Source organism: Thalassospiraceae bacterium LMO-JJ14 (assembly GCA_021555105.2).
Lineage (GTDB): Bacteria > Pseudomonadota > Alphaproteobacteria > Rhodospirillales > Casp-alpha2 > UBA4479.
Map to the genome: position 1 here is coordinate 403,493 of CP134604.1, position 115,343 is coordinate 518,835.

Sequence of the window (115,343 nt, forward strand, 5' to 3'; positions counted from 1 at the left end):
TTGCGGCTGTCGATGCGACACTGGTGTTTCTGGAATCCCCGCAACGCCTGGCCGCATCGTTGTCGGACATGTCCGAGATTCTGGGCCCGCGCCCGGCGCGCGTACTCAGGGAAATGACCAAGATGTTCGAAGAAGTCCGGCCCGGCACCCTCGACGAACTGGCGCGCCACTATGCGGACGCCGGACCGCCGAAAGGCGAGGTCACGCTTGTCGTCGGCGGCCCCCTCGACACCGGTGCGCCCGATGCGGACGACATCGATGCCCGGTTGCGCGGTGCGCTGGAAACCGAAAGTGTGCGTGAGGCATCGGCGCGGATTGCCGCCGAAACCGGGCTGTCCAGACGCGATCTCTACAACCTCGCGCTCGCCATCAAGGCCGAAGACTAGCCGTGAGCAAGGGCCGACGCCAGCGGGCCAACCGGCGCGGCCACGGGGCGGAAACGCTGGCGGCGATACTGCTGCGCCTGAAAGGATATCGTATTCTGGCGCGCGGTTACCGCGTTGCCGCGGGGGAAATCGATATCGTCGCCGGACGTGGCAGTCTCATCGCCTTTGTCGAGGTCAAGGCGCGCGATACCCTTTTGGGCGCGCTGGAAGCGGTCGGACCGCAACAGCGCACACGCATTGCCCGCGCCGCCGAGCATTTCCTGGCCCAGCATGCGGACATGCAGGGACGCGATCTCAGATTCGATGTGGTGGCCGTGCTGCCGGGACGTTTACCGAAGCACATCACCGACGCCTGGCGGCCCTGAACACCTTGAAAATATTCGCCCGGAGGTCCGCTGATCTTTCCGCCGGCATTGTTAATGGTGTAGCATTCGATCCGTAGCCTTGATGAATCGGAAGACAGAAAGTTGGCATTGTTCATGTTTCAAAATCTCTATACCGCCGTCGGCAAGTGCCGTCCGGGCGTTCTCGTACCTGCCGTCGTCATTGTTGCCGCACTGCAGCTTTCAGGCTGTGTCGGCATGGTTGTCGGCGGTGCCGCAACAGCCGGTGTCGCCGCCTATCAGGAACGCGGCATCAAGGGCGTCGCCGCCGATACCGCGACGGCGACGCGCATCCGCGCCAAGCTGCTGGAAACCGACAACAACCTTTTCAGCGACATCGGGATCGAAGTTTACGAGGGCCGCGTGCTCCTGACCGGGCGCGTGCCGACGGAAGACATGCGGGCCACCGCCGTCCGGATCTCGTGGAGCATCGAAGACGTCAAGGATGTGATCAACGAAGTCGTAATCAGCGAAAATCCGCTCAGCGATATCGCCAACGACACCTGGATCACGACTCAGCTGAAGACCAAGATGACCCTCGATGAGAAAATTCTCGCCATCAACTATTCGATCGAGACGGTCGGCGCCGTGATCTACCTGATCGGAATCGCCCAGGACGATGCCGAACTGCAGCGAGTCATCAATCACGCGCGTAACATCAAATACGTCAAACGCGTCGTCACACATGTCCGGGTCAAGGAACCCAAGACGTCGTGAATACATCTACCGATATCATCGAGCAACTGATCCGCTTCGCAGGCGGAACCGAGCAGAATATGGACGTCGCCGACGCGGCGCTTTTGTTCGGCGCGCTGGACCGGCCGGGACTGCCCCTGGCGCGCTATCAGCGTCATCAGGCAAAGCTGTGCCAGAAAGTCGGCGACTATGCCCGTATCCATGACGGCCCGGTACCGGTTGCCGTGATGATCGATGCGCTGCGGCAGGTCCTGGCGCGGCATTACGGCTATGGCGGCGGTGAAACGAACGGCACCGACGAGGACTGCTTCGATCTGAGCCGGGTCATCGACAGCCGCATCGGCTCAAGCGACGTCCTGGCGATCCTGTATGCGACAACGGCAAGACGGCTCGGCTGGGAAGCGGAGATCATCTGCATCCCGGGGCGCATGCTGATCCGTCTGCAGGGGCTGGGCGAACGTCTGGTCGCCGACCCGCTGGGCGACGGGCGGACGCTGGAGCCTGCAGATATCCGTGCCATGCTCAAGGCTTTCGACGGCAATGAATCTGAACTAACGCCGAACGGTCTGAAAGTTCTCGACGACCGCGAAGCCCTGCTCAGGCTGCTGGCCGGGCGCAAATCGGTCCTGCTCCGCGCCAAGCGGCTGGAAGAGGCATCCGCCCTTCTTGAGCTGGCGCTGCATATCGCCCCGGAAGAGCCGACGCTGTGGCGCGAATGCGGTCTTTTGAATGCCCGTCTCGACCGCATCCAGGCCGCCGTCGATGCGCTCGAGGAATATCTGCGCCTCGGTGCCGGGGAACAGGCGCGCTACAATACAACCATCCTCTTGCAGGAACTGCGTACCCGCCTCACATAACCGGGACCCGAATTACTCTAGGAAAACACCATGACACTGAACGTCGCGATCCAGATGGATCATGTGAGCTCAATCGACATCAACGGCGACAGTACGTTCGTCATGGCCCTGGAGGCACAAAAGCGCGGCTATAACCTGCTGCATTACGTGCCGGGCAAGCTCGCGATGTCGAACGGGCGGATCCTTGCCGAAGCCGAACCGATGCAGGTGCGCCGCGAACACGGTAATCATTTCTCTCTCGGGGAGACCCGGACCATCGATCTGGCGGACGATGTCGACGTCGTGCTGATGCGCCAGGACCCGCCGTTCGACATGGCCTATATCACGGCGACGCATCTGCTTGAGCATGTGCACCCCGAGACTCTTGTCGTGAACGACCCGCGCGAAGTCCGCAATGCACCGGAAAAACTGTTCGTTACGCATTTTCCGGAATTCATGCCGCCGACCCTGATCGCTTCCGACCGCCAACGGATTCTAGCGTTCCGCGAAGAACACAAGGACATCATCATCAAACCGCTGTACGGCAACGGCGGCGCCGGGGTGTTTCACATCAAGCCCGGCGACGAGAATCTGAACTCGCTTCTGGAGATGTTCACGGTGCTGTACCGCGAGCCGATTATCGCGCAGGCGTATCTGAAAGACGTGCGCGCCGGCGACAAACGCATCATCCTGATCGACGGCGAGATCGCAGGCGCCACCAACAGGGTGCCGATGGAGGGCGAGGCGCGCTCCAACATGCACGTCGGCGGCAAGGCGGTGAAAACCGAGATCACGGATCGCGAGCGCGACATCTGCGCCGCCATCGGCCCGGAGCTGAAATCCCGCGGCATGATTTTCGTCGGCATCGACGTCATCGGCGGCTATATGACCGAGATCAACGTCACCTCTCCGACCGGGCTGCAGGAAATCAACCGCTTCGACGATGCCTGCCTGGAAGCAGATATCTGGGATGCGATCGAAGCTAAGCTCTGAGCGGCTTATCAATCGTCCCGCGTCACCCGTCCGCGTGCTTTCTTGATCGCGCCCTGATGCTTTTTGCTTTCCAGCCGCCTGCGCTTTTCCGCCTTCGGCGTTTTCGTCGGGCGGCGGCGTTTCGGCGGCGATGCGGTGTCGCGGATCAGGGCAATCAGGCGGTCCAGTGCATCCTTGCGGTTCAGTTCCTGGGTGCGGAACTGCCGGGCCGTGATCACCAGGATGCCGTCCACCGTCATGCGCCGCCCGGCCATGGTTTTCAGGCGCAGAAAATGCGCATTGCTCAGCGCCGGCGAGTGCCGGGCATCGAAACGCAGCTGCACCGCGCTTTCGGTTTTATTGACCTTCTGGCCACCGGGACCGGGCGAGCGGATAAAGCGCTCTTCGATCTCGGCGTCTTCAAGGACGATATCGGGCGTGACCTGAATCATGCATGTCAGTAACACACTTACGCATCCGCGCCATCACCGATATGTGTAAGCGCCCATGCGTCATCGGCGCGCACCCAGCCGCCTCCGCTCGACACGGCATTGCGTCCGGAAAACCGGCCCTGAAGCCCTCCACAACTTCGCGGGTCGTCCCGACATCGTTGGCGATTTCCTGCTGTGTCTTGTGGACCATGCCGACCGGTGCCGCGCGTAACAATAATAAACAACGCCTGCCGTGACGGCCGCAAGAACCGGAGTTTTAATGTACCATACATGTTACGTTTATTCGTGTTGATCAAGAGATACCGACGCCGTATCGAGCGCGCCCTTAGCAATATGTAACCTGAGCTACACTACGGGAATATTTCTTAGTGCCACGCGATCCGCGCAGGACTGCTGGTCGCTTCCCGACAAACGAAGCATTAGACACGGGCATCTATATAGGCTCAGACTGGTCCGTCCTTTTTCTCTGACATGGGGGCCCACATGCCTGACGCTCGTGAACATGACCGCTTCGGCAATCCGTTTGCAGACGGTCTCAGCTATGCCCGCGGCGATATCCTGCCCGGTACAGCCGACGATATCGAAAAACTAAAGACCGCCTGGGCACACATCCGCCGCCGCCGCGCCGATCTCGGCGAGAAAAGCGTTTATCTGCTGAGCGGGCTTGAGCGCAACTTGCAACTGGACGAGGTCGATCTTTCCGTCATGGATGACGAAATCGCCTCTGCACTGTTCACCGATGACGTGACGACGCTCGGCCTCAAGCACCTGGGCGGCGATCCGGCGCGTCACGATGTCTTCGTCTTCAACCGCCTGACCGCGGCTCTGCTGACGGCTGCCGATGTCATGATCAAGCCTGGCGATGCCGTCATCGGCGTGTCACCTCGCTATTCACACCCTGCAGTCAGGCGCGCCGTTGCGCACGGCGGCGGCAGTTTCACCGATACCGCCGGGATCGGCGCCTTCCGCGATACCATGGATGCGCACGAAAAGGTCGATGTTGTCTTTATCACACGGCTGTCGGTCAGTTATGAGATTCTCCCCGAAGCGGACCTGAAGGAAATCGTCCGCCTGGCCCAGGCCAAAGGGGCCAGGATCATTGTCGACGATGCCGGAGGCGCGCGAGTCGGCCCCGCTTGTTTCGGTCAGCCGAAACTGCTGGAGCTCGGCGTCGATGTCGGTGCGACCGGCATGGACAAGTACGGCACCACCGGCCCCCGGCTCGGCCTGCTGGGCGGCAGCCGGGAACTGGTCGCGAAAATCCGCGCGCGCGCCTACGAGATGGGCGTCGAGGCGAGGCAGATGCTGTACCCCGCCGTGGTCCAGAGCCTCCGCGACTACAGCCCCGACAAGGTCCGCGAGCGGGTTGCGCTGACCAAGGAGGTCGGCCGGCACCTAAAGCAACGGCTCGGCGGCAACCGCGTAATGGAAACCCCGGTCATTGTGCAACTGACCGCCGACGACATTCTGGAGATGGCCATGGAGCGGGGCGGAATTATAGCCGCGCCGTGCGTACCGTATGAAGCAACAGCGGGTCTTGCGATGATCATGTTGCGCGATTTCGGCATCGTCTCGGTACACTTTGCAGGTCTGCCGCCTGGCACGGCGGCGCTGATGATCAAGTTCTTGCCTCCCGAAACCGTCGCCGAATTCGGCGGGCCGCAAAAACTCTCGGATGCCATCGACGAAAGCCTGACCCGGCTCGCCGACGTCATGAAGACCGACGGCGGATTGCAGAAACTGATCCTCGGCTCTGCCTGATATACCCAGCGCCCTTCCGCTAATCTGCCAGCCGACTTAACAAATGTTCGATTTGTTTGGATTAGATCGTGCTAATGTTCTTTAGCTTTTTTAACACACCGTTAAATTGACGGGAATATGTAAGGACATGGATAACCAAGAAACACTGAAAAACGATCGCGATACGCTTAACCATATCGAGCACCCGATTTTTGTTCATGACGCGGATTACCGGTTGGTTCTGGCCAATGACGCCTATTGCCGCGCCGCCGGGGCCACGGAGAAAGCCGTTCTGGGGAAATACTATTGGGAGGTTTTTCCCCCCGGTTCGGGACCGCTCCCCGAATGCCAGGGCATCGCAGACGGGAAAAGTCACAAGCTCGGACGCGATGAGGTAGACATTGGTGATTTGCGGTATCTCTCCAACAGCTACCTGTTTCGCAAAGAAGGACCTCATGGACCGTGGTACCTGCATATCCTTGTCGACATCACCGGCTCGACAATCATTGATGACGAGCTCCACAATTCAAACATGCTCCTGCAAACCATCATCAACAATATCCCTGTCCGCGTCTTCTGGAAGGATCGGAATTTACGGTATCTGGGCGCCAATGCGTTGTTTGCCAGGGATGGCGGATTCACAAGCGGCGATGAGCTTATCGGCAGAAGCGATCTGGATATGGTCTGGGGGGAACAGGCGGAATCATATCGTGCCGACGATGCGGCCGTCATGAATTCCGGGGTCGCAAAGCTGGATTACGAAGAACAACAGACGACCCCGAAAGGGAACAAGATCTGGTTGCGCACATCCAAGGTACCGTTGCGAGACAGCAGCGGCGACGTCTTTGGCATGCTCGGTATCTATTATGACATTACCGATCGTAAAAAAGCCGAAGATGAAATGCTCCGCCTGGCAACGATCGATCAGCTGACCGGCCTGACAAACCGCCACCAATTTAACCTGCAGGCGCAGCAATATCTGAAACTGGCGAAACGTGAAAACAAGGTCCTGGCCCTGATGATGCTGGACCTGGATAAATTCAAGCCGGTCAATGACACGTATGGCCATCAGGCAGGCGATGCCTTGCTGAAGGTTGTTGCCGCGACTCTGAAAAACCACACGCGTGAAACCGACATCGTCGCCCGGCTTGGTGGTGATGAGTTCGCCATTCTGCTGGTCAATCCGCAGGACGGTGCAAATGCCGAGATCAGCGCCCAGAGCATCATTGACGAAATTAAGAAACCCATCACTGTTTTGGGCCACGAAGTGGAGATCGGGGTTAGCATCGGGATTGCCATTTATCCGGCCGACGCCAAGGACCTGAAGACGCTGCTCAAGCATGCGGACGAGGCTTTATATAGAACCAAAGAGACAGAGCGCGGCACTTTCACTTTTTACAGCCCCGAGATGAGTGACTGATAAAAACTGCCCGAACCATTATTTTTGGGTTCAATCAAAAAATCCGCCCAGTCCTTTCATAGCCCCTGAAAAGTCAATTATCCGGGGGCGAATATGGTCGCACGCGTTGGCACGGTGGCGTTTCTGGGGATCGATGTTCTCGATGTCGATGTGCAGGTCGAGATGGCGTCGGGCCTGCCCGCGTTTCACATTGTCGGCCTGCCCGACAAGGCGGTCGGCGAAAGCCGCGAGCGGGTCCGCGCCGCACTGAACGCCATGGGCCTTGCGCTGCCGCCGAAACGCATCACCGTCAATCTGGCGCCCGCCGACGTCGCCAAGGAAGGTAGTCATTTCGACCTGCCGATCGCCATCGGCCTGCTTGGCGCCATGGGCGTTCTGTCGGCCGACGAAACGGCCCGCATGACGGCCATGGGCGAACTTGGCCTGGACGGCACCATCGCACCGTCGCTGGGCGTACTGCCCGCCGCCATTCATGCCGCCCAGCATGCGCGCACTTTCGTCTGCGCCGCCGCGCAGGGCAGTGAAGCGGTCTGGGCCGGCGATCTTGACGTTATCGCCGCCGCCGATCTGTTGTCGCTGATCAATCATGTCAAAGGCACACATGTGCTGGCCGCGCCCGAAGCACGCCTCTACGACAATTTGCCGGACTACCCCGACCTGATCGACGTCAAAGGCCAGGAGACCGCCAAGCGTGCGCTCGAGATTGCCGCGGCGGGCGGACATAACCTGTTGATGATGGGGCCGCCGGGATCGGGCAAGTCGATGCTGGCGCACCGTCTGGGTGGACTTTTGCCGCCGTTGACGACGCGTGAAATCCTCGAGGTGTCGATGGTCCATTCACTGGCCGGCGAACTGCCCGACGGCGGCCTGACACACCGGCGTCCGTTTCGCGATCCGCATCATTCGGCAAGTGTTGCCGCCCTGGTCGGCGGCGGTCACCGGGTCAGGCCCGGCGAAATATCGCTGGCGCATCTGGGTGTACTGTTTCTCGACGAGTTGCCGGAATTCCACCGCCAGGCCCTGGAAGCGCTTCGCCAGCCGCTGGAAACCGGACGTGTCAGCATCGCGCGGGCCAACGCGCACGTCGTCTATCCTGCCCGCTTTCAGCTGCTCGCCGCCATGAACCCGTGCCGCTGCGGCTATTTAGCCGACCCCGGCGCGGCGTGTTCGCGCGCGCCGAAATGCGGCGATGACTATCAGGCGAAAATCTCCGGCCCGCTGATCGACCGCATGGATCTGGTGATCGAGGTGCCGGCCGTGAACCCCGCCGATCTCAGTCTGCCCGCGCCGGGCGAGGGCAGTGCCGATGTTGCCGTCCGCGTGGCTGCGGCGCGCTGCCGTCAAAGAATGCGCGCCGAAAAACTCGGCCCCGGCACGCCGCTCACCAACGCCGCCATCGACGGCCAGGCGCTGGAAAAAGTCGCCGCCCCCGACGATGCCGGCAGGCAGTTGATGCGCGATGCGGTGACCGCTTTCGGGTTATCGGCCCGGGGCTATCACCGGGTGCTGCGGGTCGCCCGAACCCTCGCCGATCTCGACGGCGCGGACGTCGTGACGCGTATCCACATCGCCGAGGCGCTTTCTTACCGGCGCATCCGGCCGGGCCACGAGATCAAGCCGCTCGGCAAGCCTGCCTGAAGAATTGCATGAAAACCCGGTCGATAGCGTGGCCCGTCTCTCAGCTTTTCAGATTGAAATCGCCGGCGTCGATCGTCGAGCGGTCGGCGCCGGTGACGTTGGCGATCTGATAGGAATTGCTGTCGGTCATGGCGGCGGCGTTGTCGGTGTACCACACCTCGGCGCCGTCCGCGCCGCTGGCCGAGCCGATGATGACAACGCCGGCGTTGGCGACACCGCCCGAGAGATTCTGCGCGATACTTGAAATGCTCGTCGTGTCGGCCTCGAAATAATTGACGTTATCCGTCAGCGTACCCGCATTACCGAGACTGAAATCGCCGTCCGACAGCATGAACAGATCGTTCTCGGATGCATTATAGTCACTGATGATATCGGTCCCGAGCGAGGCTGCCTTGGCCAGTGCGTCGGCACCCGTACCGCCCTCAAAGCGGAATTGGTCCGCGCCCGTACCGCCGCTCAGCCGGTCCACGCCCTCGCCGCCGATTAAAACGTCATCCCCGGCATAGCCGAAGATATTGTCGGCGCCGCCCAGGCCGCTCAACGTGTCCGCGCCACCGCCGCCACTAAGCGTATTATCCACCGCCGAGCCGCTGAGCGTGTCATCGAAGCCGGACCCGACCACGTTTTCGATACCGCTGAGGGTATCGTTGCCGGTGTTGGCACCCGCCGCCGTTCCTGCCGCCAGATCGACCGTCACCGCCGCGCCGGCGCCGGAATAATCGACGGTGTCGGTACCGGAATCGGCGCCGCTGTCACCGCCGCGCACGACATCATTGGCAGCATCGTCGTCACCCAGCATGAACGTATCGTCGCCGCCTTCGCCGTTCAGCGTATCGGCGCCGCCGTTACCGTAAATCGTATCGTTGCCGTCGCCGCCGTAGATATCATCGGCGCCGTTCCCGGCGCTGCCTAGCGAAATACCGAATGCCCCCGTATCGTCGGGCACGTCGCCGTAAATGGTATCCGCGCCGGCCCCACCCCACAGGCTGTCATCCCCGGCACCGCCGGATAACAGGTCATCGCCGCCCGAAGCATCGAACGTCGGATTGGTCAGGGTATTGGAAATATTGTGCGTCCCCGACAGCAGGTTGGTCGGCGTGTCGCCATAGACGAAATCCGCCCCCTCCTGCGCACCGATGGTCGAAGCCGTCGCGTTACCGACCAGAAAATCGGCGAGCGCCGTCCCTTGCAGAACGTTCTGCGCTGTCGTTGTCGCCGTCAGCACAACCGGATCGTCGCGCTCATCGTCATCGTCTTCGAGCATCGACGACAGATTGAGGACGATCGGCGTAAACCGGAAGCCGAACCCGAACAACCCGTCGATGCCGCCGTATCCGCCGCCGCCCGCAGCCCCCAGGGCATCCGCACCTGCACCCCCGATCAGCACATCCGTGCCGATGGCGCCGGTCGTGCCGGCATCGCCGACGAACCCGCCACCGCCGGCAATGACGATATCGCCGGTGTCTTCGCCGGGTTCGATCAGTCCGTCCGGTCCGGCGGCGATGACCTGATCCGCGCTCTTGGCGCCCCCATAGGCTTCGGCGGCAATGATCGCGCGCTCCAGGGCTTCCTCGATGCTTGAGCCTTCGCGAAGCGCCGCCCGGTATGCCTCGCGCGCCGCCGCCTCGCCTGCATCCATCGCCGCGCGCGCCACGTTCATCGATGCATTTGTCTGCGTGATCCAGTCGCCCCGGCTGCTCGACGGATCATCGGCGGCAGGCGGCTTCAGAAGATCCGGGTCTATGGCCGCAAGCTCGCGTTCGACGACCGTCTCGACAACCTCGGCGGCGGTGCTTGCTTCCTGAGCCACACGCTCAGCAGCCTCGGCATCTCGGGCTGCGGACTGGGCGGCGGCTTCGGCGGCCTTCAGCGCGGCAGCCGCGGCTTCCTCGGCGGCATCAGCTTCAGCAACGGCCAGCGCGCGCGCTTCTTCGGCTTCCTTGGCGGCGGCCGCGGCACGCTGTGCTTCGGCAAAAGCTGCTTCTTTCTGCTTTGCTTCTTCGAGAATCTGCAGCGCCTCGTTGCGGGCCTGCTCAGCCGCTTCAAGGGCACGGCGCACGGCCTCTTCGGCGGACGCCAGACGCTCCGCCGCCTGCGCTTCGGCGAGGTCGGTTTCGGCAACGGCGCGGGCCGCATTGTCCTCAGCCGCGCTCGCCGTATCCGCATCGCGGATCGCCTGTTCGAAGGCCTGATCGCGCCGTTCGGATTCAGCCAGAACATCGAGCGCCTGCTGACGCAGTTGTTCGGCTTCGCTGAGCTTCTCGTTCGCCTGCGTACTGGCCTCGGCGGCCTGGGTGCGGGCCGCCTTTTCGGCTTCGGAAGCATCGCTGAGAGCTTCGCTTGCTGCATCGCGGGCCGCCGCCGCAATGGCCGCCTTGCGCGCCGCGATTTCGAACGCCGTATCGCGGTCGACCTGTAAAGCGTCTTCAAGGCCGTTGGCGCTGCCGTCCGCTTCGTCAGCGGCGAAGTCGGCTTCCTCCGCTTCGCGCGCCACGGCCTGGCTGGCCGGGTCTGCGCCGCGTTTCACCGCCAGCAGCGTATCCGGCATGATGGCGTGCGCATCGGGCAAGGCGGTAATCGCATCGCCATAGTGTTCCGCCGTATCGCGGGGCCCGAGCCGAAGAACACCGCTCGGCCGGCTGAAGTAATCGTCGACGATCAGCCCTTCATAGGAATGATCCAGGACCTCCGCACCGCCCGGATTCTCGACGCGGATCGCCCCGGCACCGACATCGTCGGCGCGCAGATAGGTAACCATGGTGCCGCCGTCGGTCTCGACCCGGCCGGCACCGGAGGCGCCGTCGACGCTGATCGTCGCGGCCGGGGTCTTGATGACGAAGGCGCCGTCCTCCATCGCGATGCCGCCGCCGGAAAATGAAAACGTGCCCTGCTGCACGATGAATGTCGCATGTTGTGCGCCGCTGTCGGGATCGTAAATCAGATCGTCGAAGGTCGCCTTGGCATGGCTGCCGACGGAAAACGTGCTTTCGTCGGCAAACAACATCCCGGCGTTGGCGTCGGCACCCGTTTCAATCCGGTCGCCGCGCGCCAGAAGCGTACCTGCTTCGGCCTCCGTACGCGTGCCGTCGGCGTGCACGATTTCGGCATCGCCCGAAACCGTTTCGATGCGCCCGATCGGGGCGGCACCGGCGGTGACGGTCGGTGTCGCCGCGGCATCGACCCCGGCCAGTGCCGAAACCACGTCAGGCGCGATATGCGCCCCGGCGTCGCTGGCCAGCGGCGGCGGATGCGCGGTGGTAAAGTAATCACGGACGATCAGCCGCGCACCGTCGGAAAGCTCGATCAGCAGATCGCCGTCAACGCGGGCAAACACCGCGTCCGTCATCAACCCACCGCCCGGCACGATCACCGGGCCGCTTGCGGGCAGGCTCAGGACTTCAGGCTGTCCGGGGATCACCGACAGCTGGATACGTTCAATTTCGGGGCGTGTCGCCATCCGCGGATCTCATCGATGAACTCAAGATGCTGTATCTTAGACCATCAAAACCGCAACAGATAGGGGTAATTCCGGAAAAACCCGCCGCATTCCAATAATAAAGCCGCTCAGCCTTCGCTCTTCGGCCGGCCGATCATGCGGCCGAGATCGCGCTTGCCGACAACGTGGATATGCAGGTGCGGGACTTCCTGGTGCGCGTCTTCGCCATTGTTGGACAGGATCCGGTACCCGCTCTCGGGCAGGTCCATGAGCGCCGCCACCTTGCCCACCGTACGCATCAGCGCGGCGATTTCCGCATCCGATGCCTTAGCATGGAAATCGTCCATGTTCACGTACGATCCTTTGGGCACGACCAGCACGTGCACCGGCGCCTGCGGATTGATGTCGTTGAAGGCGAGGGTCATTTCGTCTTCATAGACCTTGTCGCAGGGAATTTCGCCGCGGATGATCTTGGCGAAAATATTCTCCGGATTATAAGTCATGTCGTAGGCCATCGCGTCCCCCTTAACGTCCCTTGAAGCTTACTTGGTGCGGCTGTTTTTTTCTTCAATGCCGGACGTGCCTTCGCGTTTTTGCAGTTCGGCGTAGACGTCTTCGGGCGTCAGGTCCATCGCCGCCCACATGACCAGCAGGTGATACAGCAGATCGGCGCTTTCGCGTGCCACCGCATCCTTGCCTTCGGACAGCGCGGCAATCGTCACTTCGGTCGCTTCCTCGCCCAACTTCTTGCCGATCTTCGGCGCGCCGCCGGCCAGCAGCTTGGCGGTGTACGAGCTGTCCGCATCGCCGCCCTTGCGGCTTTCGATGACGGCGAACAGACGCGCCAGGATTTCAGAAGAATTGTCGGACGTCATGATCGCACCCTCAGATTTCGCGGATCGCCACACCGGCGGCCTTCATATGCGCCTTGGCTTCGGCAATGGTATAGGTGCCGAAGTGAAAAATCGAGGCCGCGAGAACCGCCGAAGCATGTCCCTCGGTCACGCCTTCGACCAGATGATCGAGATTGCCGACACCGCCCGACGCGATCACCGGGATCGTCAGCGCATCGGAAACGGCACGGGTCAACGGCAGGTTAAAACCCTGCTTGGTGCCGTCGCGGTCCATCGAGGTCAGCAGGATTTCACCGGCTCCCAGTTCCTGCATCCGGACCGCCCATTCGACCGCATCGAGCCCTGTTTCCTTGCGCCCGCCGTGCGTGAAGATCTCGAACTTATCGGGACCGGTGGCCTTCGCATCGACGGCAACGACGATGCACTGGGTGCCGAATTTTTCCGCCGCTTCACGCACGAAGTCCGGGTTGTGCACGGCAGCCGTATTGATCGACACCTTGTCGGCCCCGGCCAGCAAAAGCTTGCGGATATCGTCCGTGGTACGGACCCCGCCGCCGACGGTCAGCGGCATGAAGCACTGTTCCGCCGTTCGCGCCACCACATCGAAAATCGTTTCGCGGTTTTCATGACTGGCGGTGATGTCGAGAAAACAAAGCTCGTCGGCGCCGGCGGCGTCATAGACTCGCGCCTGTTCCACCGGATCGCCGGCGTCGACCAGATCGACGAAGTTGACGCCCTTGACGACACGGCCCCGGTCGACATCGAGACACGGAATGATGCGGACCTTGAGCATCAGGCAGCCTCCGCCAGCAAGGCCACGGCGTCCGCCGGATCGATGCGGCCGTCATAAACGGCGCGGCCCGAAATCACCCCTTCGAGTTTGCCTTTATCCATCGCCATGACGGCGCGAAGATCGTCCATGCTGGAAACCCCGCCCGACAGGATCACCGGAATATCGACGGCATCGGCCAGCGACAGGGTCGCTTCCAGATTCGGCCCCTGCATGGCGCCGTCACGACCGATGTCGGTATAGATGAGCGCCGCCGCACCGGCGTCCTCGAAGCGTTTTGCCAGCTCTTCGGTTTTCAGTTCCGTCGCCTCGGCCCAGCCCTCGACCGCGACGAAACCGTCGCGCGCATCGATACCCAGTGCGACATGTCCCGGGAATGCCTTGCAGGCGCGGATCACCAGATCCGGATCGCGTACTGCAACGGTGCCGAGAATGACTCGCTCTAGCCCCCGCTCGAGCCAGCCTTCAATGGTCTGTATATCGCGGATGCCGCCGCCCAGCTGGACCTTGATATCGACCGCGCCCAGCACCGCCGTGACGGCGTCGGCGTTTTCCGGCTTGCCGGCAAAGGCGCCGTCAAGATCGACCATGTGCAGCCACGTGCAGCCGGCATCGGCGAAGGCGCGCGCCTGCGCCGCAGGGTTGTCGTTGAAGACGGTTGCCCGGTCCATGTCACCATGCACCAGGCGGACGCACTGCCCGGCCTTGAGGTCAATCGCGGGGAAAAAGATCATGGCGTCCACCTGAGGAAATTGGTGATGATGCGCAGCCCCGCGACCTGGCTTTTTTCCGGGTGGAACTGGGTGCCGACCATATTGTCGCGCCCGACCGCCGCCGTGATCGGCCCGCCGTAATCGACCGTCGCCAGAACCTGGTCCGGGTCGTCGGCCAACAGATGATACGAATGCACGAAGTAGACATGCATGCCGTCCTCGACCCCGGCGAACAACGGGTGCGATGATTCCGGCAGGATCAACTGGTTCCAGCCCATGTGCGGAATCTTCAGGGTGTCGTCGGCGGGCGCGATTTTATCGACAGTGCCCGCAATCCAGCCGAAGCCATCCGTCTCGCCGTGCTCAAGACCTTTGCTCGCCATCAACTGCATGCCGACGCAGATGCCGAAGAACGGATTGCCTTTTACCGTCACGTGCTCGCGGATCGCCTCGGCCATGCCGTCGATGGCCCAGAGGCCGCGCTTGCAGTCGGCGAACGCACCGACCCCCGGCAAAACGACCCGGTCGGCAAGCCGCACGGCATAGGGATCGCTGCTGACCATGACCTTGTCGGGCAGCCCGGCTTCGCTGACCGCGCGCTCGAACGCCTTGGCGGCGGAACGCAGGTTACCCGATCCGTAATCGACGATGACGACACTCATGAATAGACGCCCGGATAAATACCGCTGCGGTCGATCTCGGCGTTATCGAGAAAGCGGCGGGTTGCTTCCTCGGCATTCCTGCCGGAGACCACGGCCACTTCCTGATAGCCGACATAATCGAGCCACCAGCGCCGGAGGTCGTTGCCGACTAATCCTATCGCTAGCGCAATCAGCAAGCTCGCAAGACCCTCGACGTCCTCGCCCAAACCCAGATAACGGATGCCCCAGCCGGCCAGCACGATAACCGTGAACAGCACGATCGCCGGCCACCACATCCGGGTCCAGAACGCCCAGACGAAGGTGAAGACGAAGGCCGGCCACGAAAACCCTTCCTTGATCAGGACAAGGTCTTCGGCCGGCATCCGGCCATGATCGCGGAGGTATACCGAATAAAGCCGCATCGCGTGCCTGCTCCCGTGCTGTTACAGCACACCTTTGGTGGACGGCACTTCATCGGCCTTGCGGGGATCGATCTGGATGGCATCGCGAAGCGACCGCGCGAGGCCCTTGTAGCAGCTCTCGACGATATGGTGATTGTTCTCGCCGTACAGGTTTTCGACGTGCAGTGTGATGCCCGCCGCCTGCGCGAAAGCCTGAAACCATTCCTTGAAAAGTTCCGTATCCATGTCGCCGAGTTTCGGCTTGGTGAATTCGACCCGCCAGATCAGATACGGCCGGTTGGAAATATCCAGCGCGATGCGGCTCAGCGTTTCATCCATCGGGATCAGCGCACTGGCATAGCGCGTGATGCCCTTGCGCTCGCCGAGCGCTTCGGAAAACGCCTCGCCGATAGCGATGCCGGTATCTTCGGTGGTGTGGTGAAAGTCGATGTGCAGGTCGCCCTTCGCCTTGACGGTCAGGTCCATCAGACTGTGCCGGGACAGCTGTTCCAGCATGTGATCGAGAAAGCCGATCCCGGTCGAGATGTCATATGTCCCGCTGCCGTCGAGATCGAGGCTGACGGAAATCTCGGTTTCCTTGGTTTTGCGTTCGATGGTCGCTTTGCGCATCGCTCAAGTCTCCTGCAAAAGTCGAGGTTCTTCTAGCAGGTTGGTTCGCGCTCTGCCAGCCCTCACGCACATTCACCGTGATCGGCATCATCGCCCGAACGCCGTCGCCTATGACTTGACCGCCGGGCCCGTTAGGACCACATAGGGGGACACGCTGTCCCATCCCGGCCTCCCTTCATGAAGGAGCTCCCATGTCCACTGATGCGCCCACCTCGTCCTGGCACGCAACGACGATCCTGTCGGTACGCAAAAACGGCGCCGTCGTTATTGCCGGTGACGGCCAGGTCAGCCTTGGGGATACCATCGTCAAGGCCAATGCCCGCAAGGTGCGGAGGCTTTCCGGCGATCAGGTCATTGCCGGGTTTGCCGGGGCCACGGCGGATGCCTTTACCCTGTTCGAGCGGCTTGAAGGCAAGCTCGAGCAGTATCCGGGTCAGCTTTTGCGGGCCTCCGTCGAAATGGCCAAGGACTGGCGCACGGACAGATATCTGCGCCGGCTGGAAGCGATGATGGCTGTCGCCGACAAGGACGTGTCGCTGATCCTGACCGGCAACGGCGATGTGCTGGAGCCCGCCGACGGCCTGATCGGCATCGGATCGGGCGGCAACTACGCGCTGTCCGCGGCGCGCGCCCTGATCGATCATGAAGAGCTCAGCGCCGAGGACATCGCCCGTCGCGCCATGGCCGTCGCCGCAGACATCTGCGTTTACACCAACACCAACGTGGTCATCGAAAAACTATGAGCAGCTTTACCCCGCGCGAAATCGTTTCCGAACTGGATCGCTACATCATCGGCCAGAAGGACGCCAAGAAAGCCGTCGCGATTGCGCTGCGCAACCGTTGGCGCCGTCAGCAGCTGACCGACGACATGCGCGAAGAAGTACTGCCGAAAAACATCCTGATGATCGGCCCCACCGGCGTCGGCAAGACCGAGATCGCGCGCCGTCTGGCAAAACTGGCGCAGGCGCCGTTCATCAAGGTCGAGGCGACGAAATTTACCGAGGTCGGTTACGTCGGCCGCGATGTCGAGCAGATCGTCCGCGATCTTCTGGAAGCAGCTCTGCACATGAGCCGCGAGCAGATGCGCAAACGCGTCGAAGCCAAGGCCGAGCTGAACGCTGAAAACCGCGTCGTCGATGCGTTGGTCGGCGAGGGCGCATCGAAGGACACCCGGGAAAAATTCCGTGCCATGCTGCGGACCGGCGAGCTGGCGCAAAAAGAAATCGAGATCGAGGTTTCGGACAGTTCGGGCGGCGGCATGCCGACCCTTGATATCCCCGGCATGCCCGGCGCGCAGATGGGGATGATCAACCTCAACGACATTATGGGCAAGGCGTTCGGCCAGCAAACCAAGAAGAAGAAAATCACCATCGAGGATTCCTACGACATCCTGCTCCGCGAGGAAGCCGACAAGCTGCTCGACGAGGAAGAGGTGCTCGGCGATGCCGTAAGTAATGTCGAAAACAACGGCATCGTGTTTCTCGATGAAATCGACAAGATCACCGCGCGTTCCGACCACCAGGGCGCCGACGTCAGCCGCGAAGGGGTTCAGCGCGACTTGCTGCCGCTGATCGAAGGCACCACCGTCGCCACCAAGCACGGGCCGGTAAAGACCGATCATATCCTGTTCATTGCCTCCGGCGCGTTTCACATCGCCAAACCGTCCGACATGCTGCCGGAGCTGCAGGGCAGGCTGCCGATCCGCGTTAATCTGAACGCCCTGACCCGCGACGATTTCAAGCGCATCCTGACGGAACCGGAAGCAAGCCTCGTCAAACAATATACGGCGCTGATGGGCGTCGAGGACCTGAAGATTTCGTTCAGCGATGACGCCATCGAGGAGATCGCCGATCTGTCGGCGGAAATCAATCAGGGTGTCGAGAACATCGGTGCCAGGCGTCTGCATACGGTGATGGAAAAACTTCTCGAAGATATCAGCTTCAACGCCTCTGATAAAAGCGGCGAGGAAATTGTCATCGATGCGGATTATGTGAAGAAACAGGTCTCCGATCTGGCGCGCAACGCCGATGTATCTAAGTTTATTCTCTGACGTGGATTCAGTGTGTCGGTCCGCCGGGGCGGGCGCCCATGCGGAGTTTTACCTCGGCGATGACCCAGTCGAGGGTTTCGTCGTCCATTTCCTCAATATTTTCCGCCAGAAGATTGGCCAGTTCGGTCGCTTTCGGGCTGAGACCGGCAGTATTGACCGTGACTTTCGGGTGCGATAGCTCGGCCAGGCGCTTGATTTCCTCGGCCTCGTCCCACATCAGATCGAAATACCCGCAGATCTGCGCCACCAGCCCGGAACTGGGGCGGCCGCGATGACCGTGTTCGAGCGCAGAGAAATACGCCGCCGAGACGCCGAGATCCGCGGCCATCTGCTTCAGCGTTATTTTGCGCGCCATGCGGTGTTCGCGCACACGTTTACCAAACGGTGTCATAAACGCACTGTAAGCGGTTAAATCTTAATATTTTATCGCCAACAAGGATACGGCGTGGCGCGTTATTTCCGGCGTTTCAGCCGCACATACAAGGCGCCGTCACCGCCATCTTTCGGCGCGGCATAAGAAAACCCCGCAACCCATTGACGCATCGGCATTTCATTGAACCAGCGCGGGACCATTTCGCGCAGCACGCCCGGTCTGCCGCCGATCACATCGCCCTTGCCGGTAATCACCAGCGCCGTACGTACACCGGCCATGTAGCCGGTGTGCAGAAAATCCTCGAGCGCACGGTGCGCGGCTTTCTGCGTGTGTCCATGCAGATCAATTCTGGCCTCGACATCGAGCCGTCCGCGCTTCAGGCGCTGCGCCGTTCGGCGGTCCATGCCGGCGGGACTGCCGTGCGCCAGGGCTATCGGTGCGGGCGTGCTGGATTTCGGCGCTGTTGGCGGGGGCGCGACGGGGCGTTTCGCTTTTGCGGCCCGGCGCACAGGCCCGGCTGCTTTTCCCGTATCCGTATCCGCCCCGTCATCTTCCGCCAGCAATGATCCCAGCTTGTCGGTGTCGACACGGCGAACCGTTTGCGTGACATGATCCCAGAGCGCCTTGTCCTCGGCGCTGAGACGTCGGCGGCGCGGGCGCTTGGGGCCGCCCATGGCTCAGGACTCTGGGGTTACGGGCGGATCGATGATCAGGATATGCAAACGCTGCGGCCCGTGTGCGCCCAAAAGCAGCGTCTGTTCGATGTCGGCGGTACGCGACGGGCCGGTGATCCAGTTGACGGTGCGCGGCAGCTTGCCGGGACCGGCTTTTTCACGGATCCGCGCCCAGACGGCTTCGTAATTGCCGGCAATTTCGTCCGCCTGCAGCACGACGATATGATCGAGCGGCAGAAAATTCAGCGAGGTCGGCGTTTCGGGTCCGGACGACATAACCAGGGTGCCGGTTTCCGCGACGCCGCCGAACGCCATACTGACGGAGACCCCGTCATCGCCGACGCCCCGTCCCTCATCGACCATCAACGAGGTTTTCGCCTGCCATGCCAGCGACGTCAGCGCAGGATGCGGGGCAATTTTGATTTTCGCCGGGAGCTGGTGCTCACGCAGGTAGTCGCTGACGCCTGCGGGGACCTCATCCATGGAGGCGACACGCACCACGGTGGCATTGACCCGCGTTGCTTCCTGGCAAAAAAGATCAACGCGTTGCGCTTTATCAAGGTCGCCGCGTTTCGGTATAAGATTTAAATGATGCTCTTGAATGCGCTTTGCGGCGGCTGCATCCCCATCAGGCGCATCTGAATGCCCTAATTTGGACTTCAGCTTGCCCAGAATGTCTTCCCGGGCGCCCATCAATGCACCTTCTTGCGCATAAGAGCACCGCTTTGATCTCCGCGTGCGCCTTTATGATACTGGCTGATAAACGTATCCCCGCAAGGCGCCGCCAGATCGCGCTTCGATGTCCAGCCCGACACCAGCGGCAGGGACTTAAAGCGGCCGCGGCCGCCGAATTGTCCGAGCACGGCCACTCCGGCGCTCATTGTCCAGCGGTAAAGCCGCGGCCGTTTCGCCAGCCAGGCCCAGCTTTTCAGGGCCCAGCGCGCCGTCGATGAACCGATTTCCGCCTTGAACTGCCGTTCGCGCCATTTCCGCAACATTTTCGGCAGCGGAATGCGCATCGGGCAGACGCTCTCGCACTTGCCGCACAGCGTCGAGGCGTTCGGCAGGTGCTGGGCTTCTTCCATACCGATCAGGTTCGGGATCAAGACAGCGCCCATCGGCCCGGAATACACCCACCCATAGGCATGACCGCCGACGGATTTATAGATCGGACAGTGATTCAGGCACGCGCCGCAGCGGATACAACGCAGCATTTCGTGAAATTCCGAGCCGATCATGTCCGAACGGCCGTTATCCAGCAAAACGACGTGATATTCCTCGGGCCCGTCCAGGTCTTCGGGACGTTTCGGGCCGGTGCAGAATGTGGTGTAGACGGAAATATCCTGACCCGTCGCCGAGCGCGCCAGGACGCGCAGGATGGTCGAGGCGTCTTCCAGTGTCGGCACGATCTTTTCAATGCTGGCGATCACCACGTGCACGCGCGGCAGATTGTTGGTGAGATCCGCGTTGCCCTCGTTCGTGACGAGAACGTTGGTGCCGGTTTCGGCGATCAGCATGTTGGCCCCGGTCAGCCCGACATCGGCACCCAGGAACTTCTCGCGCAGCTTGGCGCGGGCTTCCTCGAGCAGCGCGCGCGGCTCGATCAAGGGGCGGTCGGCGGCGAGATCGAGGTGCGCATTGCGGAAAGTCTCCGCGACCTGCTCTTTCGACAGGTGGATGGCCGGCGCGATAATATGGCTCGGCGGTTCCTTGCGGAGCTGGATGATATATTCGCCGAGATCGGTTTCCACCGGCTCGATGCCGTTATCCTCGAGGAAGGCGTTGACCGCGATTTCCTCGCTGATCATCGACTTGCTCTTGGTGACGGTTTTCGCGTTCGCCTTGCGGCATATTTCGAGAATGGTGTTGCGGGCTTCCTCGGCGTCGCGGCACCAGTGCACATGACCGCCGCTTTCGGTCACTTTCTTCTCATACGCCTGCAGATAATAATCGAGGTTCTCCAGCACGTGCGTCTTGATATCGCGCGCCTGATCGCGGAGATCCTCGAATTCCGGCAGCCGCGCCGCCGCTTCCAGACGGCGCACGGGAAATCCGACGGCAAGCTTGGCCAGCGCCGCCTGCAACGGATCGTCGGCAAGCGCGTCCTTGGCATTTTCCTTGAAGTGGGGAGATGTGGATTGCATGAGCTGTACCTAGTCCCCGCCCGCTTCATTGTCTGCGGGCTCGCCGATCGCCGGCGCCGCCGTCATCCCGGCCAGCACTTCGGCGGCATGCCGCGCCTTGACCGGAAGTCCGCGGCGCTGCAACCGTCCGGCGATGTTCATCAGACACCCGAGATCGCCCGCAAGCACCGTATCCGCGCCCGTGGCGACTATGTCGTTGACCTTGGCGTCGACCATCTTTTCGGAAATGTCCGGATACTTGATACAGAACAAACCGCCGAACCCGCAGCAGGTTTCCGTCTCGTTGCCTTCGGCAATGCTGAGGCCGTCGACGGCGCCAAGCAGTCGGCGCGGCTGTTCCTTGATGCCGAGCTCGCGCAGCCCGGAACAGGAATCGTGATAGGTGACCGTGCCGTCGAACGCGGCACCCGTGCTTTTGACATCCATGACGTCCGTCAGGAACGATATCAGCTCGAACGTTTTTGCCGCTAGCGCATCGGCGCGGGCTTGCCAGGCGGGCTCACTGGCCAGGGCTTGCGGGTAATGATCCTTGATCATGCCGGCGCACGAGCCCGACGGGGCAACGACATAATCGAAGCCCTCGAATGTTTCGATGACCGCTTTTGCGATATCCGCCGCGTCGGCCGTATCGCCGGAGTTATACGCGGGCTGGCCGCAGCAGGTCTGGCTCTGCGGCACATCGACCGTGCACCCGGCGTCCTGAAGGAGCTTCACCGCGGCAAAGCCGACCACCGGCCGCATCAGATCGACGAGACAGGTGGCAAAAAGACCGACGCGGGGTTTGGATGCTTCTGACATAAGCAAAGAATGTTCCGTCAATCGTCGGAACGCAAGAACGGAGACGGAGCAGGCGATTTATGTGCTTACGATGGCGGCGGGGTTTCCGCCGCAGACTTCGGCAACAGGATATAATAACGGCCGTCTTGCTTCATCAGCCCGGCGCGGCGCGCGGCCTCCTCGCCGAAGCCCCAGAAAACATCGCCCCGGACCGCACCCTTGATGGCGCTGCCGGTATCCTGGGCAACAAGCAGCCGGTTCAACGGCTCGCCCTTGGTCAGAGGATCGGTGGTTTCCAGCCACAACGGCACACCATACGGGATAAAGGCACGGTCAACCGCCAGGCTGCGGCCCGGCGTCAACGGCACGCCCTGCGCGCCGATCGGGCCTTCGCCTTCGATCACGCGGAAGAAAACGTATGACTCGTTCCGGTTCATCAGCTCGGTCCCGGCAGCCGGATGTGCGCGAAGCCAATCGCGGATTGCCGGGGCCGTAACGTCGGCGAGCGGCATCGCCCCCATGGCAACGAGCTCGCGGCCGATCGACGTATAGCGCCGCCCGTTACGCCCGGCGTAGCCGATGCGGACGTGCGAACCGTCCGGCAGCAAAACCCGGCCCGAACCTTGAATATGCATGAAGAAGGCATCGACGGGATCGGCCAGCCACAGTACCTCGAGGCCCAGGCCACGAAGCGCGCCGTTATTGATTTCGGCGCGGGAATAATACGGAACAAGTTTATTGTCGATAAGGCGTCCGGCAAGCTGGGTGCCGGCAAGCTCTGTGCGGTGCTCGCCCAGATTGATCGAAACCAGGTCCGTCGGTCGGGAATAAACGGGAATCTGGAATTCCGCTTCCGGCGCCCATCGGCCGAGAAGTTGCGGCTCATAATACCCGGTAAACAGTCCCTTGTGGTTAAGGTTGTTACCGGCCTTATAGGCAACGAAGCGGGATTCGAAAAAATACTTGGCCTCAGTCCGATTCCCGGGGCGGATGATGCGTGCATCCTTGCAGATGGCCTGCCAGTCGGAAATCTTGCCCATACGCTCATCGGAACCCATCGGCGCATCCGGGTCTTTTTTATCGAGAGCATCGCACGAACGGATCAATGGCGGCAGAACTTCGGAGAATTTTTCAGCGTTCCAGCCGTCCAAATCTTCGAACTCAATCTTCAAAAGCGACAACGCCTGCGTATCTGGGGCAGGGCGCGCCGGCTCGAGCTTGGGCAATTTGAGATCGGCACATCCGCCGAGAAGGAGCAAGCCGACAAGCGAAACCGCTTTCAGAAAAGCAGCATCGCGCATCGGGCTCATACGCACGTCAGTTATTGCTTTCAGTGCCGATCAGCGTCCAGTTCGGATCCGAAGACCGGGTATCGCGGGAAAACGTCCAGAAGTCGGTCACATCGATGACCTCGTTCGGATTGCCGTCGATGATATTTCCCTCGGCATCGCGAAGCGCGCTGATCTGTTCTGAGAAAAATTTAACCGTCACCACGCTATGGTGGCCGTCCATGACCGCCTCGACGATTTTCGCCGAACGAATGCCGACAAGCGTGTCTTCCAGAACTTCAGCCGCGCGCTCCCGCTCGGTGATCGCTTCGTCGAAGTTCTTGTAGACATCCGGGCTCAACAGGCCCTTCAGGGCCTTGCGGTCGCCCGACGAAAAGGCATTGAGAATCATCTCGAAGGCCATTTTCGCACCTTCGGTAAATCCGTCTGGGCTGAAGCCCGGATCGGCGACCTTGATCTGAGTCAGACCGGCAGCCGTCGGATCGCTTGCATCGATGTCCAGCGCCGGTGCATCGGCCGTCGTTTCGCTGCGATCGGGAAGCTGCACGATATTGTCGTCCTGCGGAGTATCGGATTCAGGATGAGCCGCATCGCGGAAGCGGTCTTCATAACCGCCCTCGTGACCGTCGCGGCGGCCCAGGACGCGGCGTAACCGCAAAATCAGAAACCCTGCGATCATCGCGAGGATGATGATATCGAAAAACTGAAATTCGCCGCTCATGATATCCTTGACCCTGCAGGTCTTGCCTGTTGTCGTATGCGAGACGTGTAAACGATTTACCGCCTCTTGGTTTCGCGGTCCCGAACAAGGTATCGGCTCAAAGCCGCCGCGTCCAGAACGACAGAAAGCTTCCGCTTAACGGTTGCGCTTGCTGTCATACGTCTTAAATAAGCCGACCAGCCCTTCGGAACAAGGCAACCATGGCATTCATCGCTTTATTTGCGTTCATTACCGTCCCGATTGTTGAAATCGCGGTCTTTATCGAGGTTGGCGGACGCATCGGCGTCTGGTCGACAGTCGGTGTCGTGATCCTGACGGCGGTTATCGGCACTGCAATGCTGCGCCAGCAGGGGCTTTCGGTTCTGTTCCGTATTCAGGAAAACCTCGAAGCCAACCGCATCCCGGTGCAGGAGCTGTTCGACGGCGTTTGCCTGGTGATTGCGGGCGCGCTTTTGCTGACGCCCGGTTTCGTGACCGATGCTTTCGGCTTTCTGCTGTTCGTCCCGCCGTTCCGTCGCTGGCTTGCCGGTGAAATCGGCAAGCGGTTCCTGGCCCGTGCCGATGTCCGTTATTCGAGCCAGACCTATTCTTCCCATCCCGGCTATCGGGGAGGGCCGCAGACAAACGCCGGCCCGGGACCAGCGACAGGCCCGGTGATCGACGGCGAATTTCAAGATATCACCGGGGATGAAAACGGCCCCGCAGCAACCGGACAACGCATTGAAAACGGCGACCCGGGTCCATCCGACGACAAGCCCCGCCGATAAACAGGCATGCGCCTGCCGCCTGCGTTATTGTCGATCCCCGAAAGACGTGTTACCAGAAGCGCGCAATCGCTTGAGGAGAGCCAGATGGCCGAAGAACCGACGCCGACGACCGCCGAGGGCGGTGTTCCAGAGATCGCCCCGCTGACGATTAATGCCCAGTACGTAAAGGACCTCTCATTCGAGATTCCGAACGCGCCGGGCATCTTCGGCGAAATGCAAAACACCCCGCCGGAAGTCAACATCGACATCAAGGTGAATGCACAAAAGCTGTCGGACAATGTTTACGAGGTCATGCTCGGAATCAATTCATCGTGTGAAGTCGGTGAGCATAAAGGCTTCATTCTCGAGTTGGTCTATGCCGGTACCTTCACGCTGAATATTCCGGAAGAACACATTCAGGCCATTCTGCTGATCGAATGCCCGCGGCTGCTGTTCCCGTTCGCGCGCAACATCATCGCCGACGTGACGCGCAATGGCGGCTTTCCGCCGGTAATGCTCGGCATCGTCGATTTTGTCGCCATGTTCCAGCAGCGTGTCGACGAGAATAATCAGGCTTAACCTCCGTTGCCGGCCCCGTTTCCGGGATACGGTTTCAGGAACGCAGCCAGATCGGGTCCTTGATTTTTTCAAGAAACTGCTGATGGCGGGCCAGTTCTTCGGCACTGGCCGCATGTCCGCGCGCTTCGCGGCGGCCCGATGCGGCGGCTTCGCCTGCATCCGTGCCGGGGCCGCTTGCATCAATTCCCGAAGCCGCTTCCGCGGCCAGATCCATGCCATGCTGCCGGCCGCCCAATAGCTCCAGATAAACATCCGCCAGAAGTTGCGCATCGAGCAGAGCGCCATGCAGTTCGCGGCCGCTGAGATCGATACCGAAGCGGCGGCACAAGGCGTCCAGTGATGCCTGCGCACCCGGGAATTTCCGCCGCGCCATGCCGACAGTGTCGATGGCACGCGTGCGATCAAGCTCTGCCAATCCGGCCCCCGCCAGTTCGGCATTGATAAAGCCCATATCGAAAGCGGCATTGTGAATGACCAAGGGTGCATCGCCGACGAAGCCCAGAAAATCGCCGGCGACATCGGCAAACACCGGATGGCCGCTCAGAAAATCCTCGCTGAGACCGTGCACGCGCTCGGCCTCAACCGGCATATCGCGTTCCGGATTTATATACTGGTGATAGACCTCGCCGGTCGGGACATGATTGAAGAGTTCTATGCAGCCGATCTCGACGATGCGGTGTCCGGCTTTCGGATCAAGGCCGGTTGTTTCCGTATCCAGAACGATCTCTCTCATGATGATATTCCCGCCGGTTCAAAGCGGCGGCCAGTGCGTGCCCGCCGATGTGCGGACAATTGTCGCAATTCGGCGGATCATCGGCAAGCTGTGAGAGCGCCCCAGGCCCGTAAAAATCACAAAATCTGCTGCCCTGCGCTTCAAATAATCCGGTATTTGGTGTTTCAGGATTTCCTGGAACTTTTCTTCCGTCATCCCCGGACGCGCCAGAACCCGGCGCCGCTGCTCACGGTACGGCGCCGAGACGACACATACCGCATCGCAACGATCTTCGGCACCGGTTTCGAACAGCAAGGGGATATCAAGCACCACCGCCGGTGTGCGCAGCCGGGCATGCCGGCCAAGAAAGGCGTTTGTCTGTTTGCGCACCATCGGGTGCAAAATCGCTTCGAGTTTTTTCAGGGCCTGATCATCGCCGAAAACGCGTTTGCCCAATTCTGCGCGATCGACGGCACCGTCCCGGACGACACCCGGGAAGGCCGCGCCGACGGCATCCACGGCAGCACCGCCCTTTGCCATCAGTGCATGCACGGCAGCATCGGAATCGTGCACCGGCAAACCGAGCCGGCGAAAATCACCGGCGGCCACCGTTTTCCCCATCCCGATAGACCCGGTCAGACCAAGGATAAACATCAGTTTGCCGTGTGGCCTGCCAGGACATGGTTGCGAAGCGCTTCATCGACTTCGGGACGTGCGCCGAACCATGCTTCAAAGCCCGGCCGCGCCTGATGCAAGAGCATGCCGATGCCGTCCACCGGCTTCAGTCCGCGCAGCTTCGCCGCCGCCAGCAACGGTGTTTCCAGCGGCGCGTAGACGATGTCATTGACGACGGCTTCCGGCAAAAGCCCATCCAGTTCGATTTCCAGCGGCGGCTTGCCGGTCATGCCGAGCGTTGTCGTGTTGACCAGCAATCCGGCACCCTGTGCCGCCTCGTTACGTTCTTCCCAGTTGACGACAGAAACCTTGCTGCCGAAATGACTGGCCAGAATCGTGGCGCGCACCCGCGTCCGGTTTGCCAGACGGACCTCGGAAACCCCGGCTTCGATCAGAGCTGCGATGATCGCCCGCGCCGCGCCGCCGGCACCCAACACCAGGGCAGGCGCGGCCCAGACATGCCATTCCGGGACGGAACTGCGAATATTCTCCATAAATCCGTACGCATCCGAATTGTCGCCGGCGAGCTTCCCGTCCTCGGCACAGATAATCGTATTCACCGCGCCAATTCTCTTCGCCGTGTCGCTGGTAAAATCGACGATCCGAAAAGCGGCTTCCTTGTGCGGCACGGTCACGTTGGCACCGGCGAACCCGAGTTTCGGCAGCATGCGGAGCGCGGCTTCGATATCGTCGGGCGCCACGGGCAGGGGCAGGTACACGCCGTCGATGCCCATACGCTCCAGCCAGAAGTTATGCAGCCTTGGGGACAGCGAATGATCCACCGGCCAGCCGATCACGCCGGCTTTTATGGATGTTGCGGTGACAGTCGGCATTGTGCGCTCCTTTATGCGTAAAGAATGCCCCGTTTCCGCAGCTCTTCCAATAGGGGAAGAAGCGGCAGACCGAGGACGGAAAAATAATCCCCCTCGATCCGTTCGAAAAGCTGTGCGCCTTTGCTTTCCAGCAAATAAGCCCCCACCGATGACAAAATCCGCTCTCCTTCCGAGTGCAGATACTGATCGATGAAAGTCTCGCTGAGCGGGCGGACATGCATATTTACTCTATCCACATGCGACCACAGCATGCTGCCCGATTGCATCATGCAGAGCGCGGACGTCAGCTGATGCATTTTTCCGCTGAACATTTTCAGATGTTCGCGAGCCTCGACCAACGATAAGGGCTTGTCGAACAGACGACCGTCGAGCACCAGAATCTGATCGCAGCCGATAATGATATCGTCGGTTTGTTGATTTTCATACGCCCCGGCGGCCTTGGCTTCGGCAAGTGCCAACGCAAGCGCACCGGCATCGGACACCGTTGTCCGGAAAGCTGATTTCAAGCGCTCTTCATCGACACCGGCATCGCACCATGAAAAGGGGATGCCGGCGTTTTCAAGCACCCGGCGCCTGGCCGGACTCTTCGACGCCAAAAGAATACCGGGTTTGTTCACACTTCGTCTTCGTCGCCGCGCTGACGCGCAAGATGCTGCAGAATGGTCGCTGCGGTTTCCTCGATCGAACGGCGCGACACATTGATCACGGGCCATTCGTACTGTGTGAACAGCCGCCGCGCACTGGCGACTTCTTCTTTCACGGACTCCTCGTCGACATAATCCGTATCCGGATCCTGATCGAGAAAACGAAGCCGCTGGCGGCGAATTTCAATCAGCCGTTTCGGATCGTTGGTCAGACCGACGACGGTGGGTCCTTCACTCAGGAAAAGCTCTTCAGGCAACGGACAACCCGGCACGAACGGAATATTCGCCGCCTTGATACCGCGGTTTGCAAGATAGATGCACGTCGGCGTTTTCGATGTTCTGGAAACTCCAACAAGGACAACGTCGGCATTTTCGAGATTATGGGTCATTTGCCCGTCATCGTGACTGAGCGCGAACTGCATGGCTTCAATACGGGCAAAATATTCCGCATCCATGGCATGCTGACCGCCCGGTCGGGGATGGCTTTTCGCATTGAGATAGGCACCAAGCGCGGCAACCACGGGATCGAGAACCGGAATACAGGGAATTTGGTGCAACCGGCAGCCTTCTTCCAGCGCCAGACGGTTTTTCTCGTTGACCAGCGTACACATGACGAAACCCGGCAGTTCACGTATCCGCTCCATAACCTCGCGGACCTGATCCAAAGATCGCACCATCGGCCACAGATGTTCGCGCACCTGAATATCATCGAACTGGACGAGACACGCCCGGGCCAGCAAAGTGACGGTCTCACCGGTGGAATCCGATACAAGGTGGAGATGAAAATCCTGCATTCTTAAACCTTTGAGGTCTGTATAGGTCCCATATAAGCCGGGGGATGAAATTGTGGATAACTTACAAAGCCGTAAAAAAGGTCTTTAATACCCATCTCGAGCTTTCTCGATACACACCTTGTCCTGCTGTGTAAATCTTTGAAGTCAGGGTTAATGCCTTGGGATAACATGAAAACCGCGCAATCCTGCGGTTTTAGAGAGTTTTTAGAGTTCTGACAGAGAGCATTGGAATCATTGAAATTTTTTCAATTTGTAAAAAGATCCTGCAGCATATTTTCAATAATCATGACAATCGCGCTTGTCTGCATAACCTGTGGATGACACATAATCCCCAGCTTTCATGTGTCCTACTACCACTACAATATTCTTTATATATAGACTCTATATAGAGGGACCCCGGTTCGAAGATTGAGCGGAACACACAAAATTATTTCTAATCGAAGCACAGGATAATTCGATGACGGTTTCCCAGCAAAGTTCAAACAAACCATTTTTGCGCGTCTTCAAGGGTGATGTTGTATCGCCGCCGCCGATCTGGATGATGCGTCAGGCCGGAAGATACCTGCCTGAATACCGGGAAGTCCGGGCCGGGATCAGTTCGTTCCTGGAATTCTGTTATACGCCGGATGCTGCGGTTGAAGTCACCTTGCAGCCGCTGCGGCGGTTTCATTTCGATGCGTCGATCCTATTTGCCGACATTCTCGTCATTCCCGATGCGCTGGGGCAAAAGGTGGAATTCAAGGAAGGTGAGGGGCCGGTGCTTGAGCCGATCCGTGAACTTGCCGGCCTTGAAAAGCTCGATGTCGAGGGCGTGCTGGAGCACCTGGCGCCGGTTTTCGAAACGTTGCGGAGGTTATCCGGTGAAATCCCTGCGGCAACCGGGTTGATCGGCTTTGCCGGATCGCCGTGGACGGTCGCGGTCTACATGGTTGAAGGCCGGGGGCGGACGGAATGTGAACGTGCGCGCAGCTGGGCCTACAAATCCCCGGCGGAGTTTCAGAAGCTGATGGATATTCTGGTCGATGCCACGTCGCGTTATCTGATCGCTCAGGTCAAGGCGGGTGCAGAGGTTCTGCAGTTGTTCGACAGTTGGGCCGGTGTGCTGTCCGTTTCACAATTCAGGTCTCTGGTGATCGAACCGACGCGCCGCATCGTAGAAACCGTGAAAGCGCAGGCACCGGATGTGCCGATTATCGGATTTCCAAGGCAGGGTGGGGTGATGATCCCGGAATATGTAGCTAAAACGGGTGTCGACGGCGTTTCGCTGGATCATTCCGTGCCGCTCGACTGGGCGGTGCGTGAAATCCCCGAAACATGCGTTTTGCAGGGAAATCTCGACAACCGGCTTTTGGTGGTCGGTGGCGAGGCGCTGGACCATGGCGTCGATGAAATTCTTCGTCAAACCGAAGGCCGGCGATTTGTTTTCAATCTGGGCCACGGCATCGTGCCACAAACGCCGGCGGAGAACGTTGCCCGCGTCATCGAGCGGATCCGCGGAAAAACTGCATGAAAACGGCTGTCATCCTGTTCAATCTGGGAGGTCCGGATAATCCGGAAGCGGTACAGCCGTTCCTGTTCAACCTGTTCAGCGACCCGGCGATCATATCGTTGCCGCAACCTTTCCGATGGATGCTGGCAAAGCTCATTTCCAAACGCCGCGCGCCCATCGCGCGCGATATTTATGCAAATATCGGCGGCAAGTCGCCGCTTCTGGAACTGACCGGCGAACAATCCGATGCCCTGCAGGCGCAATGTCCGGATCTTGGTGAGGTGAAAACCTTCATTTGCATGCGCTATTGGCACCCGATGAGCGATGCGGTGGCGATGGACGTCAAAAAATTCGCGCCGGACAAGATTATTCTGCTGCCTCTGTATCCGCAGTATTCGACGACGACCAGTGCTTCATCCATCAACGACTGGAAACGTGCCGCTAAAAGTGTGGGATTATCCTGCCCAAGCGTGGAGATCTGCTGCTATCCCGAACAGGACGGCTGGATCGATGCCCAGGCCAGTCTGATCAAAACCGCCTATGCATCGGCCGACGGCGCAACAAAACCGCGGATCCTTTTTTCCGCACACGGTTTGCCGAAAAAAGTTATCGCCGCGGGCGATCCGTATCAATGGCAGGTCGAGCAAACCACGAAAGCGGTGGTCGATCAGCTCGGGATCGATGGTCTGGACTGGATTGTCTGTTACCAGAGCCAGGTCGGGCCGCTGGAATGGATAGGACCGTCGACCGACGATGAAATCAAGCGCGCCGGGAAGGAAGGGGTTCCGCTGATTGTCGTGCCGATCGCCTTTGTTTCCGAACATTCGGAAACGCTGGTTGAACTGGATATCGAATACAGGGAACTTGCCGAAGAAAACGGCGTGCCGGGATATAGCCGTGTTCCGGCTGTCGGCACGCACCCGTCGTTTGTCTCGGCGCTGGCGAGCCTCGTGCGAAAGGCTGCTCATGCGGACGGCCCGAGAATTTCCGGCAAGAATGGACGAATTTGCCCCGGCACGTGTACGAAATGCGCCTGGGCCTGAGGGGAGCGGGCGTAAATGTTTGATGGCACGGTATATCTCTGGCTCAAGGCTTTGCACATCATTGCCGTCATCGCATGGATGGCGGGATTACTGTATCTGCCCAGGCTTTATGTCTATCACGCAGCGGCGGAACCGGGTTCGGAATTGTCGGAAACCCTGAAAATCATGGAACGCCGGCTTTTGCGCGCGATCATGAACCCGGCGATGCTGGTGGCGTTGATCGCCGGCGGTATTTTGCTGACCTATCAGGATTTCTCGTCGGGCTGGCTGCATGTGAAACTGCTGTGCATCGCCGGTTTGCTGGCCATGCACATGATGATGGGCAAGTGGCGCAAGGACTTCGAAGCCGACAGAAATACCCGGTCCGATAAATTTTACCGCTTCGCCAACGAGGTGCCGACGATCCTCATGATCGTGATCGTCGTGATGGCCGTCGTGAAGCCATTCTGAAAAGCCAATTGACAGGCAGCGATGCTTGTCGTAATCGTTTGCCATCTTCAACGGACATGGTCCGCCCTTTAAGTGATTGCCTAAAACTTTCCAGCGCCCCCGACAGGGACGCACCAAAGGTTCCAAGGGACCCAAGCGGTCCGGCGTATCACGTACTTAATCATTCCCCCCGAAACCGATAGTCGAAGCTGACCTATGAATCTCAAGGACCTCAAAGAAAAATCACCGGCCGATCTTCTGGCCTATGCCGAAGAGCTGGAGATCGAGAACGCAAGCTCGTTGCGCAAGCAGGACATGATGTTCGCGATCCTCAAACACCTGGCCGAGGACGACATCGCGATCTTCGGCGACGGGGTGCTCGAAGTGTTGCAGGACGGCTTCGGCTTTCTCAGAAGCCCGGAAGCCAACTATTTGCCGGGACCGGACGATATCTATGTCAGCCCGAGCCAGATCCGCCGCTTTTCGCTCAGGACCGGCGACACCGTCGAAGGGGAAATTCGTTCACCGAAAGAAGGCGAACGCTATTTTGCGCTGCTCAAGATCAACAAGGTCAACTTTGCCGATCCGGGCGATGTCCGCCATCGCATCAACTTCGATAACCTGACGCCGCTGTATCCCGAAGAACGGCTTTTGATGGAAATCGACGATCCGGAAGTCAAGGATCCGACACACCGGGTGCTCGATCTCGTCAGCCCGCTCGGCAAGGGCCAACGCGGTTTGATCGTGGCCCCACCGCGCACCGGTAAAACCGTGATGCTGCAGAACATGGCCAATTCCATCGCCCGAAACCATCCGGAATGCTATTTGATCGTTTTGCTGATCGATGAGCGCCCGGAAGAAGTCACCGACATGGCCCGCACCGTGAAGGGTGAGGTGATTTCGTCGACCTTCGACGAGCCGGCGACGCGCCACGTGCAGGTGACGGAAATGGTTCTCGAAAAAGCCAAGCGCCTGGTCGAACACAAACGCGACGTTGTAATCCTGCTGGATTCCATCACACGTCTGGCCCGTGCCTACAACACCGTCGTGCCGTCATCCGGCAAGGTGCTGACCGGTGGTGTCGACGCCAACGCGCTGCAGCGGCCGAAACGGTTCTTCGGTGCCGCGCGTAATATCGAGGAAGGCGGCTCGCTGACCATTATCGCGACGGCGCTGATCGATACCGGATCGCGCATGGACGAAGTTATCTTCGAGGAATTCAAGGGTACCGGTAACTCGGAAATCATTCTTGACCGCAAGCTTTCCGACAAGCGGACCTGGCCGACCATCGACATCACCAAGTCCGGCACCCGCAAGGAAGAGCTGCTGGTCGACAAGGGCACGCTGGCCAAGATGTGGGTGCTGCGCCGTATCCTCATGCCGATGGGTGTCACCGATGCGATGGAATTCCTGCTCGACAAGATCAAGCATTCCAAGAACAACAACGATTTCTTCGATTCAATGAATCAGTAGACTTCTGCGCATCCAACAAAAAAGGCACCGGCATTAATCCCGGTGCCTTTTTGCTTTGATGGAGCCCGTTCAGACAGTCAGAACCGTCGAACCCGTGGTCTTGCGGGCTTCCAGATCGGCGTGTGCCTGAGCAACGTTATTCAGCTCGTAGGTCTGGTTGACGGAAATTTTCACATCACCGGAGGTGACCGCATCGAACAGATGCTTGGTGCCGTCGAGCACCAGTTCACGCGTCGCGGTGTGCGTGCCGAGCGTCGGCCGGGTCACATAGAGCGAGCCTTTCGGCGCGAGGATGCCCGGATCGAACGGCTCGACCTTGCCCGATGCATTGCCGAACGTCGCCAGCACGCCGAACGGCGCCAGGCTATCGAGGGAATCCATGAACGTCGCTTTGCCGATGCTGTCATAGGCTGCCGCGACGCCCTTGCCGCCGGTCAGCTCCCGGACCCGCTCGGGGATGTTTTCATCGCGGTAAAGGATCGGATGATCGCAACCGTTGGCCATCGCCAACTCGGCTTTTTCCTGGGAGCCGACACAGCCGATGACGGTGGCGCCGAGTTTCTTTGCCCACTGGCACATGATCAGGCCGACGCCGCCGGCGGCAGCATAGACGAGGATGGTGTCACCCGGCTGCACCTTGTAGGTGCGGAACAACAGGTATTGCGCTGTCAGCCCCTTGAGCATCATTGCTGCCGCGGTCTGATCGTCGATGCTGTCCGGCAGCTTGACGACTTTCAGGGTCGGCATGCAGCGCGCTTCGCAGTACGCCCCCGGCACCATCGGATAGGCAACGCGGTCGCCGGGCGAAAATTCCGTCACGCCGTCGCCGACGGCTTCGATGATGCCGGCGGCTTCCATGCCGATGATCGCCGGAAAATCGACCGGATACAGGCCGGTGCGGAAATAGACATCGATATAGTTGAGCCCGACGGCGTTCTGCTTGATGCGGACCTCGCCCGGGCCTGGATCACCGACCTCGATGTCTTCCCATTTCATTACCTCCGGGCCGCCTGCCTCGTAAACACGAATGCCTTTGGTCATGGTTATCCTCCCCTTTGAAAAGTGTTGTTAATGAAAAATATGGGGTGCCGATCCGGTTCCGACAAGCGATCAGATCAGCTCGACCCGCGCGCCTTCCAGCGCCAGCAGTTGCCGCTTGGTGTCGGTGCCGTCGGCAAACGAGTATCCGCCCAACGCACCGTTCGCGCCGAGCACCCGGTGGCACGGAATGACGATGGGGATCGGATTGGCGCCACAGGCCCCGCCGATGGCGCGCGGCGCACTGCCGAGCGCACGGGCAAGATCGCCATAGGTCCGTGTTTCACCGTAGGGAATGGCGGTCATGGCGGACCATATCTCGCGCTGCCGGGGCGTGCCCGCAGGGGCCAGGGGCAGGTCGAAGTTCTGCAGCCGGCCGTCGAAATAGGCGTCGATCTGTCGCCGTGCTTCGAGCAGCAGCGGATCGTCGCTGCCGACGCCCGGAATCGCACCGGCCTCGACGACGATCAGATGATCGTTTTCGCTGAACACCGTCAGCGGCCCGATCGGCGAATTGAACGACAGATAGGCTGGAACGGATGTCATGGGGTTATACCAAGTACGCTCGCCAACTCGCCGGCATCGGTGATCGGCAGGCTGCAGGTCGGACCGGTGCAGACATAAGCGGCGGGCTTTTCGTCGACCATGCCCTTGCCGGCGGCGGCATGGTTTTCCGGCAAGTCCGAACCGGGGGCGACATGCGTGACAACGCCCAGTCGGTTCGGCGATTTCAGGGCAACCGCTGAAAGAGCCCGGGTCGCGGCATCGTCCGGATCGCCGGCGATCACGATCTGGGTGCCGCGGAGCAGCATTTCCCACGCTATCAGCAGAGTCGGATGGTGCAGGTTGTGATTGGTCTCTGCGGTGATGAAGGTTTGGAACAGGCTTTCCACGCGCGCCCGATAGGTCTCGTTGCCGGTCATCAGATACAGCCGCACCAGCACCTCGGCCATGGTGCCGTTGCCGGCAGGCTGGGCATTGTCGAAGATCGGTTTCGGGCGGGCGACCAGTCCCGGCGTGTCGTCGGCCGACATGAAGTAACCACCGCCGTCCGGGTCGAGGTAATGCGTTTCGGCCTGCGCCACCCAGGTTTCCGCATCGGCAATGTAGGCGTTGTCGCCCGTTGCTTCCGACAGGTAAAGCGCGGCCCGCGCCATGTTGGCGAGATCGTCGATCACCGCCGGGTGCTGTAATTGTCCGGCGCAGAAGGAATGCCGGAGGCGGGCGTCCGCCGCCGTCATATTGGTTTTGATCCAGGCGAAAACATCGCAGGCTAGGCCGACCCAGTCGGGGCGATCATACACAATTCCGGCCCGCACCAGTCCGGCGATCATCAGGCCGTTCCAGTCCGCCAGGATCTTGTCGTCACGGCCGGGACGGATGCGGCCGTCGCGGCGCGCCATCAGTTTTTCCCTGAGCGGCGCCATGGCGGCTTCGGTATCGTCGTCCCAATCCATGCTGGAGAGCCGGTTGAGGATCGTCTTGCCTTCCCAGTTACCATACGGCTTGACGTCGTAGACTTTCGAAAACGTAGCGGCGTCGTCCCCCAGTACGTCGGCGACTTCATCGGCTGACCAGACGTAGAACTTGCCCTCTTCGCCCTCGCTGTCGGCGTCGAGCGCGCCGGCGAAGGCAAAGCCGTCAGGAAAATCATGTGGCCCCTCCTTGCCGTTTTTCATTTCCCGAAGCAACCAGTCGATGGTTTCCGTGGTCCGCTTGGCATATAGCGGGCTTTCGGTTTTCAGCGAGACATCGCTCATCAGTTCGATCAGCAGCGCATTGTCATACAGCATCTTTTCGAAGTGCGGCGCCAGCCAGCGTTCATCGGTGGAATAGCGCGCGAAGCCGCCGCCGAGGTGATCATAGATTCCGCCCTGGCACATGTTGTCGAGACTGAGGCGCACCGCATCGGCGAAAACCGCGCCGGTGCCGCGCAGATGCGTGGTCCACAAAAAGCGGTAGAACATCGGCTGCGGGAACTTCGGCGCGCCCTGCGTGCCGCCGTGACGGGTATCGATCATACTGACGGCGGCGGCGGCGATTTGATCCAGTGCTTCGAGGCTCATGCCGCCGCCGCCCTTCGGTGCGAGAGCTGCGTGCATGGCGTCGCGGATAGCGCCGACATTCCCGGAGACCTGATCGGGTGCGTTTGCATAGGTATTGGCAATCGATTTCAGAACCTGATCGAACCCTGGCCGGCCATAGCGCGGCGTCGGCGGAAAGTACGTGCCACCCCAGAACGGATCGCCGTCCGGCGTCAGGAACATGGTCAGCGGCCAGCCGCCGTGTTCGCCGAGCAACTGCAACGCAGTCTGGTAGATGTTGTCGATGTCGGGGCGCTCCTCGCGGTCGACCTTGATGTTGACGAAGCGTGCGTTCATCTCGTCGGCGATCGCTTGATTCTCGAAACTCTCGTGCGCCATCACATGGCACCAGTGACACGCCGCGTAACCGATCGACAAAAGGATCGGCTTGTTCTGCGTGCGTGCGGCCTCCAGGGCATCATCACCCCACGCATACCAGCGCACGGGATTGTCCTTGTGCTGCAGCAGATAAGGCGACGTTTCCTGGTCGAGGCGGTTGCGAGACATGAGGCTCCTTCCCGGTATGCATTGAGAGCGCCGTTGCAGCTTTCCCTCACCCCGCTTAACTTGTCGGAACCGGCCCCGGCGATGCCGGCGCCGCGAGCCTGTCACGGGGTTCGCAGACCATGAGAGGGGCAGCCATGAAGGTCAAGATCGATATCGATTGCACGCCGGAGGAAGCACGGACGTTTCTGGGTCTTCCCGACGTGAAGCCGCTTCAAGAAGCAATGCTGAAGGAAGTCGAAGAACGGATGCGCGCCAATTTGCAGGCCATGGATCCGGAAACCATGTTCAAGACATGGCTGCCGGCGGGTCTGCAGAGCTGGGAACAGATGCAGCGGATGTTCTGGTCGCAGATGGGCAAATCCGAAGACGAGAATAAGAAGGACGAATGATAGATGAACGACGCTGACGACATGCCGCTTTTTTTCGACCACCATGTTTTCATGTGCATGAACGAACGTCCCGAAGGTCACGAACGCGGATCGTGCGCCCACAAGGGGGCGGTGAAGCTGCGCAACTACATGAAAGCGCGGGTTAAGGAACTGGGCATCGAGAAGACGCGGATCAATCAGGCCGGTTGCCTGGACCGGTGCGAGCTTGGCCCGACGATGGTGGTGTATCCGGAAGGCATCTGGTATCGCTGTGACACGGCCGAGGATATCGACGAGGTGATCTCGGAGCATCTGCAGAACGGCCGGCCGGTGAAACGGCTGATGCTGCATCCCGACGATTAGCCTACACATTATATAGTATACACCCCTACATCTTGGGGTTTGGCACCGGTAACATCTATGTCTGCTGAACCATCCACGATATTTGCAATGGCATCGGCGCCCGGACGGGCCGGAATCGCGGTGGTGCGGGTTTCCGGGCCGCGCGCCGGGCAAGCATTGCGGGCGTTGGCGACGGACCTGACCGCCCTGCCCCCGCCCCGGATGGCGACGCGGGCAATTCTTTACGCATCCGAATCGAATTCCGTCGCCGCCCGTGAGCGGATCGACGATGCGCTTGTGTTGTGGTTTCCGGCCCCATCGAGTTTCACCGGTGAGGATGTGGTGGAGTTCCATATCCATGGCGGGTATGCGGTCCTTGATTCCCTTATTACGAGTCTCGCGGCATTCCCTGGCCTTTCCCCGGCCGGGCCCGGCGATTTTTCCCGCCGTGCCTTCGAACACGGCAAGATGGATCTGACCGCCGTCGAGGCCATTGCCGATCTGGTGGATGCGGAAACCGCGGCGCAGCGGCGTCAGGCGCTGGCACAGATGGGCGGCGCCTTGGCCGCGCGCTACGACGGCTGGCGTGCACGGCTGGTGAAGTCCATGGCCTTCGCAGAAGCCAGCATCGATTTTGCCGAGGAAGACATTCCGGCAGACCTGACGCGGCAAAGCATCGATGCCCTGTATGCGCTGGCCGATGAGATCGAAACGCATCTTGCCGATGACGGCATCGGCGAGCGGATCCGTGACGGCTTCCGGATTGCCCTGACCGGAGCGCCGAATGTCGGCAAGTCTTCCCTCCTCAATGCCCTGGCGAAACGCGATGTGGCGATTGTCTCGGACATTGCCGGCACAACCCGCGACGTGATCGAGGTGCCGCTGGACCTGGGCGGCTATGCCGCCGTCCTGATCGATACCGCCGGCATTCGCGACAGCAGCGACGCTATTGAACGTGAAGGTGTGCGCCGCGCCCGCGATCAGGCAGCGTCGGCGGACCTGCGTCTGCATCTTCTGGAAGCGACCGCCCCGGCATCCGAAATGCCCGACGATGAGAGAACCCTCGTGGTTCTCAACAAGTCGGACCTTGTCGGGGATCCGATAGCACCCCGCCCCCCCGGGGCGCTTTCGATCTCGGTTAAAACCGGGTCCGGTATATCCGGTCTGATTGCCGAGATGACGACCCGCATCAAAACTCAGGTAGCACAGCGCGCGGGCACCTCGGCGCCGCTGACCCGGGCCCGTCACCGGGAGGCGCTGGAGGATTGCGCCGCCGCCCTCCGCCGGGCCATAGCCTCAGCCGAGCGGGGTGCCGATGCGGAGATGATGGCCGAGGACATGCGCGTCGCCGCGCAGGCGCTCGGGCGGATCACCGGGCGGGTCGACGTCGAGGAACTTCTGGATCGCATCTTCAGTGACTTTTGCATTGGGAAATGAGTCCCATAAAGGGATTCCGGTGTTTCACGTGAAACACCGGCCTTATCCCCCGGCGTTCAAGCAGATTCAACATATTGGTGGTTAACTGATTCTAACCACAATGTTTCACGTGAAACATGCGCCGAGATCAATTGACTCGGATACGGTGTACGCCTATGTTCCGCGCCATGTCGACCCGGGATGAAATTGTGGATGTGATCGTTGTCGGCGGCGGCCATGCCGGCGCCGAGGCTGCGGCTGCGTCGGCGCGTATGGGCGCGCGCACCTTACTGGTGACGCATCGCCTCGATACCATCGGCGAAATGTCCTGCAACCCGGCGATCGGCGGTTTGGCAAAGGGTCAACTGGTGCGTGAGGTCGATGCCCTGGACGGGCTCATGGGCCGGGCCATCGACCGCGCCGGGATACAGTTCCGTATGCTCAACCGTTCCAAGGGACCAGCGGTGCGTGGGCCGCGTGCCCAGGCCGACCGCAAGCTCTACCGGAACGCCATTCAGACTCTGTTGGCGGAAACGGAAAATCTGCGCATCGAAGCGGCCAGTGTCGAGGATCTGATCATTGACGAAGCGTCTAACCGGGTATGCGGTATCCGCACCGGTGATGGTCGGACATTCATGGCCGGTGCCGTGATTATCACAACAGGCACGTTCCTGCGCGGTCTGATCCATATAGGCGATCAACGCATTCCGGCCGGACGGGTCGGCGACAAGCCCTCGATCGGCCTGGCCTATACCTTCAAGCGTTTGGGCTTTCCGCTGGGCCGTCTTAAAACCGGGACCCCGCCACGGCTCGACGGCCGGACGATTGACTGGTCGGGGCTAGAATCCCAGCCCGCGGATGATCCGCCGGTGCCGTTTTCATATCTGACAGATAAAATTTCAGTGCCGCAGATCGCCTGTCATATGACATATACAAATGCCCGGACCCACGCGATCATTCACGATAACCTGCATCTGTCAGCGATGTATTCAGGTCAGATCGAGGGGGTCGGTCCGCGTTACTGCCCATCGGTGGAAGACAAGATCGTTCGCTTCGCTGACAAGGAACGGCACCAGATTTTTCTCGAACCGGAAGGTCTCGACGATCCGACGGTCTATCCGAACGGGATTTCGACGTCGCTGCCGATGCATGTTCAACTGGAGATCCTGAAGACCATTCCGGGCCTGGAGAAGGCCCTGATGTTCCAGCCGGGCTATGCCATCGAATATGATTTCGTCGATCCGCGCGCCCTTAAACGTAATCTTGAAACTCACGCTGTACATGGCCTGTATCTTGCCGGGCAGATCAACGGCACAACCGGTTATGAAGAAGCCGCGGCGCAGGGCCTGATGGCCGGCATCAATGCCGCCCTGGCGGTGGCCGGTTCTGAAACGCCGTTCATTCTTGATCGAGCGGAAGCATATATCGGGGTGATGATCGATGATCTGGTGACGTTGGGCACGGCCGAGCCGTATCGGATGTTTACGTCGCGAGCCGAGTACCGGTTGATGCTGCGGGCCGACAATGCCGATCTCCGCCTGACACAACGGGGGATCGACGTCGGTATCGTGACCGAAACTCGGGCGCGGGCGTTCGCAGATAAAAAAGCGCAGATCGACCATCTGCGCGGGTTACTTCTGAAGATCAATGAATCGCCGACGGAATTGCGTACCCGGGGCCTCGATATCAATCAGGACGGCGTGCGCAGAAACGGCATCGATCTGCTGAGCTATCCTAACATTCATTATACCACACTTGCCGGTATTTGGTCCGAACTCGGTAATGCCCGACCCGATGTCGTCGAACAGCTGGAAATCGAAGCCACGTATGCCAGCTATCTGCATCGTCAGGAAGCGGATGTGCAGGCCCTGCGCCGTGATGAAAGTTTGTTGTTGCCGGAAGACCTCGATTACACGCAGATCCCGAGTTTATCGAACGAGGTCAAGGACAAGCTGACACGCGTGCGACCGGAAACCATTGGTCAGGCGGCGCGTATCTCCGGTGTGACCCCGGCGGCGATCACCGCTCTGCTGGCCCACGTCAAACGGCGTGATCGCCGCCTGACGGCCTGACGGCAGCGGGGGCTGTTTCACGTGAAACATTATTTCGTATGACCGAAGCCCCGCTGACACGCGACGGTTTCAGCGCCGCCATGGGCGGTGTCGGCTATGCCGTGCTGGATCGTCTGGAAGCGTATATCGCGCACCTGGCAAAATGGCAGCGGGCGATCAATCTGGTCGGCCCCAAAACGCTGGAGGATCCATGGCGCCGGCATATTCTTGACAGTGCCCAGCTTGTACCGCTGCTGCCGTCTGTCACAACGGGCTTGAAGATCGCCGATCTGGGCAGCGGCGCCGGTTTGCCGGGACTTGTACTGGCCATCATGACGGATGCGGATGTCCAGATGATCGAGAGCGATCAGCGAAAATCGACGTTCATTCGCGAGGCCGCGCGGATTACCGAAACATCTGTCGTCGTCCATACTGGACGCATCGAGGCCGTGGCACCGTGTCAGGCCGAAATCGTCACGGCTCGCGCGTTGGCGCCTATGCAGCGGTTACTGCCCTGGGTCTACCGGCATTTGGCGCCGGGCGGAAAATCATTGCTTTTAAAGGGTGCAGAGGCGGATGAAGAATTGACGCTGTCAGCGAAAAAATGGACAATGTCCATGGTCCGAAAACAGAGCCTTTCCAATGCTTCCGGCACCGTTCTCATCATTGACGAATTGGCGCCCATAACTGATGTCTGATACTATTTTGCACCCACGACGTACCCGCATTATATCCGTTGCCAACCAGAAGGGGGGAGTCGGCAAGACGACGACCGCCATAAACCTGGCGACTGCTCTGGCGGCGATCAAGCAGCGGGTCCTGATCATTGATCTCGACCCGCAGGGCAATGCCTCGACCGGTCTTGGGATCGAGCACAAGGACCGCGAAAAGAACACTTACCATGTGCTGATCCGAGAAATTCCGTTACATGATGCAATCCGCCAGACATCGATACCCGGTCTGGATATCGTCCCGTCGGGGATCGATTTATCCGGCGCCGAAATCGAACTGGTGGATGTGGAACGCCGTGAATTTTGCCTGCGCGAAGCACTGATGCTGGCGTCAGCCGAATACGATTACATTCTGATCGATTGCCCGCCGGCACTGGGCCTGTTGACGATTAACGCCCTGGTGGCGTCGCAGGCCGTGCTGGTGCCGTTGCAATGCGAGTTTTTCGCGCTGGAAGGGGTCTCGCTTCTGGTGCGCACGATCGAGCGGGTCAAGGCGACCTACAATCCGGGGCTCGAGATCCAGGGAATTGTGCTGACCATGTTCGATGGCCGGAACAACCTGTCGGGGGCTGTGGCCGATGACGTCCGCGCCTTCTTCGGCGACAAGGTCTACCAGACCGTCATTCCACGTAATGTGCGTGTTTCCGAAGCGCCGTCCTATGGCCGGCCGGTCATCGTCTATGATATGGATTGCGCCGGATCGCAGGCGTATCTCAGTCTTGCCGGCGAAGTCATACATCGCGAACGCCGGGTGGGAGTGTAGCCGATGGCTGAAAAAAAGAATAAACTCGGCCGCGGCCTGTCGGCTTTGCTCGGCGAAGCCAACGAGGATTATGCCAAGCTCGACAAGGTGCGCACGGCGAAGCCGGTAGCCATCGATCTTCTGCATCCAGGCAAATTCCAGCCGCGCCATTATGTCGATCAGGGCGCTATCGACGCGTTGGCGCAGTCGATCCGCGAAAAGGGCATTCTGCAGCCACTTCTGGTGCGCCGTCATCCGGATGACGCGCAGGCCTTCGAAATCATTGCCGGCGAGCGCCGCTGGCGTGCTGCGCAAATCGCACAACTGACCGAAGTGCCGGTCATCATCAAGGATTTCGACGACCAGACGACTTTGGAAGTGGCGATCGTTGAAAACGTCCAGCGCGAAAACCTCTCCGCGGTTGAAGAAGCGGACGCCTATAACCGGTTGATGGTCGACTTCAAGAATACCCAGGAAGATATCGCCCGCCTTGTCGGCAAAAGCCGGAGCCATGTCGCCAACACGCTGCGGCTTCTGGCCCTTGACGGCAAAGTCAAAAGGCTGGTCGAAGAAGGCCTGCTCAGTGCCGGGCATGCGCGAACGCTGATCGGCGTTGACGGCGCTTATGAAAAAGCCAGAAAAATAATCGACAAGAATCTGAGCGTCCGCCAAGCCGAGCAGCTGGCTAAAAAATCGACGGCTTCATCCAGCACGTCAAAAAAGAGCCACGCCAAGCCCAAGGACGTCGATACCCTTGCGTTGGAACGCGATCTGTCGAACATGCTGGGGCTCAAGGTTTCCGTCGAGGGTCACGGCGAAAAAGGCGAGCTGCGCATCGCCTATGACAATCTCGATCAGCTTGATCTTGTGATCAACCGGTTAAAAACCATGCCAAGTGAGCATGAGGTATTGGATGATGCGGAGGCTGACGCAGGCACCGGCAAAACCGCTGCGACGGTATCCGAGAAACCGACAGAAGCAGCGCCCAAGCTTTCAGTTAGCCTGAAGCCAAAATCGGCAAAAACTTAATTATACTTGTTTTTCAATGAGTTAGCGTCCAAAGCGACGGGCTGCCTGGGTTAGCTGCAACAGTGCTCGCTCACAGATTGCGCGCTCAATATCGAGGCCCGATTTACAATCCCGCTCGGTTTCCAGAAGCAAATGCAGCGCCCGCGCCAGATCGTTCGGTGCCCAGGCACGGGCCTGGCTTTCAAATGCGCCCGTGACTTTGAAAAAAACCGGCGGGCGCAGTTTTTTGATCGCACCTTGCATGTTGCCATCCCGTGCCGCATGGCTTTTCGCCTGATGCAGCCGGTCGAGATGGCGTTGCACGGCACGGATAACGCCGACCGCCGTGGCGCCCTCTGAAAAGGCGCGGTCCATGGCGGTGCCGAGCGCGTTCTGGTCGCCGCCACCGACGGCAAAGGCAATGTCGTCGAGCGATGCGGTTTTGGCATCGCCGATAACGGTAATGATATCTGCGGCGGTAATGACGGCATCGCTGCCCGGTCCGCCGGCATACATGATCAGTTTGTCGAGTTCCTGGCGTACGGCGAGACGGTCCGTGCCGAGACGGGCAAGAAGAATGGGCAAGGCATCGTTATCCAGTCGCACGCTTGCCGCCGAGAAATGTTCACGCACGACCCCGGCAAGGTCGCGTCCTTCGTCGGGATAACAGCCGATGGCGGCAGCATCGGAACGGCTTTCGAAAAGGCTGCGAATTTTAGATCTTGGCGAAAGCTCTCCCGCTTCGAAAATCGCCGGATGTACCCCGGCCCCTGCATCGAGCCAGCCGGCGACGACATCGACCACACTGTCGGTGATGTCCCTGACATTGACGACGGCGGCGCTGCCCATCAATGACATGGCATTGGCGGCATCGGACAGCAGGGCACCATCCTTGCGCAAGGCATCGCCACCCAACTCGGTAATGGCGAAGGGATCGCTGGCATCTGCAAAATATTCGATCAGCGCTTTGGCGCGCTCGCGAATTAGCCCGGCATCGGGACCGAACAGCAACACACCACGTACTTTGGCATCTGGCGACTTGACGAAAGACGCGGCTTTTGCACCGCCGAGCTTCATGGTTTCGCGGTCTGGGGCTCAGCCCTGGTCAGGAGAGCAGCAAGGCGAATGCGCAATTGCTGTGCGAGATCGTTAAGACCCCGTTCGCGCGCGCCTTTTTCGGCCATGAGCGTCTGAAACTCCGACTGGAATATATTGTAACCGCTCGATGTTGTGACGACCCCGCTATAAGCGGCCTCATCGTTGCCGGGGTGGCGCAGCGTAAAATTGGCCCTCACTGTCAGATTGGCACGCGTGGCGATGGCGCTTTTCTGCACCGCCAGGTCACGGGTGCTTTCAGTCAGCGTGACTTCCAGGAAATAATCCGTTTCGGTGCCGTGTCCGGCGGGATGCAGCAACTGCACGAGTTGATTGCGGAAATACTGTCCTTCGCGATCGGGAATATTGCCGATCGAGACTTTCTTGAAGATGTCGAAGGCATAAGCGCTGCGCCTGGAAACATCTTCCTGTGGCGGCACATAAAGCGGACGGAACCCGCAGCCGCCAAGCGCCAGGACAAGCGCCGCAGCAAGGACGGGTCTAAATAACGACATTGACGATCTTGTTCGGGACGACGATCACTTTCCGAACTTCCTTGCCTTCGATGAAACTGCGCACATTGTCCAACATCAACGCCGCTTGTTCCACGGTTTCCTTATCGCAATCCTTGGCGATATCTATGGTTCCGCGCAATTTGCCGTTGACCTGCACGGCAACCGTAATGGTGTCTTCGACAAGCATGCCTTGATCGGCGACGGGCCAGGGCGTTTCAGCGACAAGCGCCGTATGGCCAAGCTCATGCCACATCTCTTCGGCAAGATGCGGCATCAGCGGACCAACAAGAATGGCAATCGTTTCCGACGCGAAGCGAAGCACCCATGCCGCCCCGTCATCATTTCCCGGCATGTCTTCGACAGCGTTGCTAAGCTCGCGAATACGGGCAACGGCCTTGTTGAAGTGAAACTTCTCCAGATCTTCGGTGACGGCGGCTACGGTTTTATGGACCAGCCTTTCGACGTCGAGCGCAGCACCCGATACTGTTTCCGGACGTGCGGCATTGATATCCGCGCGCGCGAACGAAGGCTCCGAAACCAGACGCCACAGCCGGTTGACATAGCGCCAAGCTCCCTCGATGCCGGCGTCCGTCCAGTCGAGATCGCGGTCCGGCGGACTATCGGACAACATGAACAGGCGCGCCGTGTCGGCGCCGTAGGTGCTGATGATTTCTTCCGGATCGACAACGTTGCGTTTCGACTTGCTCATTTTTTCAGAGCGCCCGCGCGTGACCTTGTCGCCTTTGCTGTCGGTCAGGTCCCCGTTATCGGCGCTGATGATGTCGGTTGGAAACAGCCACTTCCCGTTCGCATCCTTGTAGGTTTCATGACAGATCATGCCCTGGGTCTGCAGGCCCCCGAACGGCTCATCCAGATCAAGATAGCCGCACTGTTTGAGCGCGCGCGTGAAAAACCGCGAATACAGAAGATGCAGCACCGCATGTTCGATACCGCCGATATACTGATCGACCGGCAACCAGTAATCGGCGGCGGACCGGGTGAAGGCCCGTTCAGCGACGGGGGCGCAGAAACGTGCGAAGTACCATGACGATTCAAAAAAAGTATCGAAGGTGTCAGTTTCGCGGACCGCCGGCTTGCCGCACGCCGGACAATCGACGTGCTTCCAGCTCGGATGCTTGTCGAGCGGATTGCCGGCAACGTTGATGTCGATGTCTTCCGGCAGGACGACCGGCAGCTGTGTCTCTGGGACCGGCACGGTGCCGCAATCGTCGCAATGCACGATAGGGATCGGACAGCCCCAGTACCGCTGGCGCGACACGCCCCAGTCACGGAGCCGGAAATTGACCTGTTTCTCGCCCATGCCACGGTCTTCGAAACGCTTGATGATCGCGGTCTTGGCGTCAGGCACGGAAAGGCCGTTGAGGAATTCCGAATTGATGATGGCGCCGTCGCCGACAAAGGCTTCGTCTGCGACACTGAATGTCTGTGCATCTGCGTCCGGCGGGCATACCACCGGAATCACGGGCAGGCCGTACTTGCGGGCAAAGTCGAGGTCGCGCTGATCGTGGGCGGGGCAGCCGAAAATGGCCCCGGTGCCGTAATCCATCAAGACGAAATTGGCGACATAGATCGGCAGCGATTCTCCGTCAATGACCGGATGGGCGCACTTCAAGCCGGTATCGAAACCAAGTTTCTCCGCCGTCTCGATGGCCGCTTCAGATGTTGCCATGCGATTGCACTGGGCGATGAACTCGGCGAGCCCAGGATTGCCGGGGGCCAGTTCCTGAGCCAGCGGGTGGTTCGCCGAAATAGCCATGAACGAGGCGCCGAAAATGGTGTCGGGGCGTGTTGTATAAACGTCGAGCGGCTGATCGCGGCCGATGATCTTGAAACCGATGCGCGCGCCTTCCGATCTGCCGATCCAGTTGTGTTGCATGACCCGTACCCGGTCCGGCCAGCGCTCAAGTTCGTCAATGGCGCCCAGCAGCTCATCGGCATACGCGGTGATTTTCAGGAACCACTGCGCCAGCTTGCGCTTTTCAACTTCCGCGCCGGACCGCCAGCCCTTGCCGTCGATTACCTGTTCGTTGGCGAGAACCGTGTTCTCGACCGGATCCCAGTTGACCCAGGATTCCTTGCGGTAAACCAGCCCGGCCTCGAGAAAATCGAGAAACATCTTCTGTTCGTGCTGATAATATTCCGGATCGCAGGTCGCGATTTCGCGGCGCCAGTCATACGACAGCCCCATCGATTTGAGCTGCTCACGCATGGTGGCGATATTGGCATGGGTCCATTTCGCCGGGTGGACGTTGTTTTCCTTGGCGGCGTTTTCCGCCGGCAGACCGAAGGCGTCCCAGCCCATCGGGTGCAATACGTTATATCCTTGGGCGCGACGGAACCGGGCAACCAGATCGCCAAGCGTGTAATTGCGGACATGGCCCATGTGAATGCGCCCGGACGGGTACGGGAACATCTCAAGGACATAGTACTTCGGCTTGTCAGGGTCTTCTTCAACGTCAAAACAGTGTTGATCGGCCCATGCGGCTTGCCATTTGCTTTCGGTGTCCTTGAAGTTGTATCGCGACATTTCTTTCTCGAACTCACAAAGTTATCACGCGGCCTTTTTCGGTGGCCACGATTTGTATCGGATCAGGCGGGTGCTGTAGGCCCGGTATTATTGTGCGGTTAGGGTTTGGTGGCGCAGCATGCGAGCCTTGGTCAGAATTGAATCCTCTACCTTCGGCGCTGTCCCGTCCGGCACCACGGCATCTGCCCAGTTGCCGCTGCGGTCGCGCAACTGGCGGAACACCGAAACCTTAATACCGTCCGCCCGCAATGTACGGCCGAGAATGTAAACGTTGAGCTTGAACCGCTCGCTCGGCGATTCCGGCGGGCTGTACCAGTCCGTGATGATAACGCCACCGAAGGCATCGGCGGTGTTGATCGGCATGAAAGAGATCGTTTCCAGCGAGGCGCGCCACAGGAAACTGTTTACGCCAAGGGCGCCGCCACTGTTATTGTTGCTGTCGTTGCCGAAGAAGCTTAATCCGCCGTCACCGAAGACCGTTTTACGGGTCTTGTAATCCGTATATTCGTTTTCATCCTTGGCTTCATTGCGCGGGTCACCTGGCGAATATGCACAGCCCGTTAGCAGAACGCAGGCAGCGAGAATGACCGTGCCCAGGCGGGTCATCTTGCGGGTTGTCATGGGGAAAATCGATGTCATGCGTAACCGTCCTTTATTCTCGCCCAGCGGTCGGTGCGCCAACGGATGACCCGATGCCGCGCCGAACGAAGTCTCTCTTACACCAAATCATTGGAATCCACCAGACTTTGACGCACTTAAAGGCCCGCCGAGAGGCTAAGGGGTCGCGGCGTCGCCGGGGCTGAACAGGCCGATCCCGGCAAGCCCCGATGCGCCGGCATGAAGCACCCGTATAATCCGCGCCTCTGTTATGCCGCCAAGCGCTATGACCGGCAGACCGGCGGTGCCGGCAATCGTGGCGAAACGCGAAACGCCGAGCGACGCGGCTGTGCCGTGACTGCGGGTCGGAAACACGGGTGATAGAAGCACCGCATCGACACCGCGCCGCTTCGCCGTCATGACGGCACGCTGCGAATGTGCCGAGGCCGTCACCAGGGCCGGGTTGAGGCGCGCAATATCGCTGGCTTTCCAACGCCCGAGCGCGGCCTCGGGAATGTGTATGCCGTCCGCTTCGAGAAGTGCCGGGGGAAAGGGGGCGGAAAGCAGAACCGCAACACCATAACGGCGCGCCTTAGGCATCAGGGCGGCAGCCATGCGATGCGCCTCGTCCATTTGCGGGTGGCGGACGATGATGGCGCTGGCGGGCGGCAGGTGCGGCAGGTAAGGCGCCGGGTCGGGCAGGCGTTCGACATCCGTCATCAATACCCAGTCGGGGACGTCCCATCGTCGGTGATTGTCTTGACGGGGGGGAGTTGATAACGTCCGCTGCACTGAATAACGCATGGCCGCACTATGACCCAGAAAAACGATCCCGCAAGCAATCTTGCCGCTGTTCGGGCGGATATCACCAAGGCCGCGGCCGACGCCGGGCGCGATCCCGGGGAGATCCATCTGGTCGCGGTGTCCAAGTTTCACGAGGCGGCCTCGATCCTGCCTGTGCTGCAGGCGGGACACCGGCTGTTCGGTGAAAACCGCGTGCAGGAAGCGGAAAACAAATGGCCTGCGCTCAGGGAACGCTATCCGGATGTGACCCTGCATCTGATCGGTCCGTTGCAGTCCAACAAGGTCAAGAACGCCGTCGCCGTGTTCGATGTCATTGAAACCGTCGATCGGCCGAAAATCGCCCGGGCGCTGGCTGCGGAATTTGACCGCACCGGGCGCCGATTACCGTGTTATATCCAGGTCAATACCGGAGAGGAACCTCAGAAAGCCGGCGTTTCCCCAGGCGACGTCGATGCTTTCGTATCGGAGTGCAGGGAAAATCTCGGCCTCGATATTCAGGGGCTGATGTGCATTCCGCCGCTGGACGAGGAACCGGCACTGCATTTCGCGCTGTTGTCGGAAATTGCCGATCGTAACGGACTTGCCGTCAGGAGCATGGGCATGAGCGCGGATTACGAAAAAGCGATTTCGCTCGGTGCCACCCATGTCCGTGTCGGCACGGCCATTTTCGGGGCGCGGCAGCCACAGGCATAGTGACGTTCATCCGCTTTCCTGGGAAATTTCTATTTCTGTGTGATCCGACCAGGCTTCCAGCAATGCCATCAAATCCGTTGCTGACAGCGCGATACAGCCTTCCGTTGCGGTATAATCCGGCTTCGCGATGTGAATGAAGACGGCACTGCCGGCCCCCGGTACGGGCGGACTGTCATTGTGGCTGATTTCAATTACCAGGTCATAGACTTGATCGTCGCGGTACATTTTCTCGTGGCTGCCCGAAAACGGCAACCTGACGGGCCGGTTGTATTCGGGCCTTGCCGGATCGTCGCACCAGCCGTCTTCCGCAGCGATGTCGCGGACCGGCAGGCCGGTCTCGATATGCCCGATGCGGTCGCGGCGGATATACAGCTTTTTCAGACGATACCTGCCGCTGGGCGTCGCGCCGTCACCCTCGTGTTTGTCGGGAAGAACGCCGCCACGGCCGAGAGCGCACCGGTAACGTTTGCCGGCGTATTCGAGAACATGATTGGCATAGACGCGGATTATCATGCGCCAAGATCAGCATGTGTGGTATGCTCCGTAAAGCCGGAACCTTAAAAAAACCGGCTCGGTCCCGGTGCGGCCGGCTTCAGCCTTGCGGACGCAGATTGGCGGCAACTTCGTAGGCCCAGGCAGCAGAGCGGGCGTCATTGGTGAGAACGGCCATTTGTTCGACGCTGAACGGTGTTTTGCGAGGAGCCGGCGGATGATCGCGGAGCAGCGATGTGGCGTCGGGTACGGTGATCGTTTCGCGGCCGGGCCTGTCCGGGGACGCCCCTTCCGGCGGGGCTTTGGCAGGGCTGCTGTTCTGGTTGCGCAAGTTGTTTCTTGCCCAATCGGATTCGGCCCTGGCCCAGGCCATCACGGGATCCTCGGCGTCGGGCGTGGCATGCGCCGTGCCAGGTGCGGCCGTGGTATTCTCCAGGCTGGCGGTTTCAATGCTTTCGTCGGACGTCACCCACGACGCCATATGCTCACCGATATCCTTGCCGGTACTGCCCTCGACAAAGACATTGGCCAGAGCGCCGACAAGGCCGACGGGGCCGAAAAACAGGGTTGAGCCGATAACACGGGGTGCGGCGCCGATCTCGTCGCCTGTGGATTCACGGTAGAATGTCGAGACAAGAGGGATGTGTTGCAGGGGATTGACCACGTCGATCAGATCGGCGAATGAGAAACCGTCCTCACCGAAAAGCGATAATTCTTTAATCTTGGTCTCATCGTCGGGCGGGCTGAACGCGATTTCCTGTGGTGGCGGCTTTTGCGTTCCGGCGTCTGAGCCGATTGTCGATGGCATCCATGCCAGATGATTATCTACCGAAAGCATTCTCTGTCCCAAACCCCTGACTCGTAACCAAGTCACATATCCCTGTCGTCAATCGACGTGTCCCGTCAGGAAATAAGCAAGGTATATGCCAACATAAATGCTGATAAATCAGTAGGTTAAAAGATGAATGCAACCCGGAATCGGGGCAAGGGCAATAACTGCCGGGTCAAATGCGCTGTTAGAACTGATGCCCGGCGCGCGATGCCTTGGTCTGCAGATAGAACTCGTTGTGCTTATTTGCCGGGAATGCATGCTGGACCCGTTCCACCACATTGACCCCATAACGGGACAATGCCGACAGTTTATCGGGATTATTGGTCATCAGGCGCACTTTCTGGAAGCCGAGCAGCTTCAGCATTCTGGCTGCAGGCATGTAGACGCGTTCGTCTGCGTCGAAGCCGAGTTGTTCGTTGGCGTCCATGGTGTCGAAGCCGAGATCCTGCAGCTCATAGGCGCGCAGTTTGTTGATCAGGCCGATCCCGCGCCCTTCCTGGGCGAGATATAACAAAATCCCGGTACCGGCGGACTTGATTTCGCTGAGCGCGCCCTGCAGCTGGTCGCCGCAGTCGCAGCGCAGGCTGCCGAGCAGGTCGCCGGTAAAGCATTCGGAATGCAATCTGACCAGCACCGGGTGCGCCGGGTCGGGTTGCCCGACAATGATTGCCAAGTGTTCACGCCCGCCGTCGGCGGGCCTGAAAGCGACGATGCGTGTATCGTGCGCATCGCTGATCGGCACGCGGGCCTCGCCGACCCGTTTCAGGTTTCTGACGGCAGCGCTTTCGAACTGGAAAACATCGCCGGTATCGACGCTCAGAAAGTCGTGCCGGTTGGCCCAGGAGATCACATCGTCAACGTCATCGATTTGCGCCGTCACCGCGGCCGGCAGCAACCGGGCAATTTTTGACAGAGCCACGGCCGCGGACGCGCAATCATGACCGGGGTCGTTGCGGACCGTGACATGCAGCCGCTCGCGCAGTTCCGGGGTTACCCCGGCCTCGACCAGCGGATTGGCCAAGGCGCTGATCTCGTCGGCACCGAGGCCGCCAAGGCCGCTGACAATGGCGATTTTCCCGGCGCTGTCGGCGAGACCGAGAACGGCGGCGCGGCGGGCTGTGATGGCCAGGGCCGGGGCGCTGCCGGTGGTGTCTTGAAGCTGCTGCAGACTTTCCGAACTCATGGCTTCGGCGGCCAGCGCCAGCACGGCGTGTCCGCCGCCACCCTTGACGACGACCGGACGGCCGCGTCTGAACTCACCCATGGCGCGCTCGACCGAAAGCACCGTCAACGGCGCACGTGCCGCCGGCACCTCATAAAGCTCTGCATTCCCAGAATTCGGGTTGTTCATTTGTCTAACCTAGCACCTTTCCGCAAAAAGCCGGTTAATATATAAGGGCTTGGAAAGAAAAACACACTATATACGATGCATCGATATTCGATGGCGTTTCGGCGGATAAGGAAGTGCATATGAGTAACGGCAAAAGGATCCTCATTGTCGACGATGACGAGGATCTGGTGGATATGTTGAGCGAGCAGTTGAAGCTCCATGAAGAATTTCAGGTTGTCACGGCGCTGAGTGCCGCCGCAGGACTCGAAATTACCAAGGAAAACAATTTCGACATGATTCTGCTGGATGTCGGGCTGCCGGACATGGACGGCCGCGAGGTTTGCCGTTTGATGCGCCGCGGCGGGGTCCGCACACCGATCATCATGCTGACCGGTGCAGATACGGATGCGGACACCATCCTCGGGCTTGATGCCGGTGCCAACGATTACGTCACCAAGCCATTCAAGCTGGGCGTTTTGCTGGCACGGCTGCGCGCCCATATTCGCCAGCACGAACGCAGCGACGATGCGGTGTTTGCGATTGGTCCGTATACCTTTCAGCCGGCCAACAAGCTTCTCGTGCGCGATTCCGACCAGCGCAAGGTGCGCCTGACCGACAAGGAAACGGCAATCCTCAAATACCTGTACCGGGCCGGCGACAAGGCCGTTGCCCGCGAAAAGCTGCTCGACGAGGTCTGGGGTTACAACGCCGCCGTGACCACCCACACCCTGGAAACGCACGTTTACCGGCTGCGCCAGAAAATCGAAGAAGACCCGTCCGGCGCCAAGCTTCTGGTTACGGAGGCCGGCGGCTACAAGCTGGTTCCCTGAGAAAGGACGCCCGGCCCAATTTACCCCACCGGATAGTCCCAGGGGGGGGGAGTCCGGTTGGGGTGCCAGGAATGGCTGGCCGGGCGCCTTCGACCTCTCGGTCATGAGCGGGAAGACCCGTTCAGCGGTGCGGCAGGGGGGACGCGCGCATCCGCACGTTTCATATACTCTTTTTAGAATAATTTTAAAGTGCTGCGGGCCATTTTGTTGAGCGCGCTTAGGGCGGTGGTTAGCGGCCCAGATCGAGTTCGGGGAAAACGGCGAGAAAACGGTTTTCCGGGATCGGAAAATCAAAGCGGCTGTTGATCAGGGTCAGATCCGTAATAACGCCCTGAGCATCGATAATGACCCATTTCTTCAGGACCATCGGGTTTTCCGTGAATACCAGCGTCAGTTCCCCGGCCAGCGGGTCCTTGGCCTGTACGACACTGATGCGGATCGTGTTGGCGCCCTTCTCGAAGCCGGTGACGCTAAGGGCGCCGTCGGTGAACGAGAAGTTTTCCCGTAACAGGAACGCCGCCGGGGTGTCATCCAGCGGGATGTGATTGACCTGTTTCATCTCCTTGTCGACGTAGCTCAGGTATTCGCCGCTGGCGACGATCAGGATCGGCGTCGGCGGGGCGTATTCGATGCGCAGGTTCTTCGGCCGGGACAGAAGAATTTCCCCGGTTGCGGTTTCGCCGTTCGACGAAATCTGCAGAAACTCGGCCTGCAGGGTCTTGATACTCTCAAGATAGGCTTCCGCTTTTTTCAACGACGCATCGATCTCGGGCGTGATGTTGATGGCGCCTTCGGCCATGACGGTTCTGGGCGCGGCAAACGCGAAAAGCATGACCGCGGCGATCGGCAACAGATATTTCTTAAGGGCTCTCATGATCGCGTTTCTAGGCGCTCAATGTGGCAAGGTAAAGGCGTATGCGGACAATCCGCACCCGGCGGGACTTCAGACAAACTTGAGCGCGACTGAGGAAACCAGCAGAAACGACGATATCGCCGCCGCCCGGGCCGCGAACCAGTAGGCGGTTTCACGCAACGTGCGGCCGATGATGCGCTGGGCGATGCCTTCCGGGGGACGGCGGTCCTTGGGCAGAATCAACCAGGCCTCGGTGCGGCGGTAGGGATGACGGACGGCGCGCCAGCCGTAAAGCACGAGGATCGCGACAAGTCCCATGCCGATCAGCCCGCCGGTCCGTGTCGCCAGCGGCGGATCGAAGCTGAGGCCCATCATGAGGGTAAAAATAGCCAGCCCGGCAAAACCGGCGGCACGGCCGACGGAAACGAAAGCGGCATTTTCGATGGCTTCCATGGCAAACCACCCAGGCAGTTGTCCAAGGCCATATTGTGACGGATTTTATGCGAACCGCGAATACAAAAATGCGTGAAGGTCTTGTGCCGGATACAGAGGCATTCTTCTAACCTATTGAAAACAGACTCTTTTAAGGCCTTGATTTTTAACGTATTTTTATGTATAGTATAGATGAAATCTGAAAGCGGGCTGAACCCGTCAAGTAGGATTTCTTTGGGGCGGCTCCGGTCGCCCCCTCTCTTTTAAATATACACAATGCCAAGTGGATGACCGATGCGGGCATGTGTATTCAGTATCGGCTGCAATCGAGAGACATAGTTTTTTGCACCCTTCCTCCGAATAAATGAGTTCGGACTATAGTGCTGCATCAGGAAATAAGCACAAACATCTGCCGCTTGGATTGGAAGGGTTTCGGATGAATCTTTCCCATGTGGGTCTTCAATAACTTTCGTAATTGGGATGTTTCGTGATCCCTGGCCATACTGGGCCATATTCGGAATATAATTGTGAACGGCCATTCGTCTCATGAGACGCATAAGCTTGGTGCCGTTGGTCGCGTCTGTAATTACCATGCCATGGTCGTTCGAGTGCCCACCGGGAAAGTTCCCATTTATTAATGTATTTTCGAAACGTTGGAACAGGTACTGCCACGCTGTTGTGAATACGTCATAGTTTGCAGGTTTGTTAGTTTTATCAATTATCACGTTGGTTACGTTGATCGATTGAATTTTCGCAAGCTCGTCTAGGAAATTGCGTAAGATAGCGAACCGAACATGTTTCGCCATGCCATGCACCCGGGACTTCATAAACTCTGACGCATGTATCTCCGCCCGTACCGGCAATCCATATACGCCCCTCATCGTTTTTTTGAACTGAACAAGGGTGTCGATGAAGGAACGCCAATCGGATTCATGCACTACGATTCCGGACAGGGCGAAGTGCGAGGTCGGTGAGTTTTGAAGTCCTGAGTCGCCACTCTCGTCAACATACATAATGTACATGTATTGAATAATAGCTTCGGATTCGCTGTTTGCGGGAAAAATCTACGGCGCTTTCGAGATTACATAATCCCATAGCTATTTTTGCCGGAAAATGTTGCAAAAATTCGGGAAGGTTTTTTGAACGACGAGATGAGTAACCGACGGCTGGTGTAGGAAAAGTCGCTGCCGCGAGCGTTTACGACGAATGATCGCCGATCAACACTTCGCGGCGGCCGACGCGGTTGGCGGCGCTGACCACGCCTTCGCGTTCCATCGTCTCGATGATACGTGCGGCGCGGTTATAGCCGATCTGGAAATGGCGCTGGATGAAGCTGGTCGAGGCCTTGCCTTCGCGGGCCACCAGCGCCACCGCCTGGTCGTAGTGTTCGTCGTAGTCGCCGCCGCCGGAGCCACCGCTCTCACCGAACATCGGCTCGCCGGTTTCCACGGTCACAGCCTCGATGTATTCGGGCTGCGCCTGTTCCTTCAGATGGCTGACCACACGTTCGACTTCCTCGTCGGAAACGAACGGGCCGTGCACACGGGAAATGCGGCCGCCGCCGGCCATGTACAGCATGTCGCCCTGGCCCAGAAGCTGTTCCGCGCCCTGCTCGCCGAGGATCGTGCGGCTGTCGATTTTCGATGTCACCTGGAACGAGATGCGCGACGGGAAGTTGGCCTTGATGGTGCCGGTGATGACGTCCACCGACGGGCGTTGTGTCGCCATCATCAGATGGATGCCGGCGGCGCGGGCCATTTGTGCCAGGCGCTGGATCGCGGCCTCGACGTCCTTGCCGGCGACCAGCATCAGGTCCGCCATTTCATCGACGACGACGACGATGTACGGCAGGGGATCGGTCGGCAACGGTTGCTCTTCGTAGATCGGCTTGCCATCGTCGTCGAAACCGGTCTGCACGGTGCGCGTCAGGTTTTCGTTCTTTTTCTTGGCTTCGGCGAGACGCTGGTTATAGCCGCCGATGTTGCGCACGCCCATCTGGCTCATGTTGCGGTAGCGGTCTTCCATCTCGCGGACCACCCATTTGAGCGCGACCACGGCCTTCGTCGGGTCGGTGACGACCGGCGTCAGCAGGTGCGGAATTTCCTGATACACGGAAAGTTCCAGCATCTTCGGATCGATCATGATGAATTTGCACTGCTCGGGCGACAGGTTATAGAGCAGCGACAGGATCATGGTGTTCATGGCCACCGACTTGCCGGACCCGGTGGTGCCGGCGATCAGCAGGTGCGGCATGCGCGCCAGATCGACCGTGACCGGACCGCCGCCGATGTCCTTGCCGAGCGCCAGCGGCAGTTCGGCCTTGGTTTTCTCGAAATCGCTGGACGCCAGCAGTTCGCGCAGATGAACCATTTCACGGTGTGCGTTCGGCATTTCGATACCGATGACGTTGCGGCCCGGCACGACGGCGACACGAACGGAAACGGCGCTCATGGAGCGTGCGATATCGTCGGACAGGCCGATGACGCGCGATGTTTTAGTGCCCGGTGCGGGCTCAAGCTCATAAAGGGTGACGACCGGGCCCGGGCGTACCTTCACGATCTCGCCCTTGACGCCGTATTCCTCAAGCACCGTCGACAGATAGCGCGCATTCTGCTGCAGCGCCTCGCGGCTCTCGCGGGTTTCCTCGCGGGTTGACTGCGCGATGTCGAGAATCTCCAGCGGCGGCTGTACGTAGTCTTCCTCGCCGCCCAGTGGTAATGTCTGTTGACGCCGGGCCTGCGCCTTGCGTCCGGTCTTGGCGCGTTTCGGACGCGGATCGACGACCGGTGCCTTTTGCGACGATGACCGGGACGCCGGGGTGAACGCCGCATCGAGCGCACCGCCCTGATAGCCGTCTTCATCTTCGTCATCATCATCGATGTCGTCGTCTGCTGTGGCGGCACCCGCACCGGTGTGCGGCGCCGGTATCAGGCTGCGGACACGCCCGCCCAGATCCTGTGCCCGTTCGCCGAGATCGCGCGCGGCGCCAAAGGCTGTAAACGCGAAGGCATAAGCCTTTTTCAGTCCTTGCCAGCCGGCCTTGGCGGCGGCCAGCCAGTCGCGCGGGCCCATGCCCAGCGAAATGACGCCAGCAGCGGCGGCGAGCGAACTCATGGTCCACAGTGTAATGTCGGCAGCGGGGCGGATGCCGAGTCGCCCGGCCCACATCACCAGTTCATGATAGGCCAGCGATCCGGCGACGCCGCCAAGACCGGCCGCCAATGGCCAGCCTGCAGGCGTCGTGATGCCGGAAAGTGCGACGGCACTGAGTATGACGGCGAGAATCAGCCAGCCGAGCCGCCCGACGGGCTTCGCCAGGCTGCCGTGCGTCAGAATCATGGCGGCCCAGACGGCCAGCGCTGCCGGCACGATCAGGGCGGCGTAGCCGACGACCTGTAAGACGAGATCGGAAAACACGGCGCCCCAGTGACCGGCCAGATTGATCGGCGGATTGTCGGTGGCACTGTTCAGCGACGGATCGCCCGGCGCATAGGAAAGAATGGCCGCGCCGATGATGGCGGCAACGGCGATCAGGGCCATGCCGGTCATCTGCCAGCCGCGGCGTTTCAGCGCGGCGGTCAGCGACGCGGGCAGAAGGGGCTCGGATGATCGGCCTGAAGTGTTTGAGCGCAATACGGTCATACACCCGTCGTAAGCGTCGTTTCTTACCAAGAGATTAACGCTTCGCAGGCCGGGAAGGGATGGATGGTAAATGCAAATTAACCACTAAATATCGGGGGCTTAGCGGAAGCTCTTGTTGTCGCCGATGAAGCGGTTTCACGAATCCGTGCATCTCGATTCGCCGACCCCGCTTATCCTTCGAGACGCGACTTCTTTACACGTCATCCCGGACGTTAGCCGAGCAAGCAAACCGAAGGTTTGCGCGTGCGAGGGTTACGATCCGGGACCCATGTCGGCGCACTGTACCGTGGATGAATGGGTCCCGGGTCTTCGCCCGGGATGACGAAAAAGGGGGCCGCCCGAAAAGGAGAAAGCCGGGCGGTAAACCGCCCGGCTTTCGGGGAGAACCAACTGATCTCGGAGGGGATCAGAGGGTTTGGGAGCCTTTTCCGAACTCCGGATAAGCTTCCATGCCGCATTCCGCACGGTCGAGGCCGAGCTCTTCGTCCTCTTCCGTGACACGGATGCCCATGGTGACTTTCAGGATCATCCAGACGATGGCGCTGCTGACGATGACGAAGACGCCGATCGAAACAATGCCGATTGCCTGGGTGACGATGGAGCCGCCACCGAAGATACCGACGCACAGCGTGCCCCAGATACCGGCGACGAGGTGAGCCGAGATGGCACCGACAACGTCATCGATCTTCAGTTTGTCGATCAGCGGCACCGCAAAGACGACCAGCGCACCACCGACACCACCGACGATCATGGCGATGAAGTGGTTCTGAAGGTCGGGACCCGCGGTGATGGCAACGAGACCGCCGATGGCACCGTTCAGCGCCAGAGAAACGTCGACTTTCTTGTAGATCAGCTGTGCCAGGATCATCGCTACGACAACGCCGGCGGCAGCCGCCAGGTTGGTGTTGACGTAAACGATCGAGATCGCAGCGGCGTCAAGAGCGGAACCCAGCGCGAGCTGCGAGCCACCGTTGAAACCGAACCAGCCGAACCACAGGATGAAAGTACCCAACGTGGCGAGCGGGATGTTCGCGCCCGGCAGTGCCCGGATGGACCCGTCGGAGCCGTACTTACCTTTACGCGCGCCGAGGATGATGGCACCGGTCAACGCTGCCCAGCCGCCGCACGAGTGCACCAGCGTGGAGCCGGCGAAGTCGGAGAAGCCCATTGCGTCGAGCCAGCCACCGCCCCACACCCACGAAGCCTGGATCGGGTAGATGACACCGGTGAGCACGACCGTGAAGATCATGAACGGCCAGAACTTGATGCGTTCGGCGACCGTACCGGAGACGATGGACGCCGCGGTTGCAACGAAGACCATCTGGAAGAACCAGTCGGAAGCGACCGAGTAGCCGGTGTCCGCGACTTTCGCGACCATGTCGGCGGTTGCCTCGTCGGCGTTAATCAACGCCAGTTCATCCGCGCCCGGATTGTAGAAGAGCGCAATGGCCCCCATCCAGCCGCCTTCCGGCACGTCGACGTACATCAGGTTGTACCCGATCAGGTAGAACATGATGCCGGCGACGGAATACAGCGCGATGTTCTTGAGGCAGATCGTGGCCGTGTTCTTGGAGCGGACCAGACCCGATTCCAGCATCGCAAAGCCGGCGGCCATGAACATCACGAGGACGCCATGGATCAAGAACGAGAATGTGTTGAAGACGTAGGCGCTCTCGGTGGTGACGTCCGCCATAGCCGGGGCGGCTGTCATCATGACGGCGACCGCTGCCAAAGCGGTGATCGCTGCCGTGCGCTTTTTCATGCGAGCAAAGTTCATAGTTTCATTCCTCCTAGAGCGCTTCCGCATTGGACTCACCGGTCCGGATCCGGACGGCCTTGTCGAGGGCGTAGACGAAAATCTTGCCGTCCCCGATTTTGCCCGTCATGGCGGTTTTCTGAACCGTTTCGACGACTTGTTCGACGAGGTCGTCGACACAAGCGATTTCGATTTTGACCTTCGGCAGGAAGTTCACTTGATACTCCGCGCCACGATAAATTTCGGCCTGACCTTTTTGACGGCCGAAACCTTTAACCTCGGATACGGTCATGCCTTCAATGCCGAGCGGGGTCAGCGCTTCGCGGACCTCCTCGAGCTTGAACGGCTTGATGACCGCCATGATCATTTTCATGTTGAACTCCTTCCGTTGATTTCAGGGCTTGCCGAGCGTGCCTAAACGACGGCAGATCCCCCTTGCACATTACGTGGACCCACAGGGCCGCTGCGTTCATTAATCAAGGTTCGTGCCAAGTTCTGAACGAAAGAATTACGCGTTTAAATTCAATGCATTAGATGATATTGAGATGTTATTTGGGGAAAAAGGGGGCCGAATATATGCTTATCTTTTATGCACAATAGAGTCATGATTAATAATTAGGCAAAATAGTCGATTAAATTCGACTGGACAGAATGCCGCTGCCAAGGCACCTAGATGCGTATGGTTGCAGACACATCAAAGACCTCGCCGTTGACGGCGGATATCCTGATCGTTGGCGGCGGGCTCGTCGGCAGCGTTGCCGCGCGGGCGCTCTCGCAGACGGGCTTTCAGGTCGTCGTCGTTGACGGCACCGACCCCGCCGATGCCATTGACGCCGCCTTTGACGGGCGGGCATCGGCGATTGCGGCCGCTTCCGAAAGACTGCTCAGTGCCATCGGGGTCTGGCCGCATCTGGTGGACGATGTGGCGCCGATCCTCGACATCCGGGTTGCTGACGGGGCTTCGCCGCTGTTTCTGCACTATGACCATGAAGATGTCGGCGAAGGGCCACTCGGCTATCTCGCCGAAAACCGCCATATTCGCAAAGCCGCCGTACAGGCCCTTAAGGGCGATGCGAAGGTAACGTTTCTGGCGCCGTTCAGGGTTGAAAGCCTCGAGCGCGATGCCAACGGTGCCAGGGCACGGCTGAGCGACGGCCGCGAAGTTCGCGCATCCCTTGCCATTGCCGCCGACGGGCGCGGCTCGAAAACCCGCGAAGCTGCCGGCATCAAGATCACCGACTGGCGCTACCCGCAGGATGCCATCGTCTGCACCGTCGAGCATGAAATACCGCATGCCTTTGTCGCGCATGAACATTTCCTGCCCGCGGGTCCGTTCGCCATCCTGCCGCTCAGGGGGACGGCGGAAAGACCGGGCTGCCGTTCTTCGGTTGTCTGGACGGAACGCGCCGGCCATGCCCGCGCCATGGTCTCGCTGGACGACAGGACCTTCACCCAGGAACTGTCGAAACGTTTCGGCGATTTCATGGGCAATATCGAGATTGTCGGCCCGCGCTTTTGTCATCCGCTCGGATTGCAGTTCGCCCGCACATCGATCGACAAGCGGCTGGTTCTGATCGGCGATGCCGATCACGGCATGCATCCGATTGCGGGGCAGGGCCTGAACATGGGGTATCGGGATGTGGCGGCGCTCGCCGATGTGCTCGGCGAGGCGAAACGGCTGGGCCTCGATATCGGCGCGCCATCCGTTTTACAGCGTTATCAGCGCTGGCGTCGCTTCGACAATACGCTGATGCTGGCGGTCACCGACGGGCTGAACCGGCTGTTCTCGAACGATATCGCGCCGCTGCGTCACGTTCGTGACTTTGGCCTCGGCGCCGTCAACCGCGTCCCGCCGCTGAAGAAAATGCTGATGCGCTCGGCGATGGGGCTGATGGGTGATCTGCCCAGCCTGATGCAGCGTTGAACACGTCGGCATTTCTCGTTGCGTTCCTGACGCTGGCCGGTGGCGGGCCGGGGACGGATTATCTTTACACGTGCGACAGCTCAAGCGTCGTCCTGGCACAGTTCGAAGACAATTACATGCACCTGCGTCAGGGACGGGAATCCATCATTCTGGTCCGCGCTGTTTCCGGCTCGGGTGCACGCTATACGGACGGCAAGACGGTCTTCTGGATCAAGGGGCGCAACGCAACGTATGATGACGGTAACGGGGCGATCCGGAAATGCCGCGTCATGGATCGCGGCTAAGGCCCTTTTCCTCAAGCTCGGCCAGATAGCCCGCCCACATCTCGTCCTGGCGCGCACCCATGTCGTGCAGATAGTCCCAGGAAAAAATACCGGTATCGTGCATGTCATCGAACTTGATGCGGATCGCATAATTGCCGACCGCCTCCAGACCCATGATGCCGACATGACGGCGCCCGGCAACGGTCTTTTTCTGACCTGGCCCATGCCCCTGTACATCGGCGGACGGGCTTTCGACGCGGAGCAGTTCCGCCGGAAGGCGGACCGTATGACCGTCTTCGAAATCGATTTCGAGAATCTTTTCCTCACGCTTGAGGCGGATTTCGCTCGGGCGGTGTTTCTGGCTGAACGTGTCGTTCAAGGTGTTTATCCTTTTCAGGCGCTGTTTTTATTATTGCCGGGCGCATCGTCGATTTCGCGGGCTTCGTCGGCAAGCATGATCGGGATGCCATCGCGGATCGGATAGGCCAGACCGGCCTTGTCGCTGATCAGTTCCTGCGCCTCGCGGTCATAGCGCAGCGTTCCCTTGGTCAGCGGGCAGACGAGAATTTCCAGAAGCTTGGGATCGATCTCGGTCGCGGTGGACGCGGTCATGGCAGCCTCGCAGGTATGGGTTATTGGCGGATATCGTGCATCGCCGAGCCGTTGCCGTGCGATGAAATCTCAAAATCCGGGTCAGCAGCTCGGCCCGCTCAGCCGTATCCGGGCATTCCAGCAGCGCCTGCTTCTCGCCGGGCTCCAGCGGGCAGGTCATCGACAGGGTGTCGATTAGCAAGGCATCCGGGGCTTCGTCGATACCGGACATATCGGCCTCGATACCCTGGGTGTCGAAATAACGCGCCATCGCCGAAATCAACCGGTCGCGACCGGCCACCCTGCCCGTGTCTGCGGCATTGTCTGCGGCCATGTCATTTAAATACGGTGTGAAGTCGGGTTGCACGCGGCGATAGCCGTCGAACGGCGGCAGCTCCCCGGCGATCCTGAAGCGGATCAGGCCGGAAAGATTGATAACATAGCAACCGTCATCGGTTTCCTCGAACTGGGTCACGCGCCCGGCACAGCCGATTTCATAGAGCCTCACGCCATCGGCGATCAGGTGTTCGTCCTGTTCGGCGACGGGCTGGATCATGCCGATCAGCCGGCCGGGGGTGCGCAGGGCATCCTCGATCATGTTCAGATAGCGCGGCTCGAAAATGTTCAAAGGCAGCTGCCCGCCCGGCAAAAGCATGGCGCCGGGCAGCGGAAAGACCGCCAGGATATCGGGCAGTGTCTCCGGGCTCAGGGTGCGGGGGCGCTCAAGCATCGCGGTACCGGCGGCTCAGGAAAACAGCACTGACGACAAACGCCGCCGGCCGCTGGTGGTCAATTCGTGCGTCGGGCCCAGGGCATCGAAGATCTTGATCAGCTGTTCGCGCGCCGCGCCGTCGTTCCAGTCTTTCTTACGGGCGATTATTTCCAGCAACGTGTCGATCGCGGCTTCGTTGCGCTTTGCCGCGTATTGCGCCAGCGCCAGATCGTATCGGGCCTGCAGGTCGGCGGGGTCGGCGTCGGCTTTTTGCTGCAACTCGGCGAGGTCGCCGCTGTCTTCGGTCTCTTCCTCGAGCTGGAACGCCGAGATCGCGGCGGCGATGGGGCCTTTCATTTTCCAGGCTTCCGGCAGCCCTTCGATCATGTCCCGCGCGGTATCGTTTTCGCCGGCGGCGACGGCGGCGCGGATCATGCCGGCGATGGCATGCTCATTTTCAGGGCTTTGCTGTTGCGCTTCGCCATACAGTGCCAGTGCCTGCAACGCATCGCCGCCTTCGAGCTCGGCATCGGCCTGCTCAAGGACCTGGTCCAGCGCGCCCTTGACGCCACCGGTCAGTTTTTCGATGAAAGTCTTGAGCTGGCTTTCCGGCAGTGCACCCATGAAGCCATCAACCGGTTGGCCGTCCTTGAAGGCATAAACGGCGGGGATCGACTGCACGCGCATCTGCGCCGCCAGCTGCTGGTTTTCATCGACGTTGATCTTGACCATTCTGACGGTGCCGCCGGCTTCGCGGACCAGCTTTTCGAGCATCGGCCCGAGTTGTTTGCACGGGCCGCACCACGGCGCCCAGAAGTCGACGATCACCGGCACCTGAGCCGAGGCGTCAATGACATCGGCCATGAAACGGTCGGTATCGGAATCCTTGATCAGTTCGCCGCCCGCCGGACCACCGACCGGCCGGGCATCCATGCCTTCGGACGATGAAGGGTCGAGGACGATACCGGGGGCAGGCGCCTCGGGCGCACCCATCGGTGCGGCCTGCTGCGGCGCCGCCTGCGGGTGCGGCTGCGCGCCTTGCGCATCGCCCTCGCCGGAACCCGGTTGTTTCGGGGACATACTGCCGTCGGGATTGATTACAAACTCCATGCCGTCTTCCTCACGTCTTCGCCCGGGTTGGGCTATATATAATATAGTGTCTTCGTTCCCCTATAAATGGACGGCCGCAAGCCGGACGGCAAGGGGCCGTGGCGCAGATTCCCCGATGAATTCCTTATGAAAACCATGCATTTTTCGATGGAATCATAAAATTCACAATTCAAGGATCAGCGGTGCATGCCCACAGCTCTCAAGAAACCGGATCAGGTCGCGGGGGTGCAGCGCCGTCGTTGCGGTGTTGACCAGGGGATGAAAATTGACGGTATCGAATTCCATCAGGCCGGCATCGAGTGCCATCGTCACCTGATTTTCGCTGTCGTTGATGACGCCGAACGGGGTCACGGAACCGGGCTCGACACCAAGATAAGTCATCAGCCGCTCGGCGCTGGCGAATGACAGGCTTTTTGTCGAAAGCCTTGCGCAGAGGGATTTCAGGTCGATTTGCCGGTCTTCGAGCGCGCTGAGCAGATACATCCGGCCCTTCTTGTCTTTAAGAAACAGGTTTTTCGAGTGCGCGCCGACCATTTTTCCGCGTACGGCCTTGGCTTCTTCGACAGTGTGCACCGGGGGGTGGTCGAAAGTCCGGCTTGCAATATCGAGGGCGGCAAGGATTTCGAGCAGGGTTTCGCGTGTATGCATGGCGGCAGATCGTAAGCCGGGACCGAATGCGGAACAAGACCGCCCGCCGTCCGCCGGGCCGTAGCCGGGTCGATTGCAAAGCCCAATGACAATGCCCTGTTACAATGCCCTGTTACAATGCCCTGTTACAATGCTCTGAGGCGGCGATATGCAAACCCTGAAAAAATTAGCATTTCGCGCTTGAAAACGGTTACGCGATGCGTATTATCCCGGCTGCTTTCGGCGTTGTCGGAAGTTACCCTCGGCGCGGGCGTAGCTCAGGGGTAGAGCGCAACCTTGCCAAGGTTGAAGTCGTGAGTTCGAATCTCATCGCCCGCTCCATTCTTTTCCGGAGACATAGCCATTGTTGCGGTTTGGGGATTTGAGGCCACTGCGCCCAAATCGTGCCAAATGTTTCCCGATGCACGTAAGTGCCCCTTTTGATCGTCAGGTGCGAGGTGTGCAGAACGTTGCACCAAACGAAGCGACTTGTGTCCCATCAGGTGCATGGCGTCATACAAAGTTACACCGCCTTGAAGCAAGCGCGATGCATACGTGTGCCTGAGGTCATGAAACTGAACGTGTTTAAGTTCCGCTGCTTACCTGATCCAACCCTTACCTGATCCAACCGATGACCGATATACTCACGTAGTCGAGCCACTGTTATCTCGGTGACCTCAAAACGATCCACTATTCGCAATTGCCGATCTGATGACTGATCCAAATCATTGTGTCGATTTGGCGCGGATTTAAGCTGCATATTGTGGGTTATTCAGATTTTCAAACGGGGGTTGTTAGATATGCAGAAACTATGTTTCTCGCTGGCCACCATATTTTTGTTCGTTTCCGTCCTGGTGTTCACCGGCAAAGATGTCGAAGCGAAGGATGCCAATCAGGTTCTCAAGACCATGGATGCCAATGGTGACGGACGCATAGATAAAGACGAGTGGAATCGCAATCCAAAAGGGTTCAAGAAAATTGATGGGGATAAAGATAATTATCTAAGTCTCGACGAACTGATCCGTTTCTTCGGAGGTCAGTCGAGCGACGAAGAAAAGCCTGCCAAAGGCAGCAGTTCTCAGGTCCAAGCAAACGTATCCAACGAGGGCCTTTGGCAAGGGCCGATTATTGACGTTCACAGCCAGATCGATGCAGATACCGACCTCAGTTCTATTGTCCCGATGCTCGATCAGGCTGGGGTTTCCAAGGTCATTCTCTCAACACGGTTTAAGCAGCCATCAACAGATGTTCTGGCATTTGCTGCGCGGTATCCGGATCGCATCATCCCGGCGGCAAAGACCAAGACCAGATCCTTCACCAAAGGGAAGGCAAATTATGCCGATCTCTTCAAAAAGGAACTCGGAAACTATGACTACCGTGCCATTGCGGAAGTCATCATGTGGCACGCTGCAAAGAAGGGTGTCGGAGCTGGAGAATCGACCATGGATCCGAGTGACCCGCGTGCGTCTATGATGCTTGAGGCGTCAAGGCAAAAGGGCATTCCGTTCATCGCCCATATCGAGTTTCGGGCCATGGGGTCGAAAAAATCAGAATACCTGGAGAATCTAGAGGCTGTTATTGCCGCGAATCGAGATGTGCCGATTGGATTGATTCATATGGGCCAGCTGGACGCAAAAGATGCCGAGCGGCTCCTCCCCAAGCATCCAAACCTGTTTTTCATCACGTCGCACTGTAATCCTATTGCCTATAGACACAACAAGCAGCCATGGACGCGAATGATAATAAATTCTGGCTTTGCCCCGGAATGGCACAAGCTCGTCTTGGCACACCCTGATCGTTTTGTCCTCGCTTTTGACAATGTTTTTTACTTTCACTGGAATGATATGTTCCTGCCTCAAGTTGAGGTGTGGCGAAAAGTCTTGGCAACAATACCGGGCGCTCACGCCCACGCCATTGCACATGGCAACGCAGAACGACTATGGAATCTGCTACCGGTTAAATAGCATTCTGAAGATCCGGTCCGTTTAGGGCCATTAACAGACCTAGGCCGTCTTCCCACGCAGTGGCCGCTTCCAAATTTTAATCAGATGAAATGCTATGCCGATAGGGAAGACCGCTTCTAGTCAGAACCGAAAAATTCACGATCTGACATAAGTTTGGATCAGACCTCGCCCAGTGCTTTCCAGTCTCCTTCCTGAAGCCGGCCGATGATGGGCGACAAATCAACCTGAGACTGGATGACTTGAGCCAGGTCCTTACCGGTCCCCGGGGGTCCGACGAAGACCGCGCCCTTGAGTATGCCATCCTTGATCACCAGGCGCCGGTGGAGGTTACCGGAATCCGCTGGTTCGGACACGTCGATGACGTCATCACCGGTTTCCAGATTTCCATACCCTTTCACATCGATGCCGTCCATTTTGAGACTGACCATCGTGTTCGGTGCTTTATAGGCGGCTTCCCTGCCGAACAGGACCTGGGCGGCAACCGCTGCCTGCGCCGTGCCGACGGCCCAAAGTCCGCCAACCGTCCCGGGTAATTCGGCAACGTCACCGACAGCCAGAATATCCGGGTCCGAAGTACGCATTTGCGCATCGACGACGATGCCGCGGTTCACCTCCAACCCGATCTTTTCCGGCAACGCCGTATTGGCTTTGACCCCGGCACAGGTCACAAACAGATTCGCCGGAATGATATCTCCGTTGGTCAGTTCAATGCCTTCTACACGATCATCGCCTTTGATTGCCGCAACCGAGGCGCCCGTCACAACATGTATTCCGAGGGTCTCCAGAAAATGCTCCAGGAGTTCACTGCCGCGTTCATCCAGTTCCCGGTTCATTAAGCGGCCCGACCGCTGAACAATGGTGGTGTCCAGGTTCAGACGCCGCAGCGCGTCTGCAGCTTCCACGCCCAGCACACCGCCGCCTTGAACCACCGCCCGGGTGCAGTCTTTTTCCTGCCGCCATGCGCGGATTGCCTGTGCATCCACGGCCTCGCGCAAGACGAAACAGCCGGGCTTGTCGACACCCTCTGCCGGCGGGACGGCTGCGGAAGCTCCCTGTGCCATGATCAGCTTGTCGTATGGCAAGCTCTCCCCGGTGCCGAGTTTAACGAGCTTTTTCTCTCTATCGACATCCGTCGCCCGGGTGTTCAGCCACAAGTCGACATTTTTCTTTTCGTACCAGTCGGGGGCGAGAAGATAGAGATCGTCCAGCCCGGTCCGGCCATAGAGCAGCCGTCCAATAGCCATGCGATTGTAGAATGGATGGTTTTCGCGGGCGATGACGTCAATCTTGCATGTCGGGCTCAAGCGCCGGATTTCGTCTGCAGCCGCCATTCCCGATGTACCGTTACCGATGATGACGATCTTCCGAACCCCGGTTACTTCGGCCAGATCAATCTGGTCTGCGGGCGGCGGCGGTTCAGGCAGGTCGTTAGGATCCATATTCAGATCGATCGTCACACCGCCGCCATTTGCTTTGCAGACGCATGCCATGCGCGCACGGCCTTCAAGACCGAGACGGCGCAGCGTCGCAAGTTCGTCGTCGCCGGGCGGGCTCAAATTCTCCATGCCGTCGACAATCGCAATGGCGTCGGCGCCGCACATCCCCATCCGGCAGCCGAAGTCCTGCGTGAGGCCTGCGGACTCAATTCCATCCAGCAAGCTGCGGCCGGGGTCGGCGGCGAAGCTGCGTCCTGACGCCTGATCGGTAACGAGATCGTCTGCCGTATTCGCACCGCCCGCACGCAACGCATCGACCTTAACGCCGACCTTTGGCTGACTTGTACTGTCGTTAAGGGCACGGAAATCCTGCTCTGCTTTCAATCCGTTTATGATGACTTTAGCGCTCACCAGCAGAACCACTGCCTGTAAAACGTAAGCCGCCCCGTCCGGCGCGGTGCTGCCCGCCAAATGGAACGCCGTGGTAATGATCCCCTCGGCCGTGAACCAATAGAAAATATTCAACGCGGAAAGTGCCGCAAAAGCTGCGATCAGGTAATCGGAAACCCGAATGAAAATGCGTGCGGCCATGTAAATGCCAAGCGTTGTCACGATCCAGCTTGCCATGTGCAGGAAATAAGCGGGGAGCCCCGTTGCCGCCGGATCGGCCGCTGTAAAAAAGCCGATCGCAAAGCCCGGCAAACCGGCAACGAAGAATTTCTTGTGCCCCGCGTACCAGAGATCTTTATCTGTCAGGTCGCTCAGAAACGCCGCGCGCGGATTAAAATCGTAGCAATTCTTCTGACAACCGACACACGTCGGACAGTAACCGTTCTTGACGGTAACAAGCGGCGCATGCCCATAGGCTTTCTGGATCGGCGCCAATGGGCAGAACGTCCCGCACCAGCCGCTCCGCCCCTTGAAGAATACACCGCCCAGGAACGCCAACCCCAGGGCAGAGAAGACCAGCACCATCCACGCAAGCGGTTCCTGGTTGAAATAAATGTGGCGTAGGCTGACCAGGAAGAAAAAGGCGAGGACGGAAATAAAATAAGCCAGATTCTTGGCGGGCACAGGCAACGTCAATTCGCGCGAGAAACCAAATGTCCGTGGCAACTGGTTGACGAAAGCCATTGGGCATATTTGCCGCCAGACACCGGGTGCGACGGCAAACAGCAGCGGCAACGACGGGATCAACAGTTTCCAGAAAAGGGCAAATCCAAGTTCAGGTTCGGTCCAGACCTTCCAGACAACGAAAAGCATGACGCCGATGGTCGCCAGCCTGAACGCCCACCAAAACCACACCGGCAGGCGTGACGGCATTTCGAGATAACTGGGAAACGGTTTGTCGGCAATATCGCTCATTGACTGGAGACTCCGTGCGGGGCGCTTTTGTAGGGAAGATTATTTTTTGTTGGCACGGTCTGTCGTCCAACGAAGCCGCATGGCAAGAACCCTGCCCAAATCATAAAGCAGGGTACGGGCAATCTGTGGTTCCCAGGCAGCCAGGCTTTCAAAATTTTCCCGTGTGACGCGGACAGCGGTTCCCCGGTCGCGGGCCCTGATTGTGGCGCTTCTGGGGGCACCGTCAAAAAACGCAATTTCTCCGAACACGGAGCCTTCAGAAATGCCTGCCAGAATCGTTTCCTGCCCATTTGTATCGACGACCACATCGACGGAACCGTTCGTCAGAATGTAAAAGGAATCATCCTTTTCGCCGACCCGGATCAGGTCTTCGCCGGCTTTGAAATGCCGTGTTTCAACGATCATGAGCACTCGCGACCAATCCTCGTCCGAGAGGTCCGCAAGCAATGTTATTTCTTCCAGATCGGCCGGAACAGTGGCCGTATCGCTGTAGTCGAACAGCCCCATATTACCCCCGCCTTTTTGCTTCATCTTCTTTTAATCCGGAGACGGTGCCCCGTTTTTCTACCCAGCGCCAAACCTGCAGCCTGTATCGTTTATTATTAAAGTTAATGCAAAAAAGACGAATTGGCTGTGTCGGGGCTGAAGTCATTTATTAGCATTCCCGCCGTGTGGCCACTACAGCGTATAAACCACAGGCACATTGTGATGCCGGCTATGGGTCAGATACGGTGAAAAGGTTGACGTCCGCATATAGTTGGGAAACGGACTAGATTCACCGTGTCCAAACTGTGCCCCGGCAAATTCGTTTTATTTCCGATTATCCCCTTTTATTCCGGCTTAGCGTGCCACAGCACTCGAACAAATTATTGATATTTATAGCTTTATGATTTTGGCGACTTTGCCAAGGTTGATGTTGTGAGTTCGAATCACATCGCCCGCTCGATTTCCTCCCGGCCCGGCTACCGGCTTTCTCATAAAATTCCGCATCGGTTGACGCGTTAAAAGCGCGTCATGCACAATGGCCCCCGCCAAACCATACCCGCATTGCGGCTTTACGCATCCACGGCACCTATAACAGGCGGAAATAATGCACCGGACGATACGTGCATCTCTCAACGAAGATTTTATCAGAAGTGCCCGGCTCGTTGAGCGAGATCAGTATCCGGAAATAAAAAAATTCTTCGATTATGTTTTGGAAAATGAACGCGACAACCTCTCGGCAATGTACGGCCATGCGATCCTGGCGCTCAGGATTTCGGATACGGCCACGGCGGTGCGCTATTTCCATGAAATCGCCCAAAGATGCATCCTCTATCCGGAATTTCTCGGCGATTTCTTTCAGGACTTCCAGAGCTACGAACAATTACGCGAAGTCGCCGATGCATATATTCAGGCCTTCCCCGAGGAACCGTTCGGCTACATTTTGAAGCTGGTGGGCTGTTACAACAAAAATGACATGGATACGGTCCGCGAGACCTTCGATGCGTATTACCGCAGAGGCCGGCCCGGGCTGCATTTTCAACCGAGCACCATCGCATCGATTTTCGACGCCCGGCGGGGTGGGCCGCGCGTGTCGGTCGCACCGCAAACGCCGGATCAATCTCTGACTGACACGATCAGTGATGCGCCGGCACGGACGGAAAGCGCCTTTACCGGGACCTACAGCGTTCTGACGATGCCGGGAGAAGCCGTGGGTTTGGACGGCGCGGTCCTGAACGGGCAGATCGAAGGCGCGACGCAGCCGACGCAGTATTACTTCCGCTATGGCACGGCGCCGGATGAACTGACGCAACGTACGCCGCCGCGCCAGATGCCGCCCGGGCGCAACGGCCGCCTGATAGAGAACGGCGCCAACATGTTTCGCCGCATGACCGCGTTCAGCCTTACCGTGCGCTTTGTCGAAACCGGCAACGACGCTATCGGCGATGGTGTTGCGATGCGCTTCGAAGGGCCTTTCGGCAAGGACCGCAATCACCGCGAGGGCATTGGCGTCATCGACCTGCTTATGGGCTGGACGTCTGCCGTGCATCTGCGGGGGGCCGTGCCGGAAGCCTACGAATCCGAAACCTTTCCCAAACCTGCTTATCCGGGAGAGGCGATGGATCTGCGCGATGCCGGATTCAGCGTCACGTACCGGGTACGAAATCTGGATGCGAAGAAATTCTTCCCTGTCGCCTGGGTGCACGGTGCCACCGGCGAGGCGATGTTTCCGGCGTATGCGGATAATTGTGCCGCCTGGGCCCGGACCGGCGATCTGGGAGGAGAAGACTTCATCAATGACGACACATGGCATCGGGCCGAGTTCACGTTATCGGCGGATTCCCGTGCGTGGAGTTTCTGCGGCAATAATGTCGAGGAAACCAATGCTTCTATGGAGCGCTATTGCTACCACCCGATCGGGGATGTTTTACGCGAAAACCGTGCCGGCAACATCTGCCTGTGTTTTGTTTGCGGCGATGAAATGGACCCGCCGGTTGGGGACATCGATATTGCGTCCCTGGCCCTGGCATACCGGTCGTATTCGCTTCTCGGGCCAGGTCAGCAAGCCGCGCTTGTCCGCCATCCCGCCAACAGCGGAACCGATCCCGGCCTGCTGACGAATGGCTGGATCGGCGCCATGGGGCATTGCTGGCAAAGCGGGGCAGTGCCGTCCGAGGCGCAGGATTTTATCTGGAAGTTCCGCGAAGATGCGGCGATACGCAGCATAAGGCTGCATCAGCATCCCTTGTGGCCGGCGCGCCAGGTATCGCTGGCGACCTCCGCGGACGGTGCTGATTTCAAGACGCTCTGGGATGGAACCATGCGCGACGTTCCGGAAGACATCGCATTATGGCCGACGGGGAGCGAACCCGTTGCGGATGATTCCAGGAAGCCCTTCAATCTTGCCGAAAGCATCGTTTTCGACGCCCCGGGGCGCGGCCGATACCTGCGGCTGCGGATCGCATCCGGATACCGCGACGCACATTGGGGGCTGGACGCGATCGAGGTCTTCGGCGATGCGCCGGCGTTCATGCCTTCTGCGGAAAAGTTCACCCTATCGGAAGACCTCGCCGGCCTGGCCCCGGGGGCGCTGTTTGCCCAGCTGGTGACGGAGAACGCCAGCGGCCGCACGCAAGGGCCGGTGATCGAAATCGCCCGTCCTGATGATGTGCGCCCCTTGCTTTCCGACCCTGCCGTGATCCGCCGGTGCGGGTCTTCGGTGTTTGTCGCATTCAGGACCAATGCCATGGGGGCGTGGGGGACGTTATCGGGCAAGCTCCGCGATGCGGACGGGGAAGAGATCGTCTCTGCCCCCGTTTCCATCGGCAAACAGCAAGCCGCCCGCACAACGTTTCTGTGTTTCGAGGGCATCGACACGGGCCGGCCATACAAAGGCGAGGCGGTCGCGACGACTGCACACGGTGACAGCGCGCCCTGCCTGTTCACAATCGATGCCGTAGACTCCGATAACACCGGCTCGTGATAACCGGTCTTGCACGGGGCATGAATGCGCGCCTGTGCCAGCACTGCTCACGCGCAAGTTACTAATTTAGTCACCTTCCGGTCACTGCCGTTTCACAGCGCTTTGAGCAGGCACACGCGCGCGTGAGCGCGGGCCGTGACGGGGCGCACACAAATCATAGTAACCTATTGATTTTAATTGAATATATCCGGTCACGCCTGGTTGATTCGGCTTTAAGTGAGAAACGGAAATCTTTGTCCTAACTTCTTTCTCAAGGGACACGGTGTCCCAACGTCGAAAAAGACGAAACATAGATGAAGAGGATTAAGACAATGAACATCAGAAAAATCGCAGCAGCTTCCGCCATCGCCCTGACACTCGGCTTTGGTGCCTCGGCTCAGGCCAGCAACATCGACCACCTTACGGCAGATATCAACCCGGCCGTCTTCGGCGCATCGGGGACTGTATTCTCGGGAACCGTATTTGCCAGCGCTCAGCCGGTGATGAACGTCGATCACATCACCGAAGCAACCAAACCGCACGTTTTCGGTGCTTCACAAGACGCCATTATGGCCGAGAAAACCAACACCGAGTTCACTCTGCCGTACGAACGCGGCTAACGCTTGAACTCAGACAATTGTGTTTGCAAAGACGGCGCCCAGTTAATGGGCGCCGTTTTTTGTTTTAGCGTCATCGCCGGTTCTGTCCTTCCCTCGCTGGCGTGTTCGCGCTAAGAAAAAGGATGCGGCGATCCTTCAAACAAACGTTTTACGGTGGCGTCCTGTTCGGCATGCTGGCTTTGCCGGCGCTGTCGGCCGAGGCCGGGACGTGGACGGTTAACGTCGAAAACGACCGCATTGCCAATACCGACCGGCACTATACCAACGGTGTCCGGTTGGGGTGGGTTTCAGAGCCCGAGGACGGCAACAATCTTCCCGAGGTACGCGACACCCTGCAGACGCTATACCCGCTGGCCGAAGTGCGTGGCGGACGGCTCGGGTTGGAGCTCGGTCATAATATGTATACGCCGGCCGATACCGAGGCCCGCACGCTGATCTCCGATGATCGGCCTTATGCCGGCTGGCTGTATGGGTCGGCATCCCTGTATGCGGAAACCGGCAAGGGGATTGGCGAACACTTCACCGAGACACTGGACAAGGTCGCGCTTGAGGTCGGCATCGTCGGGCCGGCGGCGCTCGGCAAGCAGGTGCAGAACGAATATCACAAACTGATCGGCGTCGCGACATCGAAGGGCTGGGAGAACCAGCTTGATAACGAACCCGGCGTCAACCTGATCGGCGAGCGCAAATGGCGCCACAAGGCGCTGCGCTTTGCAGGGTTTGAAGCGGATGCGATTCCGCATGTCGGCGCCTCGCTGGGGAACGTCTATACACACCTGAACGGCGGCGTGACGCTCCGGATCGGGCAGGAGCTGTATGTCGATTACGGCCCGCCGCTGATCCGTCCGAGCCTGTCCGGCTTCGGCGCCATCAACCCGGCGGAAAAATTCTCCTGGTATGCCTTTGCCGGGGTCGACGGCCGCTGGGTCGTGCAGAATATTTTTCTCGACGGCAACACCTTCACCGACAGCCACAGCGTCGATAAAAAAAATCTCGTCGGCGATTTCGTCGCCGGCGTGTCGATGACATATCGTAATGTCCGCATTGCATTTACCCACGTGATGCGCACCCGCGAATTCGACACGCAAACGAAAACCGACCGCTTCGGCGCCGTCAGTCTTTCATTCCGGTTTTGATAAGGGCCGGAAACTTCTTGTAACTTCTGATCTTTTTGTAAGAGCGTCACTTCCCCTGACCCGCTGGATGCGATAGCCTTCACCTATTGAACCTCGAGACAAGACGGGGATAAGGGAGCATCCAATGCCGAAATCGGATCACGCCGGCGGCGCTATCGCGTCGACCGCTCTTGGGGCAGCACAAAAAACGGACAAGGGAAAAAAGGGCAAACTGCTTCGTGCGTTCATCGCCGAATATTATGCCCATGTCCCCGAGCATGATCTCAAGGCCCTGAGCGGCCCCGAGCTTGTCGGCATGGCGCGCGCGCACCTGGAAACAGGGATGACGCGAAAACCGCGGACAGCCAACATCCGGGTCTATAATCCTGATTCAAAAAGTAACAAGTGGTCGGCGGATCACAGCGTCGTCGAAATCGTCACCGACGACATGCCGTTCCTGGTCGATTCCATATCCTCCGAACTGACGCGGCGCGAGCTGCCGATACATCTCGTCATCCACCCCGTCTGCAAGGTCCGCCGGAGCAAGACCGGCACGGTGCTCGATATTCTTGAGCGCGGCCATATGGACGTCGATGCGAGAACCGAAAGCTTCATGCATTTCCAGATCGCGCAACAGCCGGAAAAGGCGCTGCGTGAAATCGCCGCCTCGCTGAAATCCGTCCTCGAAGACGTGCGTGCCTCGGTCGAGGACTGGCGGCCGATGCGCGAGCGCATGGAAACCGTCATCGATGATCTGGCGGTCGAGCCGCGCGGCATTCAGTTGGAGGAAGCGTCTGAAATCCGCGAGCTGCTGCGCTGGCTGCATGACAACCATTTCACGTTCCTGGGGTTCCGCGAATACAAGATCTCCAGCGCCGGCAAGAAAACCCGCGTCACCGTTGACCGTGCGTCGGGCCTGGGCGTTTTGCGCGATCCCGGCACCACCGTGTTCGAGGCCTTTCAGTCCAAGGGCGCCCTGCCCGCCGAGATCGCCGAGTTTTTGGGTAAGCGCGATCTGCTGACCGTGACCAAGACCAACCAGCGTTCGCAGGTGCACCGCTCGGTTCACATGGACGCCATCGGCATCAAGAAGATCGACAAGAACGGCAAGGTCATCGGCCATCGCCTGTTCGTCGGCCTGTTCACATCGGTCGCCTATAACCTTTCGCCCAGAAACATTCCGCTTTTGCGCCGCCGTCTGCAGAACATCATCGACAGGGCCGGCTTTTCGCGTGACAGCCACGACGGCAAGGCACTGCTGAACATTCTCGAAACCTATCCCCGCGACGAGCTTTTTCAGATCAAGGAAGAACGGCTGTTCGAGATCGCCACGGGTATCTTGCACCTGCAGGAACGCCAACGTGTCGCGCTGTTCGTGCGCGAGGATGTCTTCAAGCGCTATCTGTCGTGCATGGTGTTCGTGCCGCGCGACCGCTACGACACCGGGCTGCGTCAGAAAATGCAGGAAATTCTGGCCGACGCATTCGGCGGCGAGCCGTCCGCGTTCTTCACCCAGCTGGGCGATTCACCGCTGGCGCGCGTGCACCTGATCATCAAGCTGATGGGCCGCAAGATGCCCAAGTACAACACGCTTGAACTGGAAGCGAAAATTGCCGAGGCGGCACGGTCATGGGGCGACAGGGTTCTCGATGCGCTGACCGCACGCGAAGGCGAGGCCCGTGCGCACGCCCTGCATGCGCGCTTCAAGAATGCTTTCGGGCCGTCCTATCAGGCACAGTATTCTTCGGATGAGGTCCTGTTCGATCTCGACAAGATCGAGGCCCTCGCCTGCGAGGGGGGCATCGGCTTTCACCTGTACCGGCCGGACGGCACGGATGCCGCATCGGTCCGTTTCAAGCTCTACAACCCGGAAACCGAAATCCCGTTGTCGGATGTGCTGCCGGTCTTCGAGCATATGGGATTCAAGGTCATCAACGAAGCGGGGCCGCACAGCGTTACCCTGCCGGATGCCGGTTTCTCGCGTCTTGTTATCCACGATTTCGGCCTTGAGCAGCGCAGCGGCGCGGCCATCGATGTCGATGCGATCCGCGACAACTTCGAGGATGCCTTCGCCCGGGTCTGGCACGGCGACGCGGAAAGCGACGGCTTCAATGCACTGGTGATCGGTGCCGGTCTGAGCTGGCGCGACATTGTCGTTCTCCGGGCGTACTGCAAATACCTGCGCCAGGTCGGCATCACGTTCTCGCAGGCCTATATGGAACAGACCATCGCCCGCCATCCCGGCTTCGCCGGCCTGCTGGTCGACATGTTCCATACGATTTTCGATCCGGCGCAGGCCAAGAATAAAAAATCCAACCCGGAACGGATGCGTAAAACCTATCTCGAAAAACTGGAAAACGTCGCCAGTGCCGACGAAGACCGTATCTTGCGGCGCTTCCTCAATCTGCTCGATTCAACGCTCAGGACAAACTTCTTCCAGATGGGCGATGACGGCACGGCGAAATCCTATGTCTCGTTCAAAATCAATTCGCGTGAAATCGAAGACATGCCGCTGCCGCGCCCGTTCCGCGAAATCTGGGTTTACAGTCCAAGGGTCGAAGGTGTGCACCTGCGCTTCGGGTTCGTCGCGCGCGGCGGACTTCGCTGGTCGGACCGGCCGGAAGATTTCCGCACCGAAGTGCTCGGCCTCGTCAAGGCGCAGCAGGTCAAGAACGCGGTCATCGTGCCGGTCGGATCGAAGGGCGGGTTCGTCTGCAAACAGCCGCCCGCGGACAACAGCCGCGATGCGTTTTTGAGCGAAGGCATCGCGTGCTACAAGATTTTCCTCTCCGGCCTTCTCGATATCACCGACAATATTTCCGGCCCGCGGGTCACGCAGCGCAAGGACGTGGTGCGCCTCGACGGTGACGATCCGTATCTGGTCGTTGCCGCCGACAAGGGGACGGCGACGTTTTCGGATATCGCCAACGGGGTCTCGATCGACTACGGGCACTGGCTCGGCGATGCGTTCGCATCGGGCGGCAGCCAGGGCTATGACCACAAGAAAATGGGCATCACCGCGAAGGGTGCCTGGGAATGCGTCAAGCGCCACTTCCGTGAGATCGGCGTCGACACACAGAGCGAGGACTTCACCTGCATCGGTGTCGGCGACATGTCCGGCGACGTGTTCGGCAACGGCATGCTGCTGTCGAAGCACATCAAACTGCTGGCGGCGTTCAATCACATGCACATCTTCGTCGATCCGGATCCGGATCCGGCGAAGACCTGGGTCGAGCGCAAACGGCTGTTCGACATGGGCCGCTCGTCATGGACGGACTACAATACCAAGCTGATTTCCAAGGGCGGCGCGATCTTCGAGCGCAACGCCAAGTCGCTGAAACTCAGCCCCGAGATCAAGGCGCTGTTCGGCATCGACAAGGACACGGTCGCACCGAACGAACTGCTGAAAGCGATTCTCAAACACAATGCCGATCTTTTGTGGTTCGGCGGCATCGGCACGTATATCAAAGCGGCACATGAATCCGCCGCCGACGTCGGCGATCGCGCCAACGATGCGATCCGTATCAACGGCGCCGACGTTCGCGCCAAGGTCATCGGCGAAGGCGCCAACCTGGGCACCACGCAACTTGGACGCATTGAATTTGCGCAGCATGGCGGGCGGCTCAATACCGACAGCATCGACAACTCGGCCGGCGTCGATTCCTCGGACCACGAGGTCAACATCAAGATTCTGCTGGGCCAGGTGATGCAGGCCGGCAATCTGAACCAATCCGCCCGCAACAAGTTGCTCGCCAGCATGACCAACGAGGTCGGTGCGCTGGTGTTGCGGCATAACTATGACCAGGGCCAGGCGATTACGCTGATCCAGGCACGCGGGCTTGCCGCGCTCGACAACCAGCACCGGCTGATGAAAACGCTGGAGCGTGCGGACCGTCTGAACCGCACCGTCGAATTCCTGCCCGACGATGAAGTCATGGCGGAGCGCGCGCAACAGCGCCACGGGTTGTTCCGGCCCGAGATCGCGGTGCTGCTGTCGTATGCCAAGCTCTGGACCTACGACGAGTTGCTGGCGTCCGACGTGCCGGACGACCCATACCTGTTCAACGACCTGGTGAAATACTTCCCGACACCGCTTCGGGAAAAATACCGCGGTGAAATCGCCAAACACCGCCTGCGCCGCGAGATCGTCGCGACGCGGCTGACCAACAACCTGATCAACCGCATGGGCAGCAGCTTCGTCAACGAGGTCCGCGAAAAGACGGGCCTGGGCGTACCGGAAATCGCCCGCGCCTGGTTCATCGCCCAGGAAATCTTCGAGATGCCGAAACTGTGGGCCGAGATCGAGGCGCTCGACAACAAGGTCCCGGCGGCGACGCAGACCTCGATGATGATCGACACGCATCACCTTTTGGAATGGGTGACGCTATGGTTCCTGCGTCACGGGGAAAAGAATCTCGATATCGGCAGCAACTGCGGCGCCTTTGCCGACGGCATGCGCACGCTGGCGGCCAACCTGTCGTCGACGCTGCCGAAGCATTACGTCAGCGATCTGAAGTCGCGCGCACAACCGTATATCGATCACGGCGCACCGGAAGCACTGGCGCTGCGTGTCGCCAATCTGGTGAACCTGTATTCGGGGTGCGACATCGTCAAACTGGCGATCAAGCGGAAGGGCGATGTGCTGGCCGTGGCCAAGGGCTATTTCGCCATCGGCACGCGCTTCCGCATGGGCCGGTTGCGGGCAGCCGCGGAGCTGCTGGATTCCGAAAGCCACTGGCAGCAGCTTGCCATCGCCGCGCTGGTCGAGGAAATCTACAGCCACCAGCTGCACCTGACCGAAGCCGTTCTCGAAAGTGCCCGCAAGGGGGCTTCGCCGCAGCAGGCGGTGGACACGTGGATTACCTCGAACCCTGCGCTGGTGGAGCCGACCGAACAGATGCTCGGCGAGCTGTGGAATGTCGAGGTCAACGACCTGTCGATGATCGCCGTCGCTAGCCGTCAGCTCAGGACCATGGTCGACGGTGCCAGGCACTAAAGCGCCGTCACGTTTGGGGGTTGCCGCGTGGTGCCTGTACGACTGGGCCAACTCGGCTTTCCCGACGGTCATCATCACGTTTGTCTTCGCCGCTTACTTCACCAAGGGCGTCGCACCTGACGAGGTGACGGGGACGGCGCTGTGGGGTCAGGCCATCGGCTGGTCGGCGTTGTTCGTCGCCGTCATCAGCCCGGTCATCGGCGCCATCGCCGATCACACCGGCCCGCGCAAACCCTGGCTGTTCGTTTCCACGCTGGCATGTATTTTCCTGTCGGCGGCGCTTTGGACCGTGGCGCCGGATCAGCACATGATGATCCGGGGGCTGTTTCTGGTCGCCGCCGCCAATGTTGCATTCGAAACCGGCATGGTATTCTACAACGCCATGCTGCCCGACCTGGTTCCCGATAATCGCATCGGGCGGGTGTCGGGCTGGGGCTGGGGGACGGGGTATGCCGGCGGGCTGATTTGTCTTTCCCTGGTGCTGGTCGCTTTCGTGCAGACCGACACGCCGCTGTTCGGGCTCGATAAGGATGCGGCCGAGCACCTGCGTGTGACCGGCCCCTTCGTCGCGGCATGGATGGCATTGTTTGCGCTGCCTGTTTTTTTGTTCAGCCCGGACCGGCCGCCAACCGGAATCGGCATGGCCGAAGCCGTCCGCCGCGGCTTTGGCGAGCTGGCCGGGACCATCCGCACGGCACGCGCGCACGCCACGGTTTTCAGGTATCTGCTGGCCCGAATGATCTACACCGACGGCCTTAACACCTTATTTGCGTTCGGCGGCATCTACGCCGCCGGGACTTTCGGTATGAGCTTCGCCGACCTGATCGTTTTCGGGATCGGCATGAACGTCATGGCGGGCCTGGGGGCGCTGGCATTTTCCTGGGCCGATGACCGCTGGGGGCCGATCCGCGTCATCTATATCTCGCTGGCGGCGCTGACGGTGCTGGGCGCGGCGATCCTGGTGGTCACCGATGTCACGCACTTCTGGATCGTCGGGCTTTCGCTGGGCGTTTTTGTCGGCCCGGCGCAATCGGCGAGCCGTTCGCTGATGGCACATCTCGCGCCGCCCGAGATCCGCACCGAGATGTTCGGCCTGTACGCCCTGTCCGGCAAGGCGACGGCATTCCTGGGACCGATGCTGGTCGGCGCCCTGACCGTGGCGTTCGACAGCCAGCGTGTCGGCATGGGCGGTATTTTGCTGTTCTTCATCGTTGGCGGCTGGCTGCTCAGGGGCGTTCACTACCGGCCCCCGCCGCGACCTGAGCCGGTTGCCTGACCCGGTTGCCTGGGAGGGTCAAACGGGATATACGAAGCCATGACATTTCCCGATCGGAATTTCGACGGCATCGGCGGCTACCTTGACGCCTACGCCGAACATGTGGCGAAAGCCTTTGCCTCCATCGACCGCGCGCAACTGACCCGTGCCGGCGAATTGCTCGACGCGACATACGGCGCGGGCAATACGGTGTTTGTCTGCGGCAACGGCGGCTCGGCGGCGATCTCCAATCACTTTCACTGCGATCACCTGAAGGGCGTGCAGACGGACACCGTGCTGAAGCCGCGCGTTGTCTCGCTGTCGTCGACGGTGGAAACACTGACCGCGATCGCCAACGACATTTCCTATGACGAGGTCTTTGCCTATCAGCTCAAGACGATGGCCGATCCGGGCGACGTTCTGGTCACGGTGTCATCGTCGGGCGACAGCGAAAACGTCGTGCGCGCGGCAACCTGGGCACGCGACAATCAGGTCCCCGTCATCGCCTTTACCGGTTTCGGCGGCGGCCGCACCGCCGGCCTTTGCGACGTACACCTGCATGTCGACGCGGACAATTACGGTGTGATCGAAGATGTCCATCAGTCGATGATGCATGTCCTGGCGCAGCACCTGCGGGTGCGCAATATGGATCCGTCCCTGATCGGGTCCAGAAAGTTTTAATGCAGATTATTCCTGTCATTCTGTCGGGCGGCATGGGGGCCAGACTCTGGCCACTGTCCAGGCAGGCACGGCCCAAGCAATTCCTGGAGCTGGCAGGCGAAGAAAGTCTGATTGTCGCGACCACGCGCCGCGTCACCAACCCCGCCCGGTTTTCGCGTCCGGTTTTCGTCTGCAACGACGATCACCGCTTCATGGTCGCCGAGCAGTTACGTGACGCCGGATTGGTGCCGTGCGATATCCTTTTGGAACCGGAAGCCAGGAATACGGCGGCGGCAATTGCGGCGGCTGCCGCACATGTCGAGGCGGCGCACGGCGGCGATGCGATCATGCTGGTTCTGCCGTCGGATCATCTGATCAGGGATAACAGCGAGTTTCTGGCGGCTGTCGATATTGCCGCACAGGCTGCGGTGGCGGGACGGATTGTCACATTCGGGATACATGCCGACGGGCCGGAAACCGGCTACGGGTACATCGAATCCGGAAACCCCGCAGCCGGCATCGTGGGTGCGAACGATATCGTCCGCTTTACCGAAAAGCCGGACAAAAAAACGGCGACCGGTTTTGTCGAATCCGGTCGCCATTTCTGGAATGGGGGAATTTTTGCCTTATCGGCGAAAACGGCCGCGGGAGCATTCGATGTTGCCCGGCCGGGGATGTTTGCCGTGGCCCGGCGGGCGGTTGCGGAAAGCAAACGCGATCTGGACTTTATTCGCCTTGATGCCGGCGCTTATGCGGAATTCCCCGTTGAGTCATTTGACCGATTGGTGATGGAGAAAAGTACCCTCGGCGCGGTCGTACCGGTTGATATGGGCTGGAGCGACATCGGATCGTGGGATGCTATCTGGCGTGTTTTGCCGCATGATGACGACGGCAACGCTTGCGTCGGCGATGTCGTGTTGAGCGGCAGCCGGAATTGCCTGGTCCATTCGGAACACGGCCTGGTGACGATGGTCGGGGTGGAGGGATTGGTGGTGGTTGCCACGGATGACAGTGTGCTGGTGATGGATCGCGACCTTTCGCAGGATTTACGCGGCATCGTTGACGCCTTGCAGGCAGACCGTCGTCCGGAGGTCGAAACGGCGAATACGGTACATCGCCCGTGGGGATCGTATCAGGACATCGACCGCGGTGCCGGATTTCGCGCCAAGCGGATCACGGTTCGGCCCGGCGGCAGACTTTCGCTGCAGCGCCACGAACGCCGTGCCGAGCATTGGGTCGTTGTCGACGGCGTCGCCCACGTGACCAAGGGGGACCGGGAAATCGTGCTTGAGGCGAACCAGTCGATCTATATCCCGGCCGGCGAAAACCATCGCCTGGAAAACCGTGCAGATACGGACATCCATCTGATCGAGGTGCAAACCGGGGATTATCTGGAAGAAGACGATATAGAGCGGCTCGAGGATTCCTACGGCCGCATCGACTAGGCCTCATCCGGTTTGCGGCGGCTAGCCCCCGCGCTTCATGGTCTCGGGACCGCGCCTCAGCCATGTCGTCGCGAAAACGAAGAAATACCAGCGCAGGTAGGGTTTGATCCACGGCAGAATCTGAAACCGGCTTTCGCCTTCGCGGCGTTCGTACCATTTTGCCGGAATTTCATCGAGGCGCAGGCCGAGACGGTGTGCCTTGGCGACCAGTTCGATGGCATAGGTGAAGCCATCGGTCGACTCCAGCTCGACGGCATCCAGAAGTTCACGCGAATACAGCTTGAAGCCGTTTGTGGCGTCGCGGATCGGCGAACGGCCTAAGATGTACATCGAGATGTTGGCCGTCACGGTCAGCATCTTCTTGTACCACACGCAGCCGTCCATGCAGCCGCCCGGCAGGAACCGGCTACCGGCAACGAGCGAGGCGCCGGCCTTGGCCCGGTCGACCATCTTGTCGATGATGTCGGCATTGAAATCGTCATCGGCCATATGAGTCAGAACATAAGGCGCCGTGGAGCGGCGCAGTCCGCTGACCACAGCCATGTTCGGTCCGCGCCCGACATTCTTGACGGGAATGATTTCAACCGTGTCCCTATGCTGATAGCCGGCAACGGCCTCCAGGGTATCGTCTTCGTCGAAATCGTAGCAGATCAGCACGCGATAAGGTGTTTCCACATGCCGCCGCACATCTTCCAGCAGGGATATGATATTTTTTCCCTCGTTATAGACGGGAACGACGATTTCGAGTTCTATCATGTGACTGTCTCGATGCGTTATGGGCGAATGACCGGTTTCGGTACGGGCACGATGAACTTTCCACCGTCTTTAATAAACGGCGATTTCTCCAGGAAAAAGTCCAGATAATTCCAAGCCAACAGCAGGGCGTGGGTGTAGCCGCCCGCCAGAAACGCCTCGTCGGAAATGATCGGCAGGTGCGTGCCGGGGGTGACCTTGCCGATCTTAAGCTCGTTGTTCTCAGCAACCGCATCGATCAGCGAGGCATCCGCCTTGATGAAGTTCAGCAGCGTGTTGCCCTTGGCCGGAGCACCGTAGGCGGCAATTTTCGCGCCTTCGGCCTTCAGGGCGCGCATCATGGCGACCAGCTCTTCACCGGTTTTGCGGACGCGCTCGGCGAATTGCTCATAGGCGGCGATGTTAGAAACGCCCCAGGCCGTCTCGGCGGCGCGCATGCCGGTGATTGTCTCGTGTGTCGCATGCGCCGCGTCAGCCAGGCAGACGAACAGCCTGAGCGCCGGCCCGGAAGCGCCGACTTCGGTGCGTTCGACATGAAATGCCCGCAGCCCCGTTTTCGCGAACAGCTTATCCAGCGGTGCGATGCTCAGATACGACAGATGTTCGTGATAGATGGTGTCGAAATACAGTGCCTCGATCATATCGACGAGATACGGAAACTCGATGATGAACACCCCGTCTTCGTCCAAAAGCTCGCGGACACCGGCGGCAAAACCGGTGATATCGTCGACATGTGCAAAGACGTTGGTTGCGGTAATGATTGCCGCCTTGCCGTGCGAAGCGGCGACATCGCGGCCGCATTGTTCGTTGAAGAAACGTTCGACGACATCGAAGCCGCGTTCTTTCGCGTACTTCCCGGCGCTCGACGGCTCGATCCCGAGCACCCGGTATGCATCTTCCGGATAGCAATTGAGCGTGATGCCGTCATTACAGCCGACGTCGACGACCAGACTGCCGGGCGCAGGCTGGAGCATCTCCAGGGCGCTGTCGATCATACCCTGATAATGCTGGCACAGTGCGCGCGACGTGGACGACAGATACGCATAGTCGTCAAAGATGTCTTCGGAGGAAACGATATCCAGCAACTGCGAAAGGCCGCATCCGGTGCAAAGATAAACGTCGAGCGGAAACGCCTGCTCGTCATCGATTTCGGCGGCGGCAATAAACGAATTCGACGGCGGCTGATCGCCCAGCGACAGATACCGGACAAGATCGCGGCCGCCGCAGATGCGGCAGGTGTCTTTTTTGAACGCGCGGTAATTGGCCATTATGTTTTTGTCACCTTCCGTTGCCGGGGGGTCGATACCGGTGCATTTGTGGCAGAGCCTGCCTAAAACTCAAGGATCAATTCTTGACCACATATGCAGCGACCCGCAGGTCTTGGGCAGGAGTCTGTAATGCCGCAAATGCGCGCCGTCGAAACCGCGTTCGCCGTTGTCCGTGGACAACGCCAATGTCGTAAACTCGCCGTTATCGATGCGCCCGCCGATGCCGTCCTTTTCGTGCGGTATGCCAAGGGCCCGTGCCCGTCCATAGGTATAAGAAAGGACGAACGGCTCGGCACTTTGGGTCATCCACGGCAAAGACAGATAGGTGTCTTCGACAAACAGGGGCCCGGGATATCTGTTGATGCATTCGGCCGCAGCCGTCAATTCGCTGTGGCTTTTCCGTGCCGGATCGAGCACACCCAGGACGCCACCGATAACCAGAACACACAGCAGCGCATGCATGGCCATCGCCGCCAGCCAGGCACGGGCCAGCGCCAAGCGCCCGGATGACGGCTTTTCCATGCAGGCAAAACCGCTGACCAGAAGGCCGGCGGCAAACAGGCCTGGTGTGAAGGTGTAATTCTCCGCGCTGGCATCCTGGACCGAAAGCGCAAAGATAATGCCGGCAGAGGCGATGAAGCCATACAGGAAAAATCGGCACACCCAGCGGTTCATAAATTGCCGGCGGTACGCTGGCTGTGTCACCAGGGCATAGACGATGACCAGCAAGGGCAGATAGATCGGCAGGGTTTTGGCAACGGCATTGGCCCAGACCTTGATGCCGTGCATCAGGGAATACTCCAGCGCGATCTGCGTGAAGAAGATGCTTTGGCGGTACAGTTCGCCGCCCGCGAAGATGGCCGCGAAGCAGGACCCGAGATAGACAGCACAGAAAAGGAAAAGTGCGCGCCATTCCCGCTCGAACAGCAAGAACAGACCGATGCCGCACACCGCACTGATGGCGGCCTGCTTGAACATCCAGCTGCCGAACAGCAATGCCGCCGCCAGTGTCACAGCGAGTTGCCTGTTTTCCGCATACGTGCGGATGAAAACAAGTACGGCGATTATCTCGAAAACGAAGGCCCACAGATCCGGCCGCACGGTAAACGCCCAGAATCCCATCAGCGGGCCGATGAACAGCAATGCCGCCGAAAGTGCTGCGACAAATCGCGGCTGCTGGTCTTCGGCCGCCTGCGCCTGGCGCCCGGCCGTCATCAGCAGGCATGCTGCCAGCGCCCATCCGGCAACGGCGCCCAGCAGCGTCAGGAACCTGCTGACTGTCGGCAGCCACGTGTCGGCCAATGACAGCAGCGATAGCCAGAACCAAGACCAGGTGCCGTAAACGACATAAAACAGCGCATTATAGAACGACATCGCATAAGGACTGCGCGACGGGTCCGTGTAAACATCGACGCCATGAACCGACTTCCAGATGGCGTACAGAGACGCCTGCTCATCGCCGCTGGTGATGAACTGGAGCGGAACGTCAAACGATACGCCGTTATATAGGCGCACGGCCATCAGCACGGCCATCGACGCGGCCGATCCCCAGAATGCCGTCAGATACAGGCGGTTCATGGTCATGGACAGAAAGGGTACGTCACTTCGGCCGGCGCGCTACGACAACCAGGGAGGCGCCGAACGGATAATTGACGCCAAGCCTGACGGGGATCTGATCGAGTTCGAACAAAACCCGCAGGATAAATCCGGTCAGCGGCGAGACCTTGAGCTCCAGATAATCGGACATCTTGTCGCCCTTGCGGAACTTCTGCATGACCTTACGTGAAAAATACTGCAACGGCAGGGTCAGCATACCGAATGAAAAGGTCCGAACGATCTCGAAACCGGCCTGTTTGACCCGCGCGTCGAACTGCTGCCGGCCGTAACGGCGCTTGTGACACGCCAAATCGTCCATGATGCTCCACATGAACATGTGACGGGGGACGACGAAGATCGCGCCGCCGCCGGGCTTCAGGGTCTGCAGAAGCTCATGCATGGCGCCGACATCGTCATCGATATGTTCGATCACGTCGAAGGCGCCGATGGCATCGAACTGTTCGCGGAACGGGATGCCGTGCGCGTCGGTCTGCAAAAGCTGTTCGACGCCGTCACCCAGGCGGTCGCGCGCGACTTCCAGCCCCGAGGTATAGATGTCGCTGCCTGAAAGCCGCAGGGCGGGATTCTTTTCATGCAGGCCCATCAACACGATACCGGTGCCGCAGCCCATTTCGTAAAATGACGTGGCGTCCGGAAAATACTTGCCGAGCGTCCACGCAATCAGGTTGTTGCGCGGTACATACCAGAAACTGGATTCCTCGGATTCCGCCAGATCGCCGAAACTGTCGTCATCGAAGGCGGTCGTGGTGTTGACCAGCTGCGGCGCAAACGCGTTGAAGCCATCAATTGTCTCGGGTGTGACGCCGCACGCAGGGCAGGTCCAGTCATCGCTGTCAAAGAGGTGATTGCACGAAAGACAGCGCTTCATGATGTCCGAGCCTCGTTTGGTGCCTGATCCGCATGCGCATCATACCATGTGGCGAGCTTGGGAAAACCATCGGCCAGCATGACTTTCGGCGTGTAGCCGAGGGCGGCGATTTTTGTAATGTCGGGGCTGCGCCGGGGCGTGCCGCCTTTTTGTAAAGGCTGCGGGACGAGTTCAATTTTACGGTCGAAATATTGCCCGACCATGTGCGCGACATCGCGGATCGCGACTTCCTCGGGGTTGCCGATGTGATAGATTTCGCCACTGCCGCCTTTTTCCGACATCAAAATCACGGCATCGATGAAGTCGTCGATATAGTTGAAGGCGCGGGTTTCGCGGCCATCGCCCTGGATCGGGAACGCTAGCGGATCGGCGTCGGATTCTGCGCAAAGCTGCTTCATGCGCAAGACGAACTGCGGCAGCACATGCTCCCAGCCCATGTCCGGACCATAGACATTGTGAGGGCGGAAGATCTGCACCCTGTCGCAAATGCGCGTTGCCGTGTGCAGCGCCATCATCTCGCCAATGATCTTGCCGGCGCCGTAGGAATAGCGGGGATTGGTCGGATCCGGCACGACCATCTGCACGTCTTCGGGCGTGGGGACGACGGCGGGCGTCTGATAGACCTCGGACGTCGAGGCATAGATCAGCTCGGCGACGCCCTGTGTCTTACAGCCGTCGATGACGTTGACCATGCCCTTGACGCCGACATCGAGCACCAGATCGGGCTTTTCGTAAAAGAACTCGGTGCCGTTGACGTAGGCCAGATGCCACACCGCGTCCTGACCGGCCAGGGCGGCACTGACGGCGTCGGCGTCGCGGATATCCCCATGGACGATTTCAATGTCGGATTTAATGTCGTCGAGCCGCGTCGCGCGGCCCCGGGAATCGTTGTCGAAAACACGCACCCGATGGCCGTCGGCGAGGAGCCGACGTACCAGCGCCGAGCCGATGAAGCCGGTGCCGCCGGTGACGACGATTTTCTTGCTCATACCGATCCTTTGACGACGGTCGCCGGGTCCGGGGCGACAATGTGATTCCACACATCGAACACCGGCTTGCCCTTGGTGTCGAGGTCCCGGTATGCCGAATGTGGGGTGCAGACGACGAGAATGTCGCTGTCGTTGACGACCTGATCCAGCGGCAACAGGTTCGGATCGTCGAGCACATGCGGGTCTGTGCTCAGCACGTCCCTGGCCCGCATCATCAGGTGCTTCTTCATTTTATAGCTGAGCGAGGCGCGAATATCGTCGCTGTCGGCCTTGAACGACATGCCGAGCAGACCGACGGTTTGTTCGGCAAGATCGAACTGGGCGGCGATCTTTTCGATCACGTACAGCACCAGGCCTTCGTTCACCAGCATCGCCGAGTTGCCGAGCGAGAACTGGTTTCGGGCAAATGCGGCGATCTGCATGGTGTCCTTGAACAGGCACGGGCCGGCGGTGAAGCCGGGGCGCGGCATGTTCTTGGCGCGTTCGTAGCCGTGCGTCATGCCGAAATGGATTTTCGAATAGTCCGCGCCAGCCTGATCGGCCAGCATATAGAACTGGTTGGCGATGGCGAATTCGATATACCGGTAGGAATTGTCGAACAACTTGACGAATTCGGCTTCCAGCGGGCTCAACTCGATCATTTCCGGCACCACGGGCTTGAAAAAGGCGCGCGCTTCGTCAAGCGCGGCCTGGGTCGTGCCGCTGATGATCTGCGGCAGTTCGGAAAGCTCGCGGATGGCGCGCCCCTGCACGGAGCGTTCCGGGCAGAACGCCACCCGGCTTTTGCGGCCGATCTGTTCGAGATAGCGGTGCAGCCAGTCGGTGGTACCGGGATAGAGCGTCGAACGCAGTACGATAAGATGATCGTCGGCGATATGCGGTATCAGCGTGTCGATCGCGGATTTTACCTCGCCGTGCGAGGGGTTCAGAAATTCGTCGACCGGCGTGCCGATGGTGATCACAAGCACACCATCCGGTGTGATTTCCGCCGGATCGGCGGTAAGTGTCAGCAGGTCGTTATCGAGTGCCTGTTTCAGATATGCTTCGGCGCCCTCGTCGACGAACGGCATCTTGCCCGATGCGATGGTATCCAGCGTCTGCTGGTTGATGTCGTAGATCTGCACACGCGAGCCTGCGTTGGCAAACGACAGGGCCATCGGCAGGCCGACATGGCCGGCGCCGCCGACGATACAGACATCCGCTTTTTTAATGTCGCTCATTGATATCGCTCAATCTTTTCCGTGACGGGTTAGACGCAGAGGGTCTTGATACAGACCGCGCCGCAGGTTGGAAACCTTTTTCCGGTCAGCCGTCCGTCATCAGATGCGGGCTGCTGGGGACGTTAAGAATCCGCCCGTACAGGTCGTGTGTCCCGGAAAGGTCCATCTTCGGGCAGTGGGCGTACATGGGCAGATCGCAAATCGGCACCCAGGCGGCGCGTGCGCCGATGCCGGCATCATTGGCGGCCTGCAGGACCGGCTCTCTCAGCGTACGGTGTCCCGGCTCCAAAAGCAGGATATTGATCCAGTAATTGCTGATGCACTCGGCGGGTTCGCTGACGTGATTGACACCGTCGATTTTGGCGAACGCATCGTGGTAGCGCGCGGCAAGACGGCGCTTGCGCTCAAGGTACCCGGGTAGCCGCGCCAGCTGTCCGCAGCCGACGGCGGCGTTCAGGTTCGGCATGCGGTAGTTAAAGGCGATTTCGTTGTGCGAGAACTCATAGGCATGGGGGATGCGTGCCGTCGTCGTTACGCGACGCACCCGTTCGGCCATGTCATCGTCATTGCACAGGATCGCGCCGCCGCCGCCGGTGGTGATGATCTTGTTGCCGTTGAAGCTGAGCGCCGACATGTGGCCGTGGTTGCCGACGTGGCGGCCCTTGTAGTACGAGCCGAGCGATTCCGCCGCGTCCTCGATCAACGGGATGGCGAATTCATCGGCTACCGCCGCCAGCGCATCAAGATCGGATGGATGGCCGAATGCGTGCATGCACATCACGGCGGCGATCCGCCGGCCGGTTTGCTTGTTGAACAAGCCGTCCGGCCGCTTTTCGGCGATGTCGTGCAGATAGCCGGACAGCTTTGCCGCATCGACGCCGAGCGTCGGTTCCTCGGCATCGATGAAATGCGGCGTGGCACCGGTGTAGGCAATGGCATTGATTGAGGCGATGAAGGTCAGCGCCGGCGCCAGCACCTCGTCGCCATGGCCGATTCCCATCATGTGAATGATTGCGTGCAGTGCCGACGTGCCGCTCGACGTGATGACCGCGTGCCTGGCGTCGCAGAACGCCGCCAGGTCGGTTTCGAACTGGGTCACGAACTTGCCGTGATACGAAACCCAGCCGTCACGCAGACAACTCGTCACGTTTTCGATTTCTTCCTCGCCGAACCGCGGTTCATGCAGCGGTGCCGGGGGCGGCGCGATCTCGCGCAACACACTGACGATTTCCTCGACCTTGTTGTCCATGTCCGGTTCCCGGTTGTTGCCGTTTAGTGGCGAAAGTGGCGCATGCCGGTAAAGACCATGGCTAGGCCCTTTTCGTCGGCCGCGGCGATGACTTCTTCGTCACGCATGCTGCCGCCCGGCTGGATAATCGCGGTGGCGCCGGCCTCGGCCGCCGCAATCAGACCGTCGGCGAACGGAAAGAATGCATCCGATGCGACCACCGAGCCGATGGCCCAGCTTTCCGGATCGCCCGCGACACGCGCCGCGTCGGCGGCTTTCCAGGCGGCGATGCGGGACGAATTGACGCGGCTCATCTGTCCGGCGCCGACGCCGACGGTGGCGCCGTTTTTGGCATAGATGATGGCGTTCGACTTGACGTGTTTGCAGACGGTAAAGGCGAACATCAGATCGGCCATTTCCGTATCCGTCGGCGCGCGTTTGGTGACGACGTTCAGATCGCCCGACGTCAAGGCCGCGTCGCGGTTCTGCAGTAGATATCCACCGGCCAGCGAGCGCACGGTCATGCCCTTGGCGGCGGCATCCGGCAGCGCGCCGGTTTCCAGGACGCGGAGGTTTTTCTTGGCCTGGAAGATGGCCTTGGCGTCGTCGGATATTTTCGGTGCGATGATGACCTCGGCAAACAGCTCGGCCGCGAGTGTCGCGGTTTCCGCGTCAAGTTCCCGGTTGAAGGCGAGGATTCCGCCGAAGGCACTTTCCGTATCGCACGCCAGTGCGCGGCTGTAGGCATCGCTCAGATTACCGGCAATGGCGACGCCGCACGGGTTGGCGTGCTTGACGATGACACAGGCCGGGGTATCGGTGAACTCGGCGACCAGCTCGAACGCGGCGTCGGTGTCGTTCAGGTTGTTGAAGCTGAGTTCCTTGCCCTGAAGCTGCGTCGCTGTGGCGATGCCGGGGCGGTTTTCCGAATTCGTATAGAAGGCCGCTTCCTGATGCGGGTTCTCGCCGTAGCGCAGTACCTGCTTCAGCGATCCGGCCATGACGGTGCGCGCAGGGAACGTTTCGCCCAGTGTCTCGGCGAACCATGCCGAGATCGCCGCATCGTAACTGCCGGTCCGGGCATAGGCCTTGGCGGCGAGCCGGGTTCTGAAGTCCGCCGTGGTGGCGCCGTCATTGGCGGCCATTTCCTCGAGCAGCCGTCCGTAATCGGCCGGATCGACAACGACGCTGACGAAGGCATGGTTTTTCGATGCGGCGCGGATCATCGCCGGACCGCCGATGTCGATGTTCTCGATGCAGGTATCGAAGTCCGCGCCCTTGGCGACGGTTTCCTCGAACGGATACAGATTGACGACCAGCAGGTCGATGTTTTGAATGCCGTGCGCCTGCATGGCCGCTTCGTGCTCGGCATTGCCGCGCACCGCGAGAAGGCCGCCGTGAATTTTCGGCTGCAGGGTTTTGACGCGGCCGTCCATGATTTCCGGGAAGCCGGTGAAATCGCTGACTTCGACGACGTTGACCCCGGCATCGCGGAGCGCCTTGGCGGAACCGCCGGTGGACAGGATTTCAACGCCGGCGGCATCCAGCGCCTGACCCAGCTCCAGCAATCCGGTTTTGTCGGAAACACTGATCAGGGCGCGGGTAATCTTTGCGTCAGTCATCGGTTTTCAAATTCCTCTTTGGTCATTCATGTAGATTGTGCGCGTTTGGCTTTCGGGGCATCCCGGGGGCCGTCCGCGGGTTCGATGAATTCCGGAACGATGCCGTGCAATAGCGTGCGGACCTCGTCGTTGCGTCCCGCCCCGGCGGCATCGAGCAGCGGCGCCATCCGGCGTTTCAGCTCGTCGATGGAAACAACACGGGGCGCGGCCAGCAAAAGTCCGGCGTAATTCGTCTCGACGGTGGTTTCATCGTCGTGGAAAACTTCTTCGTAAAGTTTCTCGCCGGGGCGGATGCCGGTGAATTCGATCTTCACATCGGTGTCGGGGACCTTGCCGGAAAGGCGAATCATCTGCCGCGCCAGATCGACGATCTTCACCGGCTCGCCCATATCGAGAACGAAAATGCGCCCGTCCGCGACCTCGCCCCGGCTGCCCAGTGCCGATGCCTCGAGCACAAGCTCGACCGCTTCGTGGACGGTCATGAAGTAACGCGTCATCTCCGGATGCGTGACCGTCAGCGGCCCGCCTTTTTCAAGTTGGCGCTGAAACAGCGGCACGACGGAACCGGTCGAGCCCAGAACATTGCCGAAACGCACGGTCACGAACCGGCATGACCGGCTCAATTCGGAAAGATCGAGGGCCTGACAGTACATTTCAGCGGCCCGTTTGGTGGCGCCCATGATACTTGTCGGGTTGATCGCCTTGTCGGTGGAAATCTGCACCATGGTGCCGACGTTGGCGGCAAGGCAGGCCTCGGCGACGTTGATCGTGCCCTGGACGTTGGTGCGGATGCCTTCTGCGGGGTTGCTCTCGACCAGCGGTACATGCTTTAGCGCGGCGGCATGAAAGACGATTTCGGCGCCGAGCGTCTGGAGCGCCTCCGTCATACGTGCCCCGTCACGGACATCGGCGATGATCGCCTGACGCGGCAGCGCCGGCTGGGTCTCGGCAATTTCACGGTCGATCTTGTAAAGCGCGTACTCGTTGTTTTCGATCAGGCCCAGCGTGGCCGGCTCGAACGCGGCGATCTGGCGTGCCAGCTCGGATCCGATGCTACCGCCTGCCCCGGTGATGACGACACGCCGGTCCTTGATCAGTCCCTGCATGACGTCACGTTCAAGCGGCGTTTGCGGGCGGCCCAGAAGATCCTCGATCGCGACCGGCTTGACCTCGGTGCGGTCGGCATCGGCGGCGCGGAAGTCGGTGGCGCGCGGCACACGGGCCAGCGTCAGACCGAGATTGGCGGCACGTTCCAGAAGATCGCGGACCGGCGCGCCGGTAATTTCATCCTTGGTCAGGATCAGGCGCTGCGGCGCCGCGTCCCGGGCCTTTAATTCAGCGAAGATTTTTTCAAGTTCATCGACGGTGCCGAGTACGGTGACGCCGCGGATCGTGCGCCCAACCCGTTCCGGGTGTTCGGAAAGAATGCCGACAACACCGTAGGGCGTATCCGTGCTTTGGCGAAGTCCGCGCAGGAACTGGTCGGCCCCGTCGGAGGCGCCGATCAGCAGCACCGGCACTTTCGACGCCAAGCCCAGGTGCGGCAATTCGATGCGGCGGTCTTTCCACGAGCGATATATGAAGCGGGGGCCGCCCAGCATGGCCATCAGCGCCAGCCAGTTGATGAACGGAACGGAACGCGGCACATCGTCCATGCGCGACCACATGAACATGACGACCAGGAACGCCAGCATGGCGATTGTCGCGGCGCGGGTGATCGCCATCAGGTCGTCCATGGACGCGTACCGCCAGACGCCGCGGTAAAGACCGGAAATCCAGAACACGACGGCGCCGATCAGCGTCATCGCGAAAGCGCCCTCGATGAGCAGTGTCGTGCTCAGGCTGTATTCCGTGGCGCCGACGCGCAGATACATGGCGACGACAAACGACAGGCCGGCCATGACGATGTCGTGTCCGAAAGCAATCAGGCCGCGGCCGGAAATTCGATGCAACAGCTTCACGTTCAAACAGGTCCTGCCCGGTTTGTCTCGCGCCATGCTTGCGCAACGGCGCCAAGCCCCTCAGACATCTTATAAGGGGCTTGCCAGCGCGCGTCACGGTGGAAGGGGGCCGTATCGACGAGAAAGTTCCCGGTCAATCGGGATATGGCGGCGCTGCGCCCGGTCAGCGCCCCGATCAGGCGCAAAACCCAGCGGGGCACATGGAACAGCCGGGCCGGACGGCCGAAGGCTGCGGCCACGGCCTGAAACAGCTCGGGGGTCGAAACAGGGACGCCGTCGGATATGAAATAAGGCGTATCGTGAAGTTCCGGCGCGGTACAGGCTGTGGCAATGGCATCGGCCAGGTTGCCCGCATAGGTCATATCGCGGCGGTTCTCGATCCCTGCAAGAGGTAACGGGAACCCCTTGAGAACAGCAGAAATAACCGCCCTGAAATTGCCCGCCGGCGGCCAGCCGTAAACGAAGGCCGGGCGCAGGATGACCAGTTCGCAGGCCCGATCGGCGGCCATTTCGCGAAGCCGTATTTCCGCCGCCAGTTTTGAGCGGCCATAAGCATCTTCGGGGACGGGGGCATCATCCGATATGAGCGGGCGGACGCCGGACCGCTCACCGGCGGCTTTGACGGAACTTATCAACACAAAGCGTTTGATACCGGCGGCCACGGCAGCGTCGAACAGGCGGGCACTGCCGTCAACATTGACGTTGTGAAATGTATCGTCATCAAGTGACGCATTCATGACATGGACCCGGGCTGCCAGATGGACGACGGCATCCAGGCCGCTCATGGCGGCTTTCAGCGCCTCAATATCCGTGTTGCGGTCTATACTTGGGATTGCCGACACACTGTCCGCATCTGCCAGCGGCAGGTTTTCCGGCGTTCTGACAAGTGCACGAACGTCATGTCCGGCGGCTTTCAACGCCGCCAGCAGATACCCGCCGACAAATCCGTTGGCGCCGGTAACGCCGATCTTCAAGAAGCCTCTCCGCGACCGGGGTTGATGCGGGCGGCTTCCATCCCCCGGCCGGCAATCACCGCATCCAGCACATCGATCATATGGCGCGACTGGGTCTCGCGGCTGTAACGGGGTGCGGCGGTGAGGCTGCGCTTGCCCATGTCGCGGCGCTGATCCGGCTCGTCCGCGAGAACGGCACAGGCGGAAGCCAGCGCATGCGGATTTTGCGCGGCAACGATCAGACCGGCACCGGCATTGGCGACGATTCCGGAACCCTCACCCGGCGGGCCGGCAAATATGATCGGCAGGCCCATGCCCATGGCTTCGAAGATTTTCGACGGAATGACTCCGGCGAAAACGTCGGCATTCTTCAGGTGCACCAGCGCCGCGTCGCAAAGCGACCAGACATCGGGCATACTTGCCTTGGGTTGCGGATCGAGGAAGCGGACATTTGTCAGGCGTTCCGCTTTCGCCCGCGCCATCAGGCCGTCGCGCTCGGCGCCGGCGCCGACCAGCAGGAATACGATATCCGGGCGCTCGCGCATGATCGCCGCGGTATCGAGAACATTGTCGAGCGCATGCGCCATGCCGTGAGTGCCGATGTAACCGATCACGCATTCGCCGTCTTTCAGGCCCGCCCTGGCGGCAAGCACCGTGTCGCGCGGGCGCGGCGCATAGCGCCACAGATCGACTCCGTTGATGACCACGGCGATTTTACCGGCATCGATACCGCGGTCGATCAGGTTGTTGCGGAATGACGATGTCAGCGCGACCACGGCGTCCGCATCACGGTACATCTTCAGTTCAAGTTTCTCGAGGAGCCGCAAGGCCAGATTGGCTTTCATGGCACCGACAGCGGCAATGGACGCCGGCCATAAATCGCCCAGTTCGAAGACATAGCGAAGCCCACGCCGCTTCGCGAACCACCATGCGGCAACGGCGGCGAAAAATTGCGGCGAGGTCGAGATCACGACATCGGGGGCCGGCTCCAACCGTGCCGCCCGGTAGCCGCTGATCATGAAACTCAGAAAATCCAGGATCCGGAGAAAAACGCCACGGTTGGGTGAGATGTAGGTCGGCACGCGCACCACGCGCAGCCCGTCCATGTCCTCGGTGCTATAGCTGTTCTCATAGCCGTCGAAAAGCCGGCCGTGTGGAAAATTGGGCTGGCAGGTGATGACGGTCACTTGATGGCCCCACTTCGCCCAATACACGGCACGCTCATATACACGCGTCGCCGCGGCATTGGTTTCAGGGGGAAAGTTCTCTGTGAAAAAAAGGATGTTCAAATGACATGCCCTTTGAAACTCATGACGAAGACATTCCTGCAGATTCTTGCAGGCTTGCGTGCCGGGCGAACATCGCCGTCAAGACGACACCCACGATTACGGTGACCATCCACCAGCTTGAAGCGATGGAAAAACTGAAGCTGAAGAGGGTGGCGATCAAGGAGCCGCAGGCAAAAATCCATATGCGGTCCAGGGGACGGTGGATATGCCGTTCAGCTAAAATCAGGCCCCGTGCGATCAGCACATATATGAACATCGCACCGAAGAAACCGAAGTCCAGCCAGATCTGCAGGATGGCGTTGTGTGGATGTACCGGAATGGGCTCTCCGAGTTTTCCAAACCGGGGGTCGCTCAGAACGCCTTCGGCGTCCGTTCCAAGCCGCTTGGAAGCGTCGACCCCCCAACCGAGTAATGGTTTCTCGGCGATTTTGTCAGCGACAAAATCCCATATATACATGCGGTAAACGACTGCATTTGCTGCCGAATTTGTTATGTTGAGTTGGGTGCTGACTTGCTCGGGCTTAAAGTTACTGAGATTCATCCAGACCGGCAGCAGAAATGCCAGTGCCAGAACGGCCAACACCAGTTTGAGCCTGTATCTGCCAAGCAACTGATAGGTGAGGCCTGCGACCAGTGCACCAACCAGTCCGTAGCCTGCCGTCCGGCTCCCGACCCAGTAACATGTCAGTACACCGAAGCAGACAAACAAGAGGGCAAAAAGCCGTTTTCCGGCTCCAATCAGATAAACCCCTGCGACAAGGCTGAAAAGCGCTGTAACGGTGGATGCGGATTTGAACCAGAAATAACCGTAAAGCTGAAGCCGGGAAAAATAGTCGTCATTGTATCGCTCAGGCTCGAGACTGATAAAATACATCAGTTTCTCATAGAGTATGTACCCGCCAATCCACATCATGGTGATGCACAGCCCCAAGATCAGGGCGCCGGCAACCCATTGGATATCCACCTTGCTCAGGCAGCTCCGCATCGGGAAAAGCAAAACCGCAATGACGATCAGGCCGATGATTTTGCCGAGTGACGTGGCCTCGTCAACCAATGCGTCGTTCAGCAGGGATGCCAGCAGGGCTGTCAGAAAATAGGCGCAAAGAGCATACAGGACATAGGAATCGAAAACCCGGATGCGCTTGAGTGCGTCTCTTTTATAGGCAACCCCCAGTAATGCGAGCGCTGCTACGATTGCCAGCGGCACAACGGCTTTGCTGGATGACAGGGAAACTATGGGCATGGCTGCGGCGAGGATGGCGAAAAGAACGCCATAGGCGCTCGGCGCGGCTGACGGTAAATTCAGGGTCTTCGAAGTAATCACGATTTATCCGTTCAGGGTGTCACATGGCGAAGGTATCGCCAGAACAGCACGACAACAATGCACGCCGTAACGCCGGCCGGCCAGGGGTATGCAGTGCTGACAATGGCAAGGCCGGTCAACGCGCATCCGGTTATGCCAACGCGCAATGAAACGTCGGCGTGGGACAGGCCGTTCTGAACGGCATGTTGATAGGCATGCTCGCGATGCGCCTGCCAGATTTTTTTGCCGCGGCGCAGCCGGGATAGCAGGGTTATCGTCGCATCGATCAGATAATATCCCGGTAGAATAAGCGCCGCAGCCAGATATCCGTTCCCGGCCATGTCGAGCAGCAGCCAGCCAAGTACGAATCCCAGTGGCACACTGCCGACGTCGCCCATGAAGATCTTTGCAGGCGCCCAGTTCCAGACCAGAAACCCGGCCGCTGCGGCGGCGATGACGAGTGCCGGTCCCTGCAGACCGATGAGGTCGCGATTGAAAATGCAAACGAGCGCGATGCCGAGCGTGATGACAATGGTCTCGACACCGGTGATGCCGTCGATACCGTCCATGAAATTATAAAGATTGATGAACCATAGCCACGCCAGCGCGAGCAGTCCGGACTGCAACCACCCCGGCAATGCGCCGATCAGGGGGAGCTCGGAAACGGGGGCGATGTATAGGACAATTCCGACACATATGAATTGCGGAATGAACCGAACCAGCGGAGATAATCCTCTGACATCGTCTGCCCACGAAATCAGTGCCAAGACGAATGCTGCTATTCCAACCATTATAATGCCGGACGGCAGAGGTGTACCGGCAATGGCCAGTATGCCGATACCTGCTGCGACGGCGGCAAGTATCGCCAGTCCGCCGCCACGTGGTTTTGCCTGTTGATGCGAGCTGCGTTGATTGGGCTCGTCCAGAATGCCTTTTCCGGCCAACAACCGGCAGAGAAAACCGGTCCCAACCAAGGCGATCAGGAACCCCGTCGCACAGGCCGCAGCAAATGGCCAAAGCTCAGGCACGCTTCTGTCCGACAATCAGCAGGCTTTTGCCGAACGGCGGCGGCACGATGGCTTCGAAAGTTCGGGTCACGGGGATGAAAACCTTATCGTACAGCGACGTCAGGGCCGGGCTCAGGTTTGTCGACCCCATGATCGTGTTGATCAGGCCCCATGCCGGAAATCCGAGGATATCCATGTACTTGCTTTGCATGGCGGTGAAGCCGGTGGCGGCCAGTTTTTGTTCGAGTTCAGGTTTCGTGTAGCGGCGATAATGACCGAAAATATCATCGAGCTTACTATGCAGACACGGCATCGCGGGTACGAAAATGCATACATGCCCGCCGGGCTTGATCAAACGGTGCAGATCCGAAAGCGCGTCCGTATCATGTTCAATATGCTCGAGCACATTGACGAGGCAGATGCAGTCCCGTGCATCGGGGCCGACGCGCTGCAGGTAGTCATGAATGGTTTCCGAAAACGTCCGGACGTTTTTGTCGTCTGCGAATTTTGCCTGCAGGGCTGTAAACTGGTGCGCTGAAGGCTCAACGGTATCGAGCGTCGACAGAAGCGGGCGCAGGTAACCTGAATATGTGCCGATCCCGGCGCCGATTTCCGTGCCGTCCCCCTTCAGGTATGGCTTGAAGCTGTCGGTGATCCAGCGGTAGTAATTGACAAGGTTGGCCGCAGCTTCGAATTCCCGGCCTTCATAGGAAAGAGAATCTGCACTCACGCCGGGAACCCTGTTGTCAGAGAGAACGGTGCTGTCAACCGACGACGCGCCATTTGATCAGGCTCCAGATGCTGGTGAAAAAATGCCACCAGCGGACTTTCTTGCCTTCTTCATAGCAGCGTGCGGCATGCGAAATCGGCACCTCATAGATATTCAGCCCGGCCTTGCAGATCTTGGCGGTCACTTCCGGTTCGATCTCGAAACCTTCGGAAACCAGATCGAGTGATTTGATCGCCTCCAGCCGGAACGCTTTGATCGCCGTTTCGATGTCCGTGAAAATCCGGTTGAACAGAACGTTCGCCGTCCAGGTCAGCAGCTTGTTGGCGACGAAGTTCAGCGTGCCGTATACCTTGCAGTACTTGGCCCGGGTCAGCCGCGAGCCGTAGACGACATCGGCGTCGGTTTCGAAAAACGGCTCGAGAACGTCGTAATAGTCCTTCGGGTTGTATTCCAGATCGGCATCCTGCCACAGCACGATATCGCCCGTGGCGTGGGCGATGGCGGTCCTGAGGTTCGCGCCCTTGCCGGAATGTCTGTCGCGCAGCACGACCTTGATCTTCGGGTCATCGATCTTTTCCAGCAGTTCGCGGGTGCCGTCGGTCGACACGTTGTCGGAAATCACGATGTCCCATTCCAGGCCGCGTTTGTCCGCTTCGACGACCCGGCGGACGCATTCCAGAATGGTGTCCGCCTCGTTATAGGCGGGAATGATGATCGTCAGTGACTTCGGCGCATCGGGCATTGGGCAACTCTAACGGTTTGAAAAAAGGGACATCAGATCCCAAGGGCGCATGGGCACCCAAGTGGTACCAATATATGCCGGGGATTTCGATCAAAAAGGTAGGATCTTAACCGGTCGGCGTGGCTTCGTTGATGCAAAACTGCAGCAAGGCGTCAATTTCGGCGTCCAGCGGGGCTTTGGGACTGAAGCCGGTATCACACAGCCGGCTGTTGTCGATTTCCAGTTCGGGCGTCGGGCCGCCGTCCTGCCGGTCGGCGGCCTCATCCGCGACGGACAGCGCGATATCTGCCCCCAGCAGCTTGCCGGCGCGGTCCTGGATGAGGTACGCCATTTCAAGAACACTCATGGCCCGGCCGGCGGACAGGTTAATCACCTGATAGGGGGCCGGAAAGGGGTTCATTGCGGCAAAATGACGGGTGGCGGCGGCGATATCGGTGAGCGGCAGAAAATCCCGGCGTTGCCGGCCGTCCGATGTCAGCGTCAGTTTCCGTTCCTGAACGGCCTGTCGGCAGAGATCGTTGACCAGCAGGGTCCAGCGATCCGTCCCTGTGTCGGCGGGGGCGCCGAAGCCATTGGAGAGCCGAAGCGTCAGTGCGGCAAGGCCGTTTCCGCTCGCCGCTTCGACGCGCTTTTCCGATTCAAGGTGTGCGACGGCATACGGGTGCGTTGGTGCCGTCGGCGTGTTTTCGTCGATATGTCCGTTGAGCGGGCCATAGACATGCACCGTCGAAAAATAGATGAACCGGCCGATACCCGCCGCATGAGCCGCCGCAAGAGCGGCTTCGGTTAACGCAAGGGTAGCGGCGATTTCCTTTTCCGGGTCTGCGGCAGAGGCAATCTCGTTCGGCGCAGCCAGATGGATCAGGCATCCGGCGCCGTCGCAAAGACGCTTCAGATCATCACCCCAGGTGACATGGGACAGGGCCCAGGCGGGGATTTCATGTTCCGCCCTGCGCGTCACCACGCGGACATCGGCACCGTCTTCCAGAAGGGTCTGCACGATACGGCCGCCGACGTAACCAAAGCCACCGGTTACGACGATCGGTGTCATCTATCGGGCCAGGTATAGGGAATGGCGGGGTCGTCGTCGGGCCGGCCTTCGGCTTCGTCAGGGTCATGCCCGATCGAGGCACAGTTGGCGACGATGGCAGGGGTTTCGGAAGCGCAGCGGAAACCGTTCCAGATGCCGGGCGGAATAATCAGCAGGCCGTATGTGTCGGTGCTGTCCGGGGACAGGGTTACAGACTGCACCTCTCCGTTCGTGGCGCTGTCGGGCCGGTCATCATAGAGTACGAATTCAACGGCACCCGAAGGCACGGCAAGCTGCATGGTCATTCGGCGATGACGCCGCCAGGCTTTGACCTGGCTGGGCTCGATACAGGAAAAATAGACTTCGCCGAAACCGGCGAACTCGGGCCAGTCGTTGCGCACCATATGCATGATGTTGCCCCGCGCGTCGGGAATTATGCGAAGCGGTTTGCGAACGACGCCGTCGATCATTCGCCGCTCATGTAGGCGTCAATCTGGCGGGCGCTGACGGTGTAGGCGTCTGAACCTTCGAGGACGGCCTTGTACCAGATCGCGCACTCTTCGACGGCGCGATCGACGCTCCATTGCGGACGCCAGGCAAGACGGTTTCTGGCTCTGTCGATGCTGAGATGCAGCAGGGTGGCTTCATAAGCCTGATCCGGCGGCGTATCGACGATCACGTCACCACTGCCCCAGTGACCGACAAGCTGATCCACAAGCTGATGCACGGTACGGACGGAATCCTCGCCGGGGCCGAAATTCCATGCACCGCCATAGCGTTTCGGATCTTGCAGAAGTTTTGCGGCAAGGGTGAGATAGCCGCTCAGGGGCTCAAGGACATACTGCCACGGCCGCGTTGCCTGCGGCATGCGAATGCGGATCGGCTCGCTTTTGCCGAGTGCACGGATGCAGTCGGGCACAATGCGATCCGCCGCCCAGTCGCCGCCGCCAATGACATTGCCGGCGCGCGTCGTCGCAAGACCTAGATCGTCACGGCTGTCCAGAAACGATGCTGCGTAGGCTTTGAAAACAATCTCCGCCGCCGCCTTGGAAGCACTGTACGGATCCAGCCCGCCCAGCTCGTCGGTCTCGCGGTAGCCCCAATCCCATTCCTTGTTCAGGTAACATTTGTCCGACGTAATGAAGACCAGCGCCTTCACCGACGGTGCATCGCGCATCACGTCGAGCAGATTGACGCCGCCGCCGATGTTGGTATCGAACGTCAGCTTGGGATCGGCATAGGAGCGCTTGACTAGCGACTGTGCCGCCAGGTGAAAAATGATTTCGGGTTCGCTGTCGCTGACGACGGCGCGGACCTGATCGATATCGAGCATATTGCCGTCCCGGTGCGTGATACGCTCATCCAGGCGCAACAGGGAAAAGTGCGGCTGCTCACCTTCCGGGGGCAGGGCGAAACCCCACACATCGGCCCCCATGCGGGACAGCCACAAGGCAAGCCAGGATCCCTTGAACCCGGTATCGCCGGTGATCAGAATGCGCTTGCCGCGAAAGACGTTGGGATCGAACGGCAGTGTCATGACCAGTTTTTCCAAGGCGCCTTGTCCCCTTCCCAAAGGCCGGTCAGCAGTTTGAAATCGCGATACGTATCCATGCACTGCCAGAAACCGTCATGCTGATGGACCATCAGCTGATCGTCCGCAACCAGCTTGCGGAGCGGGTCCTCTTCAAACACAAGGCCGTCGTTGTCCGGCAGATAATCGAAGATGGCGCGGTTCAGCACGAAAAACCCGCCGGAAATCCGCCCGCCTGTGGCCTGCGGCTTTTCATTGAATTCCATGACCATGCCGGTCTCGTCGGATTCCAGTTCGCCGAACCGGCCCGGCGGGCGCACCCCGGTAACGGTCGCCACCTTGCCGTGCGCGCGGTGGAACGAAACAAGCTGCTCGATATCGATATCGCTGAGGCCGTCGCCGTAGGTCAGCATGAACATCTCGTCATCGCCGACATACTTTTTGATCTGGCGGACCCGATCGCCGGTCATGGCATTCAGCCCTGTTTCGGCAAGGGTGATCTGCCAGTCCTCGGTGTTGCCGGTACTGTGAATCTCCAGCGATTCCGGTTTGCCGAGAGTGAGCTGAAAATCATGGGTCAGGATATCGTAGTTGATGAAGAAGTCCTTGATGACATGCCCGCGATAGCCGAGGCAGAGCACGAACTCTCTGAATCCGAAGGACGCATAGTTCTTCATGATGTGCCAAAGGATCGGCCTGTCGCCGATCGGGATCATTGGTTTCGGCAGATTTTCGGCGACATCGCGAATACGTGTGCCTTGTCCGCCGCAAAGAATAACAACCTTCATAATTACTCTATATCCATGAATTTCAGCTGTCGTAATTGCGGTCTTTTATAACCAACGGCACCGGAGAACGCACCCCAATTGATAGGCCGTACGGCATTGTTTGGTTCAGCCTGGGTAGCAGGTTTCCGGTTTTACGGTGAAAACAAGAATTGTCTGCGTTCCTGACTGAAGCTGAGGCAAAGTTCTGGATGCGAAAATAGGAAGATCAAGTTCGGCAACCGGATGTGCACACCCGGCCTGTTCCAGTCTGCGCATATGATCCAACAGCAACGAGTGATCTGAAGAACCGGGCTTGAAGTCTTGCACGACAACGTGCGTGATTCCGGCTTTTTCAAGTTGGCGCGAAAAGACCTGATTGTTATTGGCGTCCGGCGTAAGCCGAACCTGCGTTTGCAGATCCGGGTGGGCCATGAAATGAGGCACGTCCAAAAGATATAACCACTCCCGATGGGTCACCAGGGCACGGTCGTTGTTTGTTAAATGGCTATTCAGCCAGATCACGGCGCCATATCTGGCGATGTTGTTTTTTAAATAAGCCGTTTTGGATTGGCCGGAAAAGAGATAGTCGGCAAATTTTTTGGTAAACAGCACCTGTCCGGAGATCTGGATCAGGAGCAGAAAAGCCACGCCTGACCACACGACCGACCGGGCGGAGGTCAGGCCATCGGTGAACCGGCTGGTCCCGCAAATCACGCACAGAATGACCAGTGGATAAGCGGGCAATATGAGACGAACAAGCAAGGTCGGCGTCGTGAAAAACCAGATCGTGTAAAAGAATATGCCGCACAGCATGACCTTGAAGAGTGTCGAGCGATAAGCTGCTGTGACTTGAAACGCGGCAATGATGGCGAAAGGCGCAAGAATCACGGCGGCTGGTCCAAATCCGATGCGCCCCGCGCCAAATTCCGGCAACGGTGCAATGATCGTCCGCAGGGGATAAGCGACGTACCAGAATAATGACCGGGGTATCGCGTCAGGATGTCGCCACATCCGGCTAAGCCGTTCCGCCATGCCGGCATCCCATTCGAAGCCGGGCATCAACGTTACATGCTGCCACAGCAGCGGATAAATCGGGTCCCCCGTCTGCGTCCAGTTGTAAATGTACCACTGGCTTCCGGCCAGAAGGACCGCCAGCGCGTATAAGACCACTCTCAAAACCGATGCCTGCATACTGATCAGAATGAGCCCGGTGGCCGTCGCAAAAATCAGGCCGGTCATTTTTGTGCCGACAAAAAATCCGGCGGCAAGCCCGGCGACAATAACCCAGCTTAAGGATATGCGCGTGGTGCCGGCGCCCTGCACCGCCATGGCGGCACCATAGGCTGCAAGCAATGCAAAAGCGGCGGCGCGAACCTCGACCTGTCCTGTGCCGGCGGCGTACACAACGGCCGGTGCGGTCATCAGAATAAGTGTGCCGGCCAAGGCCCAGGCGCGGGCAACATGGCGCCGCGCCAGCACATAAAGCAGCGCCCCCGTGCTCCATCCGGAAATCAAAGTCCAAAGGGGCACCGCTTGTTTGCCGCCGAGGCCCTCAGCGATGCCATAACTCAATTGCACAAGAAGTTGCGTCACCCCGTCAATGGCGCGTGGGATGGCGAAAATGCGATGCTCCGCCAGGAACAGACGCGGGGTTTCAAAATGATACGCCAGGCTGTCGGCGTCAGCGGCGGGGGCGAGCGCCTCCATGATATCCATCGCCGCGACGGCCAAAAGGCCGGCAATCAACAGCCATTCCAGAGGGCTTGCCCTGTCAAGGCGGGCGGCCGCCCCCGTTGATGGGGACCTGAAAAACATCCACCCGAAGGAAAGAGCTAACAGGATTCCGATAAACGCCGGCGCGGCATAGACTTCCGCAAGTCCTGCAAAAAATGCCAGCCATCCGATCAATCCGATCCCCAGTACAGACCCTATAGAAAGTCGTTCGGGCAAAGTCAGCACCCCGAGCAGCCCTGATGCCTTGAGGATGAACAGCCCGCCGCCGATGGCAGCGACAAGCATCCAGAGCGTGACGAGGAACGGCATCAGAATGCTGCCTTGCTCAGGACGTCTAAAATGGGATTAAAGAGTTCTCGGAACTGGAACAGGTATGCCCCCAGTATGGCGATGATCCACAAGCCGCTCAGGACCGGGGCCACGGGCTTCAGCGGTGCAAAAATGCTCCGAAGCACTTCAACAAAGAACCGCAAAACATATCCCGTTCGTCCGGCCGGCTGTGCCTGAGCCGCTTCCATGTAGATATAGGCGAGCCGCCGACACTGATTCAGCAAGCCTGCGGCACGGCGGGCTTTGAGGGCGGGCAGGTAACGTCTCGCGATTTCCGTGCAGCACGTAATTCGGCGGTCGGTGTGCGACATGATGCTGCCATCGATATGGTAGTATCTGGCAAGGGCCTCGCCGAATAAGGTAAAGCGCGCATCGGGGTCGGCCAGCAGCTTGAGCCACAGATCGAAGTCCTGCGCGTTTCTGAGCGTCTCGTCGAAACCGCCCGCGGCCAGCACGGCGTCGCGACGGGTGACGACGCTGATGCTCGGGATGTAGCCTTTCAAATACAGCGACGTATAAGGATCGGTGCCTTCCTCGAAGCGCCGCCGGCAGTCGATGTGCTGATCGCCGCCCGGGGTCGTGTCCAGATAATCATGCGCGACGAGCAGATAATCGCCGTCCTGCAGAACCTGCAGGGAACGTTCGAGCTTTTCCGGCAACCATTCGTCGTCGGCGTCGAGAAACGCCAGATAGGTCTCGCGCGCTTCGGCGATGGCCCGGTTGCGCGCCGCGCCGGCGCCCTTGTTTTCCTGGCTGACGACGATCAGTTTCGTGCCTGCCATGCTACCCTGCATGCTCATGGCGGCATCCACGGTGGCATCGGCCGAGCCGTCATCGACGACGATCACTTCGGCCGGTTTCAGCGTTTGCCGGGCGATGCTGGCCAGCGCACGGCCGATCGTCGCTTCGGCGTTATAGGCCGGGATGATGACGCTGACGGGGGCCGGATCACGCGGCATCGGCGATCTCCGTCAGGGTTGCCGCCGGCGCCGTTTCGGCGATGGTGCCGCCGGTGAACGTGCGCACCGCCAGCTCCAGCATCAAAAGGCTGTAAGCCCGGTACGCATGGCGGTCCGGGTTTCGCATCAGCCGGCCGACCCCTTCCGCCGTCCACCAGCCGCGCGCCAGGGCTTCTCTGGACGTCAGCAGTTTCTGCGCCGCCCGTCCGACATCGCCCCTGAACCAGCTCGGCACCGGCGACACGAACCCCTGCTTGGGGGCGTTGATGACGCTTTCGGGCAATAACGATGTGGCCATGCGGCGCTCGAGGAATTTTTGCCGTCCGCCCGGCGTGCGCTCTTCGGGACGGACGCTCAAGGTGGCCTCGACGAAGCGATGGTCGAGAAACGGCACCCGGCCCTCGACGCTGACGGCCATGCTGGTGCGGTCCAGCAGCGTCAGCAGATCGTCGACCATGTATGTACCGAGATCGGCGGCAAGCCCGGCCGTTTGCGCCGCCGCGCCGGGGTTGAGCGCGGCAAAGGCCGTGGCCGCCTCTTCCTGTGCCATGGCGGGCATGGCCATGGTATTACCGATGACGGCGCGCAGCGGTGGCGGGAAATGCGTGCTGTGCTGGTGCAGGTAAGCGCCGCGTGACGATGCAAACAATTCGGCGCGCCCGAACTGCCACGCCCGCATCGGCGACAGCAGCCCGCACAGCGGCTCTAGGATGCCGCGCCTGAGCGCGCCCGGCAGGCACAAATATTTCCGCTCCACCGGCAACTGGAAATAGCGGCCGTATCCGGCGAACAGCTCGTCGCCGCCGGTGCCGTTGAGCGACACCGTGACGTGTTCGCCGAGCGCGCGCTCGATCAGGAAATTCGGCAGCAACGCCGCATCGTTCAGGGGTTCCTCGGCATACCACGCCAGTGCCGCGAGATGCGCATCGGCGTCATAGCCGTCGACGTCGATTACCGTGTGATCGGTGCCGTAGCGTTCGGAAACGCTGGCCGCCAAGGGGCTTTCATCGACGCCGCCCCGGAACCGCGCCGTAAACGTCTTCAGCGCATGCGGTGTGTGCTTCGCCGCCAGCGCCACGACCAGGCCGGAATCGATCCCGCCCGATAGCAAAAGTCCGACCGGCACATCGCTCCTGAGCTGCAGGCGGACGCTGTCTTCGAGCAGGTCGAGAAGGTATTTGTCCAGCTCCGGCCCGTCCGGCGGGACATCCATGGCGGGGGCCGGCTGCCAATAGGGCGCGATCACCATTTCGCCGTCGCTGTCGATGCTCAGGCGGTGACCCGGCTGCAGTTTGCTGACGCCCTTGAACAGGGTTTTCGGCGCAGGGACGTAGCCGTGCGCCAGATATTCGGACACCGCGGTTTCGTCGATTTCGGCGTCGATCAGCCCCGACGCGAACAGCGGCTTGATCTCGGACGCATATATAATGCCGCCCCGGGGCAGCTCGGCCCAGTACAGCGGCTTCACCCCCATGCGGTCGCGGACCAGCTGCAGGCTGTGGGCCCCGGCATCGTATAGCGCCAGTGCATACATGCCGTTCAGCACCTCGACATAAGCATCGCCTTTCGCGTCAAAGGCGGCGAGCACGGCTTCCATATCGCCTTCGCTGCGGTACGGGTAGTCGGCGAACTGCTTGCGCAGTTCGATGTAGTTATAGATTTCGCCGTTGCCGCTCAGCACCCGGCCCGCGCGCGTGTCGACCAGTGGTTGATCGCCGGTCTGCAGATCGATGATCGCGAGACGGCGGAAGCCGGTGCGGTATCGCCGGTCCGGACTGTCCCAGAAGCCGTCGCCGTCCGGTCCGCGGTGGCGCATGAACGACATCATCCCCGGCATGTCGACGTCCGGCACGGGGCAGGCCTTGGGGACGTAGATTCCGGCGATGCCGCACATCAGGTTATTTCCCGAACGGTGATGCTGCCCGACCACGGCAGGGATTGGGTGGTCTCGAAAACGATCCGTATGCCGGGCGTTGCGTTGTGATAGGCGTGCCAGATGCTGATCACGTCAAGCCGGGGCGCAGCACCTTCGCTGTGCACCCTGAAGCGCCCGCCGACGACCGCACTGTCGCCGTCAAGGCGGACATCGAGGGGTGTGACGAGTGCGCGTTCGATTCTGTGCGTGCCGCTGCCGGCGACGCCGTCCTCGATCCGCATCTCCGCATCGCCGAAGACCCAGCGGCGGCGCACGTCATCGGCGCCGAGCCGTCCATAGCCGCCGTGCGCAATCGTAAAGCTGTCGGCATGGATCATCGCCGCCGCCGGTCCGGCGTGCAGGGCGCGAAACGCATCATCGTAATAGGGCTTATTGGGCGGGTACGGATCGGCACCATCGATGCGTAGCGTGCCGTGCACGGCCGACGACCGATACAATGCCGCCTCGCCCGTTTCGCCGTAACAGCCGCGCCCCGGATCGACGAACAACGGCACGCCGTCGACATGAACTTCGGCGCTGCCGATATCCTGATGTGCGTGACCGGGCATGAACGGCCAGCCTTTTTCGGGGACGTGAGCCAGCACCGACCAGCGGCCGAACCCGGCGCGCAGCCAGCCGTCGCGAAGTGCCGCCGCCCGGTCCGGAGTCTCGACAACAGTGCTGAGGGTGCGCAGCTTTGCACGGTCATCGTTATTCAGCGTATCCGTCCAGCAGCCTGCGCCGCTCTCGATCCCGGCCAGGAACGACGGCGGGCAGTCGGGCGAGATGTCGCCGATCAGCGGCATGCCGCCCGGCAAAATCAGGTGCCGTGCCGCTTCCATCAGTTCACCGGCCACGGCGCGCAATACCATGGCGTCATCATCGAGGCCGTGCCGTTCGGCGCACAGCCACGCATCCAGATAGTTCCTGAGATACAGTAAATGATAATGTGTCGAGCCTTCGCGCAGCATGCCGGCGGGCAGAAAAATCCGTTCCGCTTCATGGCCGAGAATATCGAAGCCGAGCTCGCGAGTGTTCTCGTCGCCGAGCGCACAGCCGATCCGGTACAGTCCGCGCCCGTTATTGGCGAGATGGTTCGAGGTGTCGTGATCGCCGAAATACTCCAGCCGCTCGGAAATGATTTTTGCATGCTGCGCCAGATCGCCGGCAAACTCTTCGGCGGGCGCCGGCAAACCCAGCCGCGCTGCCGCGTCGATAATATTGATGGCACGCTCCGCCGCCGTATAGGAGTGCCAGCAGCGCTCGCTGCCGGGGCCGTCAGCCGGGAAGTAACGCCCCCGCCACGTCTGCCAGCAGGCGCGGAAAACCGGCGCCGGGATTTCCGGGCACATGGGCAGCCAGGCGAAGCGGTGGCGGGCCAGATCGGCCTCGATATCGGGCACGGCCTGATCGAAGAACGCAGCCGGATCGTGCGGATCGAAGCTGCACACGATCCCCGCCAGCGGCAACTCGGCGGGTGTTGCCTCAGCCTCGTCGGCAATGACCGCGTGCGGTCCCTGCCAGGCGGTTCCGGTCATTTCCAGCGGCAACTGCTTCCACACATAGGGCGGCAGATGCGGGGCGAACGGCGGCGGGGGTTTTTGCAGACCGACGGCGCGGCGGATCAGCCATGACCGCAGCACGGGATCGGCGCAAAACTGTATGAGCTTTCTTTTAAGGGCGTTCAAGTCTACCAGCGGCCCGGCGGGAACAAGCCGGGTTCCGGCGCGCGATGTTCATCGAGGCCACGGATCGCCGCACGTCCCATGGCGAGGATCGCCTCGGCGGCGCTGCCGCCGATGTGCGGCGTCGCCAGGAAATTCGCCAGCGCCAGCAATTCTTCGTCTTCGGGGGGCTCGAAGGCGAAGACATCGAACGCGGCACCGCCGAGCGTGCCGTCCAGCAGCACCGCCTTCAGCGCGCGTTCGTCGACCAACCCGCCGCGTGCGGTATTGATCAGCACCGCGCCCGGCTTCATCGCGGCGAGGGCGGCGGCATCGAGAAAATTTTTCGTCGTTGTGTCGAGCGGCAGATGCAGGCTGACAACGTCGCTTTCCGCCAGCAGCGTTTCAAGGCTTGCGGCGATGATGCCGTGTTCGGCATAGAAATCGCTGAAGTCGACGGTGTCGTGGGCCAGCACCTCACAGCCGAAACCGGCGCGCAGCATCACGGCCAGCTCCTTGCCGACATGGCCGCAGCCGATGATACCGACCGTGCAGTCGGAAATCTGGCGGCCGACCAGTTGCCGCCAGGTACCCCCCAGGACTTCGGCATTGGCGGCGGGAACGTGACGCAGCATGGAAATGGCAAAGGCGATCACCAGTTCGGCGACAGAGCGCCGGTTGACGCCGCCGGTCCAGCCCAACGCGACACCGCGTTCGATCAGGGCATGCAGATCGATCTTGTCGAAGCCGACACCGTACTTGGCGATCACTTTCAGACCGGGAACGGCATCGAGGACACCGGCGTCGATCCGTTCCAGTGCGATAACGGCTTTGTCATGGCCCTGTAGAAAATCGATCAGCGCATCGCCGGCCAGGCTTGCCCCGGCATCGTTGAAGGTCGTCTCCGGGTAGCGTGCCAGCAGTTCCTGGCGCAGCAAAGGATGGCGGGAAAACGATCTCGAGGCGACGCAGACGCGGCTCATGCCGGCGCACGACCGAATATCGGCAAGGCATCGGGCGCAGTGCCGGCCAAGAGGAGATTCGTGGCGCGCATCATGACTTCAAGCATGGTCTTTTTCCAAATCCACAAACCGGTGAAGCACGACTTTTTTACCATATGCGCGTTTATGCAGGAACGGCGGTCGCGCCGTGTAATAGCGCTGGCTCCACTCGCAAATACCGTCCTCCAGAATGGTGTCGCCGTCACGCCAGGGATATTCCTCGAAGTTGGAATTTTTGTATCGCCGGTTGCAGCAATAGAACGCCGTCGTTTTTGCCGGGTTCCTGCGCAGTATGTCGAAATACCCGGCAACGACGGGAAGATCCATTTCCTGCATCGACACGATATTAACGGCAAGGCCAATAGGAACGCGTTGCAACAGCGCCGCATTATCGGCTTGAACGGCGACAACGCGGACCGCCGGGTTGTCGATCGCGGCGCTCATCTCCGTTTCATTGCGCACCAGCGCCATGTCGATATCGGGAAAGGTCCGCTTGAGGTAAATCATGTCCAATGACAGCGATTTCGTCAGGTTAACGATGAAGATGCGTACATCGGGCGAATTGGCCAGCAAAAGCGACGCCATAATGCCGAACCCGTCGCCGATAACCAGTGAATTCCCGCTTTCGGTCAGTGCTTTGCGATGTTGGCGGATAAGCGCAAGGGTGAAAACGTGGCGCAGCGTGTCGTATGTGAATTGCTGACCGCGCATGTGCGCAACCCGGCGCCCGAGCCGTTCACACATGCCGAGGTCGCTGTATTGGCGGGCCAGCCCTTTCAACGGTATCTGTAAAATACGGTGCGCCAGATTGCGCAGCAGGGAACGCTTTTCAGTGACGTTGCCGAGAACGGAATAGCCATCGACAGTGCCGTCTTCGCGGACACTGAACAGCGGCTTGTGCTCTTTCCAGTATGCCGAGGTGGAGGCTTCGTCATCGTCGGCATGTGCCAGCAGATAGCGGACAGCATCTTCGTTAAGTAAGTACGGGGCGATTTCCGTGCTCATGTGCCGTTCATGTCCCCCCGGAAATTTTTCCGGCCGGTATGCTTGCCAATGCGCTGTCGAATTCTTCGAAAGCGTTTATCAGAACAGTGGGCTTCAGCTCATCGAACGGTATATGGCAATAACCGAAGCTGACGCAGATCGACGGCACCCCGGCATCGTGTGCCGCAAGGATGTCGTTTTCACTGTCGCCGACCATGACCGAAGGATATCCGGTGCGGCCGAGCAGGGCGATCGTATCATGGATATGACGTCCGTCCGGCTTGCGGTTTTCGACCTCATCGCCGCACAGCACCACCGGAAAGAACGGCGTCAGGCCGAATGCGTCGAGCACGGGCATGGTGGTTTTCTTCGGCTTGTTGGTGCACAGCGCCATCGCAACCCTGGCGTCGCGCAGCTTTTCAAGAACGTCCATGACGCCGGGGAATACGATCGTGTCCTGGATCGGGTTATCGCTGTAGATCTGCAGGAAGGCATCCTTGACCCGGTCGCGGTGTGCGTCGTCGATCATGCCGCCGGTGTCTTCGAGCGCGTCGGCGACAAGATGCACCGCGCCTTTGCCGACCAGTTCCTTGACGCGCTCGACCGTCAGCGATGCGCGGCCTTCGTCGGCGAGAGCACGGTTCAGCGACCACGCGACGCCAGGCGCGCTGTCGATCAGCGTGCCGTCGAGATCGAAAATGACGGTCAGGTCGTTTGCGGTGTTCATCAGTATTTCCCCCAGAGCGGATCGTCGGGCATGGCGGCTTCGACGCGGGCCACGTCCTCGTAACTGTCGACGGACTGATAGGGGCGGAACGTCATCGGCGCGATGCGCTGGAAAAATCCGTTATCGCAGATGCGGTTGGAATCGCATGCCTCGGCTTTTTCAAGCGGCGATTCAGGGGTCTTCGTGAACCATTTCAAAAAGTGCCAGCGGAACCCGAAAATGCCGCCGACACGTTTGGCGCCGCCCGCCGGATCGAACGTCTTCATGTACGGGATCGGGCTTCGCGAAGTATAGAGCACATTGCCGTTCAGGTCGTGCACGAGCTTCACCATATCGGGATTGACGAAGGTTTCCTCATCATGAACCGGGACCGCCAGCATGGTGCCCTTGACGTCGGCATCGTCGAACGGCGCCATCACGGCTTCGATCACGTCAGGCCCCAACAACGGCTCGTCGCCCTGCACGCAGATAACAATATCGTCGTCGGCGACATCGACGCCGCATTTGGTGGCGGCTTCGGCGACGCGGTCCAGCGCCCGGGTATGGGTGTCCGCCGTCATGATCACGGGAAAGCCCTTTTTCTCGCAGAACGCCTGGATCTCTTCGTCACAGGTGGCGACCGCCAGCACGTCCCATCCCGAATACATCTTCGCACGCAGGTAGCAGTGCTCGAGCATGGGCCGCCCGCAGATCGGATGCAGGGGCTTTCCGGGAAACCGGCTTGCCGCCATGCGGGCCGGAACGATGCCTATGGTCTTCATGATCGGGGCTTCCGTAATCTATCGGGGTTGCGGTTTGTCAGGGAACGTTGACGTCGAGCCATTTGGTGACCGCAGCGGCTGCGATGCGGTGGCCGTTCGCCGACCAGTGCCCGTCGTGAATGAAGTGCGTGTCGGCAAAGCCGGCGGCCTTGAAGGCATCAATCGGATCAACGAAAGCGAGACCTTGTTTCGCGAGCGCGTCGGTCATGGCGAGACGGATGGCTTTGAATTCCGCGTCATCGGAGGCGATTTCAAACCGCGCCGGTGCGACCAGTACCACAAACGGTATTTCCGGCTCGAACATACCGCGAAGCCGTACCAGTTCCTTCGCCGTGCTTGCCGTGACGCGCTGCAGGTCCTGCCCGGAAAGGAGGTTCCGGTAAGCCTGGCTTTTATTGACGACGCCGATCTTGATCAGGATCTCGCGAATAACGTCGACACGCTTCATGGCAACGGCGAAGAAATTATAAAGCGCTGTGTGCTGCATCAGCGCCATTTTAACTTCCTTCAGATTGAAGGATTTCGTGGTCTCTACGCGTTGCGGTTTTGCGGCATAGGCACGGCAATCGTATTCGATCAGGTCGTTTTCCAAAATCAGCCCGACAACCACGGCCTTGGGCTTCACGTCTTTCGGCATGCGTCCGGCGAGGGCCTGATAGCCGCACACATTGGTGCCCGGGCTGGCGACGTTATAGGCCGGCTCGCCCCGCAGTTTGCCGATCA

The 115,343-nt window shown here is 59.8% G+C and carries 108 protein-coding genes and 1 tRNA gene (2 of these 109 running past the window's edge); 36 read left to right on the forward strand and 73 right to left on the reverse strand.

The features are described 5' to 3' along the window. From rsmI to gshB, 5 genes are all read left to right on the forward strand, one after another. Window positions 1–386, forward strand: partial view of a 16S rRNA (cytidine(1402)-2'-O)-methyltransferase gene (gene rsmI / locus L2D14_01925; GenBank protein ID WNK00195.1) — the 3' end only. Its footprint begins 613 nt before the window's first position; only the last 386 of its 999 coding nucleotides appear in the window; its start codon lies beyond the left edge, outside the window; its stop codon occupies window positions 384–386. A gap of 2 nt (window positions 387–388) precedes the next feature. Beyond that, entirely contained in the window at window positions 389–751 is a 363-nt protein-coding gene (locus L2D14_01930) for a YraN family protein (GenBank protein WNK00196.1), read from the forward strand. A 114-nt stretch (window positions 752–865) separates the two neighbouring features. Further along, window positions 866–1,486, forward strand: a complete 621-nt coding sequence (locus L2D14_01935; GenBank protein WNK00197.1) for a BON domain-containing protein — start codon at window positions 866–868, stop codon at window positions 1,484–1,486. Beyond that, complete coding sequence (locus tag L2D14_01940) at window positions 1,483–2,322, forward strand: tetratricopeptide repeat protein (GenBank protein ID WNK00198.1); 840 nt, start codon at window positions 1,483–1,485, stop codon at window positions 2,320–2,322. Before L2D14_01935 ends, L2D14_01940 begins: the two co-directional genes overlap by 4 nt. A 30-nt stretch (window positions 2,323–2,352) precedes the next feature. Beyond that, window positions 2,353–3,294, forward strand: a complete 942-nt coding sequence (gshB, locus tag L2D14_01945) for a glutathione synthase (GenBank protein ID WNK00199.1) — start codon at window positions 2,353–2,355, stop codon at window positions 3,292–3,294. Between the two features lie 8 nt (window positions 3,295–3,302). On the opposite strand, the gene arfB is transcribed toward gshB, so the two are convergent. Continuing rightward, window positions 3,303–3,740 carry an alternative ribosome rescue aminoacyl-tRNA hydrolase ArfB gene (gene arfB / locus L2D14_01950; protein WNK00200.1) on the reverse strand — a complete coding sequence of 146 codons (438 nt, stop codon included), beginning with the start codon at window positions 3,738–3,740 and terminating at the stop codon, window positions 3,303–3,305. 468 nt (window positions 3,741–4,208) lie between these two features. On the opposite strand from arfB, the gene L2D14_01955 reads away from it, so the two are divergent. The 3 genes from L2D14_01955 to L2D14_01965 all read left to right on the forward strand — a co-directional run bounded on the left by L2D14_01955 (window position 4,209) and on the right by L2D14_01965 (window position 8,523). After that, on the forward strand, window positions 4,209–5,486 hold the full coding sequence (locus tag L2D14_01955) for an aminotransferase class I/II-fold pyridoxal phosphate-dependent enzyme (protein WNK00201.1): 1,278 nt from the start codon (window positions 4,209–4,211) through the stop codon (window positions 5,484–5,486). Window positions 5,487–5,613: 127 nt separating this feature from the next. Further along, a complete protein-coding gene (locus L2D14_01960) occupies window positions 5,614–6,885 on the forward strand; it encodes a diguanylate cyclase (protein WNK00202.1) in 1,272 nt (423 codons plus the stop codon). 93 nt (window positions 6,886–6,978) lie between these two features. After that, window positions 6,979–8,523: a YifB family Mg chelatase-like AAA ATPase gene (locus L2D14_01965; GenBank protein ID WNK00203.1), complete on the forward strand. Its 1,545-nt coding sequence runs from the start codon at window positions 6,979–6,981 to the stop codon at window positions 8,521–8,523. 40 nt (window positions 8,524–8,563) lie between these two features. Here L2D14_01965 and L2D14_01970 read toward each other — a convergent pair whose 3' ends face one another. The 8 genes from L2D14_01970 to hisB form a co-directional block, all read right to left on the reverse strand. Further along, window positions 8,564–11,980 carry a FecR domain-containing protein gene (locus L2D14_01970; GenBank protein WNK00204.1) on the reverse strand — a complete coding sequence of 1,139 codons (3,417 nt, stop codon included), beginning with the start codon at window positions 11,978–11,980 and terminating at the stop codon, window positions 8,564–8,566. Window positions 11,981–12,087: 107 nt separating this feature from the next. After that, window positions 12,088–12,462, reverse strand: a complete 375-nt coding sequence (locus tag L2D14_01975) for a histidine triad nucleotide-binding protein (GenBank protein WNK01633.1) — start codon at window positions 12,460–12,462, stop codon at window positions 12,088–12,090. A gap of 39 nt (window positions 12,463–12,501) precedes the next feature. Then, window positions 12,502–12,834: a phosphoribosyl-ATP diphosphatase gene (locus tag L2D14_01980; protein ID WNK00205.1), complete on the reverse strand. Its 333-nt coding sequence runs from the start codon at window positions 12,832–12,834 to the stop codon at window positions 12,502–12,504. A 10-nt stretch (window positions 12,835–12,844) separates the two neighbouring features. Beyond that, complete coding sequence (hisF, locus tag L2D14_01985) at window positions 12,845–13,606, reverse strand: imidazole glycerol phosphate synthase subunit HisF (GenBank protein ID WNK00206.1); 762 nt, start codon at window positions 13,604–13,606, stop codon at window positions 12,845–12,847. Continuing rightward, the gene (gene hisA, locus L2D14_01990) at window positions 13,606–14,337 is read right to left on the reverse strand and encodes a 1-(5-phosphoribosyl)-5-[(5-phosphoribosylamino)methylideneamino]imidazole-4-carboxamide isomerase (GenBank protein ID WNK00207.1); all 732 of its coding nucleotides are present in this window, start codon (window positions 14,335–14,337) and stop codon (window positions 13,606–13,608) included. Before hisA ends, hisF begins: the two co-directional genes overlap by 1 nt. Then, the gene (gene hisH, locus L2D14_01995) at window positions 14,334–14,978 is read right to left on the reverse strand and encodes an imidazole glycerol phosphate synthase subunit HisH (protein ID WNK00208.1); all 645 of its coding nucleotides are present in this window, start codon (window positions 14,976–14,978) and stop codon (window positions 14,334–14,336) included. Before hisH ends, hisA begins: the two co-directional genes overlap by 4 nt. Next, window positions 14,975–15,379: a DUF2628 domain-containing protein gene (locus L2D14_02000; protein WNK00209.1), complete on the reverse strand. Its 405-nt coding sequence runs from the start codon at window positions 15,377–15,379 to the stop codon at window positions 14,975–14,977. The genes hisH and L2D14_02000 overlap by 4 nt, the downstream gene beginning before the upstream one ends. Before the next feature lie 21 nt (window positions 15,380–15,400). After that, window positions 15,401–15,988, reverse strand: coding sequence for an imidazoleglycerol-phosphate dehydratase HisB (hisB, locus tag L2D14_02005; GenBank protein ID WNK00210.1), 588 nt, complete (start codon window positions 15,986–15,988; stop codon window positions 15,401–15,403). 191 nt (window positions 15,989–16,179) lie between these two features. On the opposite strand from hisB, the gene hslV reads away from it, so the two are divergent. Together hslV and hslU are read left to right on the forward strand one after the other, a co-directional pair. Beyond that, a complete protein-coding gene (gene hslV, locus L2D14_02010) occupies window positions 16,180–16,731 on the forward strand; it encodes an ATP-dependent protease subunit HslV (GenBank protein WNK00211.1) in 552 nt (183 codons plus the stop codon). After that, a complete protein-coding gene (gene hslU / locus L2D14_02015; GenBank protein ID WNK00212.1) occupies window positions 16,728–18,038 on the forward strand; it encodes an ATP-dependent protease ATPase subunit HslU in 1,311 nt (436 codons plus the stop codon). Before hslV ends, hslU begins: the two co-directional genes overlap by 4 nt. Before the next feature lie 7 nt (window positions 18,039–18,045). On the opposite strand, the gene L2D14_02020 is transcribed toward hslU, so the two are convergent. The 7 genes from L2D14_02020 to L2D14_02050 all read right to left on the reverse strand — a co-directional run bounded on the left by L2D14_02020 (window position 18,046) and on the right by L2D14_02050 (window position 24,016). Further along, complete coding sequence (locus tag L2D14_02020) at window positions 18,046–18,429, reverse strand: helix-turn-helix domain-containing protein (protein ID WNK00213.1); 384 nt, start codon at window positions 18,427–18,429, stop codon at window positions 18,046–18,048. 62 nt (window positions 18,430–18,491) lie between these two features. Then, the gene (locus L2D14_02025) at window positions 18,492–19,085 is read right to left on the reverse strand and encodes a Smr/MutS family protein (protein WNK00214.1); all 594 of its coding nucleotides are present in this window, start codon (window positions 19,083–19,085) and stop codon (window positions 18,492–18,494) included. A gap of 3 nt (window positions 19,086–19,088) precedes the next feature. Next, complete coding sequence (locus tag L2D14_02030) at window positions 19,089–19,778, reverse strand: LUD domain-containing protein (GenBank protein WNK00215.1); 690 nt, start codon at window positions 19,776–19,778, stop codon at window positions 19,089–19,091. Further along, complete coding sequence (locus L2D14_02035; protein ID WNK00216.1) at window positions 19,778–21,229, reverse strand: LutB/LldF family L-lactate oxidation iron-sulfur protein; 1,452 nt, start codon at window positions 21,227–21,229, stop codon at window positions 19,778–19,780. Before L2D14_02035 ends, L2D14_02030 begins: the two co-directional genes overlap by 1 nt. Before the next feature lie 9 nt (window positions 21,230–21,238). Further along, window positions 21,239–22,027 carry a (Fe-S)-binding protein gene (locus tag L2D14_02040; GenBank protein WNK00217.1) on the reverse strand — a complete coding sequence of 263 codons (789 nt, stop codon included), beginning with the start codon at window positions 22,025–22,027 and terminating at the stop codon, window positions 21,239–21,241. Window positions 22,028–22,092: 65 nt separating this feature from the next. Next, window positions 22,093–23,316, reverse strand: a complete 1,224-nt coding sequence (locus tag L2D14_02045; GenBank protein ID WNK01634.1) for an MltA domain-containing protein — start codon at window positions 23,314–23,316, stop codon at window positions 22,093–22,095. Between the two features lie 7 nt (window positions 23,317–23,323). After that, window positions 23,324–24,016 carry a Tim44/TimA family putative adaptor protein gene (locus L2D14_02050; protein WNK00218.1) on the reverse strand — a complete coding sequence of 231 codons (693 nt, stop codon included), beginning with the start codon at window positions 24,014–24,016 and terminating at the stop codon, window positions 23,324–23,326. A gap of 200 nt (window positions 24,017–24,216) precedes the next feature. Here L2D14_02050 and L2D14_02055 point away from each other — a divergent pair, with 200 nt between their 5' ends. Together L2D14_02055 and secB are read left to right on the forward strand one after the other, a co-directional pair. Continuing rightward, window positions 24,217–24,783: an FxsA family protein gene (locus L2D14_02055; GenBank protein ID WNK00219.1), complete on the forward strand. Its 567-nt coding sequence runs from the start codon at window positions 24,217–24,219 to the stop codon at window positions 24,781–24,783. Between the two features lie 84 nt (window positions 24,784–24,867). Next, the gene (gene secB, locus L2D14_02060) at window positions 24,868–25,341 is read left to right on the forward strand and encodes a protein-export chaperone SecB (protein WNK00220.1); all 474 of its coding nucleotides are present in this window, start codon (window positions 24,868–24,870) and stop codon (window positions 25,339–25,341) included. A 34-nt stretch (window positions 25,342–25,375) separates the two neighbouring features. Here secB and dnaQ read toward each other — a convergent pair whose 3' ends face one another. The 5 genes from dnaQ to L2D14_02085 are packed head-to-tail and all read right to left on the reverse strand — an operon-like array spanning window position 25,376 to window position 28,999. Next, window positions 25,376–26,074, reverse strand: coding sequence for a DNA polymerase III subunit epsilon (dnaQ, locus tag L2D14_02065; GenBank protein WNK00221.1), 699 nt, complete (start codon window positions 26,072–26,074; stop codon window positions 25,376–25,378). Window positions 26,075–26,092: 18 nt separating this feature from the next. Beyond that, a complete protein-coding gene (coaE, locus tag L2D14_02070; GenBank protein ID WNK00222.1) occupies window positions 26,093–26,707 on the reverse strand; it encodes a dephospho-CoA kinase in 615 nt (204 codons plus the stop codon). Continuing rightward, the gene (locus L2D14_02075; GenBank protein ID WNK00223.1) at window positions 26,707–27,561 is read right to left on the reverse strand and encodes a shikimate dehydrogenase; all 855 of its coding nucleotides are present in this window, start codon (window positions 27,559–27,561) and stop codon (window positions 26,707–26,709) included. Before L2D14_02075 ends, coaE begins: the two co-directional genes overlap by 1 nt. An 11-nt stretch (window positions 27,562–27,572) precedes the next feature. Then, the gene (locus tag L2D14_02080; GenBank protein WNK00224.1) at window positions 27,573–28,178 is read right to left on the reverse strand and encodes a nucleoside triphosphate pyrophosphatase; all 606 of its coding nucleotides are present in this window, start codon (window positions 28,176–28,178) and stop codon (window positions 27,573–27,575) included. Beyond that, window positions 28,175–28,999 (reverse strand): pyruvate, water dikinase regulatory protein, encoded by an 825-nt coding sequence (locus L2D14_02085; GenBank protein WNK00225.1) that lies wholly within the window; start codon window positions 28,997–28,999, stop codon window positions 28,175–28,177. The genes L2D14_02080 and L2D14_02085 overlap by 4 nt, the downstream gene beginning before the upstream one ends. 457 nt (window positions 29,000–29,456) lie before the next feature. Between L2D14_02085 and hemE the strand changes: the two genes are divergently transcribed. The 4 genes from hemE to rho all read left to right on the forward strand — a co-directional run bounded on the left by hemE (window position 29,457) and on the right by rho (window position 33,433). Continuing rightward, window positions 29,457–30,509, forward strand: a complete 1,053-nt coding sequence (hemE, locus tag L2D14_02090) for a uroporphyrinogen decarboxylase (protein WNK00226.1) — start codon at window positions 29,457–29,459, stop codon at window positions 30,507–30,509. Continuing rightward, window positions 30,506–31,531 carry a ferrochelatase gene (hemH, locus tag L2D14_02095; GenBank protein ID WNK00227.1) on the forward strand — a complete coding sequence of 342 codons (1,026 nt, stop codon included), beginning with the start codon at window positions 30,506–30,508 and terminating at the stop codon, window positions 31,529–31,531. The genes hemE and hemH overlap by 4 nt, the downstream gene beginning before the upstream one ends. A gap of 15 nt (window positions 31,532–31,546) precedes the next feature. After that, window positions 31,547–31,981 (forward strand): protoporphyrinogen oxidase HemJ, encoded by a 435-nt coding sequence (hemJ, locus tag L2D14_02100; protein ID WNK00228.1) that lies wholly within the window; start codon window positions 31,547–31,549, stop codon window positions 31,979–31,981. A 195-nt stretch (window positions 31,982–32,176) separates the two neighbouring features. Beyond that, window positions 32,177–33,433 (forward strand): transcription termination factor Rho, encoded by a 1,257-nt coding sequence (gene rho / locus L2D14_02105; GenBank protein ID WNK00229.1) that lies wholly within the window; start codon window positions 32,177–32,179, stop codon window positions 33,431–33,433. Between the two features lie 69 nt (window positions 33,434–33,502). Here rho and L2D14_02110 read toward each other — a convergent pair whose 3' ends face one another. The 3 genes from L2D14_02110 to L2D14_02120 all read right to left on the reverse strand — a co-directional run bounded on the left by L2D14_02110 (window position 33,503) and on the right by L2D14_02120 (window position 37,062). Further along, a complete protein-coding gene (locus L2D14_02110) occupies window positions 33,503–34,474 on the reverse strand; it encodes a quinone oxidoreductase (GenBank protein ID WNK00230.1) in 972 nt (323 codons plus the stop codon). Between the two features lie 69 nt (window positions 34,475–34,543). Then, on the reverse strand, window positions 34,544–35,017 hold the full coding sequence (locus L2D14_02115; GenBank protein WNK00231.1) for a methylated-DNA--[protein]-cysteine S-methyltransferase: 474 nt from the start codon (window positions 35,015–35,017) through the stop codon (window positions 34,544–34,546). Further along, on the reverse strand, window positions 35,014–37,062 hold the full coding sequence (locus tag L2D14_02120; GenBank protein ID WNK00232.1) for a thioredoxin domain-containing protein: 2,049 nt from the start codon (window positions 37,060–37,062) through the stop codon (window positions 35,014–35,016). The genes L2D14_02115 and L2D14_02120 overlap by 4 nt, the downstream gene beginning before the upstream one ends. 134 nt (window positions 37,063–37,196) lie before the next feature. Between L2D14_02120 and L2D14_02125 the strand changes: the two genes are divergently transcribed. From L2D14_02125 to L2D14_02155, 7 genes are all read left to right on the forward strand, one after another. Then, window positions 37,197–37,451, forward strand: coding sequence for a DUF6489 family protein (locus L2D14_02125; protein ID WNK01635.1), 255 nt, complete (start codon window positions 37,197–37,199; stop codon window positions 37,449–37,451). Window positions 37,452–37,454: 3 nt separating this feature from the next. After that, window positions 37,455–37,793 (forward strand): (2Fe-2S) ferredoxin domain-containing protein, encoded by a 339-nt coding sequence (locus L2D14_02130; GenBank protein ID WNK00233.1) that lies wholly within the window; start codon window positions 37,455–37,457, stop codon window positions 37,791–37,793. Between the two features lie 57 nt (window positions 37,794–37,850). Next, window positions 37,851–39,209: a tRNA uridine-5-carboxymethylaminomethyl(34) synthesis GTPase MnmE gene (gene mnmE, locus L2D14_02135; protein WNK00234.1), complete on the forward strand. Its 1,359-nt coding sequence runs from the start codon at window positions 37,851–37,853 to the stop codon at window positions 39,207–39,209. Window positions 39,210–39,364: 155 nt separating this feature from the next. After that, the gene (gene mnmG / locus L2D14_02140; protein WNK00235.1) at window positions 39,365–41,260 is read left to right on the forward strand and encodes a tRNA uridine-5-carboxymethylaminomethyl(34) synthesis enzyme MnmG; all 1,896 of its coding nucleotides are present in this window, start codon (window positions 39,365–39,367) and stop codon (window positions 41,258–41,260) included. A gap of 80 nt (window positions 41,261–41,340) precedes the next feature. Further along, complete coding sequence (gene rsmG / locus L2D14_02145; GenBank protein WNK01636.1) at window positions 41,341–41,937, forward strand: 16S rRNA (guanine(527)-N(7))-methyltransferase RsmG; 597 nt, start codon at window positions 41,341–41,343, stop codon at window positions 41,935–41,937. Then, on the forward strand, window positions 41,930–42,733 hold the full coding sequence (locus L2D14_02150; protein ID WNK00236.1) for an AAA family ATPase: 804 nt from the start codon (window positions 41,930–41,932) through the stop codon (window positions 42,731–42,733). The genes rsmG and L2D14_02150 overlap by 8 nt, the downstream gene beginning before the upstream one ends. Window positions 42,734–42,736: 3 nt before the next feature. Next, window positions 42,737–43,741, forward strand: coding sequence for a ParB/RepB/Spo0J family partition protein (locus L2D14_02155; protein WNK00237.1), 1,005 nt, complete (start codon window positions 42,737–42,739; stop codon window positions 43,739–43,741). A 21-nt stretch (window positions 43,742–43,762) separates the two neighbouring features. Here the strand turns inward: L2D14_02155 and holA are convergent, their stop codons facing one another. The 5 genes from holA to L2D14_02180 form a co-directional block, all read right to left on the reverse strand. Continuing rightward, complete coding sequence (gene holA, locus L2D14_02160; protein ID WNK00238.1) at window positions 43,763–44,797, reverse strand: DNA polymerase III subunit delta; 1,035 nt, start codon at window positions 44,795–44,797, stop codon at window positions 43,763–43,765. Next, on the reverse strand, window positions 44,794–45,330 hold the full coding sequence (gene lptE, locus L2D14_02165) for an LPS assembly lipoprotein LptE (GenBank protein WNK00239.1): 537 nt from the start codon (window positions 45,328–45,330) through the stop codon (window positions 44,794–44,796). Before lptE ends, holA begins: the two co-directional genes overlap by 4 nt. Further along, entirely contained in the window at window positions 45,317–47,878 is a 2,562-nt protein-coding gene (gene leuS, locus L2D14_02170; GenBank protein WNK00240.1) for a leucine--tRNA ligase, read from the reverse strand. The genes lptE and leuS overlap by 14 nt, the downstream gene beginning before the upstream one ends. A gap of 87 nt (window positions 47,879–47,965) precedes the next feature. Continuing rightward, on the reverse strand, window positions 47,966–48,517 hold the full coding sequence (locus L2D14_02175; protein WNK00241.1) for a DUF3576 domain-containing protein: 552 nt from the start codon (window positions 48,515–48,517) through the stop codon (window positions 47,966–47,968). Window positions 48,518–48,652: 135 nt separating this feature from the next. Beyond that, a complete protein-coding gene (locus L2D14_02180) occupies window positions 48,653–49,195 on the reverse strand; it encodes a thiamine phosphate synthase (protein ID WNK00242.1) in 543 nt (180 codons plus the stop codon). Window positions 49,196–49,288: 93 nt separating this feature from the next. Between L2D14_02180 and L2D14_02185 the strand changes: the two genes are divergently transcribed. Next, on the forward strand, window positions 49,289–49,972 hold the full coding sequence (locus L2D14_02185; GenBank protein ID WNK00243.1) for a YggS family pyridoxal phosphate-dependent enzyme: 684 nt from the start codon (window positions 49,289–49,291) through the stop codon (window positions 49,970–49,972). A gap of 6 nt (window positions 49,973–49,978) precedes the next feature. Here L2D14_02185 and L2D14_02190 read toward each other — a convergent pair whose 3' ends face one another. From L2D14_02190 to ribA, 3 genes are all read right to left on the reverse strand, one after another. Next, window positions 49,979–50,485 (reverse strand): L,D-transpeptidase family protein, encoded by a 507-nt coding sequence (locus tag L2D14_02190; GenBank protein WNK00244.1) that lies wholly within the window; start codon window positions 50,483–50,485, stop codon window positions 49,979–49,981. Window positions 50,486–50,564: 79 nt separating this feature from the next. After that, window positions 50,565–51,302 (reverse strand): hypothetical protein, encoded by a 738-nt coding sequence (locus tag L2D14_02195; protein WNK00245.1) that lies wholly within the window; start codon window positions 51,300–51,302, stop codon window positions 50,565–50,567. 178 nt (window positions 51,303–51,480) lie between these two features. Then, window positions 51,481–52,647, reverse strand: coding sequence for a GTP cyclohydrolase II (gene ribA, locus L2D14_02200; protein WNK00246.1), 1,167 nt, complete (start codon window positions 52,645–52,647; stop codon window positions 51,481–51,483). A gap of 119 nt (window positions 52,648–52,766) precedes the next feature. On the opposite strand from ribA, the gene L2D14_02205 reads away from it, so the two are divergent. After that, window positions 52,767–53,456 (forward strand): response regulator transcription factor, encoded by a 690-nt coding sequence (locus L2D14_02205; GenBank protein WNK00247.1) that lies wholly within the window; start codon window positions 52,767–52,769, stop codon window positions 53,454–53,456. A 229-nt stretch (window positions 53,457–53,685) separates the two neighbouring features. Here the strand turns inward: L2D14_02205 and L2D14_02210 are convergent, their stop codons facing one another. The 6 genes from L2D14_02210 to L2D14_02235 form a co-directional block, all read right to left on the reverse strand. After that, on the reverse strand, window positions 53,686–54,330 hold the full coding sequence (locus L2D14_02210; GenBank protein WNK00248.1) for an outer membrane lipoprotein carrier protein LolA: 645 nt from the start codon (window positions 54,328–54,330) through the stop codon (window positions 53,686–53,688). A 69-nt stretch (window positions 54,331–54,399) separates the two neighbouring features. Next, on the reverse strand, window positions 54,400–54,762 hold the full coding sequence (locus L2D14_02215; protein ID WNK00249.1) for a hypothetical protein: 363 nt from the start codon (window positions 54,760–54,762) through the stop codon (window positions 54,400–54,402). 242 nt (window positions 54,763–55,004) lie between these two features. Then, the gene (locus tag L2D14_02220) at window positions 55,005–55,763 is read right to left on the reverse strand and encodes a DUF3800 domain-containing protein (GenBank protein WNK00250.1); all 759 of its coding nucleotides are present in this window, start codon (window positions 55,761–55,763) and stop codon (window positions 55,005–55,007) included. A 175-nt stretch (window positions 55,764–55,938) separates the two neighbouring features. Continuing rightward, window positions 55,939–58,383, reverse strand: coding sequence for a DNA translocase FtsK (locus tag L2D14_02225; protein ID WNK00251.1), 2,445 nt, complete (start codon window positions 58,381–58,383; stop codon window positions 55,939–55,941). 406 nt (window positions 58,384–58,789) lie between these two features. Further along, a complete protein-coding gene (gene amt / locus L2D14_02230) occupies window positions 58,790–60,160 on the reverse strand; it encodes an ammonium transporter (GenBank protein WNK00252.1) in 1,371 nt (456 codons plus the stop codon). 13 nt (window positions 60,161–60,173) lie between these two features. Continuing rightward, window positions 60,174–60,512 carry a P-II family nitrogen regulator gene (locus tag L2D14_02235; protein ID WNK00253.1) on the reverse strand — a complete coding sequence of 113 codons (339 nt, stop codon included), beginning with the start codon at window positions 60,510–60,512 and terminating at the stop codon, window positions 60,174–60,176. Window positions 60,513–60,812: 300 nt separating this feature from the next. Here L2D14_02235 and L2D14_02240 point away from each other — a divergent pair, with 300 nt between their 5' ends. Both L2D14_02240 and L2D14_02245 read left to right on the forward strand, forming a co-directional pair. Beyond that, the gene (locus L2D14_02240) at window positions 60,813–62,063 is read left to right on the forward strand and encodes a UbiH/UbiF/VisC/COQ6 family ubiquinone biosynthesis hydroxylase (GenBank protein ID WNK00254.1); all 1,251 of its coding nucleotides are present in this window, start codon (window positions 60,813–60,815) and stop codon (window positions 62,061–62,063) included. Further along, a complete protein-coding gene (locus tag L2D14_02245) occupies window positions 62,060–62,347 on the forward strand; it encodes an MliC family protein (GenBank protein ID WNK00255.1) in 288 nt (95 codons plus the stop codon). The genes L2D14_02240 and L2D14_02245 overlap by 4 nt, the downstream gene beginning before the upstream one ends. On the opposite strand, the gene L2D14_02250 is transcribed toward L2D14_02245, so the two are convergent. From L2D14_02250 to L2D14_02270, 5 genes are all read right to left on the reverse strand, one after another. Further along, a complete protein-coding gene (locus L2D14_02250; GenBank protein WNK00256.1) occupies window positions 62,331–62,705 on the reverse strand; it encodes a DUF971 domain-containing protein in 375 nt (124 codons plus the stop codon). The genes L2D14_02245 and L2D14_02250 overlap by 17 nt on opposite strands. A gap of 14 nt (window positions 62,706–62,719) precedes the next feature. Further along, window positions 62,720–62,938 (reverse strand): Trm112 family protein, encoded by a 219-nt coding sequence (locus L2D14_02255; GenBank protein WNK00257.1) that lies wholly within the window; start codon window positions 62,936–62,938, stop codon window positions 62,720–62,722. Continuing rightward, on the reverse strand, window positions 62,853–63,647 hold the full coding sequence (locus L2D14_02260; GenBank protein ID WNK00258.1) for an LON peptidase substrate-binding domain-containing protein: 795 nt from the start codon (window positions 63,645–63,647) through the stop codon (window positions 62,853–62,855). The genes L2D14_02255 and L2D14_02260 overlap by 86 nt, the downstream gene beginning before the upstream one ends. 15 nt (window positions 63,648–63,662) lie before the next feature. Beyond that, window positions 63,663–64,739, reverse strand: coding sequence for a thioredoxin (gene trxA / locus L2D14_02265; GenBank protein ID WNK00259.1), 1,077 nt, complete (start codon window positions 64,737–64,739; stop codon window positions 63,663–63,665). 162 nt (window positions 64,740–64,901) lie between these two features. Beyond that, window positions 64,902–65,387: a prolyl-tRNA synthetase associated domain-containing protein gene (locus tag L2D14_02270; GenBank protein ID WNK00260.1), complete on the reverse strand. Its 486-nt coding sequence runs from the start codon at window positions 65,385–65,387 to the stop codon at window positions 64,902–64,904. Between the two features lie 246 nt (window positions 65,388–65,633). Between L2D14_02270 and L2D14_02275 the strand changes: the two genes are divergently transcribed. Further along, a tRNA-Gly gene (locus L2D14_02275) sits at window positions 65,634–65,708 on the forward strand. A 419-nt stretch (window positions 65,709–66,127) separates the two neighbouring features. Continuing rightward, on the forward strand, window positions 66,128–67,330 hold the full coding sequence (locus L2D14_02280; protein ID WNK00261.1) for a hypothetical protein: 1,203 nt from the start codon (window positions 66,128–66,130) through the stop codon (window positions 67,328–67,330). A gap of 158 nt (window positions 67,331–67,488) precedes the next feature. On the opposite strand, the gene L2D14_02285 is transcribed toward L2D14_02280, so the two are convergent. Further along, the gene (locus tag L2D14_02285) at window positions 67,489–70,131 is read right to left on the reverse strand and encodes an FAD-dependent oxidoreductase (protein ID WNK00262.1); all 2,643 of its coding nucleotides are present in this window, start codon (window positions 70,129–70,131) and stop codon (window positions 67,489–67,491) included. A gap of 39 nt (window positions 70,132–70,170) precedes the next feature. After that, entirely contained in the window at window positions 70,171–70,662 is a 492-nt protein-coding gene (locus L2D14_02290) for a cyclic nucleotide-binding domain-containing protein (protein WNK00263.1), read from the reverse strand. Between the two features lie 559 nt (window positions 70,663–71,221). Between L2D14_02290 and L2D14_02295 the strand changes: the two genes are divergently transcribed. From L2D14_02295 to L2D14_02325, 7 genes are all read left to right on the forward strand, one after another. Then, a complete protein-coding gene (locus L2D14_02295) occupies window positions 71,222–73,597 on the forward strand; it encodes a hypothetical protein (GenBank protein WNK00264.1) in 2,376 nt (791 codons plus the stop codon). A 311-nt stretch (window positions 73,598–73,908) separates the two neighbouring features. Beyond that, window positions 73,909–74,196, forward strand: coding sequence for a hypothetical protein (locus tag L2D14_02300; GenBank protein ID WNK00265.1), 288 nt, complete (start codon window positions 73,909–73,911; stop codon window positions 74,194–74,196). A gap of 122 nt (window positions 74,197–74,318) precedes the next feature. Continuing rightward, complete coding sequence (locus tag L2D14_02305; protein WNK00266.1) at window positions 74,319–75,332, forward strand: lipid A deacylase LpxR family protein; 1,014 nt, start codon at window positions 74,319–74,321, stop codon at window positions 75,330–75,332. A gap of 124 nt (window positions 75,333–75,456) precedes the next feature. After that, on the forward strand, window positions 75,457–80,307 hold the full coding sequence (locus tag L2D14_02310; protein ID WNK00267.1) for an NAD-glutamate dehydrogenase: 4,851 nt from the start codon (window positions 75,457–75,459) through the stop codon (window positions 80,305–80,307). Next, window positions 80,294–81,583, forward strand: a complete 1,290-nt coding sequence (locus L2D14_02315; GenBank protein WNK00268.1) for an MFS transporter — start codon at window positions 80,294–80,296, stop codon at window positions 81,581–81,583. Before L2D14_02310 ends, L2D14_02315 begins: the two co-directional genes overlap by 14 nt. A 39-nt stretch (window positions 81,584–81,622) precedes the next feature. Beyond that, entirely contained in the window at window positions 81,623–82,243 is a 621-nt protein-coding gene (locus L2D14_02320; protein WNK00269.1) for an SIS domain-containing protein, read from the forward strand. Further along, window positions 82,243–83,667 (forward strand): mannose-1-phosphate guanylyltransferase/mannose-6-phosphate isomerase, encoded by a 1,425-nt coding sequence (locus L2D14_02325; GenBank protein ID WNK00270.1) that lies wholly within the window; start codon window positions 82,243–82,245, stop codon window positions 83,665–83,667. The genes L2D14_02320 and L2D14_02325 overlap by 1 nt, the downstream gene beginning before the upstream one ends. Window positions 83,668–83,688: 21 nt before the next feature. Here L2D14_02325 and L2D14_02330 read toward each other — a convergent pair whose 3' ends face one another. The 28 genes from L2D14_02330 to L2D14_02465 all read right to left on the reverse strand — a co-directional run. Next, entirely contained in the window at window positions 83,689–84,423 is a 735-nt protein-coding gene (locus L2D14_02330) for a glycosyltransferase (GenBank protein ID WNK00271.1), read from the reverse strand. 17 nt (window positions 84,424–84,440) lie between these two features. Then, window positions 84,441–85,688: a class I SAM-dependent methyltransferase gene (locus L2D14_02335; GenBank protein ID WNK00272.1), complete on the reverse strand. Its 1,248-nt coding sequence runs from the start codon at window positions 85,686–85,688 to the stop codon at window positions 84,441–84,443. 69 nt (window positions 85,689–85,757) lie between these two features. Continuing rightward, complete coding sequence (locus tag L2D14_02340) at window positions 85,758–87,272, reverse strand: hypothetical protein (GenBank protein ID WNK00273.1); 1,515 nt, start codon at window positions 87,270–87,272, stop codon at window positions 85,758–85,760. Window positions 87,273–87,288: 16 nt separating this feature from the next. After that, complete coding sequence (locus L2D14_02345; GenBank protein WNK00274.1) at window positions 87,289–88,173, reverse strand: methyltransferase domain-containing protein; 885 nt, start codon at window positions 88,171–88,173, stop codon at window positions 87,289–87,291. Next, the gene (locus tag L2D14_02350; GenBank protein ID WNK00275.1) at window positions 88,170–89,162 is read right to left on the reverse strand and encodes an SDR family NAD(P)-dependent oxidoreductase; all 993 of its coding nucleotides are present in this window, start codon (window positions 89,160–89,162) and stop codon (window positions 88,170–88,172) included. The genes L2D14_02345 and L2D14_02350 overlap by 4 nt, the downstream gene beginning before the upstream one ends. Beyond that, window positions 89,159–90,382: a nucleotide sugar dehydrogenase gene (locus tag L2D14_02355; GenBank protein ID WNK00276.1), complete on the reverse strand. Its 1,224-nt coding sequence runs from the start codon at window positions 90,380–90,382 to the stop codon at window positions 89,159–89,161. Before L2D14_02355 ends, L2D14_02350 begins: the two co-directional genes overlap by 4 nt. 85 nt (window positions 90,383–90,467) lie before the next feature. After that, the gene (locus L2D14_02360; protein WNK00277.1) at window positions 90,468–91,631 is read right to left on the reverse strand and encodes a LegC family aminotransferase; all 1,164 of its coding nucleotides are present in this window, start codon (window positions 91,629–91,631) and stop codon (window positions 90,468–90,470) included. Window positions 91,632–91,654: 23 nt separating this feature from the next. Continuing rightward, window positions 91,655–93,232 carry a bifunctional phosphoribosylaminoimidazolecarboxamide formyltransferase/IMP cyclohydrolase gene (gene purH / locus L2D14_02365; protein ID WNK00278.1) on the reverse strand — a complete coding sequence of 526 codons (1,578 nt, stop codon included), beginning with the start codon at window positions 93,230–93,232 and terminating at the stop codon, window positions 91,655–91,657. Between the two features lie 26 nt (window positions 93,233–93,258). Beyond that, window positions 93,259–95,193, reverse strand: a complete 1,935-nt coding sequence (locus tag L2D14_02370; protein WNK00279.1) for a nucleoside-diphosphate sugar epimerase/dehydratase — start codon at window positions 95,191–95,193, stop codon at window positions 93,259–93,261. A 2-nt stretch (window positions 95,194–95,195) separates the two neighbouring features. Beyond that, window positions 95,196–96,167 carry an NAD-dependent epimerase/dehydratase family protein gene (locus L2D14_02375; protein WNK00280.1) on the reverse strand — a complete coding sequence of 324 codons (972 nt, stop codon included), beginning with the start codon at window positions 96,165–96,167 and terminating at the stop codon, window positions 95,196–95,198. Continuing rightward, a complete protein-coding gene (locus L2D14_02380) occupies window positions 96,164–97,435 on the reverse strand; it encodes a glycosyltransferase family 4 protein (protein ID WNK00281.1) in 1,272 nt (423 codons plus the stop codon). The genes L2D14_02375 and L2D14_02380 overlap by 4 nt, the downstream gene beginning before the upstream one ends. Before the next feature lie 19 nt (window positions 97,436–97,454). Further along, window positions 97,455–98,642: an O-antigen ligase family protein gene (locus tag L2D14_02385; protein ID WNK00282.1), complete on the reverse strand. Its 1,188-nt coding sequence runs from the start codon at window positions 98,640–98,642 to the stop codon at window positions 97,455–97,457. A gap of 128 nt (window positions 98,643–98,770) precedes the next feature. Then, window positions 98,771–99,766: a glycosyltransferase family 4 protein gene (locus L2D14_02390; protein WNK00283.1), complete on the reverse strand. Its 996-nt coding sequence runs from the start codon at window positions 99,764–99,766 to the stop codon at window positions 98,771–98,773. Then, window positions 99,759–100,475: a methyltransferase domain-containing protein gene (locus L2D14_02395; GenBank protein WNK00284.1), complete on the reverse strand. Its 717-nt coding sequence runs from the start codon at window positions 100,473–100,475 to the stop codon at window positions 99,759–99,761. Before L2D14_02395 ends, L2D14_02390 begins: the two co-directional genes overlap by 8 nt. Window positions 100,476–100,509: 34 nt before the next feature. Further along, window positions 100,510–101,217 (reverse strand): glycosyltransferase family 2 protein, encoded by a 708-nt coding sequence (locus L2D14_02400; GenBank protein ID WNK00285.1) that lies wholly within the window; start codon window positions 101,215–101,217, stop codon window positions 100,510–100,512. 106 nt (window positions 101,218–101,323) lie between these two features. Then, window positions 101,324–102,268, reverse strand: a complete 945-nt coding sequence (locus L2D14_02405; protein WNK00286.1) for an SDR family oxidoreductase — start codon at window positions 102,266–102,268, stop codon at window positions 101,324–101,326. Next, window positions 102,265–102,717 carry a dTDP-4-dehydrorhamnose 3,5-epimerase family protein gene (locus L2D14_02410; protein ID WNK00287.1) on the reverse strand — a complete coding sequence of 151 codons (453 nt, stop codon included), beginning with the start codon at window positions 102,715–102,717 and terminating at the stop codon, window positions 102,265–102,267. Before L2D14_02410 ends, L2D14_02405 begins: the two co-directional genes overlap by 4 nt. After that, window positions 102,714–103,799: a CDP-glucose 4,6-dehydratase gene (rfbG, locus tag L2D14_02415; GenBank protein ID WNK00288.1), complete on the reverse strand. Its 1,086-nt coding sequence runs from the start codon at window positions 103,797–103,799 to the stop codon at window positions 102,714–102,716. The genes L2D14_02410 and rfbG overlap by 4 nt, the downstream gene beginning before the upstream one ends. Then, window positions 103,781–104,566, reverse strand: coding sequence for a glucose-1-phosphate cytidylyltransferase (rfbF, locus tag L2D14_02420; protein WNK00289.1), 786 nt, complete (start codon window positions 104,564–104,566; stop codon window positions 103,781–103,783). Before rfbF ends, rfbG begins: the two co-directional genes overlap by 19 nt. A gap of 105 nt (window positions 104,567–104,671) precedes the next feature. Next, window positions 104,672–106,588, reverse strand: coding sequence for a glycosyltransferase family 39 protein (locus tag L2D14_02425; protein ID WNK00290.1), 1,917 nt, complete (start codon window positions 106,586–106,588; stop codon window positions 104,672–104,674). Next, the gene (locus tag L2D14_02430) at window positions 106,588–107,568 is read right to left on the reverse strand and encodes a glycosyltransferase family A protein (GenBank protein WNK00291.1); all 981 of its coding nucleotides are present in this window, start codon (window positions 107,566–107,568) and stop codon (window positions 106,588–106,590) included. Before L2D14_02430 ends, L2D14_02425 begins: the two co-directional genes overlap by 1 nt. Continuing rightward, window positions 107,558–109,462: an asparagine synthase (glutamine-hydrolyzing) gene (gene asnB / locus L2D14_02435; protein ID WNK00292.1), complete on the reverse strand. Its 1,905-nt coding sequence runs from the start codon at window positions 109,460–109,462 to the stop codon at window positions 107,558–107,560. The genes L2D14_02430 and asnB overlap by 11 nt, the downstream gene beginning before the upstream one ends. Beyond that, window positions 109,462–111,171: a heparinase II/III family protein gene (locus L2D14_02440; GenBank protein WNK00293.1), complete on the reverse strand. Its 1,710-nt coding sequence runs from the start codon at window positions 111,169–111,171 to the stop codon at window positions 109,462–109,464. Before L2D14_02440 ends, asnB begins: the two co-directional genes overlap by 1 nt. A gap of 2 nt (window positions 111,172–111,173) precedes the next feature. Continuing rightward, a complete protein-coding gene (locus tag L2D14_02445; protein WNK00294.1) occupies window positions 111,174–112,130 on the reverse strand; it encodes a phosphoglycerate dehydrogenase in 957 nt (318 codons plus the stop codon). Window positions 112,131–112,208: 78 nt separating this feature from the next. Then, the gene (locus L2D14_02450) at window positions 112,209–113,153 is read right to left on the reverse strand and encodes a putative sugar O-methyltransferase (GenBank protein ID WNK00295.1); all 945 of its coding nucleotides are present in this window, start codon (window positions 113,151–113,153) and stop codon (window positions 112,209–112,211) included. Window positions 113,154–113,160: 7 nt separating this feature from the next. Further along, a complete protein-coding gene (locus L2D14_02455) occupies window positions 113,161–113,859 on the reverse strand; it encodes an HAD-IA family hydrolase (protein ID WNK00296.1) in 699 nt (232 codons plus the stop codon). Next, window positions 113,859–114,620, reverse strand: coding sequence for a 3-deoxy-manno-octulosonate cytidylyltransferase (gene kdsB / locus L2D14_02460; GenBank protein ID WNK00297.1), 762 nt, complete (start codon window positions 114,618–114,620; stop codon window positions 113,859–113,861). Before kdsB ends, L2D14_02455 begins: the two co-directional genes overlap by 1 nt. Window positions 114,621–114,657: 37 nt before the next feature. Next, window positions 114,658–115,343: the 3' portion of a hypothetical protein gene (locus L2D14_02465; GenBank protein WNK00298.1), read on the reverse strand. The gene runs 367 nt beyond the window's last position; 686 of the gene's 1,053 nt are visible here — the last part of the coding sequence; its start codon lies off the right edge, out of view; its stop codon occupies window positions 114,658–114,660.

Coding starts and splice junctions, on each gene's coding strand:
- L2D14_02355 (WNK00276.1), bottom strand. CDS start 90,382: ATGAGCGACATTAAAAAAGCGGATGTCTGTATCGTCGGCGGCGCCGGC.
- kdsB (WNK00297.1), bottom strand. CDS start 114,620: ATGAAGACCATAGGCATCGTTCCGGCCCGCATGGCGGCAAGCCGGTTT.
- L2D14_02235 (WNK00253.1), bottom strand. CDS start 60,512: ATGAAAATGATCATGGCGGTCATCAAGCCGTTCAAGCTCGAGGAGGTC.
- rfbF (WNK00289.1), bottom strand. CDS start 104,566: ATGAAGGTTGTTATTCTTTGCGGCGGACAAGGCACACGTATTCGCGAT.
- L2D14_02175 (WNK00241.1), bottom strand. CDS start 48,517: ATGACATCGATTTTCCCCATGACAACCCGCAAGATGACCCGCCTGGGC.
- L2D14_02290 (WNK00263.1), bottom strand. CDS start 70,662: ATGAAGCAAAAAGGCGGGGGTAATATGGGGCTGTTCGACTACAGCGAT.
- ribA (WNK00246.1), bottom strand. CDS start 52,647: ATGAACAACCCGAATTCTGGGAATGCAGAGCTTTATGAGGTGCCGGCG.
- L2D14_02325 (WNK00270.1), top strand. CDS start 82,243: ATGCAGATTATTCCTGTCATTCTGTCGGGCGGCATGGGGGCCAGACTC.
- hemH (WNK00227.1), top strand. CDS start 30,506: ATGAAAACGGCTGTCATCCTGTTCAATCTGGGAGGTCCGGATAATCCG.
- lptE (WNK00239.1), bottom strand. CDS start 45,330: ATGTCGTTATTTAGACCCGTCCTTGCTGCGGCGCTTGTCCTGGCGCTT.
- L2D14_02120 (WNK00232.1), bottom strand. CDS start 37,062: ATGTCTCGCAACCGCCTCGACCAGGAAACGTCGCCTTATCTGCTGCAG.
- L2D14_01955 (WNK00201.1), top strand. CDS start 4,209: ATGCCTGACGCTCGTGAACATGACCGCTTCGGCAATCCGTTTGCAGAC.
- leuS (WNK00240.1), bottom strand. CDS start 47,878: ATGTCGCGATACAACTTCAAGGACACCGAAAGCAAATGGCAAGCCGCA.
- purH (WNK00278.1), bottom strand. CDS start 93,232: ATGACTGACGCAAAGATTACCCGCGCCCTGATCAGTGTTTCCGACAAA.
- L2D14_02260 (WNK00258.1), bottom strand. CDS start 63,647: ATGCTTGAGCGCCCCCGCACCCTGAGCCCGGAGACACTGCCCGATATC.
- L2D14_02150 (WNK00236.1), top strand. CDS start 41,930: ATGTCTGATACTATTTTGCACCCACGACGTACCCGCATTATATCCGTT.
- L2D14_02405 (WNK00286.1), bottom strand. CDS start 102,268: ATGACACCGATCGTCGTAACCGGTGGCTTTGGTTACGTCGGCGGCCGT.
- hisA (WNK00207.1), bottom strand. CDS start 14,337: ATGATCTTTTTCCCCGCGATTGACCTCAAGGCCGGGCAGTGCGTCCGC.
- L2D14_02110 (WNK00230.1), bottom strand. CDS start 34,474: ATGACCAAAGGCATTCGTGTTTACGAGGCAGGCGGCCCGGAGGTAATG.
- L2D14_02190 (WNK00244.1), bottom strand. CDS start 50,485: ATGATAATCCGCGTCTATGCCAATCATGTTCTCGAATACGCCGGCAAA.
- L2D14_02075 (WNK00223.1), bottom strand. CDS start 27,561: ATGCCGACTGTCACCGCAACATCCATAAAAGCCGGCGTGATCGGCTGG.
- L2D14_01975 (WNK01633.1), bottom strand. CDS start 12,462: ATGACTTATAATCCGGAGAATATTTTCGCCAAGATCATCCGCGGCGAA.
- L2D14_01970 (WNK00204.1), bottom strand. CDS start 11,980: ATGGCGACACGCCCCGAAATTGAACGTATCCAGCTGTCGGTGATCCCC.
- L2D14_02035 (WNK00216.1), bottom strand. CDS start 21,229: ATGCAATCCACATCTCCCCACTTCAAGGAAAATGCCAAGGACGCGCTT.
- L2D14_02255 (WNK00257.1), bottom strand. CDS start 62,938: ATGACCGCGTCCACCGCGACCGAGATCGATCCCAAGCTTCTGGAAATT.
- L2D14_02240 (WNK00254.1), top strand. CDS start 60,813: ATGCGTATGGTTGCAGACACATCAAAGACCTCGCCGTTGACGGCGGAT.
- L2D14_02305 (WNK00266.1), top strand. CDS start 74,319: ATGCGGCGATCCTTCAAACAAACGTTTTACGGTGGCGTCCTGTTCGGC.
- rho (WNK00229.1), top strand. CDS start 32,177: ATGAATCTCAAGGACCTCAAAGAAAAATCACCGGCCGATCTTCTGGCC.
- L2D14_02225 (WNK00251.1), bottom strand. CDS start 58,383: ATGACCGTATTGCGCTCAAACACTTCAGGCCGATCATCCGAGCCCCTT.
- L2D14_02155 (WNK00237.1), top strand. CDS start 42,737: ATGGCTGAAAAAAAGAATAAACTCGGCCGCGGCCTGTCGGCTTTGCTC.
- L2D14_02180 (WNK00242.1), bottom strand. CDS start 49,195: ATGACGGATGTCGAACGCCTGCCCGACCCGGCGCCTTACCTGCCGCAC.
- L2D14_02455 (WNK00296.1), bottom strand. CDS start 113,859: ATGAACACCGCAAACGACCTGACCGTCATTTTCGATCTCGACGGCACG.
- hslV (WNK00211.1), top strand. CDS start 16,180: ATGTCCACTGATGCGCCCACCTCGTCCTGGCACGCAACGACGATCCTG.
- dnaQ (WNK00221.1), bottom strand. CDS start 26,074: ATGAGAGAGATCGTTCTGGATACGGAAACAACCGGCCTTGATCCGAAA.
- amt (WNK00252.1), bottom strand. CDS start 60,160: ATGAACTTTGCTCGCATGAAAAAGCGCACGGCAGCGATCACCGCTTTG.
- L2D14_02360 (WNK00277.1), bottom strand. CDS start 91,631: ATGGACAACAAGGTCGAGGAAATCGTCAGTGTGTTGCGCGAGATCGCG.
- L2D14_02345 (WNK00274.1), bottom strand. CDS start 88,173: ATGAAGCGCTGTCTTTCGTGCAATCACCTCTTTGACAGCGATGACTGG.
- L2D14_02445 (WNK00294.1), bottom strand. CDS start 112,130: ATGAGCCGCGTCTGCGTCGCCTCGAGATCGTTTTCCCGCCATCCTTTG.
- L2D14_02025 (WNK00214.1), bottom strand. CDS start 19,085: ATGGGCGGCCCCAAGCGCCCGCGCCGCCGACGTCTCAGCGCCGAGGAC.
- L2D14_02425 (WNK00290.1), bottom strand. CDS start 106,588: ATGCCGTTCCTCGTCACGCTCTGGATGCTTGTCGCTGCCATCGGCGGC.
- L2D14_02000 (WNK00209.1), bottom strand. CDS start 15,379: ATGCGGCTTTATTCGGTATACCTCCGCGATCATGGCCGGATGCCGGCC.
- L2D14_02310 (WNK00267.1), top strand. CDS start 75,457: ATGCCGAAATCGGATCACGCCGGCGGCGCTATCGCGTCGACCGCTCTT.
- L2D14_02320 (WNK00269.1), top strand. CDS start 81,623: ATGACATTTCCCGATCGGAATTTCGACGGCATCGGCGGCTACCTTGAC.
- L2D14_02330 (WNK00271.1), bottom strand. CDS start 84,423: ATGATAGAACTCGAAATCGTCGTTCCCGTCTATAACGAGGGAAAAAAT.
- L2D14_02130 (WNK00233.1), top strand. CDS start 37,455: ATGAACGACGCTGACGACATGCCGCTTTTTTTCGACCACCATGTTTTC.
- L2D14_02220 (WNK00250.1), bottom strand. CDS start 55,763: ATGTACATTATGTATGTTGACGAGAGTGGCGACTCAGGACTTCAAAAC.
- L2D14_02045 (WNK01634.1), bottom strand. CDS start 23,316: ATGAGCCCGATGCGCGATGCTGCTTTTCTGAAAGCGGTTTCGCTTGTC.
- coaE (WNK00222.1), bottom strand. CDS start 26,707: ATGTTTATCCTTGGTCTGACCGGGTCTATCGGGATGGGGAAAACGGTG.
- L2D14_01935 (WNK00197.1), top strand. CDS start 866: ATGTTTCAAAATCTCTATACCGCCGTCGGCAAGTGCCGTCCGGGCGTT.
- trxA (WNK00259.1), bottom strand. CDS start 64,739: ATGGAGTTTGTAATCAATCCCGACGGCAGTATGTCCCCGAAACAACCG.
- hisH (WNK00208.1), bottom strand. CDS start 14,978: ATGAGTGTCGTCATCGTCGATTACGGATCGGGTAACCTGCGTTCCGCC.
- L2D14_02205 (WNK00247.1), top strand. CDS start 52,767: ATGAGTAACGGCAAAAGGATCCTCATTGTCGACGATGACGAGGATCTG.
- L2D14_02300 (WNK00265.1), top strand. CDS start 73,909: ATGAACATCAGAAAAATCGCAGCAGCTTCCGCCATCGCCCTGACACTC.
- gshB (WNK00199.1), top strand. CDS start 2,353: ATGACACTGAACGTCGCGATCCAGATGGATCATGTGAGCTCAATCGAC.
- L2D14_02340 (WNK00273.1), bottom strand. CDS start 87,272: ATGACCATGAACCGCCTGTATCTGACGGCATTCTGGGGATCGGCCGCG.
- L2D14_02295 (WNK00264.1), top strand. CDS start 71,222: ATGCACCGGACGATACGTGCATCTCTCAACGAAGATTTTATCAGAAGT.
- mnmE (WNK00234.1), top strand. CDS start 37,851: ATGTCTGCTGAACCATCCACGATATTTGCAATGGCATCGGCGCCCGGA.
- L2D14_01960 (WNK00202.1), top strand. CDS start 5,614: ATGGATAACCAAGAAACACTGAAAAACGATCGCGATACGCTTAACCAT.
- rsmG (WNK01636.1), top strand. CDS start 41,341: ATGGGCGGTGTCGGCTATGCCGTGCTGGATCGTCTGGAAGCGTATATC.
- mnmG (WNK00235.1), top strand. CDS start 39,365: ATGTTCCGCGCCATGTCGACCCGGGATGAAATTGTGGATGTGATCGTT.
- L2D14_02210 (WNK00248.1), bottom strand. CDS start 54,330: ATGAGAGCCCTTAAGAAATATCTGTTGCCGATCGCCGCGGTCATGCTT.
- holA (WNK00238.1), bottom strand. CDS start 44,797: ATGAAGCTCGGCGGTGCAAAAGCCGCGTCTTTCGTCAAGTCGCCAGAT.
- L2D14_02430 (WNK00291.1), bottom strand. CDS start 107,568: ATGCCGCGTGATCCGGCCCCCGTCAGCGTCATCATCCCGGCCTATAAC.
- hisF (WNK00206.1), bottom strand. CDS start 13,606: ATGCTCAAGGTCCGCATCATTCCGTGTCTCGATGTCGACCGGGGCCGT.
- L2D14_01980 (WNK00205.1), bottom strand. CDS start 12,834: ATGACGTCCGACAATTCTTCTGAAATCCTGGCGCGTCTGTTCGCCGTC.
- L2D14_02270 (WNK00260.1), bottom strand. CDS start 65,387: ATGCATACACGCGAAACCCTGCTCGAAATCCTTGCCGCCCTCGATATT.
- L2D14_02195 (WNK00245.1), bottom strand. CDS start 51,302: ATGCTTTCGGTAGATAATCATCTGGCATGGATGCCATCGACAATCGGC.
- L2D14_02040 (WNK00217.1), bottom strand. CDS start 22,027: ATGTCAGAAGCATCCAAACCCCGCGTCGGTCTTTTTGCCACCTGTCTC.
- L2D14_02400 (WNK00285.1), bottom strand. CDS start 101,217: ATGCCCGATGCGCCGAAGTCACTGACGATCATCATTCCCGCCTATAAC.
- L2D14_01965 (WNK00203.1), top strand. CDS start 6,979: ATGGTCGCACGCGTTGGCACGGTGGCGTTTCTGGGGATCGATGTTCTC.
- L2D14_02185 (WNK00243.1), top strand. CDS start 49,289: ATGACCCAGAAAAACGATCCCGCAAGCAATCTTGCCGCTGTTCGGGCG.
- L2D14_02285 (WNK00262.1), bottom strand. CDS start 70,131: ATGAGCGATATTGCCGACAAACCGTTTCCCAGTTATCTCGAAATGCCG.
- L2D14_02055 (WNK00219.1), top strand. CDS start 24,217: ATGGCATTCATCGCTTTATTTGCGTTCATTACCGTCCCGATTGTTGAA.
- L2D14_02125 (WNK01635.1), top strand. CDS start 37,197: ATGAAGGTCAAGATCGATATCGATTGCACGCCGGAGGAAGCACGGACG.
- secB (WNK00220.1), top strand. CDS start 24,868: ATGGCCGAAGAACCGACGCCGACGACCGCCGAGGGCGGTGTTCCAGAG.
- L2D14_02350 (WNK00275.1), bottom strand. CDS start 89,162: ATGAGCAAGAAAATCGTCGTCACCGGCGGCACCGGCTTCATCGGCTCG.
- L2D14_02050 (WNK00218.1), bottom strand. CDS start 24,016: ATGAGCGGCGAATTTCAGTTTTTCGATATCATCATCCTCGCGATGATC.
- hslU (WNK00212.1), top strand. CDS start 16,728: ATGAGCAGCTTTACCCCGCGCGAAATCGTTTCCGAACTGGATCGCTAC.
- hemJ (WNK00228.1), top strand. CDS start 31,547: ATGTTTGATGGCACGGTATATCTCTGGCTCAAGGCTTTGCACATCATT.
- asnB (WNK00292.1), bottom strand. CDS start 109,462: ATGTGCGGCATCGCCGGAATCTACGTCCCCAAGGCCTGCCCCGTGCCG.
- L2D14_02450 (WNK00295.1), bottom strand. CDS start 113,153: ATGAGCACGGAAATCGCCCCGTACTTACTTAACGAAGATGCTGTCCGC.
- L2D14_02335 (WNK00272.1), bottom strand. CDS start 85,688: ATGGCCAATTACCGCGCGTTCAAAAAAGACACCTGCCGCATCTGCGGC.
- L2D14_02030 (WNK00215.1), bottom strand. CDS start 19,778: ATGGGCGCCCGGGAAGACATTCTGGGCAAGCTGAAGTCCAAATTAGGG.
- hemE (WNK00226.1), top strand. CDS start 29,457: ATGACGGTTTCCCAGCAAAGTTCAAACAAACCATTTTTGCGCGTCTTC.
- L2D14_02085 (WNK00225.1), bottom strand. CDS start 28,999: ATGCAGGATTTTCATCTCCACCTTGTATCGGATTCCACCGGTGAGACC.
- L2D14_02020 (WNK00213.1), bottom strand. CDS start 18,429: ATGACACCGTTTGGTAAACGTGTGCGCGAACACCGCATGGCGCGCAAA.
- L2D14_02215 (WNK00249.1), bottom strand. CDS start 54,762: ATGGAAGCCATCGAAAATGCCGCTTTCGTTTCCGTCGGCCGTGCCGCC.
- L2D14_02115 (WNK00231.1), bottom strand. CDS start 35,017: ATGACATCCGTTCCAGCCTATCTGTCGTTCAATTCGCCGATCGGGCCG.
- hisB (WNK00210.1), bottom strand. CDS start 15,988: ATGCGCAAAGCGACCATCGAACGCAAAACCAAGGAAACCGAGATTTCC.
- L2D14_02410 (WNK00287.1), bottom strand. CDS start 102,717: ATGATCGACGGCGTCGTTCGCAAACCGCTTCGCATAATTCCCGACGCG.